Annotated in this window: 110 protein-coding genes and 1 tRNA gene (1 of these 111 running past the window's edge); 30 read left to right on the forward strand and 81 right to left on the reverse strand. The window is 41.7% G+C overall.

The window, feature by feature from the left end; translation table 11 throughout:
• The first annotated feature begins 249 nt into the window (after nucleotides 1–249).
• The gene (locus FZC41_RS17610) at nucleotides 250–429 is read left to right on the forward strand and encodes a transposase domain-containing protein (RefSeq protein WP_243136655.1); all 180 of its coding nucleotides are present in this window, start codon (nucleotides 250–252) and stop codon (nucleotides 427–429) included.
• 503 nt (nucleotides 430–932) lie between these two features.
• Here FZC41_RS17610 and FZC41_RS05075 read toward each other — a convergent pair.
• From FZC41_RS05075 to FZC41_RS05085, 3 genes are all read right to left on the reverse strand, one after another.
• The gene (locus tag FZC41_RS05075) at nucleotides 933–4,394 is read right to left on the reverse strand and encodes an Ig-like domain-containing protein (RefSeq protein WP_148566319.1); all 3,462 of its coding nucleotides are present in this window, start codon (nucleotides 4,392–4,394) and stop codon (nucleotides 933–935) included.
• Nucleotides 4,395–5,186: 792 nt separating this feature from the next.
• Nucleotides 5,187–6,188, reverse strand: a complete 1,002-nt coding sequence (locus FZC41_RS05080; protein WP_148566320.1) for an anti-sigma-I factor RsgI family protein — start codon at nucleotides 6,186–6,188, stop codon at nucleotides 5,187–5,189.
• Between the two features lie 227 nt (nucleotides 6,189–6,415).
• Complete coding sequence (locus FZC41_RS05085; RefSeq protein WP_148566321.1) at nucleotides 6,416–7,006, reverse strand: RNA polymerase sigma factor; 591 nt, start codon at nucleotides 7,004–7,006, stop codon at nucleotides 6,416–6,418.
• 490 nt (nucleotides 7,007–7,496) lie between these two features.
• Here FZC41_RS05085 and FZC41_RS17705 point away from each other — a divergent pair, with 490 nt between their 5' ends.
• From FZC41_RS17705 to FZC41_RS05100, 3 genes are all read left to right on the forward strand, one after another.
• Entirely contained in the window at nucleotides 7,497–8,552 is a 1,056-nt protein-coding gene (locus FZC41_RS17705; protein WP_148566322.1) for a PocR ligand-binding domain-containing protein, read from the forward strand.
• Nucleotides 8,553–8,906: 354 nt separating this feature from the next.
• Entirely contained in the window at nucleotides 8,907–9,314 is a 408-nt protein-coding gene (locus FZC41_RS05095) for a phage holin family protein (RefSeq protein WP_148566323.1), read from the forward strand.
• A 243-nt stretch (nucleotides 9,315–9,557) separates the two neighbouring features.
• Nucleotides 9,558–10,118 (forward strand): D-Ala-D-Ala carboxypeptidase family metallohydrolase, encoded by a 561-nt coding sequence (locus tag FZC41_RS05100; RefSeq protein WP_148566324.1) that lies wholly within the window; start codon nucleotides 9,558–9,560, stop codon nucleotides 10,116–10,118.
• Between the two features lie 217 nt (nucleotides 10,119–10,335).
• On the opposite strand, the gene FZC41_RS05105 is transcribed toward FZC41_RS05100, so the two are convergent.
• Nucleotides 10,336–11,319, reverse strand: coding sequence for a Fic family protein (locus tag FZC41_RS05105; protein WP_279235169.1), 984 nt, complete (start codon nucleotides 11,317–11,319; stop codon nucleotides 10,336–10,338).
• A 186-nt stretch (nucleotides 11,320–11,505) separates the two neighbouring features.
• Here FZC41_RS05105 and FZC41_RS05110 point away from each other — a divergent pair, with 186 nt between their 5' ends.
• The 3 genes from FZC41_RS05110 to FZC41_RS05120 all read left to right on the forward strand — a co-directional run bounded on the left by FZC41_RS05110 (nucleotide 11,506) and on the right by FZC41_RS05120 (nucleotide 13,031).
• Nucleotides 11,506–11,730, forward strand: a complete 225-nt coding sequence (locus tag FZC41_RS05110) for a DUF1659 domain-containing protein (protein ID WP_148566326.1) — start codon at nucleotides 11,506–11,508, stop codon at nucleotides 11,728–11,730.
• A gap of 194 nt (nucleotides 11,731–11,924) precedes the next feature.
• Nucleotides 11,925–12,152: a DUF2922 domain-containing protein gene (locus FZC41_RS05115; protein ID WP_148566327.1), complete on the forward strand. Its 228-nt coding sequence runs from the start codon at nucleotides 11,925–11,927 to the stop codon at nucleotides 12,150–12,152.
• A 300-nt stretch (nucleotides 12,153–12,452) separates the two neighbouring features.
• Complete coding sequence (locus FZC41_RS05120) at nucleotides 12,453–13,031, forward strand: sigma-70 family RNA polymerase sigma factor (protein WP_148566328.1); 579 nt, start codon at nucleotides 12,453–12,455, stop codon at nucleotides 13,029–13,031.
• A 248-nt stretch (nucleotides 13,032–13,279) separates the two neighbouring features.
• On the opposite strand, the gene whiA is transcribed toward FZC41_RS05120, so the two are convergent.
• From whiA to FZC41_RS05225, 21 genes are all read right to left on the reverse strand, one after another.
• Nucleotides 13,280–14,344, reverse strand: a complete 1,065-nt coding sequence (gene whiA, locus FZC41_RS05125) for a DNA-binding protein WhiA (RefSeq protein ID WP_170253859.1) — start codon at nucleotides 14,342–14,344, stop codon at nucleotides 13,280–13,282.
• A gap of 384 nt (nucleotides 14,345–14,728) precedes the next feature.
• Entirely contained in the window at nucleotides 14,729–15,739 is a 1,011-nt protein-coding gene (locus FZC41_RS05130) for a gluconeogenesis factor YvcK family protein (protein WP_148566329.1), read from the reverse strand.
• A gap of 27 nt (nucleotides 15,740–15,766) precedes the next feature.
• Nucleotides 15,767–16,639 carry an RNase adapter RapZ gene (gene rapZ / locus FZC41_RS05135; RefSeq protein ID WP_148566330.1) on the reverse strand — a complete coding sequence of 291 codons (873 nt, stop codon included), beginning with the start codon at nucleotides 16,637–16,639 and terminating at the stop codon, nucleotides 15,767–15,769.
• 206 nt (nucleotides 16,640–16,845) lie between these two features.
• Entirely contained in the window at nucleotides 16,846–17,577 is a 732-nt protein-coding gene (locus FZC41_RS05140) for a PHP domain-containing protein (RefSeq protein WP_148566331.1), read from the reverse strand.
• Nucleotides 17,578–17,786: 209 nt separating this feature from the next.
• On the reverse strand, nucleotides 17,787–18,692 hold the full coding sequence (murB, locus tag FZC41_RS05145; protein WP_148566332.1) for a UDP-N-acetylmuramate dehydrogenase: 906 nt from the start codon (nucleotides 18,690–18,692) through the stop codon (nucleotides 17,787–17,789).
• 130 nt (nucleotides 18,693–18,822) lie between these two features.
• The gene (locus FZC41_RS05150) at nucleotides 18,823–19,563 is read right to left on the reverse strand and encodes a ComF family protein (protein ID WP_148566333.1); all 741 of its coding nucleotides are present in this window, start codon (nucleotides 19,561–19,563) and stop codon (nucleotides 18,823–18,825) included.
• A gap of 548 nt (nucleotides 19,564–20,111) precedes the next feature.
• Nucleotides 20,112–20,588: a transposase gene (locus FZC41_RS05155; protein WP_205737060.1), complete on the reverse strand. Its 477-nt coding sequence runs from the start codon at nucleotides 20,586–20,588 to the stop codon at nucleotides 20,112–20,114.
• Between the two features lie 442 nt (nucleotides 20,589–21,030).
• Complete coding sequence (gene recD2 / locus FZC41_RS05160) at nucleotides 21,031–23,244, reverse strand: SF1B family DNA helicase RecD2 (protein ID WP_148566334.1); 2,214 nt, start codon at nucleotides 23,242–23,244, stop codon at nucleotides 21,031–21,033.
• Nucleotides 23,245–23,638: 394 nt separating this feature from the next.
• The gene (locus FZC41_RS05165) at nucleotides 23,639–25,387 is read right to left on the reverse strand and encodes an NADH-dependent [FeFe] hydrogenase, group A6 (protein WP_148566335.1); all 1,749 of its coding nucleotides are present in this window, start codon (nucleotides 25,385–25,387) and stop codon (nucleotides 23,639–23,641) included.
• 19 nt (nucleotides 25,388–25,406) lie between these two features.
• The gene (locus FZC41_RS05170) at nucleotides 25,407–27,206 is read right to left on the reverse strand and encodes an NADH-ubiquinone oxidoreductase-F iron-sulfur binding region domain-containing protein (protein WP_148566336.1); all 1,800 of its coding nucleotides are present in this window, start codon (nucleotides 27,204–27,206) and stop codon (nucleotides 25,407–25,409) included.
• Between the two features lie 19 nt (nucleotides 27,207–27,225).
• Nucleotides 27,226–27,624: a (2Fe-2S) ferredoxin domain-containing protein gene (locus FZC41_RS05175; protein WP_148566337.1), complete on the reverse strand. Its 399-nt coding sequence runs from the start codon at nucleotides 27,622–27,624 to the stop codon at nucleotides 27,226–27,228.
• A gap of 1 nt (nucleotide 27,625) precedes the next feature.
• Nucleotides 27,626–28,174 (reverse strand): ATP-binding protein, encoded by a 549-nt coding sequence (locus FZC41_RS05180; RefSeq protein WP_148566338.1) that lies wholly within the window; start codon nucleotides 28,172–28,174, stop codon nucleotides 27,626–27,628.
• A 5-nt stretch (nucleotides 28,175–28,179) separates the two neighbouring features.
• Nucleotides 28,180–28,653 (reverse strand): NADH-quinone oxidoreductase subunit NuoE family protein, encoded by a 474-nt coding sequence (locus FZC41_RS05185; RefSeq protein ID WP_148566339.1) that lies wholly within the window; start codon nucleotides 28,651–28,653, stop codon nucleotides 28,180–28,182.
• A gap of 288 nt (nucleotides 28,654–28,941) precedes the next feature.
• The gene (locus FZC41_RS05190) at nucleotides 28,942–29,658 is read right to left on the reverse strand and encodes a PHP domain-containing protein (protein WP_148566340.1); all 717 of its coding nucleotides are present in this window, start codon (nucleotides 29,656–29,658) and stop codon (nucleotides 28,942–28,944) included.
• Between the two features lies 1 nt (nucleotide 29,659).
• Nucleotides 29,660–29,992, reverse strand: coding sequence for an AraC family transcriptional regulator (locus tag FZC41_RS05195; protein WP_148566341.1), 333 nt, complete (start codon nucleotides 29,990–29,992; stop codon nucleotides 29,660–29,662).
• Nucleotides 29,993–30,283: 291 nt separating this feature from the next.
• On the reverse strand, nucleotides 30,284–31,618 hold the full coding sequence (locus tag FZC41_RS05200) for a [Fe-Fe] hydrogenase large subunit C-terminal domain-containing protein (protein ID WP_148566342.1): 1,335 nt from the start codon (nucleotides 31,616–31,618) through the stop codon (nucleotides 30,284–30,286).
• Nucleotides 31,619–31,641: 23 nt separating this feature from the next.
• Nucleotides 31,642–32,058, reverse strand: coding sequence for an ATP-binding protein (locus tag FZC41_RS05205; RefSeq protein WP_148566343.1), 417 nt, complete (start codon nucleotides 32,056–32,058; stop codon nucleotides 31,642–31,644).
• The gene (locus tag FZC41_RS05210) at nucleotides 32,055–32,405 is read right to left on the reverse strand and encodes a hypothetical protein (protein ID WP_148566344.1); all 351 of its coding nucleotides are present in this window, start codon (nucleotides 32,403–32,405) and stop codon (nucleotides 32,055–32,057) included. The genes FZC41_RS05205 and FZC41_RS05210 overlap by 4 nt, the downstream gene beginning before the upstream one ends.
• Before the next feature lie 106 nt (nucleotides 32,406–32,511).
• Nucleotides 32,512–34,821 (reverse strand): ATP-binding protein, encoded by a 2,310-nt coding sequence (locus FZC41_RS05215; protein WP_148566345.1) that lies wholly within the window; start codon nucleotides 34,819–34,821, stop codon nucleotides 32,512–32,514.
• Nucleotides 34,818–35,936, reverse strand: a complete 1,119-nt coding sequence (locus FZC41_RS05220; protein ID WP_148566346.1) for a metallophosphoesterase family protein — start codon at nucleotides 35,934–35,936, stop codon at nucleotides 34,818–34,820. Before FZC41_RS05220 ends, FZC41_RS05215 begins: the two co-directional genes overlap by 4 nt.
• A gap of 224 nt (nucleotides 35,937–36,160) precedes the next feature.
• Nucleotides 36,161–37,309: an iron-containing alcohol dehydrogenase gene (locus FZC41_RS05225; RefSeq protein WP_148566347.1), complete on the reverse strand. Its 1,149-nt coding sequence runs from the start codon at nucleotides 37,307–37,309 to the stop codon at nucleotides 36,161–36,163.
• Between the two features lie 396 nt (nucleotides 37,310–37,705).
• Here FZC41_RS05225 and FZC41_RS05230 point away from each other — a divergent pair, with 396 nt between their 5' ends.
• On the forward strand, nucleotides 37,706–38,869 hold the full coding sequence (locus tag FZC41_RS05230) for a 1-deoxy-D-xylulose-5-phosphate reductoisomerase (RefSeq protein ID WP_148566348.1): 1,164 nt from the start codon (nucleotides 37,706–37,708) through the stop codon (nucleotides 38,867–38,869).
• Between the two features lie 437 nt (nucleotides 38,870–39,306).
• On the opposite strand, the gene FZC41_RS05235 is transcribed toward FZC41_RS05230, so the two are convergent.
• The 50 genes from FZC41_RS05235 to FZC41_RS05480 all read right to left on the reverse strand — a co-directional run bounded on the left by FZC41_RS05235 (nucleotide 39,307) and on the right by FZC41_RS05480 (nucleotide 98,385).
• Complete coding sequence (locus FZC41_RS05235; protein WP_243136662.1) at nucleotides 39,307–43,554, reverse strand: PolC-type DNA polymerase III; 4,248 nt, start codon at nucleotides 43,552–43,554, stop codon at nucleotides 39,307–39,309.
• Nucleotides 43,555–43,570: 16 nt separating this feature from the next.
• Nucleotides 43,571–44,635, reverse strand: coding sequence for a flavodoxin-dependent (E)-4-hydroxy-3-methylbut-2-enyl-diphosphate synthase (gene ispG, locus FZC41_RS05240; RefSeq protein ID WP_148566350.1), 1,065 nt, complete (start codon nucleotides 44,633–44,635; stop codon nucleotides 43,571–43,573).
• Between the two features lie 11 nt (nucleotides 44,636–44,646).
• A complete protein-coding gene (locus FZC41_RS05245; protein WP_148566351.1) occupies nucleotides 44,647–45,441 on the reverse strand; it encodes a M50 family metallopeptidase in 795 nt (264 codons plus the stop codon).
• Between the two features lie 8 nt (nucleotides 45,442–45,449).
• On the reverse strand, nucleotides 45,450–46,319 hold the full coding sequence (locus FZC41_RS05250) for a phosphatidate cytidylyltransferase (protein WP_148566352.1): 870 nt from the start codon (nucleotides 46,317–46,319) through the stop codon (nucleotides 45,450–45,452).
• Entirely contained in the window at nucleotides 46,303–47,013 is a 711-nt protein-coding gene (locus tag FZC41_RS05255; RefSeq protein ID WP_148566353.1) for an isoprenyl transferase, read from the reverse strand. Before FZC41_RS05255 ends, FZC41_RS05250 begins: the two co-directional genes overlap by 17 nt.
• A 296-nt stretch (nucleotides 47,014–47,309) precedes the next feature.
• A complete protein-coding gene (locus tag FZC41_RS05260) occupies nucleotides 47,310–47,963 on the reverse strand; it encodes a helix-turn-helix transcriptional regulator (protein ID WP_148566354.1) in 654 nt (217 codons plus the stop codon).
• Between the two features lie 77 nt (nucleotides 47,964–48,040).
• Entirely contained in the window at nucleotides 48,041–48,424 is a 384-nt protein-coding gene (locus FZC41_RS05265; RefSeq protein WP_148566355.1) for a RidA family protein, read from the reverse strand.
• A 26-nt stretch (nucleotides 48,425–48,450) separates the two neighbouring features.
• Nucleotides 48,451–49,281 (reverse strand): Cof-type HAD-IIB family hydrolase, encoded by an 831-nt coding sequence (locus FZC41_RS05270; protein ID WP_148566356.1) that lies wholly within the window; start codon nucleotides 49,279–49,281, stop codon nucleotides 48,451–48,453.
• 98 nt (nucleotides 49,282–49,379) lie between these two features.
• Nucleotides 49,380–50,018 carry an ABC transporter ATP-binding protein gene (locus tag FZC41_RS05275; RefSeq protein WP_148566357.1) on the reverse strand — a complete coding sequence of 213 codons (639 nt, stop codon included), beginning with the start codon at nucleotides 50,016–50,018 and terminating at the stop codon, nucleotides 49,380–49,382.
• Nucleotides 50,003–50,800 (reverse strand): ABC transporter permease, encoded by a 798-nt coding sequence (locus FZC41_RS05280; protein WP_148566358.1) that lies wholly within the window; start codon nucleotides 50,798–50,800, stop codon nucleotides 50,003–50,005. Before FZC41_RS05280 ends, FZC41_RS05275 begins: the two co-directional genes overlap by 16 nt.
• Nucleotides 50,775–51,761, reverse strand: a complete 987-nt coding sequence (locus FZC41_RS05285) for an ABC transporter substrate-binding protein (RefSeq protein ID WP_148566359.1) — start codon at nucleotides 51,759–51,761, stop codon at nucleotides 50,775–50,777. Before FZC41_RS05285 ends, FZC41_RS05280 begins: the two co-directional genes overlap by 26 nt.
• Before the next feature lie 260 nt (nucleotides 51,762–52,021).
• The gene (locus tag FZC41_RS05290; RefSeq protein ID WP_148566360.1) at nucleotides 52,022–54,460 is read right to left on the reverse strand and encodes a GBS Bsp-like repeat-containing protein; all 2,439 of its coding nucleotides are present in this window, start codon (nucleotides 54,458–54,460) and stop codon (nucleotides 52,022–52,024) included.
• Nucleotides 54,461–54,701: 241 nt separating this feature from the next.
• Entirely contained in the window at nucleotides 54,702–56,132 is a 1,431-nt protein-coding gene (locus tag FZC41_RS05295) for a GBS Bsp-like repeat-containing protein (protein WP_148566361.1), read from the reverse strand.
• A 271-nt stretch (nucleotides 56,133–56,403) separates the two neighbouring features.
• Nucleotides 56,404–59,871 carry an FtsX-like permease family protein gene (locus FZC41_RS05300; protein WP_186855127.1) on the reverse strand — a complete coding sequence of 1,156 codons (3,468 nt, stop codon included), beginning with the start codon at nucleotides 59,869–59,871 and terminating at the stop codon, nucleotides 56,404–56,406.
• Between the two features lie 173 nt (nucleotides 59,872–60,044).
• A complete protein-coding gene (gene addA / locus FZC41_RS05305; RefSeq protein WP_148566363.1) occupies nucleotides 60,045–63,692 on the reverse strand; it encodes a helicase-exonuclease AddAB subunit AddA in 3,648 nt (1,215 codons plus the stop codon).
• Entirely contained in the window at nucleotides 63,676–67,029 is a 3,354-nt protein-coding gene (locus tag FZC41_RS05310) for a PD-(D/E)XK nuclease family protein (protein ID WP_148566364.1), read from the reverse strand. Before FZC41_RS05310 ends, addA begins: the two co-directional genes overlap by 17 nt.
• Nucleotides 67,030–67,562: 533 nt before the next feature.
• Nucleotides 67,563–68,567 carry a tryptophan--tRNA ligase gene (gene trpS, locus FZC41_RS05315; protein WP_148566365.1) on the reverse strand — a complete coding sequence of 335 codons (1,005 nt, stop codon included), beginning with the start codon at nucleotides 68,565–68,567 and terminating at the stop codon, nucleotides 67,563–67,565.
• 17 nt (nucleotides 68,568–68,584) lie between these two features.
• Entirely contained in the window at nucleotides 68,585–69,403 is an 819-nt protein-coding gene (locus tag FZC41_RS05320; RefSeq protein ID WP_207725020.1) for a glutamate racemase, read from the reverse strand.
• 4 nt (nucleotides 69,404–69,407) lie between these two features.
• Nucleotides 69,408–70,001 carry a xanthine phosphoribosyltransferase gene (locus FZC41_RS05325; RefSeq protein ID WP_148566367.1) on the reverse strand — a complete coding sequence of 198 codons (594 nt, stop codon included), beginning with the start codon at nucleotides 69,999–70,001 and terminating at the stop codon, nucleotides 69,408–69,410.
• A gap of 211 nt (nucleotides 70,002–70,212) precedes the next feature.
• A complete protein-coding gene (gene fusA / locus FZC41_RS05330) occupies nucleotides 70,213–72,297 on the reverse strand; it encodes an elongation factor G (protein WP_148566368.1) in 2,085 nt (694 codons plus the stop codon).
• A gap of 137 nt (nucleotides 72,298–72,434) precedes the next feature.
• Nucleotides 72,435–73,187: a SigB/SigF/SigG family RNA polymerase sigma factor gene (locus FZC41_RS05335; RefSeq protein ID WP_148566369.1), complete on the reverse strand. Its 753-nt coding sequence runs from the start codon at nucleotides 73,185–73,187 to the stop codon at nucleotides 72,435–72,437.
• Nucleotides 73,177–73,593 (reverse strand): ATP-binding protein, encoded by a 417-nt coding sequence (locus FZC41_RS05340; protein WP_148566370.1) that lies wholly within the window; start codon nucleotides 73,591–73,593, stop codon nucleotides 73,177–73,179. Before FZC41_RS05340 ends, FZC41_RS05335 begins: the two co-directional genes overlap by 11 nt.
• 16 nt (nucleotides 73,594–73,609) lie before the next feature.
• A complete protein-coding gene (locus tag FZC41_RS05345) occupies nucleotides 73,610–73,936 on the reverse strand; it encodes an STAS domain-containing protein (RefSeq protein ID WP_148566371.1) in 327 nt (108 codons plus the stop codon).
• A 135-nt stretch (nucleotides 73,937–74,071) separates the two neighbouring features.
• Entirely contained in the window at nucleotides 74,072–74,428 is a 357-nt protein-coding gene (locus tag FZC41_RS05350; protein WP_148566372.1) for a DUF948 domain-containing protein, read from the reverse strand.
• A 20-nt stretch (nucleotides 74,429–74,448) separates the two neighbouring features.
• Nucleotides 74,449–74,865 (reverse strand): YtxH domain-containing protein, encoded by a 417-nt coding sequence (locus tag FZC41_RS05355; protein ID WP_148566373.1) that lies wholly within the window; start codon nucleotides 74,863–74,865, stop codon nucleotides 74,449–74,451.
• Nucleotides 74,866–74,961: 96 nt separating this feature from the next.
• Nucleotides 74,962–75,225, reverse strand: coding sequence for an HPr family phosphocarrier protein (locus tag FZC41_RS05360; RefSeq protein ID WP_148566374.1), 264 nt, complete (start codon nucleotides 75,223–75,225; stop codon nucleotides 74,962–74,964).
• Nucleotides 75,226–75,249: 24 nt separating this feature from the next.
• On the reverse strand, nucleotides 75,250–76,983 hold the full coding sequence (gene ptsP / locus FZC41_RS05365; RefSeq protein ID WP_148566375.1) for a phosphoenolpyruvate--protein phosphotransferase: 1,734 nt from the start codon (nucleotides 76,981–76,983) through the stop codon (nucleotides 75,250–75,252).
• Between the two features lie 28 nt (nucleotides 76,984–77,011).
• Nucleotides 77,012–77,611, reverse strand: a complete 600-nt coding sequence (recR, locus tag FZC41_RS05370; protein ID WP_148566376.1) for a recombination mediator RecR — start codon at nucleotides 77,609–77,611, stop codon at nucleotides 77,012–77,014.
• Between the two features lie 8 nt (nucleotides 77,612–77,619).
• Nucleotides 77,620–77,976 (reverse strand): YbaB/EbfC family nucleoid-associated protein, encoded by a 357-nt coding sequence (locus FZC41_RS05375; RefSeq protein ID WP_148566377.1) that lies wholly within the window; start codon nucleotides 77,974–77,976, stop codon nucleotides 77,620–77,622.
• Nucleotides 77,977–78,079: 103 nt separating this feature from the next.
• Complete coding sequence (gene dnaX / locus FZC41_RS05380) at nucleotides 78,080–79,789, reverse strand: DNA polymerase III subunit gamma/tau (protein ID WP_148566378.1); 1,710 nt, start codon at nucleotides 79,787–79,789, stop codon at nucleotides 78,080–78,082.
• 150 nt (nucleotides 79,790–79,939) lie between these two features.
• A complete protein-coding gene (locus FZC41_RS17510; RefSeq protein WP_186855126.1) occupies nucleotides 79,940–80,872 on the reverse strand; it encodes a hypothetical protein in 933 nt (310 codons plus the stop codon).
• A 146-nt stretch (nucleotides 80,873–81,018) separates the two neighbouring features.
• The gene (locus tag FZC41_RS05390) at nucleotides 81,019–81,567 is read right to left on the reverse strand and encodes a BMC domain-containing protein (RefSeq protein ID WP_170253861.1); all 549 of its coding nucleotides are present in this window, start codon (nucleotides 81,565–81,567) and stop codon (nucleotides 81,019–81,021) included.
• Nucleotides 81,568–81,624: 57 nt separating this feature from the next.
• On the reverse strand, nucleotides 81,625–82,584 hold the full coding sequence (locus FZC41_RS05395; RefSeq protein ID WP_148566379.1) for a DUF7973 family transport facilitator: 960 nt from the start codon (nucleotides 82,582–82,584) through the stop codon (nucleotides 81,625–81,627).
• 26 nt (nucleotides 82,585–82,610) lie between these two features.
• Nucleotides 82,611–83,936 carry a 4Fe-4S dicluster domain-containing protein gene (locus FZC41_RS05400; RefSeq protein ID WP_148566380.1) on the reverse strand — a complete coding sequence of 442 codons (1,326 nt, stop codon included), beginning with the start codon at nucleotides 83,934–83,936 and terminating at the stop codon, nucleotides 82,611–82,613.
• A 14-nt stretch (nucleotides 83,937–83,950) separates the two neighbouring features.
• Nucleotides 83,951–85,360, reverse strand: coding sequence for an aldehyde dehydrogenase family protein (locus FZC41_RS05405; protein WP_148566381.1), 1,410 nt, complete (start codon nucleotides 85,358–85,360; stop codon nucleotides 83,951–83,953).
• Nucleotides 85,361–85,396: 36 nt separating this feature from the next.
• The gene (locus FZC41_RS05410) at nucleotides 85,397–86,410 is read right to left on the reverse strand and encodes a cob(I)yrinic acid a,c-diamide adenosyltransferase (protein ID WP_148566382.1); all 1,014 of its coding nucleotides are present in this window, start codon (nucleotides 86,408–86,410) and stop codon (nucleotides 85,397–85,399) included.
• 12 nt (nucleotides 86,411–86,422) lie between these two features.
• Nucleotides 86,423–86,701, reverse strand: coding sequence for a EutN/CcmL family microcompartment protein (locus FZC41_RS05415; protein WP_148566383.1), 279 nt, complete (start codon nucleotides 86,699–86,701; stop codon nucleotides 86,423–86,425).
• A 16-nt stretch (nucleotides 86,702–86,717) separates the two neighbouring features.
• Nucleotides 86,718–87,557, reverse strand: coding sequence for a flavoprotein (locus FZC41_RS05420; RefSeq protein WP_243136663.1), 840 nt, complete (start codon nucleotides 87,555–87,557; stop codon nucleotides 86,718–86,720).
• A 24-nt stretch (nucleotides 87,558–87,581) separates the two neighbouring features.
• A complete protein-coding gene (eutJ, locus tag FZC41_RS05425) occupies nucleotides 87,582–88,406 on the reverse strand; it encodes an ethanolamine utilization protein EutJ (RefSeq protein ID WP_148566385.1) in 825 nt (274 codons plus the stop codon).
• A 4-nt stretch (nucleotides 88,407–88,410) separates the two neighbouring features.
• The gene (gene pduL, locus FZC41_RS05430) at nucleotides 88,411–89,064 is read right to left on the reverse strand and encodes a phosphate propanoyltransferase (protein WP_148566386.1); all 654 of its coding nucleotides are present in this window, start codon (nucleotides 89,062–89,064) and stop codon (nucleotides 88,411–88,413) included.
• Between the two features lie 63 nt (nucleotides 89,065–89,127).
• The gene (locus tag FZC41_RS17710; protein ID WP_148566387.1) at nucleotides 89,128–89,490 is read right to left on the reverse strand and encodes a BMC domain-containing protein; all 363 of its coding nucleotides are present in this window, start codon (nucleotides 89,488–89,490) and stop codon (nucleotides 89,128–89,130) included.
• Nucleotides 89,491–89,502: 12 nt separating this feature from the next.
• On the reverse strand, nucleotides 89,503–89,877 hold the full coding sequence (locus FZC41_RS05440; protein ID WP_148566388.1) for a glycerol dehydratase reactivase beta/small subunit family protein: 375 nt from the start codon (nucleotides 89,875–89,877) through the stop codon (nucleotides 89,503–89,505).
• A gap of 1 nt (nucleotide 89,878) precedes the next feature.
• Nucleotides 89,879–91,693, reverse strand: a complete 1,815-nt coding sequence (locus FZC41_RS05445; protein WP_148566389.1) for a diol dehydratase reactivase subunit alpha — start codon at nucleotides 91,691–91,693, stop codon at nucleotides 89,879–89,881.
• 36 nt (nucleotides 91,694–91,729) lie between these two features.
• Nucleotides 91,730–92,233 (reverse strand): diol dehydratase small subunit, encoded by a 504-nt coding sequence (locus tag FZC41_RS05450; RefSeq protein WP_148566390.1) that lies wholly within the window; start codon nucleotides 92,231–92,233, stop codon nucleotides 91,730–91,732.
• 15 nt (nucleotides 92,234–92,248) lie between these two features.
• Nucleotides 92,249–92,905, reverse strand: a complete 657-nt coding sequence (locus FZC41_RS05455) for a propanediol/glycerol family dehydratase medium subunit (RefSeq protein WP_148566391.1) — start codon at nucleotides 92,903–92,905, stop codon at nucleotides 92,249–92,251.
• Between the two features lie 18 nt (nucleotides 92,906–92,923).
• Nucleotides 92,924–94,585, reverse strand: a complete 1,662-nt coding sequence (locus FZC41_RS05460) for a propanediol/glycerol family dehydratase large subunit (RefSeq protein WP_148566392.1) — start codon at nucleotides 94,583–94,585, stop codon at nucleotides 92,924–92,926.
• A gap of 46 nt (nucleotides 94,586–94,631) precedes the next feature.
• Entirely contained in the window at nucleotides 94,632–95,417 is a 786-nt protein-coding gene (pduB, locus tag FZC41_RS05465; protein ID WP_148566393.1) for a propanediol utilization microcompartment protein PduB, read from the reverse strand.
• Nucleotides 95,418–95,445: 28 nt separating this feature from the next.
• Entirely contained in the window at nucleotides 95,446–95,721 is a 276-nt protein-coding gene (gene pduA, locus FZC41_RS05470) for a propanediol utilization microcompartment protein PduA (RefSeq protein WP_014356948.1), read from the reverse strand.
• A gap of 295 nt (nucleotides 95,722–96,016) precedes the next feature.
• Nucleotides 96,017–97,129 carry a response regulator transcription factor gene (locus FZC41_RS05475; protein WP_148566394.1) on the reverse strand — a complete coding sequence of 371 codons (1,113 nt, stop codon included), beginning with the start codon at nucleotides 97,127–97,129 and terminating at the stop codon, nucleotides 96,017–96,019.
• A gap of 2 nt (nucleotides 97,130–97,131) precedes the next feature.
• Complete coding sequence (locus FZC41_RS05480; protein ID WP_148566395.1) at nucleotides 97,132–98,385, reverse strand: sensor histidine kinase; 1,254 nt, start codon at nucleotides 98,383–98,385, stop codon at nucleotides 97,132–97,134.
• A gap of 325 nt (nucleotides 98,386–98,710) precedes the next feature.
• On the opposite strand from FZC41_RS05480, the gene FZC41_RS05485 reads away from it, so the two are divergent.
• A tRNA-Ala gene (locus FZC41_RS05485) sits at nucleotides 98,711–98,786 on the forward strand.
• Nucleotides 98,787–98,918: 132 nt separating this feature from the next.
• Here FZC41_RS05485 and FZC41_RS05490 read toward each other — a convergent pair.
• Together FZC41_RS05490 and FZC41_RS05495 are read right to left on the reverse strand one after the other, a co-directional pair.
• A complete protein-coding gene (locus tag FZC41_RS05490) occupies nucleotides 98,919–100,304 on the reverse strand; it encodes a tyrosine-type recombinase/integrase (protein ID WP_148566396.1) in 1,386 nt (461 codons plus the stop codon).
• Between the two features lie 32 nt (nucleotides 100,305–100,336).
• On the reverse strand, nucleotides 100,337–100,888 hold the full coding sequence (locus FZC41_RS05495; RefSeq protein WP_170253862.1) for a helix-turn-helix domain-containing protein: 552 nt from the start codon (nucleotides 100,886–100,888) through the stop codon (nucleotides 100,337–100,339).
• A gap of 132 nt (nucleotides 100,889–101,020) precedes the next feature.
• Between FZC41_RS05495 and FZC41_RS05500 the strand changes: the two genes are divergently transcribed.
• The 16 genes from FZC41_RS05500 (at nucleotide 101,021) to FZC41_RS05575 (ending at nucleotide 111,697) form a co-directional block, all read left to right on the forward strand.
• Nucleotides 101,021–101,215, forward strand: coding sequence for a helix-turn-helix transcriptional regulator (locus tag FZC41_RS05500; RefSeq protein WP_170253863.1), 195 nt, complete (start codon nucleotides 101,021–101,023; stop codon nucleotides 101,213–101,215).
• Between the two features lie 17 nt (nucleotides 101,216–101,232).
• The gene (locus FZC41_RS05505; protein WP_148566399.1) at nucleotides 101,233–101,520 is read left to right on the forward strand and encodes a MerR family transcriptional regulator; all 288 of its coding nucleotides are present in this window, start codon (nucleotides 101,233–101,235) and stop codon (nucleotides 101,518–101,520) included.
• 49 nt (nucleotides 101,521–101,569) lie between these two features.
• On the forward strand, nucleotides 101,570–102,397 hold the full coding sequence (locus FZC41_RS05510; RefSeq protein ID WP_148566400.1) for a conserved phage C-terminal domain-containing protein: 828 nt from the start codon (nucleotides 101,570–101,572) through the stop codon (nucleotides 102,395–102,397).
• Nucleotides 102,390–102,692 carry a replicative helicase loader/inhibitor gene (locus FZC41_RS05515; protein ID WP_148566401.1) on the forward strand — a complete coding sequence of 101 codons (303 nt, stop codon included), beginning with the start codon at nucleotides 102,390–102,392 and terminating at the stop codon, nucleotides 102,690–102,692. Before FZC41_RS05510 ends, FZC41_RS05515 begins: the two co-directional genes overlap by 8 nt.
• A complete protein-coding gene (locus FZC41_RS05520) occupies nucleotides 102,631–103,038 on the forward strand; it encodes a hypothetical protein (RefSeq protein WP_148566402.1) in 408 nt (135 codons plus the stop codon). Before FZC41_RS05515 ends, FZC41_RS05520 begins: the two co-directional genes overlap by 62 nt.
• 179 nt (nucleotides 103,039–103,217) lie before the next feature.
• Nucleotides 103,218–103,862, forward strand: coding sequence for a hypothetical protein (locus FZC41_RS05525; RefSeq protein ID WP_148566403.1), 645 nt, complete (start codon nucleotides 103,218–103,220; stop codon nucleotides 103,860–103,862).
• 8 nt (nucleotides 103,863–103,870) lie between these two features.
• Nucleotides 103,871–104,251, forward strand: coding sequence for a hypothetical protein (locus tag FZC41_RS05530; RefSeq protein WP_186855125.1), 381 nt, complete (start codon nucleotides 103,871–103,873; stop codon nucleotides 104,249–104,251).
• Nucleotides 104,241–104,684 (forward strand): hypothetical protein, encoded by a 444-nt coding sequence (locus FZC41_RS05535; protein ID WP_148566405.1) that lies wholly within the window; start codon nucleotides 104,241–104,243, stop codon nucleotides 104,682–104,684. The genes FZC41_RS05530 and FZC41_RS05535 overlap by 11 nt, the downstream gene beginning before the upstream one ends.
• Before the next feature lie 212 nt (nucleotides 104,685–104,896).
• The gene (locus tag FZC41_RS05540) at nucleotides 104,897–105,160 is read left to right on the forward strand and encodes a hypothetical protein (protein ID WP_148566406.1); all 264 of its coding nucleotides are present in this window, start codon (nucleotides 104,897–104,899) and stop codon (nucleotides 105,158–105,160) included.
• A 226-nt stretch (nucleotides 105,161–105,386) separates the two neighbouring features.
• Nucleotides 105,387–107,648, forward strand: coding sequence for a phage tail protein (locus FZC41_RS05545; protein ID WP_148566407.1), 2,262 nt, complete (start codon nucleotides 105,387–105,389; stop codon nucleotides 107,646–107,648).
• Between the two features lie 33 nt (nucleotides 107,649–107,681).
• Nucleotides 107,682–107,882 (forward strand): helix-turn-helix domain-containing protein, encoded by a 201-nt coding sequence (locus FZC41_RS17870; RefSeq protein WP_148566408.1) that lies wholly within the window; start codon nucleotides 107,682–107,684, stop codon nucleotides 107,880–107,882.
• A 277-nt stretch (nucleotides 107,883–108,159) separates the two neighbouring features.
• Nucleotides 108,160–108,627, forward strand: a complete 468-nt coding sequence (locus FZC41_RS05555) for a hypothetical protein (RefSeq protein ID WP_186855124.1) — start codon at nucleotides 108,160–108,162, stop codon at nucleotides 108,625–108,627.
• Nucleotides 108,611–109,021, forward strand: a complete 411-nt coding sequence (locus FZC41_RS05560) for a hypothetical protein (protein ID WP_148566409.1) — start codon at nucleotides 108,611–108,613, stop codon at nucleotides 109,019–109,021. The genes FZC41_RS05555 and FZC41_RS05560 overlap by 17 nt, the downstream gene beginning before the upstream one ends.
• Nucleotides 109,022–109,033: 12 nt before the next feature.
• Complete coding sequence (locus FZC41_RS05565; RefSeq protein ID WP_148566410.1) at nucleotides 109,034–109,810, forward strand: sigma-70 family RNA polymerase sigma factor; 777 nt, start codon at nucleotides 109,034–109,036, stop codon at nucleotides 109,808–109,810.
• A 303-nt stretch (nucleotides 109,811–110,113) separates the two neighbouring features.
• Nucleotides 110,114–110,518: a hypothetical protein gene (locus FZC41_RS05570; RefSeq protein WP_148566411.1), complete on the forward strand. Its 405-nt coding sequence runs from the start codon at nucleotides 110,114–110,116 to the stop codon at nucleotides 110,516–110,518.
• An 852-nt stretch (nucleotides 110,519–111,370) separates the two neighbouring features.
• Complete coding sequence (locus tag FZC41_RS05575) at nucleotides 111,371–111,697, forward strand: hypothetical protein (protein ID WP_148566412.1); 327 nt, start codon at nucleotides 111,371–111,373, stop codon at nucleotides 111,695–111,697.
• Nucleotides 111,698–112,091: 394 nt separating this feature from the next.
• Here FZC41_RS05575 and FZC41_RS17235 read toward each other — a convergent pair whose 3' ends face one another.
• From FZC41_RS17235 to FZC41_RS05590, 4 genes are all read right to left on the reverse strand, one after another.
• Nucleotides 112,092–112,250 (reverse strand): hypothetical protein, encoded by a 159-nt coding sequence (locus FZC41_RS17235; RefSeq protein ID WP_170253865.1) that lies wholly within the window; start codon nucleotides 112,248–112,250, stop codon nucleotides 112,092–112,094.
• Nucleotides 112,251–112,254: 4 nt separating this feature from the next.
• Entirely contained in the window at nucleotides 112,255–112,614 is a 360-nt protein-coding gene (locus tag FZC41_RS05580) for a helix-turn-helix domain-containing protein (protein ID WP_148566413.1), read from the reverse strand.
• On the reverse strand, nucleotides 112,607–112,969 hold the full coding sequence (locus FZC41_RS05585) for a type II toxin-antitoxin system RelE/ParE family toxin (RefSeq protein WP_148566414.1): 363 nt from the start codon (nucleotides 112,967–112,969) through the stop codon (nucleotides 112,607–112,609). The genes FZC41_RS05580 and FZC41_RS05585 overlap by 8 nt, the downstream gene beginning before the upstream one ends.
• Nucleotides 112,970–113,290: 321 nt before the next feature.
• Nucleotides 113,291–113,500 (reverse strand): helix-turn-helix domain-containing protein, encoded by a 210-nt coding sequence (locus FZC41_RS05590; protein ID WP_148566415.1) that lies wholly within the window; start codon nucleotides 113,498–113,500, stop codon nucleotides 113,291–113,293.
• Between the two features lie 163 nt (nucleotides 113,501–113,663).
• Here FZC41_RS05590 and FZC41_RS05595 point away from each other — a divergent pair, with 163 nt between their 5' ends.
• The 5 genes from FZC41_RS05595 to FZC41_RS05615 form a co-directional block, all read left to right on the forward strand.
• Nucleotides 113,664–114,077, forward strand: coding sequence for a hypothetical protein (locus FZC41_RS05595; protein ID WP_148566416.1), 414 nt, complete (start codon nucleotides 113,664–113,666; stop codon nucleotides 114,075–114,077).
• A gap of 33 nt (nucleotides 114,078–114,110) precedes the next feature.
• Nucleotides 114,111–114,308 (forward strand): hypothetical protein, encoded by a 198-nt coding sequence (locus FZC41_RS05600; RefSeq protein WP_148566417.1) that lies wholly within the window; start codon nucleotides 114,111–114,113, stop codon nucleotides 114,306–114,308.
• 115 nt (nucleotides 114,309–114,423) lie between these two features.
• Complete coding sequence (locus FZC41_RS05605) at nucleotides 114,424–114,615, forward strand: hypothetical protein (protein WP_148566418.1); 192 nt, start codon at nucleotides 114,424–114,426, stop codon at nucleotides 114,613–114,615.
• A gap of 246 nt (nucleotides 114,616–114,861) precedes the next feature.
• Entirely contained in the window at nucleotides 114,862–115,107 is a 246-nt protein-coding gene (locus FZC41_RS05610; RefSeq protein WP_148566419.1) for a hypothetical protein, read from the forward strand.
• A gap of 11 nt (nucleotides 115,108–115,118) precedes the next feature.
• On the forward strand, nucleotides 115,119–115,343 hold the 5' portion of the coding sequence (locus tag FZC41_RS05615) for a hypothetical protein (protein WP_148566420.1). It continues 51 nt past the right edge of the window; only the first 225 of its 276 coding nucleotides appear in the window; the start codon lies at nucleotides 115,119–115,121; its stop codon lies beyond the right edge, outside the window.

The following is a 115,343-nucleotide window of genomic DNA, read 5'->3' on the forward strand; positions in this document are numbered from 1 at the left end:
TGGTAATTTCAGTATCATGCAATTGGTTGGAATATACAATAAAATCCTCAGGATTGAATGAAGAATCGCTGGTTTATGCGGCATTCATCCAATCCTGAGGATTTTTTAATAATGAGGATAAGCAGAGTTATCCTGACATAAGAATAACTCTGTGAGGCCAGCATCAAACCTTTTGCGACAGGACGACGCGCCTGGCTTTTTGCCGATTCGCCCAAAGGTGCAACTGCCAATGCGGTACTCTACACTCTGGTGGAATCGGCCCGGGCAAACGAGCTTAATGTCTACGAATATCTGAATTACCTTCTGTCCGAAATCCCCAACAGTGACTATCTGCACCAGCCGGAAGTACTTGAAAAATATCTGCCATGGTCTCAGGAATTGCCCGAGGTGTGCAGACTCAATCACAAATACAAAAAGTGCCTCAAATAATGATGTGATCAGTATAGCAGGTTTCGATCAGACTTGCTATACGCCATCTTTTGAGGCACTTACTTTAATGTTTTCTGAGTTACTCTGAAAACACTAAAAGTTCTGTTTTGAGTCTATTGTCTCATGTTTTTGGCTTGTTTTAAATCCATGCGTTTATTGGACGCTTACTTTGATTTATAAAAAATGTGACTGGTTGGAGAATTCAAATTCTTCAGTGAGATTAGCCGCTGTGAAAATGCCGCAACTGATTGGAAACAGACAATCGGCAGAATCCAGATCCCCCAGCCAATAGTTTTTCAGCGAAAATAGACAGAATTTTTCAACCAGAAAGCTGAACCTCCGACGATTAGTAATCGTTTGCAAATAGCCAAAAAGAAAAGACGACCCGAGTCCCTAAGAACCCAAATCGTCTCTCTTCTCTGTTTCTAAACCATCCAGCTCAAAAAGTTAAGTTAAATAAGTTAAGTGACAGGCACCGTTTGTTACATTTGTCTAATGTCTACTTATTTTGTTAATGCTATAGGACCTGCTACCATTGAAGCGGTAACTGGACCTGTTACAGTTACTGCATCAGCAACAGAAATACCAAAGTATGCTGATAAAGTATCATTAGTAAATAGTGTAATTGTTGCTGTTCTAGCTGTAGCATCATTTGCACCTACAGTAGACAATACGTAATGATCTGTACTAAATGTCAATGCTGTTGCTGATGGTGGTGCACCAGTTGTTGGATTAAATGTACCAGCTACAGTAAAGTTAGCTTTTAGATCTGATGCATTTACTCCTGCAATCCAAGGAGCTACGAATGTTAATTGTCCTTTATTTGCACTTTGATCAGCTGCTAGTGTGACATCAAAGTTATCAACCATGTTTGGTTTAACAATAGCTTTATCTGCTGTTGTAACCGCTGTTGCGTCTGTTGCCAAAGCTGAACTTAATGTTCCTAATACCATCGTATGTCCAACTCCAGTAGCTGTTGTAATTGCGGAATCGACTGCCGTTTTTGCTGTGCCAACTGCAGTAATATCGTTTTTAGCTGTTGTAAGTACTGCTGTGGTTGCTGTAGTAGTACCTGCAGCCGAAGTTGCAGCTGTATCTTTTGCTGCGACATAAGTGTCTATAGCACCTACAATGGCTTGTGAATCACTGATTTCTAATGCATAAGCTGTAACTGCTGCTGCTGCATTTTTTGCAGTAATAGCATTTGTAATTGCTAATTTAGCAGCTACAAGGTTTGAGCTAAGTGTTAAGTCTTTGTTCATAGCTGTGTCCATTGCGGTAATTGCATTAGTGTAATCTAAAGCTGTGTCAGTAAATGCTACTGCAATGTTTGTTAAATCTGTTGCTGCCATTACGTTAGTTGTAGCATCTGTTAAATTATTTGTTGATAAAATGCTAACTTTTAATGGTGTTGTTGAGCTTGTCAACTTATCAGCAGTTGCAAGGGTGATAGTTAATTTGTCTGTTCCACTACCAGTAATAGTTACATCTGTAGTTGTTTTAACTCCATTGACGTATACTTCTAGTCCGGCAGCAGTACCAGTAGAACTTACTGTAACTGGTTCTGAAAGTGATAATTTAATTTTGTCGTAAGCGATTAATTCTGATTTAACTACGACTGGTTTAACATTTTCTCTGAAAGTAAGTGAGCTACTATAATTAGTTACATTGGTAACATTAGTAACATTAAATGTTTTATTCCCAGAAGTTGTCAATGCGCCATCTTTTAAAGTTAGAGTAACTGTTCGTTTGTTTCCGTCATAGATAGCAGAACCTGTTTCAAATGCTTGAATACCATCAATAGTATAATGTGTAGCATCTAAAGCACTAATATCAACATCTCCTACGAAGGTTACAGTTACTTTATTTAAAGTATTTGTTCCCGCAACTGTATTTGTTTTAACTGATGATACTGTAGTCTTAGCAGCTACAGCGTCTTTTACAAAGCTTAACTTCATTTCATCTGCTTGTTGAGAATATAAATCTTCAACAGCACCTTTTACAAATGTGAAGTTGTATGTACCAGTCGCTTGTGAAGAAAGTTCAACTGCGATTTGTGTTTTTTCTAATCCAACTATATCTGTATAATCACCGATGGTTAATGTTGTATGTTGTGTAACACCATTAACATCTACGTAAGGCACATTAGCTATAGTATTAACAGTTTGGAGAACACTACGATCAAATGTGTATATCGCATATGTTACGCCTGCAATATCTTTGATTGTTGCTGTTGAGCTTACTAATACTGGTTTAGAAGCTGCAAATTTAATTTCTTGTGTTTTTGTTTCTCCTGCATTGTTTGCAAGATCATAATAGCTATAAACTGCAACGATATGGTTTGCTGCTGTTTTAGCACTGTTTAAATGAACAATGAATGATTTTCCGTCTGGTGTTGTAGTATTTTCATCTTGTACAGATGCGATACTTGGAGTACCATCTACGTTAAGATTAAATCCTGAAATACCATTAGCGATTTTTTCACTAAATACTACTTTAACATCCTGTAGGCTTAGTGCAGTTACACTTTCTACAGTTGGTTTAGTTGTATCTTTAGTAATATATACTGTAGTTGTATATGTTACTAATGCGTTCGAAGCAAAATCTGTTAAACCATCTACGGTAAGACCGTATGTTTTTTCAGCTGTTAATCCTGCAGTTGCAACATTAATTTCGACAGATTTTTTATCAGTAGAAAGAGTGTACGCTGTAGCTGGTACAGATACGTTCACGCTATCTAATGTAAATTTAATTGCTGAAGCTGCGCCAGAATTATTAGTGTTGATTGGTTCAGAGAATGTTACTTTAATTGTATTGCTGTCTGATAATGCAACACTTGTTACTGTTGGTGATACTGCATCAAAAAGTGTTACAACTTGAGCATAGTCACCAAATAATGTGCCAGCGAATTCTTTTACGCCAGATACTTTAACAAAGTAATTAGCTGTTGTTTTACTATTAAGTGGTGTTGCTTCGATATCAAGGATTACGGTCTTTTTATCATCCTGTACCTTAGCAGTACCTACTGTAATAGTTCCAACTGCATCTGCATTTGCTGCTGAAAGAGTATAGTTACCTGTTGTCTCAGCTGTAGTTTTATCTACATTCTTATTATAAGTTACCAAGATTTGTTTAGCGTTAACTGCAGTTACAGATGTAACCTTAGGTACTAACACCAAGTTTCCTTGAGCAGCGACAATATTAGCTGTTGCTGTATCAACTTTTGACTGTGTATCAGTTGTTGCTGCAGGATTAGCTGCTACAACTGCCTGATAAGTCGTCCAGGAAGCGGTTGTATAATCAGCTTGATTAACAGCGGCAATTGCTGCGTTATAAGCTGTTAAATCAGCAGCTACTTGAGTAACTTTGATTCTGATTGCTTCTAAACGTAGACCATCTCCGGTTGTTCCAGCGATGTTTCCATCAGAAATCCAACCTTGTGTCCAGCCGTAGTTTTCGCCGTGAACCGTGTATTGAACTGAGTAGCCTGGTAATTGAGCACCAGTAGCATCAACCAGTTTAATTTCGATTGCTTCAACACGTTGAGATTTTCCAACGCTGCCGGCAAATGCGCCATCTTTGATCCAATTAGTTGAATCATCAGTAGGATATAACCAACCAACATTTTCTACGTGTACATTATAAACAACATGTGCACCAGTAGGGATTGCTCCTGTTAGTTCAATGTTGAATCCTTCAATTCTTTTGGATTCACCAGTTGTTCCTAATTGTTGGTCACTTTGAACCCAACTACCATCTGTAGGGGCATTGCCGATATCCTGGATATGTCCACGATACTGAACACTCATTGTATCAGTAGTTGCTGTTGCTTTTGTGAATAATCCTACAAAAGAATCCCATGCCGATGTTTTTGTTGTTGCATCATTGGCAGCGAATACGCTTGTAGAAAAAACCATGGAAAGCATCATGAATACTGAAAGAATGCTTACTGAAATTTTCTTCATACTTTTAAATCCTCCGTTTGTATATTTTATTTTGTTGTATACCCGGAATAAAAACGATCTTTATGATCGACTCACGTTTAAATTCCAGACTTAATCATGCTCCTCTTAGCAGACCACTTTATATTCCTCCTTTCCTAATTTGTATTGTTCGCAAAGGGTAAACCAATTTTACTACACCAACTTAGAAAAGGTGTCAGGTCTACACATATCATGGAACGCTAAATGAGTAAGAGCTTTCTCACAATGAATTTTACACCACATTGCTTGATTTTGCAATTAATTATTCTATTTTTTTTAATCTCAAATCCGAATTTCACAATTTCCGACAATTTAATTCATTGTATCGCCTACAAATAAAGAACCATTATTCGATTACCGCTTAAATATGTCTCATTGTCTCATATTTGATGACTTCCAGGGTTGTTTCGCTGTTAAAACAGTTTCCCGATCGACTTTCTTTACTTTCTCCACAAACCACTGTATTTTTAGTAAAGACCGCCTACCCTTTTTATAAATCCAACATATCTAATGATTCTTCCGGCATCCCACCTTTCAATGTGCTGACGTCCAATACAACGGCCTCACGCCACTGCATTTCCCCAATTTTCTGACCTGTATAAATTAGAACTTTAGGTTATGATGATACCCTATGTTGAGTTAACGTCAGGGAAATGCATTTTATCGCACAGCATTTAATTTTTTTTTACATTTTTAATATTTTTTTGAAATTTTGAATTTTTTTAACAACAATCGTTACATTCTGTTCTTAACAAAACCGGTTAAGCGGGTTCATTAATTAACAACAGCCGTTGGATTAACTACCGCTGTTCCGGTATTCGGTTGACTGACAACGGTAGTTGCCGGATCCGATTGGTTCGTTGCTGATTTGCCGGTATCGCTAGTATCCGATTCATTGGCCGTGGCATTCCCGGTCGCGCCGGTGTCGGTTGGAGCCGGGGTGGTCTTGCCGGTGTCGCTGACATCAGATTCATTGGTAGTCGCACTGCCGGTATTCTCGGCCGTCGGCGGAGCGACGGTTGGTTCTTCTTTGGCCGCCGGCGTAACCGGTGGTGTCGCCGCCGTCGTGCCGGTGGTGACCGTCTCGGTTGGATTGACGACGGTACTGCCGGTGGTCTCTGTTCCCGTTGCATTGACCGGTGCTGCATCAGTCGTCCCCGTCACGGTCTGAGCGGATGTGGTTGTCGCATTGCCGGTGCTTGTCTGCCCGGCGACTTTCGTATCTTCATTAGGAGAAACATTATCAAATTTAATAATTTTGTTCAGGTCAACTGCTTTGTCTTTAGACACCTGCAGCAGTTCTGTGACCGACATAGCTGCCAGCTTATCGACGGATAAACTATCATCTGATGATGCGATCTCCTGAATCATCTTGATTTTTCCGGTTGAAACGTTGTACTGATCGGCCAGGGCTGATGTTTGCTCGTCCGCTTCGGTCAATGTCTGTCTTAAGACGGTGGGCTCAATATTCTGTGATGAGGCACTGTCCATAATCACCTGATCCACGGAGACAGCCAGATCGTCGGCCTTGTCGGTGTCGTTATTCTTGACCGATACCAGAACGACATTCCGATCGGTATTGAGATACCCATGACTGATCATCGCCGAGACCAGGGTATCAACGGAGTCTTCCAAATCGGCCTGATCAAAATTCTGACCATTGATGACTCGTTGGGCATCCTCGTTCAGGGCCTTGACCGACAGCACCTGATTGTGTTTGTTGGTCACGATTTCGATGCTCGGATTAACATCCAGGGCCACGATGCTGTCCGGCATTTTAAATTGCACATACCAGCCGGAATAACAGACCACCGCCAGAATGCAACAGGCAAAGACGGTGGAAAATTGGCGGCAGTACTTCGGTTTTTTCTTCACCGCCTGTTTGGTGATGTAGTCGTGCTCGGTCATTTTAACCACGGGCATGGCTGCCAGTTTTTCAAAATCCAGGATTGGCGCCTGGCTGATTGCTCGGTTGAGGGACTTTTCGATATTGATTGGTTTCACTATAACACCTCCTTTTCGGTAAGATATTTTTTCAGTTTTTTCAATCCCCGATGATATTTTGACAAGACGGTGGAAATTGGCACATCCAGGCTTTCCGCTATTTCACGATGGGAAAAACCCGAAATGGCATGAAGCAGGATAATCTCTCTTTCCTGGTCGTTCAGGATTTTAAAAGCTGCCTGCAGCACCAGTTTGTCGCCGCTGTCTGTGACATATGAAAATGAAAGATCATTTTCCAGATCTTCCACCGGTACGCTGTCGTTTTTTTTCTTAAATCTTATTTTACTGATTGACAGATTCCGGGCGATCGTGAAAACCCAGGCCATCGGCTTCCCCATCGGTTTGTACAGATGGGCCGCGGAGCGAATTTTCAGATAGGTATCCTGAACCACATCAAGGGCATCGTCATGATTTTTTATAATCGACAGCACAAACGCATAGAGGGTTCGCTCGGTGAGACGGTAAAGCTCCTCGAAGGCAGCCACGTCATCCTCGGCGATTCTAATGAACAGCGCTTCGTCAATATTTAATTTTTTTTGCTGCTCAGATTCTAAGCCCTGGGGCACTACCATACTCAAAAATAATATCATTAAGTATTACTCCTCCATAATATAGTAACGTTTCACCGTCACGTTTTATTGCAATGCAAATAATTTAATTTTAATCGGGGGGGTGATCCACCCCAAAATAGGTTATCTTATCCCGTAGGGGCGATCCATGATCGCCCGTGCACGTTTGTCATAAATACCAACGTTTTCGGGCGATTGGGAATCGCCCCTACGGTGTTTTCTAAATTACATGTTGGGTATCGCCCCTACGGGGTTTTCGATAAATTACACATTGATATCCATTATACATCATTTTTGTATTAATTTCACCCTGCTAATTTTTATACTTTTTTCACCAAGGTTTCTTGGTGACAATCATTTATCGCCGTGATACAATTAACAAAGAATCATATAAATAACCATTCAAATATGAAACGGCCACAATTTTTAATCATTACAACATTATATTTCTGCATCATGTGTTTTAATTTTAATTCTTGTCGTTCCAGATCGTCAATTTATGGAGGAAAACATGGGAAAAAAAGTAGAGTATTCGGTAGATGAACTTATTGATGTCAATGTATTACAGAAATTTCAAGACGCTTTTTCGGCAGCGACAGGAATGGCCACGATCTCCGTTGATAACGTAAAAGGCGAAATTACACAGCCCAGCCATTTTACAGATTTTTGTATGAAATACACCCGGGGTTCTGGGGAAGGAAACAAACGCTGTGTCAAATGTGATATCGATGGTGGAAAAAAAGCCGCCAACACCGGACGACCGGCGGTATATTCATGTCATGCCGGACTGGTCGATTTTGCCGCACCGATCGTCATTGACGGCGTTGAAATCGGCGCTATGTTAGGCGGTCAGTGTCTTGAAGCGCCACCGGACGAAGAACATTTCAGAAAAGTTGCCCGTGAGCTAGGGATAAATGAAGACGACTACATCGATGCCGTCAGAAAAGTATCGATTGTCCCAAGAGAAAAAATCGATGCCGCTGCGGAGATGCTTTACGTTTTCGCCAATTCCATCTCTGAGATGGGACATCACAGCCACCTGCTGGCCGAAGAAACTGAAAATTTTGAAATGATCTCCAAGAACGTGTTTGAAAATATCCGTTCCATCAGCGAATTCATCAATGGCTTTTCTGACCAGATCGCTTCGCTGATCAAAGTATCGGATGAACTGCTGGAATCTTCCACTATTTCTAAAAACAAGGTAAAGGAAACGGATTCCATCCTGAAATTCATCCGGGACATTGCCACCCAGACGAATCTACTGGGTTTGAATGCAGCGATTGAAGCGACCCGGGCCGGTGAATTCGGCCGCGGTTTCAACGTGGTTGCCGATGAAGTCCGCAAGCTGGCGGTGCAGAGCCAGGATTCCGCGCGAAAAATCGAAAATATTCTGGACAGCATCACGGCCAGCATGAACCATGTCGAATCGCAGGCAGCGAAATCCTACAAAATCATCGGCGAGCATCAGAAGTCGATGGAAGAAGTCAATGAAAAATTGCAGTTGTTAAACAGCATTGCCGATAAATTAAAGACCGAGATCAACACGCTTAAAAGCAGCGTTTACTAAAACGGTTTTTGTTTAACCCCCCCGTGATGTTTCGCGCTGGATTTTTCCCCGTAGGGGCGATCCATGATCGCCCGCCAACGTTTGTTCGATAATTAACCTTTTCGGGCGATTGAGAATCGCCCCTACATTGTTTTTTGTTCAAACCCCGTTAGGGTATGCAAAAAACCGTCGGGGTATGCCCCTTTTTGCATCATGATTGATTGGACCATTCTTAATTGAATGGTCTTTTTTTTGGCATCTTTTTTTTTTGCTTCTATTTAATAAGAGTAGCTTTCGATCATTGCGTAAAGCTAACATTACTTTCGCAATAGATTGAAGGTAGCAAATCTTACTAAAGGAGGTTTCTGACGTGAAATGAAAACAATTTTAAACACCCTGCCCAGCGCCGCTGCGGTCATTGGCTCGGTTCTCGGTTTTCTTCTGGGGGGCTTCGACGGGGCTGTTTATACCCTGCTGGGCTTTATCCTGATTGATTACCTGACCGGCGTTATGACCGCCATTGCCCAAAGGCAAGTCTCCAGTGAAATTGGATTCGTTGGTATTCTCAAGAAAATCCTGATCCTGATGATGGTGGCATTAGGCCATTTGCTGGATCAAAACCTGTTGGGGGGCGGCGGCGCCATGCGCACGGCCGTGATTTTCTTTTACACCGCCAATGAAGGCATCAGCATTCTGGAAAACTGCGCCCGTCTGGGTTTTCCCATTCCCGCCAAGCTAAAGGCCGTTTTGGCGCAGTTGTCCGAAAAAATAGACGATCGGTAAATCATACCGACAATTGACGTTTTCGGGCGATTGAGAATCGCCCCTACGGTGTTTATACCATGCTTTAACCCGTAGGGGCGATCCATGATCGCCCGTTAGCAGTTTGTTTGATGTTGGTTTCGCAATCAATTCGGTAACGTGTAGGCGAACAGTCGTTAGACTGTCCGACGTGCAGTGTACGAATTGATTCGCGTAAACCGGCAGCAAAGCGCACAGCACTTTCTAAACGAGGAGGAAAATAGTATGTATATGGAACTGATTCAGGAGGCCCTGGAAAAAGCAGGGTACTCACCGGGGGCCATCGACGACATCGATGGGCCGCTGACACAGAATGCCATTAAGATGTTTCAGGCCGATCATGGTCTGGAGCCGGACGGGATGGTGGGCCCGCTGACCCATACCGCCCTGTTTCAAAATGACATGGCCCCGGTACCAGAAACCCCTGCCGAGGTGCCGTTAGATGACCAGCAGCTCACCCCGCATTTCAATCGGCAGGCCTTTAAATGCTGTTGTGAGGGCCGTTACTGCAACGGCTTTCCGGCGGAAATGAACCCCGAACTGCTTCGCCGTCTGGAAAACGTGCGTCAGGCGCTGGACACCGCAATCATCGTCACTTCAGGAGTCCGTTGTCCGATCCGCAACCAAGAGGTAGGCGGTATCCCGAATTCCCGGCATCTTGTCGGGGCAGCCGTTGACTGCTATGTTCCGGGGCTATCTGTCCATGAACTGGCGGCAGCTGCCGAAGACCAGGGCCTGGGTGTGATCATTTATGAAGATGAAGGGTTTTGTCATCTGGAGATTTAAGATTATCGCGTATTAACGGTGGCGGGTGATTAATAATCGCCCCCTACCAGAAAGAAAACCAAACTCATTGAATTCTAAACCGCCCTAACACATAATACTGTAGGGGCGATCCATGATCGCCCGAAACGTCGATCTTTCAAACAAACGTCCTCGGGCGATTGAGAATAGCCCCTACAACTTTAAATCAAGCGATCGTTGCTTTGCAAGTAGTTTCCGGTCACGTATCTTTTCGCAAGATCTGCAGATACTCTTCATAGGCAAAAACGCGGTTTCTTTGCCCGCTTTCGGTTTGCAGCAAGATGCTCAAATCCATCAGATGATTAACGGCATTGGAAACCGCATTATATGAAATTTCCAATGCCAAGCTGGTTTTTTTTATGTCAATAATCGGGCTTCTCTCGAGATAATCCAATACCATTCTGACCGTTTTTTTTGATCTTCCAATCGTGCTGTCTATCAGTTGGCGATTCTTATCCTGCAGTTTAACAAGCTTTTCAATCGTCCGAATGGCATCTTCTGCCGATTCATTAACGGCTAAAAGGAAAAACTTAATCCACTGTTCCAAATTTCCTTTTGATCTTACCTCCATCATCCGATCATAATACTCAATCCGATTTCTTTTCAGAAAACATGACAGATACAAAGTTTCATGACTCAACACTTTTTTTTCAATTAGAAACAGGTTAATCAATAAGCGTCCAATTCTACCGTTTCCATCTAAAAAAGGATGGATGGTTTCAAACTGATAATGCGCAAGTCCTATTTTGATTAATGGTTCCAATCCATCATCTTCATTAAGAAATTTCTCTAGGTCGGACATGCCCTCGATCATATCCTTTTCATTGGGGGGTACAAATCGGGCATCTTTCAAAGTACCTCCCTGTGGACCGATCCAATTTTGAGATCGTCTGAACTCTCCGGGACTCTTTTCACTGCCTCTTACTCCTTCCAAAAATACTTTATGGATCTCTTTCAGCAATCGATTGGAGATAGGCAATTCATTCAGTCTCTTTTTTGCAAATATTGAAGCCTTAATATAATTGATGACATCTTCAACTTCGCGATTCGTATTATCTTCAAGGTTTGGGTCCAGAATATCATCCAATGTCGCCTGTGTTCCTTCGATTTGGGAAGAAAGCAGAGCTTCTTTTCTCACGTACATTGATACGAATAGATCAACATCGGGAACCTGATTTGATATTCACCTGCTCTATTCTTCATAAATAGTACTCCTAAACTGAAATTATAGGTTGATCTTACTTCTTTTATTTCTTTTTATCAATTAAAGTGAAATAAGGAGGTCGTAACATGCGTCTTATTTCTTTTTGGCACCTTTTTCCGGTTTCTTCCATTTATAGAGTATACCGAAAGAAAGGAGGACCACACAATGCCAGTAACAACCGATTTTCTCAGCAACAAAATCCAGATCCGTTCCAACTACGGGCTGGTGGATGGCAAAGATGTGATTAAGTCGAAGACTTATTCTAATCTGAAAGCATCTGCCGGAAATGATGACATCTACGCCGTGGCTGCTGCTCTTGCAACGCTGCAGGCGCCGACCCTGGAAGAAGTCGTCAAAATTGAAAGCACCCTTTTGATTCCGGGTGTCTAACTGTTAACAAACTGCTATACCGACCAATTGTTAATCCGTTGTATGCTCACAATTCGGACAGGTTATCGCCTGTTCGCCTTGAGGCACAGGGTCTGACCCCCAGGTCACAACATGATATAACAATTGTCGGTATGATTTCTAAGTAACTTGTCTTAGTAATCGGTGAAAATTTTAAGGAAAGGAGGTGAACGCTCATGCCAGAAATTAAAGCAACGATGGTATTCAAACGTGGGGATGGTAAAAATTCCACCCTTTCTGTAGCAGATGCTGATGCGACTGTGACCCAGGCTGAAATGAATGCTGCAATGGATTTGATCCTTGCTAAAAATATCTTTGCTCCAGAAGATTCCGACTTTAAGTCCAAAGTCAGCGGAAAGCTGATCAGCACCACGACTCAGGATTTTGCAATGTCTGCAGTATAAGTAATTGGAATCGGACTTCCGATTCCCGACAAAATCGTGTCTTGTGACAATAATAAATCGTTGTTTGCTGCATGATCGGACAGGCTATCGCCTGTTCGCCATGATGCAAACAACTGATGTTACGATTATCGCAAGACACTTACTTTATACTTTATACTTTATTATTTATCGTTATATTTGAGCCGGTGTTTACACTGGCTCTTTTTCATTATTGATATTAAGAAAATGATTGTATTTCAATTACAAATAATATATAATGCAAATAGAACATCTGTTCTATTTGATTGAAAGAGGTGAAACATGGAAAACAATGAAATAATTTCTTTGGTACGCGGTGCCCGGAAAAAGGAACCGAAGTGCCAGTTGGCTTTGATTGAAGGTTTTCGGCCTTTAGTTGTCTCGTTGATTCGTCGTTATGTTTATGAACAGGATGCCCTTGATGATTATTTAAGTGAAGGAGCGATTGTGATACTCAACTCGGTTGATACCTACGATGAGGCTCTGGGGGTACCTTTTTCCGGTTATCTAAAAAAGGAATTGTTTTATTATTTTGTTGATGTCGCCAAGTCTCACAAAAACTCAACTTCTTTGGATGCCCCCGGTAAAAATGAGACGTCATCTTTATTGGATACTTTAATGGATAAAAATGCGGATATTGAAGGGGACTACCTTCATCATGAAGATTTATCGGCGCTGCTGCTTTATCTGCCCCAGCTCAGGGAACGGCAACGTTGGATTATCGAGGAACATTATTTTAAAAATCGGAGTATCAAAGATATCGCCCAAAGCATCGGGGTGAGCTCCAACAGCCTGGTGAAACTGCATCGCCGGGCGATTCAGGATCTGCGCACTTACTTTGGGATGGATCTGGTGAACTAACGTTTCGGGCGATCATGGATCGCCCCTACGAAATGATGCGTTACGGGGGGGTGAATCCAATCGGTATGATGCGGTATGGGGGTTTTGAATCCAATCGTTTTTTTCTTTTTGTAGGGGCGATTCTCAATCGCCCGAAGACGTTTGTGCCAATGATCGACGTTTCGGGCGATCACGGATCGCCCCTACAGGATAATGCATGATGGGGGTTTTGGCATTCAATCGGTATGATGCATGATGGCGGTTTAAAATTATTTTAATTTTAAATCTTCGGCAATTTGGCTCAGTTTCTTGAGCCGATGATAAACGCCGGATTTGCCGACGGGAGGGTCTAATCGTTCTCCCAGTTCTTTGATGCTGGCATCCGGATAGTTTAATCGCAATTCGGCAATATCGTAGAGGTTCTGGGGCAGGTTTCTCAACCCGATCTTCTCTTTGATGACTAAAATGGCGGCCACCTGATCGTAGGCGGCGATGACGGTTTTATTCAGGTTGGCGGTTTCACAGTTAACCTGGCGATTTACATCATTCCGCATTTCTTTGATGATCCGGATATTCTCCATTTCCAGCAGCCCTCGATGGGCACCGATCACATTGAGAAAATCAGCAACACTGCCCCCTTCTTTCAGATACAGCACCCAGTGCGCTTTTCTATGAATGAGATTGGATTTAATTCCAAAATCATTCAATATTTCTTTGATGCTTTCCAACAAGGCGCACTGCTCGATATTTCCGGTTAGACTGCGGTCGTTCGTTTTACTTTGAATCGCGGTTTTCTTGCCCACCAGTTCAAGATGGTAGGTTTTTTCCGGGTTGGACACGGAACCGCAACCTAAAAAAGCCCCACGGATATATGCTTTTGTCTGCGTTGCCTGTTTTTTAAACTTTTCCGGTACCTGATTGGCAAAAAAAGCCTGACCCAGATTGTTAAAGCTCAAGATTTCACAGTCGCCAAGTATTCTTTTCGCCATCTTCGGATCTTCAATGAGGACATTGTAAGCACGATGTTCTTTAAATTTTTTTGTTTTCTCGATCTTGATTTTCGGTTTTGTTTGAAACAGCCCTTTGATGAGCTGGTATGTCCGGGCGGCCACCGAGGGGTTTTCGGTTTTTATGCTGATGCTCATGTCACCCGCCACATCCACGATAATGGTTGCGACGGCTCCGATGATCCCCGACAATTCAGCTTGCCGGGAGGCTTTGGAACCGAATGGGAGCTTGGAAATATCTTTTTTTAAAATCGCTGAAAATGTCACTGGTTCACCATTTCTTTCGTAAGAAGCTGTTCCTGTTCGCCCGTGGACGTTTGTTTGCATGATCGGCATTTCGGGCGATTGGGAATCGCCCCTACGGTATTATGCTTGACGTTATTTTAAGCATTTCGGGCGATTGGAAATCGCCCCTACGGTATCATGCCTGACGTTATTTTAAGCATTTCGGGCGATTGGGAATCGCCCCTACGGTATCATGCCTGACGTTATTTTAAGCATTTCGGGCGATTGGGAATCGTCCCTACGGTATCATGCCTGACGTTATTTTAAGCATTTCGGGCGATTGGGAATCGCCCCTACGTATTATGCTTGACGTTATTTTAAGCATTTCTAGCGATTGGGAATCGCCCCTACGGTATCATGCCTGACGTTGTTTCAAGAATTCCGTAGGGGCGATCAGTGATCGCCCGAAAAGCATCGTGCCTAACCTTACCTTAAATAGGTTTCGAAAATTCGTTTTGCCAGCAAATCGGCATCATGACGAACATAGCCGTTTTCCATCGTCACATAATCATCGAGAATATATTCATAGCCATTTATGGGGTTTCCTATTTGGACAACATTGGCATCGTATTTATTGTATTTTTCTTCGATACTTCTGGGCAGTGTGCCTTTATTGGCCACCACATAATCGAAAAGATGTCCTTCATTCTGATCCATGTGGGCTTCGATGGCCCGGATATGGTCTTCCTGGGTGTAACCGCTGGTTTCTCCCGGCTGGGTCATGATGTTGCCGATATAAAAACGCTTGGCCCGGCTGTCAAAAATCGTTCGTGCCACATCTTTAATCAGCAGGTTGGGAATGATGCTGGTGTAAAGACTTCCGGGTCCGATGATGATCAAATCCGCATTGCGGATGGCTTCAATGGTTTCCGGCAGGGGGCGCGTTTCTTGATTCTTTAAAAAAAGCTGCACAACGCCGCTATTTTGCTCCAACACGGCCGCTGGAATAGCGGACTCCCCTTCAATGATCTCACCGTTTTCCAGCGATGCCATCAAAACCATTTCCGATAGGGTGACCGGCAGTACTTCGCCTTTTATTTGAAGCACATCTGATGTTCGTCGCACGGCATCGTAAAAATCGTTGCTGATACCATTCATCGCCGCCAGGAACAGGTTGCCGAAGCTCTGCCCCTCCATGCTTCCGCCTTCAAAGCGGTAGTTAAACAGTTCCTGCATGACATTTTCATCATCGGCCAGGGCTAGAATACAGCTGCGGATATCGCCGGGGGGCAGAATCCCCAGATTTTCTCTGAGCATGCCTGAACCGCCGCCATCATCCCCAACAGTAACGATGGCCGTCAGCTTGTCGGTATATTTTTTCAATCCCCTGAGGATCACGGATAAGCCGGTCCCGCCGCCAATGGCGACAACTCTCGGGTTTCTCACTTTTACTATATCTTTCAGGGTAAACTCTCTGATATATTCTTTCATATCCATTGAATCACTTCCTTTATATTATTCGTTTTAATTTTCCTGTTTATTTCTTTTAATGTCCCGATGGTTGAGACTGGTTTCGTAACCTTTTTCTTTAAGGGCGGCATCCAACAGATACGCATAAGTTACCGATCGATGCTGGCCGCCGGTGCAGCCAATGGCAATTTCGACGGTATTTTTCGAAACTTTTGTGAATTGGGGAATGACAAACTCCAGCAAATCTAATAATTTGTCATAAAATATTTTTGCTTCTGGAAAAGACATGACATAGTCTCTCACATCCTGATCTTCTCCTGATAACTCTCTCAGCTCTGGTTTATAAAAGGGATTGGGCAGGAAGCGGACATCAAAAACATAATCCGCCCCCACGGGGCTGGCATACTTATATCCAAAGGAATAAATATTGACTCTTGGCATGGTGTTTTCTTCGCCCTTTTTTATGAGTGCGCGGAGTTTCCCTTTGAGCTCGCCAACTTTTATGTCGGAGGTATCAATCACTTCGTCAGCAATTTCTCGCAGCGGTTCCAGGGTTTTTCTTTCCTTTTGAATGGCTTCCAGTAAATTGCCGGAACGGTCCGCTAACGGATGATTTCGTCGGGTTTCCTGATACCGGGATACCAGCACCTCGTTTCGGGCATCCAAGAAGAAAAGCTCCGCTTCGTTTTTCAGCTCTTTGTAAGCGGAAAGGGGCGAGTCTTCTCGTGATGAAAACACGTCGCCGCGAATGTCGGTTACCAGAGCAATATTTTCAATACCGGTGGCGGATTGCTGGCAGAGGTTGATAAAAGTCACGATGAGTTGGGGGGGCAGGTTGTCGATACAGAAGAATCCGAGATCCTCGAGTATTTCGATTGCCTGGGACTTTCCTGCTCCTGACATACCTGTAATGATAATAATTTTCATGACTTTTTCCTCTTTTCTAATCTTAATCGATAATAAACGTTCGTTTCTGGGCAAGACAATTGTTAATCTGCGTTTTTTGTGAAACCCGTCTGGAGACAATGGTAAATCGTTGACTGCTGTATGATCGGACAGGCTGAGGCCTGTTCGCCATGATGCAGAACAACTGATGTTACGATTGTCTCCAGACTTACTTCTACAGCGACTCGCTAAGCTTCAATGTTGATGATCCGATCCAGGGGGATGTTGGCTTTTTCCAGCATTTCCGGGACGGCTCGCATATCGCCTAAGGCATGGATATTGTGAGCGTCGCTGTTGACGGCAAAATCGACCTCATATTTCATGGCAATTTTAATTTCTTCGGCGCTTAAATGATCATGTCGGGGATTGATCTCTAAAATGACGCCATTCTCCGCTGCGGCTTTCGCCACGGCATCGATATCGATGGGCATTTTGTCCCCGGGATGGGTGATCAGTTTAATTTCCCGGCGTTCGATCATTTTTATATAGGATCGGGTATTCATCTCGATCACATATTTTCGCAGAAACGGCAGCACCCGGGCGGCGTAATTGGGAATGGAAAAGCGAAATATATCTTCGATCGTGGCCGGGATGTAACCGTAATGATATCCGGCTAAAATCCAGTCGCAGTAAATTCGCTCTTCTTCACCAATATCAATATCCCCGTTGGCGCCAATGATGTTGGATTCCACTGACAGATAGATTTCGATGTCGTCGTATTTTTTATTGAGAGCGTCGATTTCGGCCCGCATTTTGGCAAAGTTCTTTTTTCGCACCCCAAAAAACGGATGACTTCGGCCATGGTCGGAAATGGTGATGGCTTTTAAACCAATCTTCCGACCCTGCTGCACCATCTCTTCAATGGAGTTTTTTCCGTGGCTCCAGGTTGTATGGGTGTGCATATCGTGTGTTATTTTCATTTTTTTCCTTAATCGTCATTATTATAAACATCTTGTTTTCGGTTCATTTGCCTTTATTTGCATACGCTTTTTTAGGGCTTGTGTGCCTTTTGTTTGCATACGCTTTTTTAGGGCTTGTAGGGGCGATCCATGATCGCCCGTTGACGTTTGTATTCTATTCTAACGTTTGCGGGCCGGCAAGGCCAGCCCCTACAGTTGATACACTATAATTAGGGTTCGCCGATGACAATCACTTCGGTTTTTAAATCAACCCCGAATTTCTGATGCACCCCTGTCTGAATAAGGGTGATGAGCGCCAGGATGTCATCGGCGGTGGCATCGCCCTTGTTGATGACAAAACCGCTGTGCTTTTCCGACACCTGGGCTCCTCCAAACGATCGGCCTTTGAAGCCGGCATCCTGAACCAGTTTCCCGGCAAAATAGCCTTCGGGCCGTCTGAAGGTACTGCCGGCGCTGGGGTATTCCAGGGGCTGTTTGTTTTGTCTTCTGGTATTGAGATCCAGCATTTTATCTTTAATCGCCTGATAATCGCCTTTTTTTAATTGCAGACTGACACTCACCAAAACCCATGGATGTTTTTGAAGCACCGAACTGCGATACCCAAATTCACATGCTTCGCCAGGCAGGGTTTTAAAAACGCCGTTTTCGGTCAGGACTTCGATACTCTGAACAATATTTTTCATCTCGCCGTCGTAGGCACCGGCATTCATCGTGACGGCTCCTCCCAGGCTTCCCGGAATCCCGGATGCAAACTCCAACCCGGTCAACTTTTCTTCCAAGGCGAACTCTGCTAAATCTTTGAGGCTGATTCCCGCTTCCGCACGCATGATTTTGCCTTCTGCACTGACCTTGTTAAGTGCTTTAGTTTTGATGATGATCCCCCGAAAACCTCCGTCTCGGACAATCAGATTGCTGCCATTTCCCATAATGTAAAACGGCTTACCGCCTTCTCGGCAGATGGCCAGGACCTTTTGCAGTTCTTCTTTTGTTTGAGGCATTAAGAGCAGATCTGCCGGTCCGCCTACTTTAAACGAGGTGTGATTTTTCATGGGTTCATTTTCTTTTATATATTCTGATGCCATCACGGCTTTGAGTTTATTCAAAATTGTTTCCATATTTCTATTTTATCCTTACTTCGTCTTAATTAATACTGTTTTATCATAACATTATTTATTAAGATTCGCCATAAAAAAAGGCCCATAAATGGGCTTTTTAAGAATCTTTTATCTAATTTTCTGCATCTTTTTACTCGGCCACGGCACAGACGGTGGCAACCACAACTTTTTTTGCACCGGCTTCCAGCAGTGTTGCAGCGGCTTCGGATAACGTGGCGCCGGTGGTAAGCACATCATCCACGAGTAAAATCGTTTTTCCCTGAATTTCTTCGATGTTTTCGGCACAGAAGGCTCCGGTTAGATTCACGAGCCGCTGTTCTCGTCCCTGACCCATTTGGTGAGGGGTGTCCCGGATTCGTCTTAAATACTGCGGACCGAGGAGCGGAGACAGCGGAATCAATCCTGCCAGAATACCCTGAGTTATTCTTTCGCTCTGATTGTAGCCTCTTTCCTCCCGGCGATTGGGGTGCAGTGGAACCGGGATGATGATGTCTATTTCTTTTCCCCATTCACACTGGGCGATGGCTTTTCCCATTCGGGTGCCAACCCAGATTCCGAGATTTGGCCGGTCTTTGAATTTTATGGCATGGACCAAAGTTTTTCCTGAATCTTCATAACGCAGGAAGGCATACCCTCCTGCAAAAGGAAGGTTTTGTTTTGAACAAATTGAACATAATTTTCGGTTGGATCTGAATATCGGCCGTCCGCAGCGCTGGCAGGAGGGATTGTTTATTTTCGGAAGTTCCTCATCGCATTGGCGGCAGAGAAAATTGTCCGTCACAAAAAGAACCTTGCCGCAGATGGGGCAGGTTCCGTTTTTTAGAAACAGGTTGTTTTCGAGAAAAGTCATCAGCCATTCTTTGATGCCCATGGTCACCTCCTGAGAATTAAATATTTTGCATATTTGTCCGTAGCGGTGATCCCCGTTAACCTGTAGGGGCGATCCATGATCGCCCGCAAGCGTTCGCTTCAATTCCTAACGGTTCGGGCGATTGGGAATCGCCCCTACGAGATAATGTTCAATTTGATTGTATATTATGTATTTTGCATATTCGTCCGTAGAGGTGATCCCCGTTAACCTGTAGGGGCGATCCATGATCGCCCGCAAACGTTCGCTTCAATTCCTAACGGTTCGGGCGATTGGGAATCGCCCCTACAAGATAATGTTCAATTTAATTGTATATTATATATTTGGCATATTCGTCCGTAGAGGCGATCCCCGTTAACCTGTAGGGGCGATCCATGATCGCCCGCAAGCGTTCGCTTCAATTCCTAACGGTTCGGGCGATTGGGAATCGCCCCTACGAGATAATGTTCAATTTGATTGTATATTATGTATTTTGCATATTCGTCCGTAGAGGTGATCCCCGTTAACCTGTAGGGGCGATCCATGATCGCCCGCAAGCGGCTGTTTGTGAATTATTCTATCCCCACTAGGTAATATCGATCATTCTGCCATTTCAATGGATTCATCTGAATATAACGGACTATCTCGTAATAATCGTTTTCATTTCTAATTATATGGTCATAGAATGATTTCTGCCAGACCGGAAAGCCCGCTTTTCTTGTCACCAATCCTTTTGTCTGTTGAATAATCTTTGAAATGGATGTCTCGGCATTTTTATTGATACTTATCAATAAGTGTATATGGTTTGGCATAATGACATAGTTTTCAATGTTGACCCCACTATAAGATTTTTCAATATTGCCAATAGACATCAATACTATGTCTCCTATTTCCGATAATACAAATGAATTGTCTTCTTCTATTATAATACAGTCTTTATCACATAACACTTGTTTCCGATCATTCGTGCAGATCGTGATGAAATAGTAACCATTTTGTATGTAATTGTATTTTTCCAGCCTAATCCGTTTTCTTTTTTGAAGTTCCATTATCTCTCTCATTTCTTGACGAATTATATTCCATCATAAGCGTTGGGAGTTATTGGGGTAGGATTGGTGATTGACTTTTCGGGCGATTGATAATCGCCCCTACAGGATGATGCTCAAGTTAATTGTATATTATGTATTTTAAATACCTGTAGAGGCGATCCATGTTCGCCCGATAGCGTTTGTTTTGTTGCCCAACGTTGCGGGCGATTGGGAATCGCCCCTACGGGATGATGCTCAAGTTAATTGTATATTATGTATTTTAAATACCTGTAGAGGCGATCCATGTTCGCCCGATAGCGTTTGTTTTGTTGCCCAACGTTGCGGGCGATTGGGAATCGCCCCTACAGGATGATGCTCAAGTTAATTGTATATTATGTATTTTAAATACCCATAGGGGCGATCCATGTTCGCCCGCAATGAGATGGGTTGTGTAACTGTGGTATTACAGCATTGGATTGTTGAGGTAGTTGACGATACGTTCCCGGAGGGCGGTCTGACGGTCCTGGGATTCGGCTGATTTGATCATTTGTCGAAAAACATACTGGTTTCCCATGAGAACAAGCATTTTTTTCGCCCGGGTGACGGCGGTGTAGAGCAGTTTGCGATTGAGAAACAACGGTGGTCCGCCGACAATGGGCATGACGACAACCGGGAACTCACTGCCCTGGCTTTTGTGAACAGTCATGGCATAAGCATGGGTGATCTCATCCATTTGGTCAAAATCGTAAACGATCCGCTTCCCGTCGTTGAATAGGATCGTGAAAGATTTATTCCGATCGCTGATTTCTTCCAGCGTTCCGATATCGCCGTTGTAAATGCCTTCGCCCTGTTCAAAACCAATGGTATCTTCCCATTTCAGGCGATAATTATTTTTAATCTGCATGACCTTATCCCCTTCCCGATAAATAACCGTCCCAAATTCGCGCTGGGCACAGTTATCTCGGGCCGGATTCAGTACGGCCTGAAGTTCTTTGTTGAGGTTGATCACCCCAACCTTACCGTTTTTCATGGGCGAGATGACCTGAATATCCTGAATGCTGTCAAACCCTTTGGCGATGGGGAGGTTTTCGGTGACAATTTTCAATATATCACGCAGCAGTTTATCGCCATCATTTTTATTTAAAAATAAGAAGTCACTGTCATTGTTGATATCCGGCATGTTTCCCTGGTTAATTTCAAAGGCATTGACGGATATCATACTTTCTTCGGACTGGCGATAAATTCGTTCCAGACTTAACACTTTGATGGCTCCGCTTTCGATGATATCTTTCAGCACATTGCCCGGTCCAACGGATGGCAGCTGATCAGCATCGCCGACCATGATTAACCGGGTTCCCGGTTGAATGGCCATCAGCAAACTGTTCATCAGGACAATATCAATCATTGAGGATTCATCCACAATAATCGCATCCGCCTCGAGGGGATCGCTTTCGTCTTTGCTGAAACTTGGGAAGTCGTCATTTTCACTGTATTCATATTCCAGCAGGCGGTGAATGGTTTTTGCCTCATGGCCGGTGGTTTCCGTGATGCGTTTGGCGGCGCGGCCGGTTGGCGCGGATAAAACGGTTTTCAGACCCAGATCTTTGAAGATGCGGACGATTCCGTTAATAATAGTGGTCTTACCGGTACCCGGTCCGCCGGTTATTACGATGACGCCATTTTCCACCGCCGCGGCAATCGCCTCGCGCTGTTTATTGTCCAGTATGATTGACATGTCTTTTTCATATTCTTCTATTTTTTTATCGATATTAACATCGGGGATCTTGTACTTGCTCTGGCTGATTCTTGCCATGATCAGAGCCACATTATCCTCGGCTTCATAGAGGTTTCGCGGATAATAAACGCGCTGGTCGTTGACTTCTTCCTGAATGATTCTGCCGAGCAGAACAAGTTCACCTAGTTGATTGACAACCTCGTCTTCATCCACTCCTAAAATCTTGCAGCTGGTTTTGACTAGTTCGTTTTCGGTCATAAAGGTGTTTCCGCGGTTATAACATTCACCTAGTGAATAATTAATTCCGGCCAGAATACGCCCCGGACTGCTTCGTTCAAATCCCAACTGGCTGGCAATCTGGTCAGCAATTTTAAAGCCGATTCCACGGATATCCTCGATCATCTGATAGGGATTATTCAGCAGCACCGAAATGGTATCGGATTTATAGGTCTTATACAGCTTCATGGCCCAGGATGCCGATATTCCGTAATCCTGGATTTGGATCATGATCTGCCTGACCTCCCGTTGTTCATAATAGACTTCTTTGATTCCTTCCAGGGTTTTTTTCCCGATCCCTTTTATTTCAGAGAGACGATCCGGATGGTTATCCAGGATATCCAGGGTTTCTTCGCCGAAGCGTTCCACTATGGCTTTAGCGGTCTTTTCGCCAATTCCCGGCAGGATCCCCGATGCCAGATACCGGGTGATCCCTTCTGCGGAAGTGGGTATTTCCATGGCATAAGTTTCCATGGTAAATTGATCCCCATAATTTTTATGCTCGGTCCAGTAGCCGGTTAGTTTTAGATACTCACCGTGATTCAATTCGTCGAAATTCCCGACCACGGTGACCAGATCCCCGTCGATGTCAAAATGAGCCACGGTGTAGCCGTTACTGCTGTTTCTAAAGACGATGTGCTCCACCGTTCCCTTAATGGTTTCCATTTTTCGCTCCTGTTAGTTGATAATTAGTAGTTTAATTATATCATAAATACCGCCATTATGCTTATTTTTGGCAGGAATCAATTTTGCTTTGTAGGGGCGATTCCCAATCGCCCGCAACGTCAATGTTAAATCGAACGACAGTGCCAAGCCATACGCCAACGGGCGATCACGGATCGCCCCTACAGGGGGAGGCGATCAATGTGTATCATCATTTCGTAGGGGCGATTCCTAATCGCCCGCAACGTCAATGTTAAATCAAACGACAGTGCCAAGCCATACGCCAACGGGCGATCACGGATCGCCCCTACGGGATAATATTTTTGCAACGCAAAAAAGGCCCATTATTGGGCCTTTTTTTGTTTAAGCTATTAAACAGTTTATATTATAACTGTTCTTAGTACAATTTTGGTTTTTGGGAATAGGTGGTATGAAGAATATGATGTGCTTTGTGACTGTTTGGTTCTTCTAAATATTCTTCGTACAGACGAATAACGGATGGATTCTGATGTGATTTACGAATCGTTTTGTTCGCATCTTCGGTATACAGAGCTTTTGCTCTTTCGACCCGAATATCAATATCCATTTTTTCTTTTGCAGCAACGATTGGCTGACCGCCACCGTTTACGCAACCGCCTGGGCATGCCATTAATTCGATGAAATGAACATCTTTTAATTCGCCGGCTTTTAATTGATCCATGACTATTTTTAAATTGCTTCCGCCATGAGCCATCAAAACATTAACGGTCAAGTCTGGTGTTACTTGAACACTTGCTCGTTTAATGCCTTCGACACCACGAACTGCGACATAATCGATTTCCTGGATGTCTTTTTTGTTCAGGACATCGGCAACGGTTCTAACTGCCGCTTCCATAACACCACCGGTAGCACCAAAGATAACAGCGGCACCTGTGGAATCGCCATAGTAACTGTCAAAATCTTCATCAGGAAGTCTGTTGAACATAATTCGAGATGATTTAATCATACGTGCTAATTCTCGTGTTGTAATAGAGATATCAACATCTTGATTTCCATCAACATTTAATTCTTCACGTTGAACTTCATATTTTTTAGCGGTACAAGGCATTACGGAAACAACAACCATGTCTTTAGGATCAATCTTGTTTGTTTCGGCATAATGACTCTTCAATAATGCACCGGTCATGTTCTGTGGTGATTTACAGCTTGACAGATTTGGAATTGCTTCTGGATAGTAGGTTTCAATGTATTTAATCCAACCTGGTGAGCAGGATGTGATCATTGGCAGAACACCGCCATTAGTCAAACGACCAATGAGTTCTGTTCCTTCTTCCATGATGGTAACATCAGCGCCGAAATCGGTATCGAATACTTTATCAAAGCCCAGTCTTCTTAACGCTGCTGCCATTTTACCGGTAACAGGTGTTCCCATTGGATATCCAAATTCTTCGCCTAAAGCGGCACGAACAGCTGGTGCTGTTTCAACAATAACCGTTTTAGTTGGATCATTGATGGCATCCCAAACATCCTGGATGTTTGATTTTTCTTTTAATGCGCCAACTGGGCAATTGATGATACATTGACCACAATTGATACAGCCAACTTCTGCTAAAGATCTTCCGAATACTGGTTGAACTTGAGAAGTAAATCCACGACCGACAGCGCCAAGTACGCCAACAGCCTGAACTTTTGTACACACTGCAGCACAACGCTTGCAAAGAATACATTTTGTTTCGTCTCTGATGATCGATGTTGATAAATCATCAATTGTATGACCTGATTTTTCTCCCTGGAAAGGAATATCATGGACATCAAGTTCATTAGCCAATGCTTGAAGTTCGCAGTTTTCACTACGTACACAAGTTGTACATTCTCTGTTATGATCGGACAGAATTAATGACAGGTTTACTTTTCTTGCTTTTTGCACTTTTGGTGAGTTCGTTAAAACTTCAATCCCATTGGCAACTGGATAAACACATGCTGCCTGCAATGCTTTTGCTCCTGCAATTTCAACCAGACACATACGACACGCACCAATTTCATTTATGCCTTTTAAATAGCAAAGTGTTGGGATGTCAATGTCTTTCAATCGAGCTGCTTCTAATATGGTTGTTCCTTCTGGAACAGTTATTTCCTGACCGTTTATTTTAAAAGTAATATCATTCATTTCCTCAATAACCCCCTCATCAAGCCTTTGATATTGAGCCAAATGGACAGGCTTCAATACAAGTACCACATTTTATACATTTTTCGGTATCAATAACATGTGGTTTCTTCTTTTCGCCAGAAATAGCATCCACTGGACACTTCTTAGCACAGATGCCACACCCTTTACATGTTTCTTCATTAATTTTGAAATCAAGAAGAGCTTTACAAACGCCGGCAGGACATTTTTTATCTCTGATATGCGCTTCATATTCATCTCTAAAGAAGTGAATCGTTGAAAGAACAGGGTTTGGAGCAGTTTGTCCCAATCCACAAAGAGCTGAGGATTTGATTCCTTCTGCTAATTCCTGTAATTTCTCAATATCGCCTTCTTGTCCTTTGCCACCGCAGATATCTTCAAGAATTTCAAGCATTCTCTTGGTACCGATACGGCATGGTGGGCATTTTCCGCAGGATTCGTCCTGTGTAAATTCAAGGAAGAAATGAGCGATATCAACCATACAGTTGTCTTCATCCATTACAATCAATCCACCGGAACCCATCATAGAGCCGGCTGCGATGAGGTTATCATAGTCAATTTTGGTATCCAGTAATGATGCTGGTAAACAGCCGCCTGATGGACCACCAGTTTGTGCTGCTTTGAATTCTTTACCGTTTGGAATACCACCACCGATTTCATAAATGATCTCGCGAAGTGTTGTTCCCATTGGGATTTCCAATAAACCGGTATTGTTGATTTTTCCGCCTAATGCGAATACTTTTGTTCCTTTTGATTTTTCAGTTCCAACTGAAGCAAACCATGCTGCCCCGTTTAAAATAATCTTTGGAATATTTGCATAGGTTTCAACGTTATTAAGAACAGTTGGTCTTTCAAATAAACCTTTGTTTGCTGGGAATGGCGGACGAGGACGAGGTTCGCCACGTTTACCTTCGACAGAATTCATTAGTGCTGTTTCTTCACCGCATACAAAAGCACCGGCGCCTAAACGAATTTCTAAATCAAAGCAGAAATCTGTTCCGAAAACATTGTTTCCGAGAATACCGTATTCTTTTGCTTCATCGATTGCAATTTGCAGACGATGAACAGCAATTGGATATTCAGCCCGAACATATACGTAACCTTTTTGTGCTCCTACTGCATAACCGGCAATCGACATAGCTTCAACGATTGCATGGGGATCGCCCTCTAAAACAGAACGGTCCATGAATGCGCCGGGATCTCCTTCATCAGCATTACAGGCAACATATTTAACACCATCTGGTGATACGGCATTATGTGCAAATTGCCATTTAAGACCGGTTGGGAATCCTCCGCCCCCACGACCACGAAGTCCTGAAGCTTTTACTTCATCAATAACTTCCTGCGCTGTCATGGTTGTCAATACTTTTTCAAGGGCTAAATAACCATCAAAGCCAATGTATTCATCAATGTCTTCTGGGTTAATAACACCACAGTTTGCCAAAGCAATACGTCTTTGTTTTTTGAAGAATCCTAATTCGCTGATCGATAATGGATGATGTCCATCGCCTTTTTCAGTGTAAACAAGTCGGTCCAGGACACGACCTTTGACAAGATGTTCTTCAACCATTTCGGCAATATCTTCTATTGCAACACGACTATAGAATGTACCTTCTGGGTAAACTATTACAACCGGGCCCAATTCACACAGACCAAAACAGCCTGTTTGAATGACTTCGATTTCATCGAGTATATCATGCTTTACGCATTCTTTTTTTAATTCTTGTACCAATGTAACGGAACCAGAGGAAGTACATCCTGTGCCACCACAAATCAGTATCTGCGAACGTTTATATGCCATCTGCTCTTCTCCTCCTCAATTAAGCCTTAACCGTTGTATCGATGACTTTGCCATCAACAACAGTCATGGTATATTCAGTTACAACATTACCTTTTACCAAATGCTCTTCAATGACTTTTGCAACCTTTTCCGGTGTCATATGAACATAGGTTACTTTTTCATCATTTGAATCATAAACTTCAACGATTGGTTCAAGTTTACACATTCCGATACATCCAGTTTGTGCAACGGTTACATCGACTAGGTTTTTAGCTTGTACTTCTTCCATCAGCTTAACCATAACAGGACGTGCTCCGGCAGCAATTCCGCAGGTTGCCATTCCAACAACGACGCGATAGCCGTTTTTGCCATGTCTTAAGTTTATTTCGTTTAATTTTTTTTCTCGAATCGCTTTTAATTCAGCTAGGGACTTTGCCATATTATTCTTCCTCCATAATTTCTTCAAGACCATCTCGTATAAACTCTCTTATCCAATGAAGGATATCCGGTTCATTTAACGATGTAACTTCTAAGGTCTCTTTAATTTCACGTGTATTAAAAACAAATGAACGGTTATTGTAGTTGTGTTCATAAATGAGGTCCGTCTCTTCGAAGGACATTACCATCGTAACCACCGTATCCGGCATGTTTCCAAGCGGAACACGATCAATATGATCTCTCATAAAACTAGCAACCACCTTTGTCCCAACCCCAAGCTCTGAGCTTATCTCAAAGTAACCACCGCACGTTTCCGCTGCAGCTTTAAACAGAGATAAACCGAGTCCAACTTTTCTGGTGGTTCTGGTTGTCACAAAAGGATCGGTGACGTTTTGAAGTTTTTCAGCCGAAATACCACATCCATCATCTTCAATGGTAATGGTAAATTCATTTTTTGCTATTGATTCAAAAATCGTCAGATTGACAAGTTTGGCATTCGCTCTGATGGAATTTTGTGTAACATCTAAAATGTGAAGAGATAGCTCTTTCATTTTTATTAATTAAATTTCTCTAAAACAGCAGGAACTTCATTAATAGTCATACGACCGAATACTTCTTCATTAACCATCATTACTGGGGCTAAACCGCAAGCGCCTACACAACGTGTAGCATCAACCGAGTATTTTCCATCTTCAGTTGTTTCGCCAACAATTGTGCCAAGAATATTATTGACTTTGTCCATAACTCCTTGTGATCCACGTACATAACAGGCCGTTCCTAAGCAGACACTAATTTTATATTTACCTTTTGGTTTAAGGGTAAACTGAGAATAAAATGTTGCCACACCATAAACTTCTGTCAAGGGAATATCCAATTCATCTGCAATGGTACTTTGTAGTTCAATTGGCAAATAGCCGTACTTGGTTTGTGTGTCCTGCAGAATCTGCATTAAACAACCCGGTACTTCTTTGTGTTCGGCTACGATTGCCTTTACTACATCCAAATTTTCAACTGGTATTAATTCAGCCAATTTTCAAACCTCCTAATTAAATCATGCAAACCTTTACGCTTTGATTGCATATATTCTAACGAAGTCATTATAACACAAAATAATCCGTTAGCGTTATATTTATAGCAGATAACATTTTGCCCAATATTTTAAAAATAAACGTTAATTAATGGTCTTTTTTGGATAAATATTCTACCTCTTTTACCGTTTTTGCAGAAAAAGTGTAATTATTCTTCATAAAAAAACAGATTCACTTAATTTGAACCTGTTTTTTTATCATATTCTCTTTTTCTTTATCGGAAGCTCATTTTATCCAAGATAACGAATTAATGTCTGCCGCTGCATATCTTCCAGCTCTAAAAAATAAATCCGCTCCGCCATGTCTTCCAGCTGATGAGCATCGGAACCATGAATGAACTGATAGGTTCTGAAGAACTGATAATTTTTCAGAACATTTTCGACGGTTTCATTTTTTGAAATCTCACAGGTTTTTATATCTAATTCGGGCGGAATGAATCCCAGCGATGCAATAATACTGTAAGATTTTCGATCAATATGGGCTGGCACAAGCACCCCGCCAATACTTGTAACCATATCCCAGAGTTTGTCAATCCCAATATCGGTGGCTGAAATAAGCAGCTTATCGACTTCACCGATGATAACGTCATTTTCATCCATGATATATTGAGGGCCAAACAGCGCTTTTCTATTCATTACTTCGGGGAGATGTTGGTATAGAATTTCATCCAGTTCCATGGCGCCTTCCAGGGTCGGAAAATATGCCAAAATATGGGCTTCTTCCTTGGTTGTAACCTCAATTCCGGGAAGCATACAGATTCCTTCGCCAGCTTCTTTGGCGACCGCTAAAATCGCCGGCAAATTCTTGCCGGAATTATGATCCGTTACCGCAATGAAGTCGATTTCTTTTAAAAGTGCCATGTTTACAATATTGTTCGGTGTCATTTCCGCTTCTCCACAGGGGGATAAGGCGGAATGAATATGTAGATCAATGGCTACCTTATCCATTTTAAACGCCGGCGTTTCCTAAAATTTTGCAGACTTCGTAGGCGTTTAAACCCGTTGTGATCACGGGAATATCTTCTATGATCGCTCTTTCCAGGGTGCTCTCTTCAACCTCTGCGCCTTCTGGGATGATCACACAGGCCATTTCCAGCAGCGTTGCCACAGCAATGATGTTGACATGTGTTTGAATGGTTACCCACGCGCATTCATTGCCGGCGTTTGCCATGACCCAACTTAATAGATCACCGACATAGCCGCTTTTGATTTCCCCCTCAACCCCAATCTGAGGATTGAGACATTTAAACTCGCTGTTTTTTAATAAATCGCTAACCTTCATTTATAACTCCTTTATTATATTTATATAATTTATATATCAATAACCTTTATGATTATTAGAAGCCACGTTGACGGGCGATTATAATCGCCCCTACGGTGATACATTTGCGACTGCAGTACTGACAATTGTTACATCGTGTTGGTTGCATCAGAACGGACATCTATATCCGATATATCGGGCGATCAAGGATCGCCCCTACGGTGACACTTTTATAATCTACCGGACATACATCTTTATATCTGGCGATTAATAATCGCCCCTACACTAACAATTGTCGGTACGGTTTATTTTTTACTCACTGGTTTTTCCGGTTGGATGTTCTACCTGCAAAAGTTCATTGGTTAATTGGGAAAGTTCGAGAATTCGGTCTTTTAAAACAAAGATGCAATCAATTTCTTTTGCTTTTCCGGTAACAATGTCTTCTGCCAATGCCCGGCACCCCGGAGCACCGCAGGAGCCACAATCCAAACCCGGCAGCTTACTTTCCAGCATTTCAATTTGTTTCATTTTCTCGATGGCTTTATTGATATCAGCATCTAAAGGCTCCGGATTTCTCGGTAGGATTCTTTCTTTAATATGCATCATCCCGGTGTTGTAAATATTTTTCACATACTCTTCCGACAAATGGATAATCGATTCCTGTTTTATTTGTTTTGCCCGTTCCTGAATGTACATCTTGGCGACATAATTATTTTCGACGGTTAAGCATCCCCCGACACAGCCGCCAATGCAGGCCAGGCCTTCAAAGAACTCAATGCCATCGAGTTTTCCGCATTCGATTTCTTCCAGCACACTGATGACATTTTGAATACCGTCCACATGAAGCACATTTTTGTTTTTCAAATATTCGCTTTCGCCACCTGAAACAGCCCAGCTAAAAGCCTCCGGTGTTGAATTATGGATACCTTCCTGAAGGTTACAATCATTTAAGAGCCCCGAGACATCGCTGAAAATATCTTTGATGGCAATGGCCCCGTCAATGTGGTCATATTGATCATATTCCGAGATTAAGGGATTATTCACCATCGTCGCCTTGGCCGCACAGGGAGTGATAAAGAAAATGCCGATGTCTTTATTCTGATAATCGGTTTGTTCTCGCAAACGCTTCCTGACCAATCGGGCTGTCAAGGCCATCGGTGACTTTAAGCGACAGACATTATCCGTCAGTTCCGGGAAGCGAACCTGAATCAGCTTAACGACGGCCGGACAGGCGGATGAAATAAGCGGTTTCGGATAACGCTTGGCATGATATTCGTATTTAAGCGCCCGTCCGACAATCTCGGCGCCATAAGCAACTTCTACCACTTCATCGAAACCCAGGGCCTTAATAGCCGATAAAATCCGGTCAATCGAATAGCTTGTTTTAAACTGCCCCAGAACCGCCGGCGCTGGTATCGCCACTTTATATTTATAGTCGTTTATTTTTGACAATGGATCTGTTTTTGCCAGCTTGGCCTGATGGGGGCAAATACGAATGCATTCTCCGCAATCGATGCATTTGGACTCGTTGATCCTTGCTTTTCCGCCCCGAACCCGTATCGCTCCGGTCGGGCAGTTTTTCAGGCAAGTCGTACAGCCTAAACATTTTGCCTCATCAAGATATACGGAATGAAGTAATTTATCCATTTTCTCTCCTTATTCTTATGTTTTTACAGAAAGAATTTCATTAAAATTTTTGTGCCATTGCCAACTTTTGATTCGATTTCAAAATGATCGGCATTTCTGTCCATATTGGGAAGCCCCATTCCAGCGCCAAATCCCATTCTACGCGCTTCAACGCCGGCGGTGGACCATCCTTCTGTCATGGCCAGATGAAGATCCGGAATCCCCGGGCCGCTATCCTGAATGGTCAAAATGATTTCTGTTTCTGCAACCTCCAATAAAATCGTTCCACCCCAAGAATGAATGGCTAAGTTCATTTCTCCTTCATATCCGGCGATAGAAACCTTGCGAATGATTTTACTGGAAATACCTAATTGCTGCAAGGTTTTTTTTATTTTTCGTGAGGCTCCTCCAGCTGTTTCGAAATCACCTCGCTCAACCTCAAAGGCGAGTTCATAACTCATCGAAGGTGTGCCCCCTTTAATCCATTAGCATATAACATGCCACAGGCCTCAAAAAGAATGTACTTGGTTGACATCACCAATAAGTTCATTTCCTGGGCCATTTTTATCACGTCTTCACTGGGCATCTTGTTTCTGACAAAAACAATGCTATTCATATTTGCCATATCGACCGTATTCAGAACCTGTTTATTGATAAGTCCCGTGAGCAAAACAGCATCTTCCCGGGCAAAACATAATACATCACTCATGAGATCGCAGCCAAAACCTGTGAGGACCTCGTCATCCAGATGGCTCTCTCCTGACAATACAACAGCTTCAAGAAGTTCTTGTACGCGACTTAATTTCATAAAGCATTACTCCTTCATTCGAACTCTTTTATAATTGTACCGGATTTTTCTCTGTTATTGGAATAAATTTAGGGTAATTTTTTACACGATTAAAACCATTTAAAACTTACAGCCGAATTTTGTGATAGGTTGCACCCAGAGCTTTTAAGCGATTTTCTTCATCATCGTCACAGGTAAAAAGAATAACCTGACGTTTTTTGCTGAGCCCTGCTAATAATTTGAGGGCCTGAGTTTTACGAAGTTTATCATATCGGACAAAGGGTTCATCGAGAATAAAGGGCATTTCATGATTAATGACGTCACCCATTCCATAACGGAAAGCAAAATGAACCTGATCCATTGTCCCGGCGCTTAATTGTTCGGCATTTTTGAAATCGCCGTCGCTGGGATTTACCACCCGGACCTTCATGGCTTCATCGATTTTCACCCCTTTATAACGCTGGGTAATATCTTCTAAAATGCCGCCAATGTGATCATTAAGCTCTGGTGCTGATTCCAGATGACATCCTTTTTGGATTTTGCCCAGAATTTCAAGCACCGCATTGCAGGCCTTAATTTCAATATCACAGATATCAATTTGAGCATCCAACGATTTAATGGTTTCTCTGATTTCCACCGGTAAACCAACACCATCCGTTAAGGCGCTGTTTTCGCCCTCTAAACGGGCTATTTCTTTTCCCAGGCTAAGCAGTTCATCGGATTTTGGCGAAGCCTTTTTCCAAACCACATTTCCGCCAGCTGTTTTCCCGCCGTTGACTGTTTCGAGCAGATTTTTTAATAATCGCAGATTCCCATTAAACTGAATTTTCATTTCTTCCAGGCGCTGGGCTTTTTCACAGCCGTCGGCATAATCTTCAACGCTGTCGACATCGTACAGGGCCAACTTGTTGTCCAGTTCTTTCATAATACTGCGGCGCTGTTCAAAAAGAACTTCATACCCGGCCTGATGTCGGGATAATTGAACGGTTATCAATTCACCTTCGTTTTTCATTTGTTCGAGTTCGTTTTGCGTTCGGGCAGCCTTTTTATAAAAGGTTTCAAAGCTTTCCAGATCTTTGACGCCATACTTTTTCAGTATATCGTGTTGAACCGGTTTCAATATTCGCGCCTGTTTTATTTTTCGCTTTTTGATCGTCTCGGCGACGCCAAACACGGAGCCAATCACACCCCCGACAATCAGCAGCAGTCCAAAGATCAGCAAACTATTTTCCAAACTCTGTTTTATCGGCAAAAGACTCAAAAACGACATTTCCGTCAGTCCAATTCCTAAAAGTGTCAGGATGACTGAAACAACGCTGATGACAATATTGGATTTGTTTTTGACCTCATCCGCACAATGTTGTTGTTTTTTAAAGGCATCATAGTCCTCATTGATTCGCTCCCAGGTGTGCCCCCCCATGGTCAGGCGTTTTGCTTCTTCTTTTTTGCGGATATTTTTAAGGTTTTCACGTGAATCACTGACCTGTTTTTCAATGTAATCCATTTGATCGCTGAATCGCTCACTCTGTCCGCGAATCGCTTTCAAACCTTCTAAGTTTTTATAATTAAAATCTTTGTACCCTTCGCCCACTTCGATTTTTTCTGCCAGTAGACTATTTTCTTTTTCGAGCTCGGTAATTTTCTCGTAAGACTCCAGAAGTTCTTTTTTGCGGTTGACGACGGATTCCTGGGTAAGATAATCATTTTCCGCTTCAATACGTTTCATTTGTTTCTGATAGAGGGTTATTTTTTCCTGATTTTCCGCTACCTTCGCATAGGCTTCTTCCGCCTCTTTGAGGACCAGCAAAAGCTCGTCACGTTCACGTATTGCGGCGCCAACTCGAGACTTGCTTTGACCTGACCGGCCAATATTTTTCTTTTTTTCTTCCAGCCATTGGGCAATTCCTTTGAAATTCATCTCAATGCCGCTGGTGTTTTGCATTTCTAAATAAGAATCTCTCATTTCATCCTGCGCGCCGGATTCGGTATCAGAAGAAAGTTGCCGCATGTTAATGGTATTGTTGTAGATCCCCGATGTCATTCCCAGCTTACCCAGAGGCAAATGCTGACGAATCACCCCATCGTATTTAAATTCATCGCTGATGTCTTCACCGGTGATGTTGTCAAATATCTTCAAGCTGTCTTTTCCTCTTAAAAAATTCCGTTCCAAACGGATTTCACGGTCATCCACCTCATAGATTAAGGAGCCGCTGTAGTCAAACTGTTTCCATGGCAGGTATTTTTCATATTCCGTACTGTAGGTTTTCTTTTTTCGATAGGGCTTGTAAAAGCCAAAAAACATGCCTTGGATAAAGGTCTGCACCGTTGTTTTACCAGCTTCGTTGTTTCCGTAAATCAAATTGAGTCCCGGTTTGAAATCAATGGTTTTATTTTTGAATTTTCCAAACGCCTTCAGGTTCAAGGTTTTTATTTTCATTTTAAAACCCCCTCGCTCATCATGGCTTCAATGCTGTAAATGATTGCTTTCTTTTTCACTTGGGGATCTTCAATATTTCCTAACGCTTCTAGAAATTGGCCAATCGGATTGTCGCGATTCTCCTGGATCAGTTTTTCAAGATCAATATCCGGTTCCAATAGCGAGGCGTCAGTTTCGATATAATAAAAAGACTCTTCCAAATCATCGTTTATCCAATCCAGTTGTATCTCAGGATTGACATACCCCAGAAACCGCAGGCGATAATAATTCTGGAGACGATTTTCAATGGTATCGCAGCTGGTCGCTTTTTCAATGATATCATTGTATGAATCTTCCGCTGTTATTTGTATTTCAAAGGTCTCGTACCGCCGCGATGGGATGGCATAAAAGCCGCTGGACGTCGTGTACTCATTGTTGTCATAGTCCGCCTCAACCGTGGCGATTAAATAGCCCCGCTCGCCGGTTTCTCCAAAGTTAAGGGGTACCGGCGATCCGCAATAGGCTGCCCCTCCCGGGGTCATGCCCGGCTTATGAATGTGTCCCAGCGCAATATAATCAAATCCTTTATTCTCAATATAATGCAAATCAATGGGAAGATAATGGGTTTGACTCGCCACTTCTCCGTGTACCATTAAAATATTATAACGGGCATCATCTAATTTTAATGAGTTAAAGGATCTTTCCGGAAAGGCCCGGTACTCATTTTTCACCCATGACATTCCATAAATTTCGGTATTCAGTTCTTTTATATAAATGGATCTAAACACATCTTCTCTAAAAATATACACATTGTTTGACCAATCCACTTTTTTGTACGGTGAATTGTCGCCGTGATAGTCATGATTTCCGGTAATGAGAACCACCCAAGTTTTTTCCAAACCAGCAAAAGCTTCTGCTACCCTTTTTATATCCATGGTCAGGACATTGACACTATCAAACAAATCCCCAGCTATGAGAACCAGTTGTATTTCTTCTTTCCCGGCATAGGCAATCATATCGTCAAAGGCTTTCCAAAGCTCTTTTCTCTTGTTTTTGCCAAAGTAGTTACCTTGCTGCTGAAAGGTAAAGGGGCGACCTAAGTGGAAATCACCTGAATGAATAAATCTTGTAATCATCCTCTTTGCCTCCTCATCTATAAATTTTAACGCTTGTCTATCAGGTTATATATTATATCATTATTTTACCTAGGTTACATTTAATTTTTTTATATTTGAACAAACCTGTTTTTACGGGGTAACTAAAACAACCACAACAGGCTCTCTGAGCATTCAGAGAGCCTGTTGAAACGATTATATAATTTTGATAGTTTAACCTGATTTGACTTTTTTTAGTTATTATTTTAGAAAGCAGCTTTGTATATGGCAATCACATCTTCTTTAGTCGGACATTTTGGATTGCCTGGGGTACAGGCATCAGCCAGTGCCATATCCGCCAGAACGGCAAAATCTTCTTTTTTTACGCCAATTTCTTTTAATCCGGAGGGAATTCCGACGTCTTTTGAAAGTTTTTTTATGGCATCAATAGCAGCAATATTAATCTCTTTCGGTTCAAGACGGCTGATATCAACACCCATTGCAATGGCCACATCTTTTAAACGGTCCCCAACGGCATCCGCATTATAAGCGACAACATAAGGAAGCAGGATGGCATTGCAGACCCCATGTGGAAGGTCATAGAAGCCTCCCAGCTGATGAGCCATAGAGTGGACGATTCCCAATCCGCCGTTTGAGAAACCCATGCCGGTAACAAACTGTCCATAGGCCATCGTATCACGGGCATCTAAATCATCGCCATCGGCAACGGCTGTTCGTAAGCTTTTTGAAATCATTTTAATAGCTTCTATATTAAACATATCTGTAAATGGTGTAGCACCGGCGGTAGTATAGCCTTCGATTGCATGAGTCAGGGCATCCATACCGGTTGCCGCGGTTAGTGATTTCGGCATTTTCATCATCAGTACCGGATCATTAACGGCTACGGTCGCAATGCTGTTCGGATCAACGATCACCATTTTCAGTTTACGTTTTTCATCAGTTATGACATAGTTGATGGTTGCTTCACTGGCTGTTCCGGCAGTGGTATTAATCGCTACGATTGGCAGCGATTTGTTGGCTGTTTTTCCAACCCCATTATAATCGCAGATATCACCGGGATTTGTTCCCAAAATAGCGACAGCTTTTGCGGTATCCTGAGGCGAACCACCGCCGATGCTAACAAGAAAGTCGCATTCGTTATCCAATAATGCCTGGTAACCGGCGTTAACGTTGGCAACGGTCGGATTTGGTTTAACATCCGAGAATATGGCGTAAGGTATTTTTGCACTTTTCAATACATCCAGCACATCCTGTACCACACCCGTTTCAATCAAAACTTTATCTGTGACAACCAGAGCTTTTTTCACATTCATTTTTTGAATTTCAGGCACGATGAGTTCAATTGCACCTGGTCCCATAATTACGATTGGTGGAAAATAATATGTTTTTGCCATAAGAGCACCTCCAAATTTTATTCGTTTACATAATTATATGCCAAAGAACTCTTTCAAGAAATGGAATATTTTATTGGTTTGAGATACAATATTGAGACGGTTGATTACCTTCTTATAATTTCTCATCGACTATGAATAATAAACGGTTGCTTTCACCATTCTTTTCTTCTCTTTAAGAATTGTGTTATACTATCAAAAGACATTGTCTTCTTTAGACAATTGAGAATGTAACCAATGACTCTTCACTTACAAACCATACCGACAATTGTTATATCGTGTTGTTTGCCTCAAGGCGAACAGGCAATAGCCTATCCGAATTGTGCGCATACAACTGATTAACAATTGATCGGTATGGTTTGGCAATAACCTAAATTGTAATTAAAAGCGAGGTAATTCATGAAAAATATTAGTATTATCGGCTCAACCGGTTCGATCGGAACCCAGGCCCTAGAAGTTGTTTCAGCAAACAGCGACACTTTGAATGTGGTGGGCTTATCGACCAATACCAGCATCGATTTATTGGAACAGCAGATCGAAAAATTTGCTCCTCGGATTGTGTGCGTCATGAACAATGACGCTGCTCTTATTCTGGAGCAACGATTGAAAGAAAAAGGCCGTTCGGTTGAGGTGGTTACCGGTGTTGACGGACTGATCGCCGTTTCAACTGCGTCGGAAATTGAGATGCTGCTGACGGCTGTCTCCGGAATGATTGGCCTGCGGCCCACTTTGGCGGCGATCAATCAGGGCATCGATATCGCCCTGGCAAATAAGGAAACCCTGGTTGCCGGGGGGAAACTTGTCATGGATGCCGCTACCAAAATGGGTGTTTCGATCCTGCCGGTGGACAGTGAACATTGTGCGATTTTTCAGTGTCTGATGGGAAATAAACATGAGGAAATAAAACGGATCATCATTACCGCTTCCGGTGGTCCCTTCCGGGGCAAAACGGCCGAGCAGCTTCAATCGGTTACCCTTGACCAGGCGCTTAAACATCCCAACTGGTCGATGGGACAAAAGATCACCATCGATTCGGCTACTTTAATGAACAAAGGTTTGGAAGTGATTGAAGCCAAATGGCTTTTTGATTTGCCCCGAGACCAAATTGATGTGGTGGTCCATCCTCAGAGCATCATCCACTCCATGGTCGAGTTCATTGATCACTCCACGATGGCGCAATTAGGGCTGCCGGATATGGCGCTCCCGATTCAGATTGCTTTTTTCTATCCCGATCGGATTGCCAATGATCGCCAGGCTCTTGATTTCCACCTGGTTCGGGAACTTACTTTCGAGGAACCGGATCTGCACTCCTTTCCCTGCCTGCAGCTGGCCTACGATGCTCTGGATATTGGGGGATCTATGACCTGTGTGCTGAATGCCGCCAATGAAGTAGCGGTGGCAAAATTCTTGCATCAGGAAATTTGTTTTTCAGATATTCCCCGGATTAACGCCGCTGTCATGGAAAAACACGCGGCGATTGCCAACCCAACTTTGGATGATGTGCTTTCTGCGGATGCCTGGGCCAGACAGATTGCCATGGAGACAACGGTCAGCCGTTCTTGAATAATCATCGCTCCTACAATGCTTAAATTTACACTTGTTTGGGAATCGCCCCTACATTCTTGAATACCATCATGCATCATACCGTAGGGGCGATCCATGATCGCCCGAAGACGTCGATCTTTCTAACCGACGTTCCCGGGCGATTGAGAATCGCCCCTACATTTCTTGAATACCATCTCACATCATACCGTAGGGGCGATCCATGATCGTCCGAAGACGTTGATCTTTTCAACCGACGTTCCCGGGCGATTGAGAATCGCCCCTACATTTCTTGAATACCATCATGCATCATACCGTAGGGGCGATCCATGATCGCCCGAAACGTCGATCTTTTAACCGACGTCCCCGGGCGATTGAGAATCGCCCCTACAAGCCTAAATTAACATTCGTTTGGGAATCGCCCCTTTGAGCCTTAATTGGCTTTTATTTTCGTTGTCCTAAAAAAAGGCAATCTGGTTTGAAGCCGGCAGCTGGTTGAGGCAGCCCTGTTTCTCAAGGGTCTCGATGACCGCTTTGCCGACTTTGGTGCGGTTCTGCAGATCCTCCCGTGACATATAGGCCCGGACCTGGGCCTCTTCGAAGATTCGCTGGGCGGCTTTTTCGCCAATCCCATCCAAGGCACTGAGCGGCGGCAACAAGCTATCTTCTACAATCCGGAATTTGCTGTAGTGGGATTCATACACATCCACATTTTTAAAACAATAACCTCGGCACAGCATTTCATAGACAATCTCCAGCACTGTCAGCAGACCCTTTTCCTTGTTGGAAGCTTTTATTCCCACTTCTTTAATCTGGTTCATTTTGGCGACCACGGCGCCTTTTCCCTGGGTGACCAGCTGGGCATCAAATTCACTGGCCCGGACTGAAAAATAAGTGGCGTAATAAGCCAGGGGATAATACACTTTGTACCAGGCGATTCTAAAAGCGCTGGTTACATAGGCGGCGGCATGGGCTTTCGGGAACATGTACTTGATCTTTTTACAGGAATCAATATACCATTCCGGCACCTTGCAATCGCGCATCGCTTTTTCAAATTCCGGTGTCAGTCCCTTCCCTTTTCGAACCTTTTCCATAATTGTAAAGGCAGTTTTGGCTTCCAGCCCTTTGTCAAGTAAATAGAGCATGATATCATCTCGGGTACAGATTGCTTCTTTAATCGTCACCGTTCTCTGCTTGATCAGCTCCTGGGCATTATTCAGCCACACGTCGGTGCCATGAGATAATCCGGATATCCGGATTAAATCCGCAAAAGCGGTTGGTTTGGTGTCCAGCAGCATTTCCCGGACAAAACTGGTGCCGAACTCCGGAACCCCGCAGACGCCAAGCGGCGAGTCATAATCATCGTCTTTTAAATCCAGGGCTTTGGTGGATACAAAAAGACTCATCACTTTCTCATCATCCAGCGGTATTTTTACCGGGTCGATGCCGGTTAAATCCTGCAGCATGCGGAGCATCGTGGGATCATCATGACCCAGAATATCCAGCTTCAAAAGCCGTCCACTGATGGACTCATAGGCAAAATGGGTGGTGATGGTGTCGCTTTCGGTATCATCTGCAGGATGCTGCACTGGACAGAAATCATAAATGTCTTTGTAGGTCGGAACGACCATGATTCCGCCAGGATGCTGGCCGGTTGTTTTTTTGATTCCGGCACAGCACTTGATGACCCGTTCCAACTCCGCTCGCGGCACTTTTATTTCTTTTTCATCATAATAATTTTTCACAAAACCAAAAGCCGTCTTTTCCGCAATGGTTGAAATGGTGCCGGCGCGAAAGACTTTTCCTTTGCCGAAAAGCACCTCGGTGTAGTGATGGGCCTCAGCCTGATTATCGCCGGAAAAATTGAGGTCGATATCTGGCTCTTTATCGCCTTCAAACCCCAGAAAAGTTTCAAACGGAATTTCGAACCCGTCTTTTTCCATCTTTGTTCCGCAGTGGGGGCAGTCGGCGTCTTTTAAGTCGGGTCCGACGCCAACGTCAGCCGCATTGAAAAACTCGGAATGCTGACAGTTGGGACAGCGGTAGTGAGGGGCCAGGGGGTTGACCTCGGTAATCCCGCACATTGTTGCCACAAAGGAAGAACCAACCGACCCCCGGGAGCCAACCAGATAGCCGTCCTCCATGGAATGATGCACCAGTTTCTGGGCAATCAGATAAAGCACGGAGTAGCCGTTTCCGATAATGGAATCCAGTTCGCGGTTCATCCGTTTTTCCACGATTTCCGGCAGCGGATTCCCGTAAAGTTCCTGAGTTTTGTTTTCCACCATTGCTCTGATTTCGTCATCTGATCCTTCGATCACCGGTGGAAAGGTGTCGTCCGGGATCGGCAGCACTTCGTCCATTAAAGCGGCTATTTTTCGGGGATTATCGATGACCACAGCCCGGGCGGTTTCCTCATCCAGATAGTCGAATTCATCCAGCATCTCCTGAGTATTTCGGTAATACAGGGGCGGCTGTTTATGAGCATCTTTATAGCCCTGCCCGGTAAAGAGGATTTCCCGGTAAAGCGAATCTTCTTTGTTGACAAAATGAACATCCCCGGTGGCAACCACCAGTTTATTCAGACTTTTTCCCAAATCAATGATTCGTTTGTTTAAATCTTTAAGCGCCTCCTGATCGGGAACGCTGTTGTTGTCAATCAGGAACTGGTTGTTTCCCAGAGGCTGGATTTCCAGATAATCATAGAAATTGGCGATCTGCATAATTTCGGTTTTCGATTTATTGTGCATCATCGCCGTGAATAATTCCCCCGCCTCGCAGGCTGAACCAACTAGAAAGTTTTCTCTGTTTTCCGCCAGCAACGATTTTGGGATTCGCGGCTTTTTATAAAAATAATTGAGGTGGGTCTCGGATACCAGCCGATACAAATCTTTAATTCCCGCCTGGTTTTTAGCGTAAATAATGATATGATTGGTGGGATTGATGCGGATGCTTCGTTCCTGGCTGGAAAGGCTGTTTAATGTCTGAATCGATAGGCAGCCCTTCTTTTCTGCCAGACCCATGAGTTTGACAAATACTTTTGCCGAAGCGGCGGCGTCGTCCAAGGCGCGATGATGATTCTGCATGTCTATTTTAAAATGACTGCAGAGTTTTTTCAGGGTGTGCTTGGTGATGCCGGTCAGTAGGCATCGGGACATTGCCAGGGTATCCACGGATGTGCTATCCCGCTGAATACCATATTCCGCTAAGGCCGTGTTTAAAAAGCTCATATCGAATGAGGCATTATGGGCCACTAAAATAGTTCCATCGGCAAATTCCAGAAACTGTTTCAGTGCCGCCTCTTGTTCAATCCCGTTTTCGACCATTTGATTGGTGATCCCGGTGAGCTCGGTAATAAAAGGCGGAATTTCGCAGTGGGGGTTGACTAAAGCTGTAAAACTGTCGATGATCTGTTTGTTTTTTATTTTAACAGCGGCCATTTCAATGATTTTATGGTTTCCCGGAATCAAGCCGGTTGTTTCTAAATCAAAGAAAATAAACTCGCCGCAGAAGTCCTGATCCTGATCACCGAAAACCACATTGAGCTGATCTTCGACCAGATAGCCTTCCACGCCGTAAAGAACTTTGATCTTTTTCTTTCTTCCCAGCTCCATCATTTCCGGATAGGCCTGCAGAACCCCGTGGTCCGTTATCCCAATGGTATCATGGCCGAAATCAGCAGCTTGCTTCATTATTTTTTCAACCTTGCTTACAGCATCCATGGCGGAGAACTGGCTGTGCAGATGCAGTTCGACTCTTTTTACCGGCGCATCATCGGTTCGGATGGTTTCTTTTGAAAGATTGATATTCTTCGGATAAAACATCATTTCCTGGGAATAGTCATCATAATTGATTTTCCCTTCAATCAGATACCAGCCGCCTTCTCTGATTGCCTCAACAACTTCTTCTTTATCGGTGAATATTTTACAGGTTATGCTGCTGGTATCATCGGTTATGTTAAAGGTCAGCAGCGTTTTATTACTTTTTAATGGCCGGGTGTTGACCCCAAAAGCCCAGCCTTTGACGACAATCGTTTTTCCTTCAAATTCACTATTGATACTGAAGTCAACTTCTCGGAGCTGGTCGATCTGATTGATGATTCTCCTTCCCATCACCACATCGCCAGGCTTTTCCGCCTTTGACAATTTTGCGGTGCCGGTGCTGCTTTTGGGTGCCACCGGTTTAATGGTCGCCAAACGCTTCTGCAGATCCTGCTGACTTTTTTCGGTTACCGATTCCTCGTCGCTAAAACGAACGACCAGGTCGGCATCCTCCAGTCCATAGTTTTCCGCAATCAGACGTTTAAAGCGGCTCCGGAAAATGGTCAAAGCCTCCCCGTCGATTTCACCGGTGGATCGGCCGCGAACATAAAAGGTTTTTCTCTCTGCCATCAGGGTATTCACCAACAAAATCGCTGATATTTTGGAGTTGATCCCCATCATCAGCTGGGTGACGCCCTGAGCATCTGTTGAAAGCAGCTGTTCCCCATCCTGATATTGTCGGGGTGAAACTTCTATTTTCAGGGCTTTGGCATAATCGAAAATCTCCTCAAACGCGGTTTGAATGTTCTCGGTATCGGTTTCCTTTTTGGAACTGATAAACTTAAAAATCAATTCCCCTTGACTGGAATTGATTTTGATACTATCGGTCACCAAGTGATAGTCTGCTATTATTTTTTGATATCGTTCCTGACGTTGGGTTAACATACTCAATGAATTCGCCTCACATTTTATTTATTTCTTCCATCAGCACCGAGATGATTTCATCTTCTTTTAAACTTCTTATTATCTCGCCTTTTTTAAATAACACGGCTTTGTTTTTTCCGCCGGCTATACCAATATCCGCCGCCCGGCCTTCTCCCGGACCGTTGACGATGCATCCCATCACCGCGACTTTGATGTTTTTATCAACGCCGCGCAGGCGCTCATTGATCTCGGTGGCAATGCCGATCAGATCAATTTCCGTACGTCCGCAGGTGGGGCAGGAAATCACTTCGACCTTTTTTCTTTTACCTTCATACCGGCCAATGGCGCTGAGAATATCCCGGGCCACTTCAATCTCTTCCAACGGATCTCCGGTAATGGATACCCGGAGAGTATCGCCCAAGCCGTTAAGAAGCAGGTAGCCGATGCCCATGGCGGATTTTACCGCTGAGCTTCTGAGGATGCCGGCTTCGGTAATGCCTAAATGAAGGGGGTAATCATATTCTTTGGCAAAGCTTTCGTATGAGGCAATGGTAAAGCGTACATCGGATGCTTTCATCGACACCACAATATTGTCAAAACCTGCTTCTTCCAGCAGCTGAATGTGTTTTTGGGCTGACGCCACCATTCCTGCCGGGGTGGCGACGCCGTTATTTTTCGCCAGTATTTCTTTTTCCAGAGATCCGGCATTGACGCCAATGCGAATGGGGATCTTTCTTTCCGTTGCCATAGCCACAATTTCTCTGACGCCATTTGCCGAACCGATGTTTCCGGGATTGATCCGCAGCTTATCGACGCCATTTTCCATGGCGGTCAGCGCCAGCTGATAATCAAAATGAATATCAGCAACCAGCGGAATATGAATCCCTTTTTTTATCCCGGCAATGGCATTGGCTGCTTCCTGATCCGGAACGGCCACCCGGACAATATCGCATCCTGAAATCTCCAGGCCGATAATCTGACTAACGGTACTTTCGATATTTCGAGTGTCGGTATTGGTCATGGACTGAATCGCAATCGGGTTATCTCCGCCGATGGCCACCGAGCCAATCTGCACAACTTTTGTTTTTCTTCGTTTTTCCAACCTGTTTTCTCCTAAGCTGCCAACCGCATGATATCATTCACGGCAATGAGCAGCATCAATGCGATTAATGCCATGAAGCCGATAAAATTGATCATGTTTTCTGTTTTCGGGTTGAATTTCCGACGGGACACCAACTCGATTAAAATAATAAAAATCCGGCCGCCGTCCAGCGCCGGAATCGGGAAAAGATTGATGATTCCCAAATTGACGCTGAGCATGGCGGTAAATGCCAGCAGCATAATAAAGCCGCTGTTTAAATAAGTTCCCACCATGGAAACCATCCCAATCGGACCGGCGATGTCGTTAAGGGCAACTTGACCGGCGAACATCATAGCAAATGATTGAAAAATTAAACCGGCAAACCGCCAGGTGTTGTAAAAAGCGGTACCAACGGCGTCAAAGATATTGGTATGACCGGTAAACAGCGCGACGATAAATAAACAGACGATCGCAAAGATAATGTTCATCGCCGAACCGGCCACTAATATCAATAATTTCTGTCCCTTATTTTTTTCCTCAAAGCTTCGGGGATCAGGCAGGATGCTCGGATCCTTGGGAATGATATTTCCTTCTTCGTCGAACTCCGGTTCTTCGCCCCGCATTTTGCAGAATCCTCCAAAGGGCAATGCCCGAATGGAAAACAGTGTTTCTTTGCCCTGATGTCCAAATAATTTTGGTCCCATGCCGATGGCAAATTCTTCTACGAAAACGCCGGTTTTTTTAGCTACAAAAAAATGTCCAAATTCATGTGCGATCACTAAAATACAGATCATGAATATTGTAATCAGTATTGATATCAAATTCAAAATTTCACCTATGCAATTCCAATTGTAAATTTAGCAAAAATATAAATCAGGGGTAAGATAAACAGGGTACTGTCAAAACGGTCCAGTATCCCCCCATGTCCAGGTAAAATATGACTGTAGTCTTTTATTTTAGCTTTTCTTTTAATCATGGAGGCGGTAAAGTCTCCGCATTGACCGGCAATGCTTCCCAATAATCCCACCGCAAAGTACAAATACCAGGGTAAAACAAAATTGAAATAACTGCCCAGAATCGAGCCATAAAGAACCATGCAAAGGGCCGCGGCAACAATTCCCCCGACACAACCGGCGATCGTTTTTTTAGGGCTTATTTTGGGCGCTATTTTTCTGTTGCCAATGGCTTTACCAACAAAATAAGCGGCCGTATCGGTTGAAAAGGCAATCACAAATACCATCCATAAATAGAAAATCCCCTTGTTGATTGTTTCAAACATAAACAGATGACCAAACATCACCGGAACGTAGACCAATCCCATTAGTGTCGCACTTAACCGCTGAATGCCAACGCTGCCGGATAATATTTCATAACAGGCTACGGCAATAAATTCGATTAACAAAACCGATATCACCGAATAATAATCCAGCTTAATGGTGATGATTAACATGGCAGCTAAAATAACGATGAAGACGATATTTATTTTTGGCCGAATCAATCGGTTAACTGCTCCTGAATATTCCAGGATCCCAACAAGGGTCAGGAAAGAAACCGCAATAACCAATAAAATGCCCCCGGAATACAAGAAAAATACAAGCAGCGGAACCCCAATGACGGCTGTCCAGATACGCGCCTTCATCGAGTTATTTTCCTGTTTTCTGATTGCCTGTCTTCTGATTGCTTGTCTTCTATTTGACCGATCCATAGCGCCGATCCCTTTTTTGGTAACTCTCAATTATCTCGTAATAGCTTTTTTCATCAAAATCAGGCCAATAGATATCGGTGAAAAAGAACTCTGTATACGCAAACTGCCACAGCATAAAATTGCTAAACCGACCTTCTCCTCCGGTTCGAATGAGTAAGTCCGGATCCGGCTGACCTTTAGTATAAAGGCGATCACTGATGTCTTGTTCAGTCACTTCTTCTGGGGAAATGCCTGCTTTGATTATTTCTTTAACCGCATGAGTGATATCATCCCGTCCACCATAATTCAGCGCCACATTAAAAAGCAGACCAGTGTTTGCAGCGGTCGTTTTCATTGCATTTTCGGATGCTTCTCTTACTTTTTGGCCCAGCCCGGCTAAATTGCCGATGACATTAATTTTGACATTATTCTGGTTTAATTCGCCAATTTCTTTTCTGAAATATTCGACTGCAATGTTCATTAAACCGTCAACTTCTTCTTTACTGCGTTTCCAATTTTCTGTCGAAAAAGCATATACGGTGAGTACTTTTATTTCGGCATCTGAAGATGCCCGGACAATTTTCTTTAATGTTTTCATCCCGGCGTTGTGCCCAAATAAACGGGGGCGGTTTTTTGCTTTCGCCCAACGGCCGTTACCATCCATGATTATGGCTATATGCTCAGGCAGATTATCTTTATCCAGCTGACTTGTCATATTGCACCTCTATTTCTCTCATATTTGCAGTTTATCAATTTATCTTATTCTTTACTTACTAATTTTTACCTTTAGTTATTATATGCTATTTTTAGCGATTTGTAAATTCCATCACCAATCAATCCCGGGAAACAAGATTCATTTAAGACTTGAAATCAAGCATGATTGTCTGCAAAGTATCATACCGATCAATTGTTAATCTGTTGTATGCGCACATTTCGGACAAGCGATCGCCTGTTCGCCCTGAGGCAAACAACATGATATAACAATTGTCGGTATGATACTTAATCTGCAGTCTAAATTTCAGTTCTTTTTGCCGCTGCGATATATCGATACAGGGTGGGAACGGATATTCCCATGATATTGGCTAAATACCAGATGGTCCCTTTAACCGTAAAGGTTCCCATTTCATTTAATTTTCCAACGACGTCAATCTTTTCTTCTTTTGATAATCGTTTCATTTTCTTCGATAGATCTCTTGAAATATGATCGAGATTATTATCAACCAAAGCTTTTACATCAATGTTAATTTTTTCAGGACCCTTTTCGGCCTTGTCTTTGTCCAATATCGGCGGATTAATCATTTTATCTAAAATATTTCGGGCGGCAATCAAATCACGGCAATCCGAATTTAGACAAATCATGCCAATCAAGCTTTCATTTTCGTCTTTAATAAACCAGGTGGCGGACTTAATGGTTTCACTTTTATTGAATTTCATGGGGTCGTTATTCATAAAGGGTACTTTTTTATGTACTTCGCTTCGCAGTATTTTTAACGACACTTCAGTAATGGGCGCCCCAACTTCCCTGCCACTGATATGTCCATTGCGGATGGCGACCACGGAATGCTGCCAGTCAGTCAGATCGTGAAGAACTACTTCGGTATTCGCTCCCATGAACTCGGCAATAAAATCAACCAGGGAAACGTAGGTCTCCAGTTTTTTATTCACTTTTTGCCCTCTCTTTTTACTAATTTAGTCCTTGCAAAATTGCCGTTAGCTTCGCTGCCAGTTTACATCAAACAATTTTACTTAACTGCGATCGCTTCAATTTCAAAAAGCGCGCCTTTGGGGAGTGCGGCCACCTGAACACAGGAACGGGCCGGATAGTCATTTTGATCCTTGAAAAAATCTGCATAAATGGCGTTAACTGACACAAAATCGTCCATATCAGTTAAAAAAATAACGGTTTTGACAATATTCTTTCGGCTAAGGCTCGCACTCTCCAGAATACCGGCAAGATTATTCAAGCCTCTTTCCGCCTGTGCTTCGATGCCTTCTTCCAATATACCAGTTTCCGGGTTTAAGCCCAGTTGCCCGGATATATATAAGGTTTCTCCCGCTAAATAAGCGTGGGAATAGGGGCCCACTGCTGCGGGTGCCTGGTCTGAATTAACTGCTTTTTTATTCATTTTAATTTTCTCCTTTAAATTTATTTTTAAGATAAAGCATACTTTTCGATTGCGTGGGCAACCCCATCCTGATCAAAAGGCAGAGTTATCCGGTTTGCTATGGCCTTAACATCGTCCGATGCATTACCCACGGCCACGCCAAGACCGGCAAATTCGATCATTTGCAAGTCGTTATCACTGTCTCCAATGGCCATTATATTTTTGGGATCAAGCTTTAATATTTTACAAAGCTGTTTTAACCCATCACCCTTATTCGCTGAACGGTGATTTACTTCAATGTTGCCTGCCACCGCCTGAGTAATCATCACCCCATGAATTCGCGAAAATTTTTGCCAGAGGTTTCGGTGAATTTGCTCACTCAGTAAGGGAATATTGATTTTTTCGATTTCGGCAGCATGTTCAAAAGTAAAATCCAACATGTTATCCACCTGATTGGATTTATATTTGATAAATTTAACCTGATCCGGTGAAAAGTCATTAATTTTTTCTACATTTTCAAGATAGCGATTGTCACTGTAGGAATCACCCTTATAATAGACTTCGCAAAAAAGACCTCGGCGGGTAAGCGTTTGAATGATTTTTCTTACGCTTCCGGTCCCGATAAAATTATTACTGATCGCTTCGCCGGTATTTAAATTCATGACTGCTGCACCATTTGATGTCACGGCATAATTAATACCGGGGATACGAATAACCGATTCCGGCAGTTGCCCCAGAATTCTTCCGGTTGAAGGAACCACGTGAATTCCTTTGGCGATGGCATCTTTTAAGGCATTTTCTGTTCTTTGCGAAATAGACTTATAATCCTTTTGTAAGGTGGTTCCATCCATATCGAGTGCAATTAACTTTATATCCATTGTTTGTTCCAATCTTGTTTCTTATATTTTTTATTTAGTCTTCCATTTTTAATTCTAACATAAAAAAAAGGCTTTTCACAAGGTAAGCCTTTACAAGATTAATAAATTGTTTCTCTTTTAAGAACTCTCACCGGTTTATCTGAAAATGTCAGAACTTCATGGGCCAGCTGATTAATTTCCTCTTGATTGTGACTTACAAAAACAACAGTTCGTTTGTCCTGTTCCCAAATTTTTAGAAAATCTCCCATCAGCTTATTTTTTAACATCAAATCCAAACTGCTGAATGGCTCATCCATTAACAACAGTTCCGATGGATAAAGAAAGGCCCGGGCAATAGCAACCCGCTGTCGCATTCCCCCGCTGAGCTCCTGGGGATAATAGTCTCCGACGGTGTCCAGTCCCACCATTCTCAACATTTCGTCAATTTCTTTATCATGAGAGCCGCTCTTTTTTATGGATTGTCCTTTGAAAACAAACCGCAGGTTTTCCCGGATGGTTCGCCATGGCAAAAGACGGGGTTCCTGAAAAATATAGGAGATGGACGTTGGATTGATTCCTTCAATGGTGCCGCTATCCGGCTTTTCTAAGCCGCAGCAGAGATTTAGTAAAGTTGTTTTTCCGGCCCCTGACGGTCCTAAAATCCCGGTTATTTTTTTTTCCTGGAGAACGAGATTGAAATCATCGAAAATGATTTGATCGCCGTAGGATTTTTTTAAATTCTTTATGACAATTGACATTGATCGGCGCCCTTTCTTTTATTACGTTCAATAATATACAGCGTCACTTTTTCAATGATATAACTGCACATCACAATGACGAAGGTCCAGGAAAACAGCAGATCCGTTTCTAAATATATTTTTGAATAGTAAAGATTCATTCCCACTGAAGGCAGTGCATTGGCTAAAACCTCGGCGGTAACCGTGACCTTCCAACCCAATCCGATGGCATTCATCAAGGCTGATACGGCATAGGGTTTGACTGCGGGAATGTAGATATCCCGGATGATTCGCTGCTGTGAAACATTGTAAACTTTGGCCATTTGCAGGAGATTGTCATCGGTTGCATGGACCCCCTGCACCACATTGGTCCAAGTGACCGGAAAGCAAATAAGAAAGGTGACCACTAGCGGCACCACTCCTGAAGCGATCCATAAATTAATAAGAATGATGACGGATACCACCGGTAATGACTTAATGATGCTTACAAAAGGGTTCATAATCTCATAGAACGGTTTATTGAGTCCACCGATCAGGCCAAGTACCAATCCCAGTGCCACTGAAATAGTAACGCCTCCGAAGACACGCAATAAAGTCACCCCGATACTGACAAAAAACTTAAAATTCCCTGACAAGGTGATGATTCCTTTCAGGGTATCAAGGGGCGAAGGCAGCACCAGTGAGCTATCAACCCACCAGGCTGCTACTGCCCATAGGAGCACCCAGAAAAGGGCAACTCCTATTTTTTTTGCTATTTTTATTAGTGACTGTATTTGCTTATTTTGCAATTTTGTAGAAATCATCGCCAGGAACTTTCCCTCCAATGGATTTTGGATCAAATCCGGCTAGGATCGTGTAATATGAACTCAGCGATGCTTTTGCATCGGCGGCCGAAATATACACAATATTACAGTTTGGAATCGCTTTTTCCGCGAGCGCCGCATCAGCCATAACACCGGCTTTGACAATGTTTTTAGCACCATCGGCAGGATTATCATTGACATCTTTTACCGATTTTTCATAAGCTGCCATAAATTTTTCGACCAGTTTAGGATTGGCTTCAGCCCATTCTTTATTCACAACCACACAGCCCATTTCTAATTGCGAGCCATTGTTGGCATCGGCCCAGGCTTTTGTCACATCGACTGCGGTTACAATATTCGCTTTTTTTGATTCAATCGTGGTAACAAAGGGTTCTGGTATCATAGCAATCGTGGCTGCGCCGGAAGCCAATTGCGTGACTGCTTCACTATGTTCAGCTACCCAGTTAATGGTTACATCTACTCCTGGTGTCAGGCCGTTCTTTGCTAAAAGATAATTCAGTACATATTCAGGCGTTGAACCCTGTCCGCTGGCGACAATTGTTTTTCCTTTAAGATCTGCTATTGTGGCAATTCCTTCTGATTGATCAGCAACCACGTAAAGCACGCCTAAGGTGTTAACCGCACCCAGAATAACTTTGCCTTCGGTTTTATTGTACAGCACTGCCGCTGAATTTGTTGGCAGGGCAGCAATTTGGAAGTCTCCGCTAATGACACCCGCCGTTACTTGATCCGGTGCGCTGGATACGGTAAATTCAGTGGTGACATTTGTTCCAAGATCTGCTCCATTGGCAATCATTTCCGCCATCCCCATTCCAGTCGGTCCGGCAAGTGCAGCGACCTTGACAGTTTGCGGTTCTGCCGGTTTTGACTGACAGGCGGTTAAGCCGAAGCAGAACACCAGCAAACAGCCAAGTAAAACCATCCATTTCTTATTTTTCATTTTCTTTTCATCCTTTTCCTTAAATTCTTATTTGATACGGTTAGTCTCCAGTAAAAAACCTTCCTGTTTTAGAATAGGAAGGTTGTAAGCAAAATCACCTGTTTACACAGGTTTTTAGTTTTGAACTCATCCCTTCCAAATCAGAATTTCTTTTCTGTCAGGTAAACGGTATCACATTTAATTGAATTCATTCTAACATGAAAAGAATTAAATTAAAAGAAAAAGAAGGTGGAAAATTTTGATTCCCGCCTTCCTTGTTTTTAGACATTGGCAATAAAGGGTGTTGCTGTCGTTCCTGGGGCATCTTCTCCCCTGGGTACTATCTGAATTTCAATGGCTTCCAAACGGTAGCAAAAACCAGCGGTTCCAGCGGGTTCGCCATTCTTTGCCCAGCCCATCCAGCCGACATTCTCGGCATGGACTCGATAATAAACATCAAATTTTTCGGCGTCAGCGCCAGATAATTTAATTTTAATCGCTTCCAGCCGCAGTGCTTGTCCCACTGTGCCACTTAAATTTCCATTAGAGACATAATCCTGCCAGCCGATATTCTCGATATGGGTGCTGTAGTCTATTCCGACATTATAGCCCTGATTATCCAAATTAATTTTGATCGCTTCCAGCCGCAGTGCTTGTTCCACTGTGCCACTCAAATTTCCATTAGAGACATAATCCTGCCAGCCAAAATTCTCGATATGGGTTTGATAAGAACAGCTGATCATTTTTTGAATGTTATAATTGGCGATGCTTTTCGTTACGATTTGACCTTCCGCATCTTTTACGTCAACTGACAGTGTATAGATTCCCGCTTCAGACGGTTTGAAATTAACCGTATTCGACTCCGAATAATCCTGCAAAACCGTCGTCGTATTTCCTAATTGATCGTAAAATTTATACTGATAGGGAGGATTTTCTCCACTAGCTTGTGCTGTTAAATTGATGCTTGTATTTGCATACTGTCCTGAATCTTTATCCGCACTAAAAGAATCGATATTTATGGCTCCCAAATCTTTTTCGACAATATATCCACCAATTCTGGTGTCGCTCACGTCATTCCAATAACCAGTTTTTGAAATTTCAAGATAGTTTTCGTTGCCGTTATTATTATCAGGCTGCCCTGGCAGCCATTTTGTGATGCCAAAAGGCTCACCGGTAACCCATCGATAATTGCCTTCCTGTCCCTGATCGGTTCCGCCAATAAAATAATTGTCTCGTCCGGCATTACTGACCATACTTTTGACTAATGCTTGCTCTTCCAGTGATGTGATTGTTACTAGATTTCCACCTAATGCCTCAGCTTCTTTCTCAGCTTCTGGCCAGGTCAGAGCGTCATTGAAAAGCAAGTATTTATGGCCATTAAGCACTTCTTTTTTAATAATACTGCCATCATTTTCGACATCAACACTTACTGGATAACAGGTAACATTTCCAAACTTATCATAGCCATAGATATGGGTCGAATATTCTCCTCTTTCACAATTATGATCCCAATCCCTTACTGTATAACTAACGATATCCCCTTCAATTGCGCTGCTTGTTGTCATGCTTGAATACCATGTCAAGCCGACATCATCCTGGCCATTGGCATTGGTCCAGGTTGGAAACTGGACCCGATCGATACCTGAATCATCGCTTACCTTGCATTTCACCGTATAGCCTAAAGAGGACACATTCAAAACCTCCACATCGGTTATCGTCGGAGGCGTTGAATCAATGGTTGTTCCGGTCGGAACTGTTGTACAAAGCCCGTTTTTATCATAGGCATAAACATGAACAATGTAATCTCCTCTTTGATTACCATGGTCGCTGTACAGAATCCGGCAGCTGGCAGTATTGCCGTTAACGGTTCCATTCTGCCAAACCAGGTCATCCTGACCGCCTGCTTCCGTCCAGGCTGGAAACATGACCCGATCGATACCGGAATCATCGGAAACATTGCAGGTTACCGTAAATCCTTCGCCATTGACATCCGTAATCTGGATATTGGATACCGTCGGCGGGGTCGTATCCGTCGGCGGATTAACAATCGGCGGGGTATCGTCAAAATCGCCGAGATAAATATAGCCCTGAAATCCTCCTACGGATGATGAATCTTCAGATCCGATGGGGTATGAATAATTGCGAAATAGAAAACCACTCCATGCTGATTCTGAAATGGTAACCTGGTTTCCTGAAATTGCCTCAACAACCGCAACATGACCACAGGTACTGCCATTCCAGCAGACAATGGCGCCCAGTTTGGGAGTATTTCCGGAAGAATAAATACCTTTACTCAAATTGTAATCCCACCACTGGTTGGCGTTTCCGGTGCTCAAATTGGGTTTGCTCCCTAACAGCTCATAGGCTCTTCCCCAGGCATAGGCGGTGCAGTTCGGCATTCCGTAGCCTGATTGATAAAAAATATTGTTTGCATAGAAATATGAATTATCCGTGCCCGGTGCCGTTAACCTTGGCAGAAACAAAGATGCCGTTTTAATCGTTGTCGCTACCGAATCTGTTGCATTGTCTTTATCCGTAGCCGTATCCCCTGGCAGCATTTCACGGGTAATCACATTTCCCGATGCTTCGCTAACATCGCTTGTCACTGGATTGTCTTCTATAACAGAAGCTTCTTCAGCAAATACTGTAACCGTAAAAAATCCAAAAGATAGCATCAAAACAAAACAGAGACACGTCCTTTTTAAAAAATATTTTTTCATATACCCCTCCTGCTGTTAATATTTCACGATTTCTTGACAAGCAACGATCGTAAGTTTTTTGTACTAAAATTGTTTACAATTTGTTAATATAAATTTTACACCCTGAAAGCTGTTTTGGCAATGTTTAATTTCGTAATATTCTCAGTATTTTAGGCAATAAAAAAGCAGCTTTCTTTTTAAGAAAGCTGCTTTTTTTATTTATTTTTGAAATAAGACTGTTACAAGTTATGACTTCTAAGCCTTAAACATTCTGTACAAATGTTTGGGTCACATCAACTGGTGTCGTATCGGCTGGAACAGAATCACCGTGAGGCACTATTTGAATCTCAATGGCTTCCAACCGGTAACCATAACCAGCCGTTCCTGATTCTTCACCGTTCTTGGCCCAATCCAACCAGCCGAAGTTTTCCGCATGAACCCGATAATATATATCAAATTTTGAGGCATCAGCGCCGGTTAAATTAATTTTGATCGCTTCCAGCCGCAGGCATTGTCCTACTGTGCCGCTTAAATCTCCATTAGACACATAATCCTGCCAGCCAATATTCTCGATATGCGTACTGTATGCTACCCCGACATCATATCCTTGATTATTGACATTGATTTTTATGCCTTCAAGACGTTTTGACTGCCCTGATGTACCGCTTATCTCACCGTTTTTTTTCAAATCCTGCCATCCGATATCCTGAATTTGGGTTTGATAAGAAGCACTTACGCTTTTTAGTGCACTATTATCTATCGATTTTACAATTACTCCAATTGGAGCTGCCGAGCTAAGCCCGGCCTTATCATAGGCATAAATGTGAACCGTGTACGCGCCGCTTTCGTTGTTATGATCGCTGTATAATATTCGACATTTAGCAGTGTCACCATCAATTGTTCCTTTATTCCAAGTTATATCATCCTGTCCATTCGCATCTGTCCAGGTCGGAAACATCACATAATCAATGCCCGAATCATTGTCCGAAACATTACAGGTTACCGTAAATCCTTCAGCATCAACATCGGTAATCTGCGCATTGGCTATGGTCGGCGAGGTTGTATCGGTATAGAAATCATTAAGATAGATATACCCCTGGAATCCTCCCACCGAGGTGGCGTTTTCTGAACCGATTGTATAGGTATCAGTATCAAATAAACAACCACTCCAACTTGATTCTGAAATGGTGACTTTATTTCCTGAAATTGCCTCAACAACGGCTACATGTCCACACTCACTGCCACCCCAGCAGGCGATTGCCCCCAACTTGGGCGTACTTCCATAGGCATAGATGCTGTTATCCAAATTATAACTCCACCATTGATTCGCATTATATTTGCTTAAATTCGGTACACTTCCCAACAGCTCATAGGCTCTTCCCCATGCATAGGCGGTACAGTTCGGCATTCCGTAACCATTCTGATAATAAAGATTATTTTCATAATAATAGGCATTATCCCTGGTCGGTGCGGTAAACCGTGGCGTAAATGAAGATGCCGCTTCAATACTATTTGAAGTCGTCACGTTTTCTTCGTCTAAAGCACTTATATTAACAGTTCCTGAAGCTACATCTCCGGGAAGCATTTCTCGGGTAACAATATTATCATTGGCTAATACACCAGCCGGAAAAATTGCCAGCGCTAGGAGCAGTACAATACAACCACCCAACCTTTTAGAAAACCACTCTATCATTTCATCCTCCTGTCTTTATTATCTGCAAACATCTATTATTTATTAATCGTATTATTTTTGTGTATTATTTGTAAATTTATTATTTTCTCTTATTATACCTACTGAAGTGACTAAATTCAAGGAATTTTTAAATATTTCCCGATTGCTAACGGCTTTTTCGGCAATGCACTTTCTTTTTTTATCAAGCACTTGGCAGACAAACAAAAAAAGGTGAGAAAATAAATTTTCTCACCTCGGTCGGTCAACATGCCGTCAGCGGCTTTTGTCCCGTTTATTCGATTGATTTCAGGGATTCCACCATACTGATGCGTTTGATCATCGGTGTCATGACAATATTGACAATAAATGTAAATGCCAGGGTAAATAAGATGGAATACAAATAACTTGTCCAGTTGATGCCTCGCCCAAACATGGCAATATCGGTTTCCACGGTATTGATGATAAAGGTGTTAAGCAACACCCCCAGAAACAATCCAACAAAAATTCCAATGCATGAAAGAACGATATTCTCCCTGAAGATATAGGTGTACACCTCACTATCGTAAAATCCCAACACGCGAATGGTGGCAATTTCCCTGACGCGTTCCGAAATATTAATATTGGTGAGATTGTAGAGCACCACCGTGGCTAGTGCCCCGGCTGAAAGAATCATCACTACCACCACAATGCTGAGGCTGCTCATGCTGTCATTTGACGATTTGACAATATTGCCGGTGAAGTTGACATTCACCACGCCGTCTTTTTCCAGCCAATCTTTGGCGATGGCATTTTCAAGATCGGTGGATGTGTTGGGAATATTAACGTAGGCGATGTTGACTTTTAAGGGTTCACCGTACACCCTTTCATAAACTTCCGGAGACAGATAGATATAGTTTTCCAGATAGTTTTCGGTGATGGCCCCCAGGACCACCTCATGACTTTGATCATCATTGTAAATCCGGATGGTATCGCCCACTGAAAGTCCCAGATCACTGGCAATTTTTTCCGATATGACGGCTCCGGCCTTATTTAGATCAATCGCTGTTCCTGATTGCCGGTTCTGCAGATGGATAAAGTCTTTAATGGCTTCCGATGTTTCAGGCACAAATAAATAGGCTGACTTTTCAACGTCACCGCCGACTTTCTCAATTTTCATTTTGGATTGATACGCCAGCATGTTTTCACTGAAACGGCTGTCATTGTTGAGCAGTTCTTTAAATGCTGCCTTATCTGCCAGTGTTTCTTCATTTTTTAAAGCAATATAGCCATCATAGACCGAGATGTTGTTAAACTGCCGTGGAATCATGGAAAAAATAGCATCATGGAGACCAAAGCCGGCAAGAATCAAGGCGGTGCATCCCGCAATGCCGATAACGGTCATAAAAAAGCGGCCCTTGTAGCGCATTAAATTTCTGGCCGTGACTTTTTCAATAAAGCCCAGGCGTTTCCAAATAATGGGTATTTTCTCCAGAAAAATGCGTTTTCCAATTTTTGGTGCTTTCGGCCGCATCAATTCGGACGGCTGTTCTTTCAGTTCAATATAGCTAACTATCAGCGCCGCTGAAACAGTGCATAAAATAGCCACTAAACAACTGATAATAATGGGAATCCAGGGCGGCGATATCACCAAACTTGGAACTTGATAAAGGAGTCCATAGGCACCGGCGATTAGATACGGCAGGGTATTAATTCCGGCTACCAAACCGATTGCTGAGCCTATGACAGCGGCCAGCAGGGCATAAATGATAAATTTTGAGGCGATTTGACTATGTTTATATCCTAAGGCTTTCAAAGTTCCAATTTGAGTCCGCTGCTCTTCCACCATTCGTGTCATGGTTGTAAAAGAAACCAATGCGGCTACGAGTAAGAAGAATAGCGGAAAGACACCAGACATATTGTCGATTCGCTGGGCATCTTCTCCATAGCTGGTATAGCCGGGATTGTCGTCCCGGTTGAAAACATACCATTTTCCAAACTCAAGATTTCCGACATCGGCTTCCGCTTTTGCCAGCGTTTGTGCAGAGTTGGCAAGTTCCGTCTCGCCAACTGCTTTTTGCGCTTCCAGCTGGGCTTCCCCCTCATTTAATGATGCCCAGCCTTGATCCAATTGGGTTCGTGACGAAGCTAGGGTATTCAGTCCATCTTCTTTACCTGCTTCAAAAGCCGCGATGCCGTCGGCCAGCTGTTGTTTGCTGTCTGCCAGAGCAGCCTTCCCGGCGTTGAGTTTATTGTAGCCGTCATTTTCACCCTGTGACAGCGCCGCTTCGCCGGATGCCAGTTCGTTTTCTGCCTGGGTCAGCTGGTTTTTTAATCCGGCCAGGGTCCCCTGGAATTCATCAATTGAATTAATGGCAGCTTGTACTTGTGCTTCCGCCGCATAGGCTGTTGTCAGCCCTTCCTTGACGACACCGATTTGGCTGTCAATATCTGCCAGCTGGGCTTCCAGCGCGGCTAACTGAGCGGCATAGTCCGGTGCGGCGGGATCCAGACTGGCTATCTGGGCTTCCACCCCGGACCTGGCGCTTGCTAATGATGCCAGGCCGGCTTCACCCTGGGCTATCTGCGTCTGAACTTCCGCCAGCTGTGCTTCTAAGGCCGGCAATTGTCCGGATGGGTCCTGAGCTTCCATTTTGGCGATGGCATCCTTTAATTGCGCGATACCCTGTCGACCTGCTTCCAGTTTGGCTTCACCGGCCGCCAGCTGTTGCTGCAACGTAACCGCGCCCTGGTCAAGGTCGGCTGCTCCCTGGGTAATCTGATTCTGAGCATCGGCCAGCTGGGCTTCAGTGTCGGCAATTTTAGTATGATACTCATTCCAGCCCGCGTTTAATGATGCTTCGCCGGACAGCAATTGATTTCTGGCATCTGCCAAACTGGTTTCCCCTTGATCGATGCCTTCCTGAAATTGGGTCACACCGTCATTATATTTGTTTCGCCCTTCGGCCAGTTTTTCCTGGGCTTTAGCCATGATGTCGGCATGATTAATTTCCAGCTGCTGAGTCCCCAATGCTGCAAAGGCATCCTGAAGACTACTCATAGCATCCGAATATTCGGTCGAAAATGCGGACACGCCGTTGGCTGAAGCCGTCGATAAAACATAGACCTCGGTGTATCGTTCAAAAGCGAAGTCTGATGTCGGCACAAAACCGTAATAGCTAATTTTACCGCTGCCGATCGTCGTGTTTCCCCGTTCAATGGATACATACTGAGGGGACCTTACAAAGCCCACAATCGTGAAGCTGTCATTTTTCAGGGAGTCTGACAACGGATCATTTCCAGCTTCGGCAGACAGCTTGATGGTATCCCCTAATTGATAAGCCTCATTGGAAACCATCGCATTTTTTTCGTCCCGGGGTTCTTCCAATACAATTTCACCAGCATTTTCGGGCATCCGTCCTTCAATCAGGAGGGGCTGATTCAGCTCCTGGTTATCCTCTAAGGCCAGGAGTTTTATGACCGGTCGTTCCTCTCCTCGCTCAATGATGGCATCGGCCGAATAACTGGGCATTACCTTATCCACCCCTGGGGTGTTTTTAATGGCTTCCACATCGGAATCTTGAAAACCATAGGTGGAGACGAGGCGAATGTCCATCAGCTGCTGACTTTGATAGTATTGGTCAACGGTGTATTTCATGCTCGGTCCGGTTGACTTGATCCCGACAAAGAAACAAATCCCCAATGCGATAATGACCACAATCGATAAAAAGCGATTCCGGGATTTTTTTATTTCTCTAAAGGTGTCTTTTTGCAATGCTTTCATTTTCATTTCCTAATTCTAATTTTATTTCACTCATACCTGTTTCATATACCTGATAATTCAGGCCTGTAGGGGCGATTATCAATCGCCAGCAAACATCTATCTATTACACTTACGTTTCCAGGCGGGTAATACCCGCCCCTACGAATCAAACTGATACATTTCTTTTTATTCTATCATGATTTGTTTAAGAAAACATTTTCTTTCATGGTAATAAAGGCAATTATTTTTTCTTTGACCGGAATTCCGGAAAGTGCTGTCATCGCCTCTGCATAGAGATTCACCTGGACCTCATAACCTTTTAAAAGCGCGTCTCTTTGAACCGGGTCTTGGTAGAAATCAGTTTTATAGTCAATGATCACCCACTGCTCTTCCTCCATAAAGGCACAGTCGATGATCCCCTGTACGGTTATTTTTTCTTTGATCCCGCTCCATTCACTTCGGACTTTTCCCGGATCGTAACCATAGTTGAAGGGGATCTCCCGTCTTACTTTTGCTGCTGATAAAAGCCGGATTCCCAGCGGGGAAGTATAAAAGTCGATGAGTTTGGAAAAATCGATGGTTTTTGCCAGTTTCTCCGGTAGGAATTCTTTTTGAATCAACCGTTCGACTTCTTCCGGAAGCTGTTTTTCCAGAAAAGCCGTCAGATTATTTATTCCATAGCTGCTGAGCTGTTTGTGAAGCGGTGCCAGATCAATAACCTCCATTAGTAAATGGAGCGCCGTTCCCCGTTGGGCGGGTGTAAATTCGCCCTGTCTTTTCTCTAAAAATTTCGGTCCTTCACTTCGCCCGGGTAACTTTTTCTTGATGAGTACATTTTCTTCTAATTTAACTTTCTGGACATTTTTTATCTCAGTGACACTCATCTTGCTGGGGAGATCATTATCCGCTTTTTCCGGGTAACGATAATTCAGTCGCTTGGCTATCGCATCCTTTTCTTTCTGACTGATTTCCTTTGTTTCCAGCTCAACTGGGCCCACTTCCGCGGCCAGCGCAATCGCTTCCACTGTTTCTTCACCGGCAGTTTCGCTGTTTTCGGTATCCTCATTATGCCGATAAATAATAAAATCTTCCAGCTCCAGGGGGTCGGAAATTTCAGGAACATTTTTTCCGCCGATCACCCCCAGCATTACCCAATCCAGCAGACTTGATGCCTTCAGCAGATGGTATTCATCCGGTTCTTCCCGCCATTTTTCCAGCGCCTTTTCCGGATTTTTGACCGTTCCAACCAGGTAGAGTTTTTCTTCGGCTCTGGTCATTCCCACATAAAGCAGCCGCATTTCTTCGGAAAGCATTTCCATGTTGCTTTGAGCTTTGCAAACTTCTTTGCCCAGGGAATTGTGCTTGAATCGTTTGTTCAAATCCACATAGTCCGGACAAATCCCCAAATCCTTGTGAAATAATATTTGGTTGTTATTACTCCGCTTATTAAAGCCTTTCCCCACCCCACTGAGAAAAACAATCGGGAATTCCAGGCCTTTGCTTTTATGAACGGTCATGAGCCGCACGACAGCTTCGTTACTGCTCACCATTGCCGGCGGTGAGATGTCCTGTTTATGTTTTTTCATGTTTTCGACAAAGCGAATAAATTGATAGAGACCCTTGAGTGTCGATTTCTTATAGTCTCCCGCCCGTTTCAACAAAATTCTCAAATTGCACTGCCGCTGTTCTCCGCCGGGCAACGCTCCGACAAAAGCATAATAGCCGGATTCTAAATAGATTTTCCATAAAAAATCTTCGACCGGCATCAGCTTCGACTCGTTCCTCCAGTCATTCAGCTGATTATAAAAAACAATGAGTTTTTCTGAAAGTGCATCCTTTTCTTCCGCCCGGTAAGCTTCAACAGCCTGGTAAAAAAAGCCCTGGGGATGTTTAATCCGCAGTTTTGTGCATTCCGTGGTCGTAAAGCCCCCGATAGGTGAGGTCATCACACTTAACAGGGGCAAGTCCTGATGCTGATTGTCCATTAAATTCAGCAGGTTGAGAATCATGGTGATTTCCAGGGATTCGTAGTAATTAGTTCCGCCGTCAAAATACGTGGGAATTCCCAGCTCGCTGAAAATTTTCAGGTAGACATCCCCTCTTCCGGCCACACTTCTCATCAGAACCCCGAAATCACCGTAGTTAATGGTGCGTTTCAGATTATGACGGGTATCAAAAAAGCTGGTGCCCACCAGAGACTGGATTTTCCTCGCTACAAAGCGTGCTTCAATTTCCACCGCGGTCTGGTCTTCCTGATTTTCTTCTTCATACTCATCCGCTTCTTTTGATTGCGGCTTTTCTTCAATCAGATGGATTTCTGTTTTTTCATAGGGGCCTTCATGAGGCAGGCCTTTGTTCAGCATCGCTTGTTCATCATAATCGATTTCTCCGAGTCCTGGGGTCATGATTCGGCTGAAGATAGAATTGATGCCATTAATCACGCCCTGGGCACTTCTGAAGTTTTTGTTAAGGGTAACCAGACTGTTCTCGGCATCGCTATCAGTGCCGAAGGTTTCGTATTTGTTAATGAAGATGGTGGGATCTGCCAGCCGGAAACGGTAAATGCTTTGTTTGACGTCGCCAACCATAAAATAATTATGTTCTCTGACAATGCGCAGGAGGATGGTTTCCTGCATTTCGTTGGTGTCCTGGTATTCATCCAGGAAGACATATTTGTATCGGCCTTTGACCTCCTGGGCCACTTCAGGATCTGATAAAACCTTAAGGGTTAATTGTTCCAGGTCATTGTAATCAACCAGATTTTTTTTGGCTTTTTTCTGCTGAAAGGCAGTCCAGAACTTTTGCGTCAGCTTGACCAAATCGGCCATCGGCTTTTTCAACTCATTTAGTTCTTTGGCCATTTCATCCAGACTGATGGCAAAACTTTTTTTAAGGCTTTCCAAGCTTTTCTTTGCTTCGTCCCGGTATTTTTTAATGATCCCATTCAGCTCGGCATCCTGTTTCGCATTCCCTTTAAACCGTTCATATTTAATCGTTTTTAGGGCTGCCAGGCCTTTTTTTAAGTCCTGGGTCATCAGGATCTCCAAATCCCTGATGGCCTGCACCTCGTTTTCCATTTGTTCATGCGTTTTTTCAAAGCCTTCCGCAGCGCTTGCGGCAGCGGCTTTTTGGGCATAATCCCCGGCACCATGAAGCTCCGTCTGGATAATGGTCATTAGCGACTGCCCCCAGACGGAATCCGGAAGCGTTTCTTCATCGCATTCGAAACGGGAAAGCGCTTTGTCGCACCAGTCTTCTGAGTTTGGCTGGGTCACCAGAAAGCGGTACAGACTTTCAACCGTATCCTTCAGAGCCTGGTCATTTTTGTTGCCGCTGTATTTTTCCACCAGTTCCAGAAAGTCAATTTCCGGATGATCCCCGGACGCTTCTTTTTCGTTTGCCCGTAAATATTCATCCTCAAATACTTCTTCCAGGGTTTCGTTCAGCATCAGGGCAATCTCGGTTTCGTTGCCGATGGCAAAGCCCGGATCGATATCGCCCTTGTGAAAGTACTGCCGCAAAACGCTGAGGCAAAAGGAGTGGAGGGTTGATATCGATGCTCCGCCTAAACTATTCATCTGCTTCATTAAAAAGCTGCGGTCATTGGCGGGGTTTTCCAGTTCTTTTGACAGCGCCTGACTCAGGCGGTTTTTCATTTCGCCAGCGGCGCCGCGGGTGAAGGTGAGAATCAGGAGTTCGTCCACCCCGACTTTTTCTTCCAGTATAATGCGAATTACCCGCTCAATCAGAAGCGCCGTTTTCCCCGATCCGGCTGCGGCTGAAACCAGCATGTTTGTCTCTCGGTTTTCGATGGCTTTTTTTTGATCACTGGTCCATTTCATTTGTTTCTCCCCCCTGAATGAGTTGAAAAAATACGTCCTTTTTCATTGTCTTTTTTAATACATCATAGCCGCCCTGAATGATATCATCGTCAAATTGACAAATCCCTTTATACTCGCAATACTGGCAGGCATAGGATGCGCCTTTTCGGTAGGGTCTGATTTTTATATCGCCTTGATAGATCCGCTTGATTTGACGAATGACGGTTTTTCTCACATAGCTGATAATGGCATCAAACTCGGATCGGCTCAATTTTGATTCCGAGCCGTAAACCGGCAGAATAGCGGAGGCGTTTTTATCGCGGTTTTTATCCATTGCCTCGATGACGGCATCGTCGTCCAGCAGCAGCCCATTGAGTTTAAAGGTTTTATTAATGGCCCCCTGGATTTCTGCTTCTAAATCAACGCGCGGAATCGGATCGTCCACGTAAAAATAGAAGGTTCCTCCCGGCTGGATCTCGTCCCCACTGATCACGGTCATGGCACCGTCGAGATAAACCAGCAACTGTAGTGACAAGCCGTAATAAATATCGTCATAGCCTAATTTTTTGTTACCGGTTTTATAGTCAATGACTTTGACCCAGGTATTTCCATCTTTTTCGTATAAATCGAGACGGTCTATTTTTCCGTAAATTTTGGCGTTACCCATTTTTTCGTCCGGCAACATGATTTCCTGTTCAAAACTGAACTCGGTCGCTGTGGGTTCAAAATCTCCGGCATTTAATTGTTCAATCAGCACGTCGATCGATTTTTTCCCCACCCGCTCCAGTTTTTTTCCCAGATACTGATTCTGTCCGGTACTGTTAAATACATTAGTTTTAATTTGCGGCAGGCAGGTTGCCATCACATTTTCCACGATTAAATCTCTTTCGGTTTTCGGAAGTGTTCTTAAATCCAAGCTTTCCGCCTGGGCCTTTTTGAAAAAGCCATCGATGAGATCATGAAGCAGATTTCCGATTTCCGGTGCCTGTATGGTATAGATGGGCCGTCCCTCCGGCCTTAACCCATATTTGACATAATGGGAAAAAGGGCATTGTCGATGGCTTTCCAAACGGCTGATGCTGGTGCGCAGGTTCCTGCCGTAAAGCTGGGTTGCCTCATTGGCTGTCATTTCCGGCGAAATTCCGGTGTAATTTAAAGCGGCCTCCAATACCCGATATTCCTTTTCGTAATCCGGATTGTTTTTATACCAGTCCTTTACGGTTTCCCAGCACGCATCATCTTCGGCATTCGCCCCTTGTATCTGCTCTTTTTTGTTTCTTGAATAACTCACCAGATGCCAGAGGGTGCTTTCCGGGGTGCTCAATGTATCCCAGAAGCTTTCCCGCCCTGATGTAAGCGTAAAGGCGATTTCTATTTTAGGAAAAATCCCCAGTATTTGACTCAGCAGAATGCTGGGCTGCTGAGAATTCCCTTCCATATCCGTGAGCGCCCAATATAAGCACAGTCGTGATTGCGGTTTAGTCAACAGATCGTAAACGAGAAAGCGTTCCTGATCCATCTGAAAGCCGCGATTGTTCTGAAGCTTGATTTGGACACTTCCCAATATTTGGCGTTCCACATCGGAAAAAAGATTGGGCTCGGTGCCGGTGCCGGGGATCTTGCCTTCATTTAATCCAAACACAATCAACACTTCAAAGGCACTGCTTCGGCTTCTTCGCAAATCGGTGATGCTCACATAATCCCGGTAGGGTGGAATAATGCCCAGCCGATATCCCTGAAAACCGCTTTTTAAAATACGCAGATAGTCTTCTTTGGCGGCATCATCTGCTCCCATTGTTTCGGCAATCTGGTCGAATACCGCCATCAGGATATTCCAGATCTGATGATAGATTCCCGCCGCTTCGTAATTGCCCGCTTCGGAAAGTCTTTCCACCAGGGCATCAATTTTTTCAGGCGTCTGAATGGTCAGCAGAAATTCATAAAGTGCTTGCGTATATTCCCCGCACGTTTTTTTCGTTCGCATTGCTTCCTGTAAAACCGCCAGGGGTTCAATGAGCCTGACCCGGAGGGCATTGAGCGTTTCCAGATCGATGGCTTCATTTTGGCTGATTTTCGTAAATGCCTTTTCCCACTGTTTGCCTCTGATTCCAAATTCCAGTACGTAATTTTCCAGATCTTCACATTCCGACAGCGTGATCGGTGAAAATCCGGTTTTTACAAAACCAAAAATATCGTCAAAGCGATAATTGTTCTGGATGGCTTCCAATGCTGAAATCACGGCTTCCACCAGGTGGTTGTCCCCGATAGCCCGTAAGTCGTCCATAAAATAGGGGATTTTATATTGGGTAAAGACCCGTTTGATGATGCTTCCGTATTCATCAATATCCCCGGTGAGCACCACAATATCCCGAAAGGAGAATTGTTCCTCCCGAATGAGCTCCAGAATTTTTTGAGCACCTTTTTCCACTTCTTCCCAAGTATTTTCACATTGCGTCAGCGTGATTTGCCCAACTTCAGTCGGGTATTCTTTTTTGGGATAGGCAAAAAGATTGGCTTCCAAATGATTGAGTTCCCGGCTTTTTGATTCTTGATTGGGTACTTTGACCATTTTAAATGTGACGTTGGCCCGTGCGCCAATGTCCTTGATGGCATTCAAGGTATTCTGGGTCAGCTGAAAAACTTCTTGATCTCGCGACTCCGGATTCGGATCCCAGGGAATGGCAATATGAAACTCGCTGACAGTATCCACTAAATTCCGGATCATGTGATAATCCTGGGTTGAGAAGTTCTGAAAGCCGTCCAGCCAAAGCTCGGAATTTTTCAAAAACTCTGCTAAGGGAATTTTTTCGCTGACCAGGCTTTTAAAATCCTCCTCGTCTTTTCGGTCGTCTCCCAGCAGATCGCTGAAATGGCCGTAAATTTTTACAATATCCCCGATTTTCTGAGGCATCATCCCATGGCTGAAATTTTTGATGCTTTCTTCCAGATTTTCCGGTGAAATCTCATTTTGTTTTAATTCGCCGATTAAATTCGAAATGCTTTGAAGAAAACCCGGCTTTTTAACACTGCTGCGGTAAATGGTTAACTCTTCCTGGATTTCGCCCAGGGTTTTTTGAAGCAGCATATTTTTTCCATGTTCATCCATATAGGTTTTAGTCAGTCCGCCGGTTTCTTTTAAAACCCGGTCACCTAGCCGGTTCGGACTTAATACTTCCACATTTAGCAGCCCGTTAAGATTATTGGCTTTAATGAGTGCTTCTTCCGCCCCCAGCGTAAACTGTTCCGGGACGATCAGGTAAAGCTTCTCTTTTCCTGCTTCCAGGGCCTTGCCAATTTCATGATAAACCGTTTGACTCAAAGTCTGCGACCGACGACCGGTAATGATTGTAATTCCCACTTCTTTTTCCTTTCTGAACTTTTGACGCGATTTAAAAAAATACCAGCCTTCTTGTGAAAAGCTGGTCAGTCAGTCTTTTATTCTCGATGCGCCGCTTATATAACGCGAATCTTTCAATCAAACGTCCGCGGGCGATCATGGATCGCCCCTACGGGGCCTAAACAAAAGCGTTTTGGTATATCGTAGGGCGATTACCAATCGCCTGAAAACGTATATCTTTCAATCAAATGTCCGTGGGCGATCATGGATCGCCCCTACAAGGCCTAAACAAAAGCGTTTTGGTATATCGTAGGGCGATTACCAATCGCCTGAAAACGTATATCTTTCAATCAAATGTCCGCGGGCGATCATGGATCGCCCCTACAAGGCCTAAACAAAAGCGTTTTGGCATATCGTAGGGGCGATTACCAATCGCCTGAAAACGTATATCTTTCAATCAAATGTCCGCGGGCGATCATGGATCGCCCCTACGGGGCCTAAACAAAAGCATTTTGGCATATGGCACAAAATTCATCGTCCCGGCAAAATAAAATTTATACGGTCACAAAGCCGACTTTTTTTCTCGCTTTTGCCAAAGTTTTCCATGCCATCATGGATGCCTTTTCAGCATGGGTGTGCATAATGGTATTGAGATAATCTTTTTCTTTGAGCAAACGCTGGTATTCCGTTTGTACTGGTATGATGGTTTCAGCCACCGCTTCTCCCACTGCCAGTTTAAAATCGCCATAGCCTTTGCCTTCAAATTCCTGCGCAATCGCATCAAGGCTTTTTCCGGTGGCACAGCTGTAAATTTCCATCAGATTAGAAACACCGGGTTTTTCTTCACGATTGTGATGAACGTTCATTTCTGAATCCGTTATAGCTCGTTTGAATTTCTTCACAATGGTTTTGGGATCATCCAACAAAGAAATAAATCCATTTAAATTTTCGTCCGATTTGGACATCTTTTTTGTCGGATCCTGAAGACTCATAATTCTGGCTCCCGATTCTCCAAAATATGCTTCGGGAATTTTAAAAACATCCCCATATTGTTGATTGAAACGCGTTGCGATATCTCTCGCCAATTCAACATGCTGACGCTGATCATTGCCAACCGGCACTAAATCCGTTTGATAAAGCAGAATGTCCGCCGCCATCAGCACCGGGTAATCAAAAAGACCGACCCGAATGTTTTCTCCCTGTTTTTGGGCTTTATCTTTAAACTGCGTCATGCGGCTCAGTTCACCCATATAGGTACAGCAGTTTAAAATCCAGGTCAGTTCAGCGTGCTCCGGCACCATCGACTGAACATACAATATTGACTTTTCCGGATCAATGCCAAGCGCTAAAAGCAAAGCCATGGATTCATAGGTCCGTCTCCGTAAATCCGCCGGGTTTTGAGGCATGGTGATCGCATGAAGATCAACCACACAAAAAATGCTTTGATAGTCTTCCTGAAGTTTCACCCAATTTTTCATGGCTCCAAAATAATTTCCGATGGTAAAGGTTCCTGACGGCTGTATGCCGCTATATACTATTTTTTTTGCTGGTGTTTCCATATGTAACTCCTTTTCGCTTAAGATAATTTCAATTCTGTCATTTCCAGGGCATCACAGTTGAGGTCGAGTTCTTTAATCATTCTCTCGAAAATATCATAATCGCCGGTCGTAAGAATTTTGGTGCTGCCCGATCCAGCTGTTTCTTCGGTATTGTAGTAATCAAATTCTTTAAGATGCTTATCCAGTTGTCTGACCAAACCGTTGGCCGGATTAATGAGCGTCAGTTCCGGATACATTTGCCGGATCGTGCCGGATACAATGGGAAAGTGGGTGCATCCCAGCAAAAGCTCCTCAATGACGATTCCTCTTTTGATTCCCTTCAAAATAATCGGCTCGACCGCTTCCTCAATATTTTTTTTTAATAATTTCAAATTTCCATTGCCGTCATTAATAACTTTGCCTAGTGTGCATGTTCCCTGGGCAATGTATTTCACGTCTTTTGTCCAAAGTTCCATTTCCCGTTCATATCCTCTGTTTTTCACCGTCGCGGTGGTGGCAATAAGCCCAACCAGACCACTTTTTCGCCAATTGAGCGTTTCCTGAACACCGGCTTCAATCACACTGAATAAGGGAACCCGGGAGGTTAGTTCGGATATTAAGGATGAAATGGTGTTGCAGGCTAAAACAATTGCTTTAACGCCTCTGTTTTCCAGATCTCTGATGATTGCGTTGGCTAGAAAAATGATCTCGTCATTTTCTCGCTCACCGTAAGGCATGCGCATTGAATCTCCAAAATAGAGATAGTTTTCATTGGGTAAACGGTCCTGCAGTTCTTTCAAAACGGTGAAGCCGCCAATACCTGAATCGATGAGTCCAATGGGTCCATTTTTTTCCATTTTTTTACTTCTTTTCCGATTGATCACGAAATACGATTCCTTTTTCCACACTCATCTCATCCACAATTGCGAGCGATTCCAAGGCAATTCCCTGTTGTCGCAGCAACGCACCGCCTTCTTGAAATCCTTTTTCGATGGCAATGCCAACGCCTACCAATGTTGCCCCGGCCTGATTGATCACATTAATTAATGCATCGACCGCCTTTCCGTTGGCCAAAAAATCGTCGATAATTAAAATACGATCGTTTTTATTAATATATTTTTTTGACACCATAATCTTATAGGCTTGCTGCTTGGTATAGGAATATACGTCACTGGAATAGATTTCGTTATCTAAGTTTAGTGAAACAACTTTTTTTCCAAAAACCACCGGACAATAGTCAAAATATCTGGCCGTGCTGGTTGCAATAGCAATTCCTGATGACTCGATTGTCAAGATTTTATTGACTCCCTCTCCGGCAAAGCGTTTGGCAAAGGCTTTGCCCATTTTTTCAAATAAGGCCACATCCAACTGGTGATTCAAAAACGAATCAACCTTAAGTATTCCCTGACCTTTAACACAACCTTCTGTTCTAATTTTTTCTTCTAATAATTCCATTCGCAACTCCTTCATAACCTGATCGCATTATTATAACATAATCCAAAGGTTTTTAAATAAAAAAAATAACGTGAATTTCTTCACGTCGCTGAGACTCTCGGCAAAATAATTTATTTTAGCCTCAAGGAATTAACAATTAAACTTTTGTTAAAACCAAACAGCATCTGGGTTTCTTAAAACCCAGATGCCATTTAATACATCTGCCTTAACTCTATTTTTGTTCTTTTTCTTTTTGTGCTTCGGCAATAACCTTTTCCGCATTCAGAATTGGGGCTTCTTCATAACGAACAAATTCCATTGAAAATTCGCCTCTGGCTTGTGTCATTGATCGCAGTTCAGTTGCATACTTAAACATTTCTGCTAACGGTGCTTCTGCCAGAATTCGCTGTTTTCCGCCTGACGTCGGTTCCATTCCCATAATACGTCCGCGTTTTTTATTTAAATCCCCCATGATATCCCCCATGTATTCTTCCGGTATCACGATATCGATATGATAAATCGGTTCGAGCAGAACGGGTGATGCCTCTTTCATCGCTTTTCGATAAGCCAAAGTGGCCGCGCTTTTAAAGGACATTTCATCAGAATCTACCGCATGATATGAACCGTCATAAAGAATGGCTCTTACTCCGGTAACCGGATATCCTGCCAGAACGCCTTCAAGCATACAGGTTTCAAGACCCTTTTCAACCGCCGGTATAAAGTTTCGGGGAACGGCTCCGCCAACTACTTTATCGACAAATTCAAATGGCGCATTCGGTGAATCACCAGGTTCAAACGTAATCCAGACATGTCCAAATTGGCCACTGCCGCCAGATTGTTTTTTATGTTTACCTTCAGCTGTTGCTTTCTTTTTAATGGTTTCTCGGTAAGGCACCTTCATATCGACCAGGTTTACCTCAACCCCAAATTTTTGTTTCAGCTTCTGCGAAATGATTTCCAGATGCATTTCTCCCAAACCTGAAATCAGGGTTTGTTTGGTTTCACTATTTCGGCCAAACGTCATTGTTGGATCTTCTTCAACCAAGCGGTGAAGTCCCGTCGATAATTTATCGATATCGGCTTTTGTTTTTGGTTCAATTGCCATTGAAATAATCGGTTTCGGAAAATCAATTTTATCATAAACAATCGGATCCTTAACGTTGCATAAGGTATCGCCGGTAATCGTACTGCCTAATTTTGAAAATGCGCCGATATCCCCTGATTCCAATTTTTCAACTTCAATCTGTTTGTTTCCACGCAGCACATAAATGTGGTTGGTCTTTTCTTTGATTTCCTGGGTCGAATTATATATTTCTATGGAATGATCAAGAACCCCGGACATGACTTTGAAAATAGACAGTTTGCCAACAAATGGATCCGCAATGGTTTTAAACACCAATGCTGAAAATGATTCTTTATTACTGCATTTTCGCTCAATTTCTTTTTTGTTTCGGGGATCTTTGCCTATTTCAAATTTTCCGTTACCAGGCGAAGGAAGATATTCGATGATCATGTTTTCCAGCGTTTCAACCCCAATATTTAATGTCGCTGATGTACATAATACTGGTATTAATTCACCATTATCAATTCCTTTACGAATACCTGTATGTATTTCATTCTGGGTCAGCTCTTCCCCTTCAAAATATTTTTCCATCAGGTCTTCACTGGTTTGCGCAACGGATTCCATGATCATGTCCCGGTATGGTTCTAATTCTGCTTTCATTTCATCTGAAATGATGACATCAAAGCAGCGATTTTCTTTTCGTTCGCTCCCGGTCATATCAACGATGTTAACAACCCCGTTCATGTTTTCGCCTTCGCCCATTGGCAATTCAAACGGGACCACTTTGTTTCCGAAGGTTTCTTTTAGTTCGTCCATTACTTTGGCAAAGGTGGCATTTTCTCGGTCCATTTTATTAACAACAATAAATGCCGGTATATTTGCTTTTTCTAATAATTCAATCGCTTTTTCGGTTCCTACCTGCACTCCTGAAAGGGCATCAATTACAATAACAATGGCATCCGCTATACGCAGAGCTGCATAGGCATCCCCAATAAAATCAAAATAACCAGGCACATCAATAAGATTGATCTTGTGTCCACCAAATTCTAAAGGAATAATAGCTGAAGAAATTGAAAATTTTCGTTTCTTCTCTTCTGGATCAAAGTCCGATAGGGTATTTCCCTCGTCAATTCTTCCGATACGATCAATGGCACCGGCATTAAATGCCAATGCTTCGGTCAAAGTTGTCTTACCGCTTCCTCCGTGACCTAGTATAAGAATGTTACGAATGCTTCTAGTTGGATACGTTTTCATGATGTTTCCCCCTCGCTTATTTTTGCCAATGATTCTATTGGTTTATATAATGCTATTCTATAATATTTTGTGAAAATAATCCACAAAAAGATTTATAAAAATGAATCCTTTCGGTCTTTCAGTTCAACCGTCCTTGTTTACAAATCTTCTTTAATCTTCTTCATTATTTTTTTTTCGATCCGCGATACTGTCATTTGCGATTTATTAATATATTCCGCGACTTCTTTTTGAGTTTTTCCCTGAAAAAAGCGTTGCTCAACAATAATTCTCTCCACCGGATTCAGAGCTTTTATTTTTTCTTTCAGAAGATCGATGTTTTCAACATTTTCCATATTGTTATCCAGGTTGCCCAATAAATCCATCAAGCTTACTTCTTGTCCATCTTGATTGCTTTCATATTCCATTGAAAGAGATTTCGGATAATAGGCGTTGCTGCTTTCCATTGCCTTGATGATACTTTCTTCAGAAATTTCAAGATAAACAGCAATTTCCGTAATCGTCGGTGAGCGCATCAGTTTATGTTCTAACATCGTCCGAGTTTGATTAATTTCCCGATTCAGGTCCTGAATCTTTCGCGGGATTCGGATCAACCACTCCCGGTCTCGATAATAACGTTTGATTTCTCCGACAATCGTTGGCGTAGCAAAGGTATCAAACTCATAACCTCGGCTTACATCAAACCGTTCTACGGCATACATCAAGCCTAAACAAGCCACTTGGAAAATATCATCGTTATCGCCGCTTTTATGTCCATACTTTCTTGAAAGTATTTTGGGTATATATAAGTAATTCTCAATCAATCGATCTCTTAACTCTCGATCTCTGGTTTTTTCATACTCGACAAATAATTTCTTGACGTCTTCTTTACTGATTTTTCGTTCATATTTCATTGGCCGTCGATAGGTTTTTAATCATGGTTATAGAGGTTCCTGCTCCCTTCTCACTAACAATGTCCACCCTATCCATTAGTGATTTGATAATAAACAATCCAAAACCATTTACTTTTTTTCCGTTTAGATCTGGTTCAACCACTGTCTCCGGTTCAAAGCCAACCCCTCTGTCTGTAACAGTGAAACTAAGTTTTTCATTTTCTTCTACAGTATAGATCAAATCATAGGTCGAGTCTGGATTCATGCTGTGATTTAAAGCATTTGTGCATGCTTCAGAGACCGCAACCTTGAGATCCTCTACATCTCCAATGGAAAAGCCCATATTGTTTGCTACTGACGCTATCGTAAGACGTGCAAGACTTACATATTCTGGCTTTGTTGGCAGTGTCAGTCTAATCCTATCCATTTTCATCCCTCTTCTCTTATGATTGGTTAATCGGATTTTCAATAATATCAATGATTTTGTCAACACCGGTGATGTTCAATAATTTTTTTATATTGGGGCGCGGATTCATCATGATAATCTTTTGACCCATTTCTTTTGCTTTATTTCTTAATTCAATCAGAACGCCCATGCCAGTACTGTCCATATAGGATAGTTCTGTACAATCCAAAATGATTTGAGGCGCTTGTGTTTCAATTTTTTCTTCAATCGATTCCCTGAATTTTCCAATAGAATAAATATCAATTTCACCTTTTATGCTAATCATGGTTGCCTGTTCGGTTCCTGTTCGGTTTTTATTATCCATTTAGAACTCCATTTCTCACACAATACTGCCAAAAACACGCTTTGCGAGTTTTTGGGTCAATCAGTAACCGTAAATTTGAAACTAGACCCAATGAGGGCGATTACCATCATTGGGCCCAGAGTTATAAATCACGGCCTATATTTTTTCTTTTTTACTTTTCGTCTGAAAAATTCCTAATCCTTTTTTAAGTACCGACGCCGCTTTTACAACGGGATCAATAATATCCTGTTTGATCGTGTTTAAGGCGTCTCCCACTTCATCAACCATATCGCTTGCCGTTTCAACCACATGAGCTGAAGATTTTGTTATATCATCAGTATTTTCCATGATCCGCTGAAGCACCAAACGGTTATCTTCCATTAGCTTCGTGGTTATGTCAAAGGTCATTGCGATACTTTTAAACAGCTTCACCAAATAAATGGTTCCAATGATAAAGGCAATTCCCACTAATAATATAGCCAATTCCCACAAGCTGAAATTTAATGTTATCATCTATGATTTCCTATTTACCCTTACTCTGCTTCTTTTTTTATTGCTTCAGCATCCAGTTTAGTGTCTTCGCTTGTGATAACTTTAGCACCAGTAGCCAGCTCACTATCTTCTTTTTCAAGAGCTTCAAGTTCGTCGTTTAAATCTGCAATATCCTGTTCAACTTCATCTTGAATTTCCTGAATTTTGTTTTCAATCTGATTTTTGTATTCATTTACACGTTCTGTAAATTGTTCCTGCATATCCTGGAATTGTTCTTTGAGGTTTTCACCATATTCTACGGCTTGATCATAAGCATTTCCCAGAACTTCTTCTGTACCTTCTGCCAGTTTTTTTCGAGTTTCCAGCCCTGATGTAGGGGCCATTAACACACCTAGAGTACCGCCGATGATGGTTCCTAGAAAAAGTCCACCAACAAAATATAATTTGTTACTGCTCATTTTTATTCCTCCACTTTTCATTGTGATATTGACTACATTTTACCCTAACAGACCTCTAATTAACAGCATTTTATTTTATTTTTTATTTGGTTGCAACTATTCTCCAAATTTATCATTTATCAATTGAATCAATGCATCCACTGCTTCAGTTTCATCTTCCCCTTCAGCCTGAATCTCAATTGTCGTTCCCTGGGCAATTCCGCCAGCCATAATCCCCATGATACTTTTTGCATTAATTGAATTACCTTCTTTTATGACGAAAATCTTTGATTTAAATTTACCTGCTGTTTGAACAAACATCGAAGCAGGTCGGGCATGCAAACCAGTAACATTCAACACCGTCACTTCTTTTTTTATCATTGTATTTCCTCCTCATGATTTTATTTAAATATCTATTTCTAATTTTTTCATTTCTGCCAGAATATAGTTCGTCACTTCTTCGCCGGTTTCTAGATTTAGAGCTGTTTGCGCAATGGCTTTTGCATCTTCATAGCGAACACTACGAATGATTTTTTTAATTTTCGGAATGGAAAAAGCACTCATGCTAAATTCATCAAGACCCAGTCCCAATAGCAGAATGGCTGCCATGGGATCTCCCGCCATTTCGCCACACATTCCGGTAAAACAATTGGTTTGATTATTTGAAACATTTGTCACCAGTCTGACAAGACGCAAAATTGCAGGATTAAATGGATCGTACAGATAAGCCACATCCTGGTTCATCCGATCAACAGCAAGGGTATACTGACATAAATCATTGGTACCGATACTGAAGAAATCCACTTCTTTTGCAATAATATCAGCCGCGATAGCTGCCGAAGGAATTTCAATCATGACTCCAATTTTAATCTTTTTATCATAGGGTATATTGACTTCATCCAATTCCTTCATACACTCGGATAATATTGCTTTTGCCTGTCTAACTTCTGTAATGGAGGATATCATCGGAAACATAATATAAGCATTTCCATAAACACTTGCTCTTAATATTGCCCGAAGTTGAATTTTGAAAAGTTCTACCTCTTTGAAACAAAGACGGATTGCACGAAGTCCTAAAAATGGATTAGCTTCATCATCCATCGATAAATACGGAAGTTTTTTATCACCACCAATATCTAATGTTCTAATGATAACTGGGCCATTGGGAAATGCTTCCAATGCCGAGCGATAGGCTGCTAGTTGTTTTTCTTCCCCTGGCATCGTATCACTGTTCATGTATAAAAACTCGGTGCGAAAGAGACCAATTCCTACTCCACCATTTTTTATTACGCCATCAATATCGTTAGTTTCCCCTATGTTTCCAACTAATTCTACCTTGTGTCCATCCAGAGTGATCGCTTCAAAATCTTTCAGTTCTTCTAATTCTTTGCGGTATTCTTGATATTTTTTCTTTTCTATTTTGAAGTTTTCCGTTTGTTCTGCATTTGGATTTACTGTCACCTTACCTTCCAGTCCATCGACTACAACGATATCTCCCGTTTTTACTGTTTTTGTGATATCATATAGTCCCAGTACAGCAGGTATTTCCAAGCTTCTTGCGATGATAGCCGTATGTGATGTCCGACTCCCAATATTTGTCACAAAACCTTTGACTCGTTTTTTATCCATCTGAGCTGTATCCGATGGGGTAAGATCATCTGCAATGATGATCACATCCTCATCCAGCCTTGATAAATCAGCCTGAACAATACCCAAAATGTTTTGCAATACCCGCATCCCAACATCTTTTATATCGAGTGCTCTGGCACTAAAATAAGGGTCATCCATTTGATCAAAGATCGCACAAAATCGATCAGTCACAATTTTAACAGCATAATCTGCACTTAAATGATTATCATTAATTTCAGCTTCGACACCATCTGTAAACTCCGGGTCTTCTAAAACCATGGCATGTGCTTCAAAAATAGCGCCCTCTTCATCTCCAAACTCACTGACAGCCTTCAGCCTTATGGTTTCAATTTGTTTATGACTTTCCTTTAGTGCGCAATGAAATCTTTCCAGTTCTCTCTGAGCATCATTTACTTTGTTCTGATTGACCTCTACCACACTTTTTTCGTAAACAAATGCTTTTGCAATCGCAATTCCGGGTGATGCAATAATTCCTTCTTTAACAAACATCTTTTAACGCTCCTTTTTTTAAAGGTATTTAGATCTCGCTTCTTCCTTCAAATGCTTTGATCAATGTAATTTCATCTGTATATTCTAAATCAGCTCCGATAGGAATCCCTTTAGCAAGACGTGTCACCTTTACTCCCAGGGGGCTGATAAGATTACCTAAATACATGGCCGTCGCTTCGCCTTCAACAGTTGCGTTTGTTGCCATAATAACTTCTTTGATATCGTTTTCTCCAATTCGCAGCAAAAGCTCCCTAGCCTTGATATCCTGTGGGCCAATACCGTCTAAAGGTGAAATGGCACCGTGCAGCACGTGATATAGACCGTTGTACTCCCGTGTTTTTTCAACTGCGAAGATATCCCTGCTATTTTGCACAACGCAAATTGTTTCTTGATCACGCTTTGGATTTTCACAAATATCACAGATTTCTTTATCCGTAATATTAAAACATTTTTTACACAATACAATTTTTTGTTTTGCTGATACGATCGCTTCAGAAAGGCTTAATATTTCTTCATCGGATAAATTAATAATATGAAACGCCAGTCTCTGCGCTGTTTTTTCGCCAATACCTGGCAGCTTTCCTAGTTCAAGAACTAAGCGTTCCAGGGTCTGCGGATAATAACCCATCAATAAACCTACATAAGACCCGGAATGTTCATACCACCGGTGATTTTTCCCATCTCCGTATTGACCATGTCTTCAGCTTTTGTTATTGCTTCATTGACTGCTGCTATGATAAGATCTTCCAGCATTTCAATATCATCCTCATCAATTACTTCCGGATCAATTTTTATCGACAAGACGGTCTTCTTTCCTGTTGCAACGACTTTAACGGCGCCACCGCCAGCAGTGGCTTCAACTTCTCTTTCTTCCAATTCACTCTGAAGTTTTTCCATATCTTGTTGCATCTTTTGCACTTGTTTCATCATATTATTCATATTTCCGCCACCCATACCACCGGGCATACTGCCGGGCATTTTTCTTTTAGCCATTATATATCCTCCTACGTTCTTTTTCTAATCTTAATATCGAGACTATTATAACACTAAAGCATCACGGATATCACTATCTTTTTTTAGTAGATTTCTGCTTAACTCATTCATTTTTTATTATCTTTACGTCATCATTATTCACAATGCGTCGTGTTTTTTCAGTCAAATCCATTTTGCTGAAATTGTCTTCCTCAAGTCTTACCGCAACTGTTATTTTTCTCTCTGTTGCTTCTGATAAAATGGTTTCGAAACTTTTGATAAATTCCGGTTTGTTGACAAACTGAAAATAATTTTTATTTTCAGTTGTATAAATAATATCCAGGTGATCGTCATTTTGTAATATTGCTTCACCACGTTTTAAAAACATGGCCTGAGCTGAATTTGTCTTTCCTATTTCATCACATAATTTTTTGAAAAACCTCATTTCATCATGTTTTGACCCATTGTTTTGGGGAAGCTTCTTTTCTTCATTTTGAACTTTCTTTTGTGATTCCGCTATTACCTGTGTTTGTTGTGGAATTTCTTTCTTTTCTTCATCGTTTTCAATCTTGATGATTTCAGGTGAGATTTCCTCCACACTTGGTTTTTGTGTATCGCTATGCTTCTCATCAATTGTTAAACGATCAATTTTATAATTTGCCTTTGGTTCTTCTTCAATTGTCTTTATCTCTTTTTTTGTACTCTGCATTTTTTTTTGTTTTTCAGTATCTGGCGCTTCATCTTCAAGGCAAAGTTTTAATAACGCCATTTCTACGATTATACTTTGCAGACTGCTATATTTCAATTTATTTTTTTCATCAATTAATTGTGTAATCATTTGATAAAGCTTAGCGAAGGTTATTTTTTCGGCTATTTCCCGGTAAGCTTCAAAATCTTCGGTTGTACAAATCAAAATATCTTTCGCGGTCTCCTTAGCTGTTTTTGTAATTAATATCCCCCTGAGATACTCAATCAGTTGATCCATTAATAACAAACTTTCTTTACCATGACTGACTAAATCTCTGAGACTTACTAAAACGCCGCTGCTATCGCCTTTTATTATTTTTAATACCAGATCATGAATGTTCGTTTTATCCGCCATACCGGTAAATGCCAGTAATTCATCAAATGAAACGCACCCTTCACTGTCTTTTAAATCGATGATTTGGTCCAATAAACTGAGCGCATCACGCATGGAATTTTCGCCACGAGTTGCGATAAAATCAAAGCTTTGTTCACTCATGGTAACGCCCAGATCATTACAGATCTTTTTCATTTGTCCAATGATCAATGCTTTCGGAATAGGACGAATCTCATAGCGTTGACATCGTGATAAAATTGTTGTCGGACATTTATTTGGTTCCGTGGTTGCCAATATAAATACGGCATGTGCCGGAGGTTCTTCCAATGTTTTCAGCAAAGCATTGAATGCTTCTTTTGTTAACATATGCACTTCATCAATAATGTAGACCTTGTATTGACCAACGGTTGGCGGATATTTTATTTTTTCACGAATTTCACGAATTTCATCAACGCCTCGATTTGATGCCCCATCTATTTCAATGATATCCATTACGCCGGGCCGATCTATTTTTAAGCAAACTTCGCATTGATTGCAGGGGTTTCCATCAATGCTATTTGGACAATTAATTGCCTTTGCAAATATTTTAGCTAATGATGTTTTTCCAGTACCCCGGATGCCAGAAAAAAGATAGGCATGTCCGACACGGTTATACTGGATTTGATTTTTTAATATCCGTGTTATACTATCCTGTCCCACAACTTCATCAAAGGTTTTGGGTCGATATTTTCGATAGAGTGCTAAATATGCCATATTTTCCTCTTCTTCTTTTTTTCTTTTCTTTAATTATATTACAATCCACTTTATTTGTATAGTTCATCAATAAAAAAGAAGCTCCCCGTTATCCAAGGAACTTCAAGTTGATGATGATCTTCACCCTACCGATCAATTATAAATGAATCGCTACATTAGAAAGAAAGGTAATTCTTTTTCTTTTTTGGCTTGTCTTTTACGTTCTTTTTCATCTTGTGCTTTTTGACGCTTCTGAGCCAATTCCTCCCTAATCTTCTTTTCTGTCGCAATTGCTCTTTCATTCGCTTTAGTTGTCATTTCCTGCAATTCTTTCGCTTTTCTTTTTAGCTCTTTTCTTCTATTCTCTTCAGCCTCTTCTTGTGCCTTAACTTTGGCCTCTGCCTCTGCTTTAGCTTTAGCTTTAGCCTTCGCTTTAGCTTCTGCCTTCGCTTTAGCTTCTGCCTTCGCTTTAGCTTCTGCCTTCGCTTTAGCTTCTGCCGCTGCTTTGGCTTCTGCCGCTGCTTTCGCTTCTGCCGCTACTTTCGCTTCTGCCGCTGCTTTCGCTTCTGCCGCTGCCTTTGCTTCTGCCGCTGCTTTCGCTTCTGCCACTGCCTTTGCTTCTGCCGCTGCCGCTTTCGCTTCTGCCGCTGCTTTCGCCTCTGCCGCTGCCTTTGCTTCTGCCGCTGCTTTCGCTTCTGCTGCCGCTTTCGCTGCTGCCGCTGCTTTCGCTTCTGCTGCCGCTTTCGCTTCTGCCGCTGCTTTCGCCTCTGCCGCTACCTTGGCTTCTGCTGCCGCTTTCGCTTCTGCCGCTGCTTTCGCTTCTGCCGCTACTTTCGCTTCTGCCGCTGCCTTTGCTTCTGCCGCTGCCTTTGCCTCTGCTTTCGCCGCTTTTTTCACTTCTGCTTCTTCCGTTTTCGAATTATTGTCAATGGCTGCTTCAGACTTTTCATCATAGACTTTAAAAGTACTTCCTACTTTTTTTAGAAAATCATCAAACTTTCCCACTTCTTCATTCCCCACTTCACTTGAATTCGTTGTTTCAGAACTATTTTGAACAGCCGTTTCTTTAATTAATTGTGATTTAGGTTTGCTTTTTCTAGCCATGATAATCTCCTTATATGCTTTTATATTTATTTCGTTCTATTTTTTATAAATGGCCTTGGAGCATTTATAAAAAATAAAAATCTTGTGTATAAAAAACAAATGACCGAAGCCATTTGTTTTTTATACATTATAATTTGTTATCTTTGTTAAAACAGGATATTTCGAATATCCTTATGAGGAGATGCGATAACCGAGTAACTCGTTATGAGGTTCGATTCCGCCATATCATTTTTAGCCGTTTGTATGGCTGATTTAACAGAAGATATTTCACCAGTGATTAATACAAAGCCTTTACCACCCAAGCCTCTAGCAATTCGAATTTCAATAAGCTCAACATTTGCGGCTTTCGCACAAATATCGGCTACTAAAATAGAAGAGATTGCATTAATCGTTTCAACAATACCAAGAGACTTCACATCGCTGATTTCACCTGCACCTAACATGGCAGGTAAAACATCATCATGAATATTTGGTATTACATAGGATTCCAATACAAAGATACCGCCTACATGCGATCCATTCTTTATTGACGCTTCAACGGCCCCAACATCTCCAGCAATAATACTTACATATTTTCCTGGACAAAGAGGTGACGCCATCAGCAGCTCAACATTTCCGGATTTCAGCATTTCATCAGTGGCTTCTATGCCAAGTGGAATACTCTTAAATTCCATAAAACCAACTGCTTTATTCAAAATACCACTTCTTTCTATACTGTGAATGAATTTAGACTAAATCAATAACAAATTTGTCTATGCGACGAAAATTAATCCGCCTAAAATTACTAAGTTGATTGTTTGCATAACAAAAATTGTGCAGGCAGGGGGGTCAATATGAGTATCTGCATGACTATTGAAAGTTCTAAGAATAAAATCACCGAACCACATTGTGAACATTCCTGTAATTGCTGCACCAATAATTGCTGCAACTGGACTTAATGTAGCTGTGAATATAATAACTGCAGTTGACGCAGCTGGATAACCGACATGATGCCAGCATTCAAATCCAAATCCACAAGTAATAAATACCAAAGTAATGGCAGCAAAAGCAAAGAAGATTGTTGGTGCCATTTTATACAGATACAAAGCTGTTTCAGATCCACCAACTAAACCAAGGTTTCCTAAAGCAGAAACAACGCCACCACTTAGAAGTCCAAGGCCTAGACCCATCATCAGAACAAATCCTAAACGCTGGCCTTTAGCCACGTATTCACGTGTTTCTCCAGCCGGAGTTTTTCCTGTAAGGCCGGTTTTGCCAAATACTAAACGAACGATAATAGCAGAAAGTACAACAGTGCAGGCAACCGTATCAGTCCAAGCTGTTGCGCCTGTACCAAGGATACCAGAGAAAATAACTGGTCCCAGAAGTGCAGAAACAATGTATTGAATGATAAAGCCGATCATACCGAAAATACCACCAACGAGTAATACCATCGGATCACCAGTTGTTGCAAGTGGTGTTACGATATCTTGACCGTTTTCAATAAGATTTCTTGTTTTTGCAAATGCTGAAGCGGCTACGCCACCGGCAAATGCAACGTGTGGTCCAAAGGCCGGACCGAAAGCAAATAGTCCAATCGCTGGTGCGCCAGCTTGTCCGCCCAAAATAGCTGCCAAGGCAGCTAAACCACAGATAATGAATGAGTTTAACCCACCAAGCATTGTTGCCAGCAGGCCGCCACCAAATGCAGCGATTAATAAAGTAAAGTCCATAATTATCCTCCTTCTAAAATAAAATTTCAGGCCTCGATAGTGATTTTTTCACTATCCACGGTAATAATCTTACCGCTAATACTTGCAAAAACTTTTGCGCTTAGTTTCCCGTCTGGAATGTCAGCGACGAGTTGTCCTCTTTCCACTTGATCTCCAACTTTTACCACAGCCATAGCAGGAGCACCTATATGTTGTGACAGTAATAGGTTGACTTTAGTAAATGTTTTATCCGTTTCAACCATTGGTGCCGGAAGATCATACTTCGTCAGTCCCAATCGTGATATTAAACGGTGCACATCAAACTGTTTGCCTTCTCTGAATGGTTCGGTTGCCGTCGGAGCATTGTGATGAGGATTTTTTATCCCTTTGCTTCCAAGTTCTTGTTTGAGCATGGTATTGAACTTCCAAGGTTGTAGGTCCATTACACATGCATATTGACATAAGCCACATGCACAGCATAGAAATGCATTTGTAGCTTGGGTGGTCGTATCACAGGTTGAACCATATGCAGCAATTCGCATAAGTTTATGCGGTTGCAGATTATGTCCTAATGCATATCGAGGACATAATTCGGTGCAGTAATTGCATTGCATGCAAGCCATTCCCGCCATTTTCATGGTTTCCTTTATAGACTTTGTTTTAGAAAGAATCAAGGAATGATCCTTTGGTAACACAATAAGTCCTTTTGTGGTTTTTGTAATCGTTGACTCTAGATCGACGATTTTCCCCATCATCGGCCCACCATTTATTACAACATAATCATCAATGGTCGTTCCTCCGGCTAATTCCAATGCTTCACGAACAGTGATACCCAAAGGTACTTTTGTTGTGATCTTATTCTTAACCTCTCCTGTCAGTGTTAGATAAGTATCTGTAACAGGAATATTGTCGATTAGTATATCATAAATATTCAAAAGTGTCTCGACATTTATGACTAAAGCGCCGACATTTAACGGAATTCCACCTTCTGGTACAATTCGTTTTGTAGTCTCATAAACAAGGACCTGTTCATCACCTGCCGGATAAAAGCTCTTAAGCTGATGCATTCTAATTCCGGGAAATGCGGGCAATTCTTTGTTTAATGCTTCAATTGCCGGTTTATAACTTTTTTTCAGACCAACGATACCTTCTTTTGCTTGTGTGTGATCCATAACAGCTTGAAGAGCTGTTAATATTTTAACAGTCTCCAACGCCATTAATTGTTGATCAACGCGCAATAATGGTTCGCATTCTGCACAATTGACAATAACTGTGTCAACTGTGCAGTTTATTTTGACATGGGTAGGAAACCCCGCCCCGCCAGCACCAACGATGCCAGCGCTTTGTACCAATTCAACTAAATTTGCGCTCATGAACAACACCTCTATTATTTAATATCAAATCCTCCTACTAATGTACATCTTCTTTTTCGAGTAAATGTCTTAGCAGATGTTAGACCTTCGCCAGTAGGTCCGGCAATTGTAAAGGTTGTATATCCTTCACCTCCAACACCGATACCAGCATATGAAGGAGCATTTTTAACAAAAATAGTACACTGCACTCTTTTTGCCATTTCACTTAAGTTGTTAACATTTGTTGAATGCATAATCGCTGTATGCCTATTTCCATGTTCCAAATTAACGGCAACTTCGATGCCTTCTTCAATATCTTTAACTCGAACAATTGGCAGAATTGGCATCATTAACTCTTCAACAGCAAAGATATGATCTTTGCTTGTTTCCATCATAACAACACGAACTGAAGAATCTACTTCAATGCCAATACCCTTAAGAATTGTTATGGCATCTCGGCCAACATAATCCCGGCTTAAGCGGCCATTTGGATAAACAAGCTCGGCTAATTCTTCAATTTTTTTAGCGTCTTTTAATTCATAAGCGCCATTCTTTTTCATATTAAAGATGAGATAGTCGGCTACCTGATCAACAACAACAACTTCCTTCTCAGCGATACAGGGAAGATTATTATCGAAGCAACATCCATCAACAATATCTTTAGCCGCTTTTTCAATATCCGCTGTTTCATCTACTAATGCTGGTGGATTACCAGCACCTGCTCCAATTCCTTTTTTGCCACTTTGCAAGACAGCTTTTACTACCCCAGGACCACCGGTTGCACAAAGCATGGTGATCTTATCACTTGAAAATACTAAATTAGCACTTTCAAGCGTTGGATTAGCTGTCGTAACAATTAAGTTTTCCGGTCCGCCTGCTTCTAAAATCGCTTTGTTTAAAAGTTTTACACACAAAGCATTTGTTTGTTTCGCACTTGGATGGGGAGCAAATACGACTGTATTTCCACCGGCCAACATCCCAATTGAGTTATTAATAACCGTTTCACTGGGGTTTGTTGAAGGAGTGGAAGCACCAATCACGCCGAATGGAGATTGTTCATTTAAGGTTAAGCCATTATCTCCGGTCCACGCTTCAGCAACAAGATCTTCAACACCTGGTGTTTTATTAATAGCCAGCTGGTGTTTAATCAACTTATGTTCATAATTGCCCATGCCTGTTTCTTCAACAGCCATGTGGCATATTGTTTCCATATTTTCTTTTTTCAGCATTTCTGCTCTCATGGCTGCAATTAATTTACTTCGGAATGCCAACGTTTGTCGCATATATGACTTTTGTGCTATATATGCCGCATCAATGGCGTTTTGCATATCATTAAATACACCTAGCTCGCCATCTTTTAGTGTCCTGCCACTTTCCTCTGCGCAATCAATTTCTGCCATTACTTTTTTTACAATATATTCTATACCTGTTGTATCAATATTCATACTAGGTACCTCCTGGATCAAGTTAATTTTTTTGTCTTATTTTAATGCTGCTAGTCCAGCTTGTGCAATGGTCATGTCTTCATCAACCGTTCCCCCGCTGACACCAATCGCGCCAATGATTTTGCCATTGTATTTCAACGGATATCCGCCGCCAAATACAACCATGCGACCATTGTTCGTCCATTGAATACCGTAAAGAGAACCCTTTTCTTTTACAAGACCGGGAAGTTGATCAGTTGGCATTTTCAGTGCATTGGCTGTGAATGCCTTGTTCACTGAAATATCAATGCTTCCCAGCAGTGAATCTTCCATCCGTTCGAAGTAGGCCAGATTTCCACCCGTGTCAACAACTGAAAAAACGATTGGGACATTTATTTCTGTTGCTTTAACTCTGGCTGCCGCAGCCATTTTCTTTGCTAAAGTCAGTAATGAATAGTCAACCTTCTGATATTTTGCATCAACTTCAGTTTCTTCTATTTGTCCTAACACTGCTAATTTTTCTTCAACCCGGCTGACAACTTCTTTGATCAACCCGTAAAATTCTTCTGTGCGCGCCAAAACAAATAGTGTATCTGACAATCGGTTCACAAATTTCACCAGTTCCGGTCGGCTGCCTTCACTTTCGCGATTGTATGTTACAATCAATCGCTCGCCTCTTCTCACGATGGTTCGAGCAACATGGAGTGCTGCCGATGATGAGTTGGCACCGGGAATAATGAATTTCTTTTGCGGTCCGATGATTGCTAAATAATGATCCAAAACATCTTCCATATAATCAACGTCATCCTGGGTAATTCTATCCGTTAACATCAACTTCCCTTTTTCATCACTGGCAAGCTCCGCACCTAATACAAAAATTCTCTTTTGCAAATAGTGCAGGATTTCACGGATTTCCTCGTCTTCGCTAAGTGAATAGGCCAGCCCCATGGCTGAATTTGCTTCGTCCATGGTTCCATATGCATCAACACGGATATCATCCTTCGGTGTCCGACTCGACCCGAACAGGCCTGTCTCACCTTTGTCCCCGCTTCGGGTGTACACATTCGGCATTATTTCACCTCACTAAACGATCTGAATTTCATCAACAATACCAACGATGGTCATATCCAGTGGCGCCATCTTATCACCGTAAACATAGCGGGCATTACTGCCTGATGTCACAATAACTGTTTCGCCAATGCCTGCCCCTACGGAGTCTACGGCAACGGCTGTTGATTGACTTGAATATTTTTCATATTCGCCATATTCATCAATTTTTTTAATTATCAATAGTTTACAGCCCACAAGATTTTTGTCTTTTTGAGTTGATACTACGTTTCCAACTACTTTTGCTAACTGCATAAATTCACCACCCTTGTTAAATCCTTATAATTTGTAGTCCAAATGTATTAATGGCTTCTACAGCATATTCTGTCACAATCGATCCAGCCGGTATTTTAACCACTTCTGCATCCCGTATTTTTAAAATGTCCGAACGCGAGATAACTTTTTTATCTAAAACACATTCGCCACTTTTTGCGGTGACCGCTGGTCTTACTGCTGGTTCTATATTTTCAGGAACAGCTGTGCCTGCTACAATTAATTTTTTCTTTACTGTGGGGGTTCCACTAACACAAGTAGTGTATAAGTCTTCACCATTTACTAATTGCATTCCAAAATCAGAAAGTGTATCCATATTATTGATTAACATTTGACGATACTTCTGAGGTGATTTTCCCATTCCCAGTTCCGCTCTTTGCGGATCATCGGGATCACAGGCATTTTTCGCCGCAATCACCGGAATACCAGCCATAATGCCATGATTAATAATTGTTAGGAACACCGAATCTGTTACACCTGTTGCGATTTTTGCAGCAGTATTGATGCTCATCGTTCCAATAATAAGGACTTCCGCGGAACTGTACAGTTCCTTTTGGCTTTTGATATTTCCACTGTAATAAATTTTATCAAGATTTAATTCTTTTTGGATAGCATCCGGATTTAATACCTTCATGCCATCGTCAGAAAGGACAACTTTTAATTGCCAACCATCTTTTTGTAATTTCAACAGTGAATCCATCGACTGCCTAAAACCAATTGCGCCTCCGGTAAAGAACACAACTGCTTTTTTAGGCTGATTTTTTATTCGCCTGATAACCTCATCAACAATCTTCTGGATTAAAATATCCATCAAACCGTCGTCGAGCATTTTCTTCATGTCCAAATTCTATCACCACATTTCTTACCTTTGACAATTAAAGGCGATCCCTAGGGGAGTTACCAATAATGGTTCTACTGGTTTGATCGTTTTAATACCCGTTTCGGCTTCAAATACTTTTTCAAAATCATCGAAAATACAGGCACCGCCAACCACATAAATCACATCGACATCGTATCCCGAAATAGCACGATTGACAATGGATGCCATCTTTTCTACAACAGGTTTGATAATCGGAAATATTTTTCTTTGTTCTTCGTTCCTCTTAAGTTCCTCTGCTTCTTCAAAGCTTATATGATGAAAACCGGCCAGTACAAGACTCATATGCGTACCCCCTGTTGCTTCATCAGCTGTGAAAATTACGTCACCATGTCTGAGAATGCTGATCCCGGTGGTTCCACCACCCACATCTACAACAGCACCATCCTGAATGCCGAGAACTGTAGCTGCAGCCGTTGGTTCATCGACAACATTTGTGACAATGAAGTCTGCTGAATCAACAACATTAGAGATAATCTTTGCATTTCCTGCCATGATTCCAGGCGGGATGGCTGTGGCGGCCTTGGCATAAGATAAATCTACGCCTATTATTGCTTCTACCTCAGCTTTGAGTTTTCGTACAATTTGACTCGCTCCGATATAGTCAACGACAATCCCATCGCGGACCACTGACGCTCTTTGAGTAGCTCCGGCAATGGGACGATTATTCTCGTCAACCACTGCGATAACGATATTTGCAGTACCAAGATCCACGCCAACTTTCAGTTCGCCGGTATAAGGGTTGGCTTTTTTTTCACGGATTAGTTCTGCAAACTCCAATATTGCGTCATTACCAGATTTCCAATCCATTATTTCACCTGTTGGGGATTATTTTTAAATAATCATCATTCTTTAGTCCTGCTGCATTTGCCTCATCCGTATCAAGATGCATTTCATAATCATATTTATCCGATACCCTTGCCAGCACATTACAGAAAATTGTTTTACGAACACCACATGTCTCTACACTGACCCAGTCCTTGTCTTTAATATTAAGCCTAGCTGCTATATCAAGAGGCATATGAATGTGTCTAAGTGCGACCATCACGCCTTTATCAAGTGCAATTTTTCCGTTTGGACCTTCTAAAGTAATTCCTGGTGTATTTTCAAGTTTCCCTGATTCACATACTGGTGCTTGGATACCCAAAATTCTGGCATCTGTTAAAGAAACTTCAATTTGGCTTTCTGGCCTAGCCGGACCCAAAATCCGAACCTTTTCAAAGCACCCTTTTGGTCCGATAACTTTGACAGTTTCCTTTGCTGCATATTGTCCGGGCTGCTTTAGGTCTTTTATATTGGTTAGCTGATAGCCCGCCCCAAATAATGTCTCAATATCCTCTTGGGAGAGGTGAATGTGCTTGTTTGATATTCCTAAAACGACTCGATTTGGACTATCTTTTTCATTTATTAGTTTTTTGACCGTATTAATGACGATCTGTTCAATTACTTTTTTTTCATTTTCGTTCATAATTAACACCTCTTCTACAAAAGATCACTTATGTCTGAATCGCTGAGAATAGCAATTAACATTTTACTCTTCTTCAGTTTCTTCTCTTTTTTCTTCAATGGCGACTTCTGCTTCTGGCTCTTCAGGCAATGTATATCCAACTGTTTGGCTATTGTAAATTAATTTTTCAATGTCTTCACTCGGTCGTGCAATTACAATACTTGTAAAGCAGCCTCGACCTTTTGCACAAGCAGCGGTGGCAGCTTCAACAGCTGCTTTTACGGCGCCAATATCGCCAACCACTTTTATGGTTGACATACCATCACCGCGACACGCTTCATAACCAAGAAGTCTTACATTTGCTGACTTTACTGCCGCATCTGCTGCTTCTATTGCCGTGGCCAACCCGATAGCTTCAATTAGGCCTACAGCCTCTTTTCTACTCAAATTAGCCCCTCCTTACGACAGTTCTGTATTATCAAGATTTTTAAATGGCATCCTTTTTACCAGACGAGCCGCATTGCTTCCAATTGCTCGAAGCGTCGTATCATCACTGTAAGCCGGTATTCTGAAGATTGGTTGATCTTCCTTTAATTTGATGAAATGAAGGACCACTTCTTTTTCAGTAATACCGATGCCAACACCAAGATTTGATAACTCTGCTCCTCTAAAGGCAAGCTCCACGGGATCGGCTTCTTCCATTTCTACAACTAAAAAGGGTATGCCTTCCTCTTCAATACCATTTAATACATTGTCAACGACCTTTTGATAAGTAATATTTTTACCATGCAATACCATAATTTCCGGTTTTGGGGCATCGAAATTCATACGCATATTACACACCTTCTTCGTAAGCAAGAACTAAGCCAGTGGCTACTGCGTTACGTGGGCCCTCAATCCCTCTAATGTTTGCCCGACCTGCTACAATGCTGTGTTTTGACAGTACATCTGTTACCAATTGGGGAATTTCAAAATCTAACGCTGAACCTCCAACTAGAGTAACAAATTCAATATCACGCACGTTTCCGGTGGGACTAACTCGTTCTAATGAACGAATTGCATTTGTAACAAACACTTTTGTTTTCGCGTCTCTACGTATCGTTCGAATCCGTTCCAGTGAAACATTGCCTGGGATCGGCATCATTCCATTAGGTGTCAAGATAACAACACGTGCAAATGCTGTTGGGTCAAGTGGTTTATCAAAAAACTGAACGGTTCCATCTTCATGACGAATATGGAATAAACTTTCAACTTTTGCTAATGGATATTTTTTTATATCTTCCGCCAAGCCCATATCCTCGTATCCTAATTCGGATGCGATCAGCAGGGTAACCATGTTGCCGGCACCTGCTAAATGGATAGACTTGATTTCGCCAGCCTTATTTATTATTGCTGCATCTGTCGATCCGGCACCCATATCGATAATTGCTAAAGGTTTGTCACTGCCTGGTGTTGTAAGTGCGCCGCGAATGGCCATATCGGCTTCAACGCCTCCTACTTCAACTTTCACGCCAAGTTCAGTTTCCAATTCATGTGCAATCATGTTCATCTGTAATTTATCGGCTTTTACCATGGCAGCAATTCCTACTGCATTTTCCATCGAAAATTCATTTGCCATTCCACCTTTTACGGTTTGTGGCACAAATGTATCAACAGCTAATAAATCTTGAATTTTGATCGCACTGGGAAGTTGCTCTGTCAGGTTTGACATAACTTGTCTAACCTTTTCAAGCATTCCGCCGGCATTTGTGCCAGCTTCACCTTTAATATCTTCTATCGGAGCCACGGAGCGTATTGCCTCCATAATTTTTTCAGCACCATCATCAACATTAATCTCGGCCTTTTTATTAGTTCCCTGAATAATGATTTTTCCGGCTGGTATTTTTCTTTCTTTTACATCTCCTGCCGGAGTTTTAATGATAACTGCTGAACGGTTTCCAATAAGCGCTCGGGAAACAGGAACGACCTGTTTTGTCTCATCAGAAGTTAAATCAAATACGGTGGCAATGCCATATGGGTTTGATAATTGTTCAACTACCGCACCCGGTGCAGCTACCTCAATAGCAGCACGCATGTTCATCGGTACCTTATCAATAAGCGAAACTTCATCAACAATCGGGATCTTTTTGTCAACACGGTTATTAATTAAAACGCCATCATCACGTTGGACAATGGCACCATTCACAAATATGCCGTTCTTCACAGCATGGTTAATAATTTGAGAAGAAGCTTCAAAATCAACTTCTTTCGGGATAATAACGATCACTGATGCGCCTTTATCACAACTATTAACTTCCCTTATGTCTACAGTCACCCCAACACCGATCCCCAATCCCCCTGGTGTAGAGGGATTGTGACCGATCATGGTGGATTCCGTAATGATTGTTTCAGTAATTGTTTCCATGGCTACATCACCAATAACGGGTGCAGCTTCATTGATACGGATTAAATCAACATTTTCTACAGCCAAACCAGCTTTTTCTAAGGCTTGTTTTAATGAGGCGAAAACTCCATGAATATTTTGGCGTGTTCCTTTCATGCCGGTAGTATTCACGATACCACTGGCAAGGAACTCAGGTTTTCCGTCGACATATCGGGCAAGCGCTGTTTCAGTACTTGCATTGCCAATATCAATTCCTGCAATAATCATATTTGATTCCTCCAAACAAATCCTATACTGATAATCTTAATAGAATTCTTTTGATCTCTTTCTTGCATAATATACTTCTGCTGCTTCAGCTACTAAAGATGCAGAAATAGGTGCTTTGTACTGATCTTTTAGTTCAGCAGCAATAGCAAGCAATTCTTCTTTAGTAGATTTGTAAGGTCTCATTGCATTATAGATTTCCAGCAAACGAGCATCAGGAACAGCGATCAGTTCAGCAGCTCTTCTTAAATTCAATGCGAATGCGCCACGTTTTACTGATTCAGCAACCTGTGCTTGCAATTCAAGGGTTTCAGGGCTGATTCTTAAATCTTCTGCTTTTAAATCGCCAGATAATAATTTATCTAATGTAAGCTCCTTGAATCCTTTACCGCTTGCAGAGTGGATCAATTCTGGTCTTTTATCTCCGATTGGGTAATCTTCCTTGGTAACAGTTCCTGTAGCACATGTAGCGGGAGCTGCAGCGGTACCCATAGAACTCATAACTTGTTTAACAATTTGTTCCAACATTTGTTCTTGTGTCATTCTGGTCACCTCCACTTATACGAATGAAACTTGTTGTTCGACAGGCTTTTTGCCTTCTACAACATGTTCTGTTTCTTTAATATGCAACAATGCTGCTTTAGCTTGATAGGCTGGACGAGCCATCTGGTCATTTTTAACCGGAACTGGCGCTGGACTTTCACCTTTAGCATATTTAGCAGCATTTTTCCCAATTGCTCGGAATGTTTCTAAATCGATCAATGGTGCTTGAGAAAATAATTCCAAGTTACTTAATTGCGGAAGATCTTTCTGATGAATGACAGTCGTTCCTTTTGACTGGATGCCAATACCAATTCCTGATCCACTTAATTTTGCAGCGGTATGAGCACATACGGCAACATCAGAACTTCTATAAACCTTAATCACACGAGCTTTAAGACCTTCTTCTTCAATACCGGCGATCAGTTCTTTAAGAACTTTGTCATGTGGTATACCGACGATTGTTTCATGTTGGTATTCTGCAAAAGCAGGAGCCACAGCAATGATAACTTCATCGGATGCAACGCCTTGTTTTGCATCTCCAATTGGAGTAAGCTTAACAGAACCTGCAGCAGCGGCAACTTTAGAAGGAGCACTTGCGGCTGGAGCGGCGCCAGTCATTTCTTTTAATACATCTTCAATAATGCTTTTTAACATTTGTTCATTTATAGCCATTTTTTTACACCCCTTTCCTTAAATGCTTGCTGGGTCAATAGCCCATGGAATATCCTGGATTTGTGCCCATCTTTCATCACTGATAACATAACCAGTTTTTACTCCATGATAATCGTTTGGATAGTTAACAGCAGAAATACATTCCCATGAAGAACTTAATTTTGAAGCGGTGTGTAGGTAGTCACCAGCAACTTTTTGCAACTGGATATTAAAGATCGATTCAGCAACATCATGCATGCCGCCACGTTCCAAAGCTTTAATAAAGTCAACTGCTGTAGCGCCGCGGCCATATAAATCTTCTACCGATTTTAAATCAGCTACGACATCACGGTCAGGCATATCTTTTGAACCATTTGCATAAGTTGCAGCTTCTACTTCTGCATCAGTGATTTCTGTCAAGCCTAATTCTTTGAAGATTATCTGCATTGCACGGGCACCTTTAGCACGAGCAGCAACAACAGTTTCTTCATCAGCAGGTTGCAAACCACCATCGATTTTTAAGTCACGTTGAATGACATTCCAATCATCATAATCTTCTGCATCCCAGTTAGAACCGGCAAACATATTATCATAGTTTGGAGTTGAGCTGTAACCAGAACAGATATAATCAGTTCCTGGTACCATCTGCATTAATGAACGAGCAACTCGTCTTAAGTCAGAGTGTGTAAAAGTCTGGTCATTAGAAGAAGCACATTCTAAATCTAAACATGCAGCTAATAAGTTTTCAGCTAATACTTCACGAATACCACCTGGAACCCCTGCTGGAACACCGATACAAGAAACAGAACCGTTTTGGCTGCCTTGCACGCCGGCACCTTTAGTAATATATAAACATCTTGCTTCCAGATAAAGCATTGATTTCCCTTCGGCATAACCCATTTGTACTTCTGATCCAGAACCAGATGTAAAACGCATTTTCAAGCCACGAGAAGCGTAGCATGATGCTAAGAAAGCTTTTGAGTAAGGAGTATCATCACCATCCATGAAAACTGCTTCTGTACCATATACAGAAATAGTTTCAGCATAAGCGGTGTAGCCTCTCATACCCAGATCAAGTTCAGTCGCTTCTTCAACGGCACATTGTGTTAAGATACCTGGGCGTCCAACATTTGCACCGACCATAATAGCTAAAGCATTGAATGGTGCATAGCGAGCGATTCCTACGGTTGTTTCCATTTCATCAAATCCACGGATAGCAGCTTCAGCAGCATCAGCAGCGATTTGAACCATATTATCTTTTACGTTGGTAACATGACATTGGTTAGAAGGCATTAAACGCGCTCTCATTTTACTTTGAGCCATCATCATTTCTAATACTGTCATAAGTCCAAGTACTTCTGTTATTTTAGCAGGTGTAATTGAGGTGGTAATATCAACACATATTGCTCTTGGAACATTTATATCAACAAGCATATTGGCAATTTTCAAAGAATCCATTGCCATATATTCTGCTGCTTTTTCTTTGCGGATACCGAAGTTAGCGATAAAAGTATCAAGCATATCAAATTCTGCTCGTTTTTTACCATCCATTTCTACGATAACACCATTTTCAATGCATAAGCTTGGAGTAGGATCTCCAGGATTATTCATAGCGATTAAACCAACCTCTGGCCATTCTTTAACGAAACCGTCCTTTTTAACTGGACGAGCTGCTAAAGCTTCAAATCTTTTTGACTTCATTGTCTTCATTCCTCCTTCTTTCTATAGAAAACTTACAAACAGCTACTTAAATATAAGGAGTTGTAGTTGATGGGCATGGACCGCCAAGAGCTTCTAAAGCTTGTTTTCCAACTTCTCTAGCAGCATAGATTGCTTGACGAACTGCACCAGCATCGCCTGTAATGAAGATCATTGACTCGTTTGAGAATTTTGTTCCGCCGTTATCTGGTGAAGCATAACCAACAAGATCTACATTTGCAGCTTTTAAAGCAGCATCAGACATTAAAACGCCAATACCGGCTGGAGCACCAACGATGATACCAAAAGCTCTTCCGATAGGAGCAGCGAATACGTAGTTACAAGCAAAGCTTGCTCTTGCTGTATATTGGAATTCCAAATGACCAGCAGCGTTACCATATACATCACCGAAGGTTCTGTTTAAATCATTTAATGCGACTTCAACAGCTCGTTTAGCATCAGATACATCTTCAGCGCCAAAGATAATTAAAGAGCCATGACCTGCGCCGCCTTCAGTATCTCTTGCAAATTCTACAGAAACGATTTCTGAATTAGTAGCTTTTACAGCTTCATCAGCAGCGAATACTTGAGGACCAGCACCAGTTCTAGCGGAGAGGATACCAATAGATCTGTATTTAGGATCAATTTTCATTGCTTCATGTAAACCTTTGTCTACGTTTGCAATTACAAAACCAATCGTGTTTCCAACTGCCGTTCCAATGAATTCAGTCAATCCACAAGTACCTGTTGCAGCAGCAACCGTGCCTGTTTCTTCAACCTCATCCATTTTCTTCATAACTTCTTCCATCAATTTGTTCATTAAATCATCTTTCATTAATTTACACCTCCGTAATTATAAAATTTTATAGACTTGGTAAAATTTTCTCCACATCACCATGTGGTCTTGGGATTACGTGTACTGAAACAACTTGTCCAACTTTATCAGCTGCAGCAGCACCTGCATCAACAGCTGCTTTAACAGCTCCAACATCTCCACGAACCATAACGGTTACTAATCCTGAACCGATTTTTTCGTAGCCCATTAATGATACATTGGCTGATTTTACCATAGCATCTGCTGCTTCAATTGCAGCAACTAAACCTTTGGTTTCAATCATCCCTAAAGCTTCGTTTGTCATAAGCTTCATCCTCCTTAATTTCAAGATTTTGTTTCTGAAACTACCTATATTTTAATGCAAAGTCTATGATAATTACTTGTGCTATTCTTATAAAATTATTGATCCTTTCTTTTAATTAGCTTGAAAACCTCAAAATATACCTCTTTTTATTATCTTTGTTAAAAAGTGAGTGGAATATTTTGTCTATCACTTGCACTTTATTGCAGCTACTTTCTTTTTGCAGGGAAAAAAAAGAACAGGTCTACCCTAAGGCTTTCCTGTTCTGTATTTTCAACTTATTAATTTGCAGTTCAATTTAGGAAACTACTCGTTGCTTTTCTAAATAATTTTCATCTTTTGAAATGTTTCCCAGGTTGTTTTCTTCCAAAAGCTCACCTCTGCGTTCCTTTCGATACTCAGTTGGCGTCATGCCAGTGCTCTTTTTAAACACCTTGCTAAAATAATTTGGTTCATGATACGAAAGATCCAAGGCAATGTTAATAATTGGGACGTCTGTATTGGCCAGCATATCCTTAGCTATTTCAATTTTCCGCTCAGTGAGATAGGTCACAAAGTTTACCCCGGTTTCTTTTTTGAAAATTTTACTTAGATAATAGGAGCTCATATTTGCATATTCACCCACTTGATCCAAAGAAATGTCTTTGTAACAGTTCCGGTCAATATAGTTTAGAATATCTTCAATATTATTTTTTCTTGTTTCCTTGTTGTCCAGCATCTTATCAAATACTTTATCAATTGTTTTCATGATTTCTATCTTTAAATCATAACGATTTTTAAATCCGTTAATAACTTGCATATTGTTATTGGAACATAGCGGACTTGTCAGTTCATAACCGCACATATCCTTAGTCACAATATTAAGTTCTTCCATGAAATGTCGAATCTCGACTTGAACGGATATGATATCGTAAGTGTAATAATCATAAATCATATCCAGATAATTGATTAGGGCATTTCTTGCATCACTGTATTTTTTTTGAATAACTGCAAAAATAACTTCATTCATCTTTTCATCGAATCGCTCTTTCGCATTATTTTTTAATGATGCGATGCTCTGATTGATTGAATCCATTAGTTGTTGCGGCCGAATGGGTTTTAGAAGAAAATCATCCACACGTGCTTTAATAGCCTGATGATCAAAGTCAAATTCATTAAATGCGGTAATCAGAATAACTTTCTTTTCATGATCTTCTTTTTTGATCATTTTCAAAACATCAATGCCATTAATTTCAGGAATATTAATATCCAAAAGAATAATATCTGGATTCAAACGACGAATTTCCTCTATGGCTACTAACCCTGAGTATGCTTCACCGATAACTTCAATATTATCACTGTGTTGATTAATAATAAGTTTAATCGCTTCTATCTCCAAATGTTCATCTTCAACTATAAACAGTTTATACATTTTTATAATCCCCTCCCTACTAGAGATTTACGGGGTATTTTAATGGTGATTTCGGTACCTTTTTCTAACTCGCTTTTTATTTCAACCCCGTAATCTACACCATAGTAATACATGAGCCGTTTGTTGGCATTGTTAATACCAATTCCAGTGTTTTTTTCCCGTCCGTCCGCTTCGTATGTTCCATCTAATATTTTTTGGATTCGATCTTTGGGAATTCCCTTCCCATCATCGACAACTTTTAAAATAGCACCTTCTTTTTGAATCTCTGCCGTTATCTTAACTGATCCACCTTTAGCATTAGGCTCGATGGCGTGGATAATTGCATTTTCCACAAATGGCTGAATTGTCATAAACGGGCACAAAATATCTTCTGTCATCTCATCTATTTGGACTGAATAATTCAATCTATTACCTAAGCGCATTTTCTGAATGGATAAATAATTCTGAGCATGTTCTATTTCTTCTTTTAGTGACACCACATTGTTCTTTTCCTTTTTCAGCGTATACCGCATCATATCTGAAAAAGCATAAATCATATCCTGGGTTTTTTCAGCTCCCTCGAGAAGTGCTAAACGACCGATCGTGTTTAAAACATTGAAAAGAAAATGCGGATTGATCTGCGCCTGAAGAGCTTTCAGATCCGCTTCTTTTAAGGATGCCTCAACTTCACTTCGCAGTTTAACTTCTTCCATTAATTCAATATTTTTATTGTGCAGTTCTTCTTGAATGATATGGATCATCTGTTTTTCCACCAGATAGTTTGCGATGGTATAAAGGAGATCGGCCGCTGATTTTACCTGTGTCAATGTTGTCGTTAATGCTCTCTCATACAGTTCAGTAATTTCAGGGTGTTCGGAAAAATCCGTCAATTCATGGCCGGTACCTAAAGGCAGGCGTTTCATTTCTTCTTCATCAATTTTCACCTGGCCAGCCATGATCGCTCCGAGATAATTACCTTTTACCATGATTGGAACGGCTACATCAACCAGACCGCCATGACAAAGATAAATTGATGGTTTTCCCGATCGCGCTGATTCGATGCCGCCATGGGCATCCGAATGATAGCAACAATCTCGATTGTCACTATCTTTTCTGACACAATTACAGAATTCCGAAAAATTGCTATACTTTGTAATTGGATTGCCCTTGTAGTCAACGGTAACTGCGGCAAGTCCCGTCGCGTCAGAGAATGAATCCTGTATCTTTTGCAAGACTTCTACGTCAATAATGTCAGTGATCTTTAATAAGACTCTCATAAAACAACCCCTTTAAACAATAATCCCATAATTCTAATGCAAAACGGTTTCTAATGTATAATATTATAACACATGCAAGAAATTTTTGGCATGTTTTTTAGAATTTTAGAATATTTTGCTTCCGAGTAGCATTATATTGTTTAGCTTTTTTGAAATTAATGCTATCTTAACTGAAACAGATATTTTCTTGACCCGACATCGTTTTCATAAGCCAATCCTTTTTTCTCCATCAATTCGTCAAAAGAATTCATATTTATCAAAAAACACTTGCAAATAAAAGAGACCTCACTTATACTATAAAAGTGTCTTGAAGATAGTACCTTGTGGGGGTGTGGCGAAGTTGGGATCGCGTCTGACTGGCAGTCAGAAGGCCAGGGGTTCGAGTCCCCTCATCTCCACCAATAAGAATTGCATAAGAGAGCCGTCGAGGTTCTCTTTTTTTATTGTCTTAGTTCTGGAAGAGGTCATAAAACCCCTAGTCTGGTGTTTATTTGGTGTTTATTTTGAGAAAAATTAAAGCCCGATAACAAAAGTTATTGAGCTTTACGGGATGAAATAACAAGAATATTATCCAGCGCGTCGCTGGCTTTTGCATCAGCTGAGTTAATAACATGAGCATATATATTCCCAGTAGTAGATAAATTAGAGTGTCCTAATCTGGTTGATACTGTTTTTAGATCCACACCGCTTGCAATTAATATGGATGCGTTGGTGTGCCGGAGTGAGTGCAGATGTACCGGCTTTAATCCATGTTTATCTGTGAATTTCTTAAGAAAACCACCAATGGTATCCAAACTCATGGGTTCCCCGTTCCACCTGGTAAAGATATAATCATGATCAATCCACCGATCCCCTACCTTTATGCGTTCTTCTAATTGCCATACCCTATAGGCCTTAAATAGATCAAAGATGAAATCAGGCAGCTTAATACTTCTTTTAGATTTAAAGGTTTTGGGCTCCCCTTCAAACAGTCCCACACCGGGTATATATTTTAATGCCCTCTTCACCGTGATAATCTTATCATCAAAATTAATATCCGGCCATTTCAGGCCCCCGATCTCTCCACGCCTTAAACCGCTGAATATCAGAAGGTTTAGAGCCAACTTATATTTTATGGGTTCCTCTTCCAGTAGCTCCAGAAACTCCAGGGCTTCCTTATCATCCATATAGGCCGGTTCTTTACGGTCAGACTTTGGAAGCTCTACACGCTTTTCAATGGGATTAAAAGGAATAACACCCCATTTGACCGCCGTATTCATGATATTATTCAATAATTTGTGGTAATGCAGCACCGTTTCATTTGACACTTCCCTTTGTGGGTTGGTTGACAGGAAGAGGGTATCAAAATCTTTTCCAATGGCATCAGCCACCTTACAGGCTATTTCATAGGTTGTATTGCCACCCTTTTTCAAACGTCTGAGAGCATCATCATTAATACCGGCTTTATCAGATAGATCCTTTTGCTTGATTTTATCCACGGCTTCCAGATATTCGGGTGTAACTTTGAATTTTTCCCCACCTCTTACACCGGTACTACCTTTGACCTTTGCATAAAAATCCTGAATGTGTTTTGCTGTGATCTTCCCCATTTTGATATTACCCAGATCTTCAATTATTTTAATCGATTCATTCTGATAGCCTCTTACAGTCACCGGGGAGAGGTTCTTATTTCCTACATAGTTCTTAAACCAGATCTCGATAAAATCAATAAGCTTAATATTGCTATCCATTACATAACCCAGATTACATTTTTCTTCAAAGTCCAGGGCGACTTTATCCAACTCTTTTTTTAATTTAGCCGGGCTTAAGTCTTCAGATGGCTTATAGGTCATTGTATGCCTGATTTGTTTGCCAGCGGTATCATAACCACTATAAGCAGTTATTTTATAAGTATTTCCTCTTTGTTGTATGTTGGCCATGGGTTATTCCTCCTTTTATTTAGTTATATTCATCAGGATTTATTACATTCTTGAACCTTAAGCAATAAATCAATAAATTCCAGCGCTTTAGCTTTATCAGCATCAGTTAATTGATTAAATTTATTGAATAATTCTTTGCTTTCTGGAGTAGAAGGAGTGTTTTCCTTAACCATAGTTGCCAAATCTTTTAACACTTGCCTTGTTATTGTTGAGCGACCTTCATTTTCAAAAACATGTGCGATCTTAAGCTTTTCAACTTCTGTTGGTTCAGCAATACACTCTTCAATCTGCAAATATCGTTCATATAAAATACCGGTCTTTTCTGCAAATGCTCTACTATCTAGCCCTAGACCTTCGCGCTCATTAATCAAAGTGTCGCTATTAAAAGACGACTCCATTAAAAAATCATCCACAGTAATTTTAAATACTCCACATAATTTTGCTAAAGTCTCAAAACTTGGTTTTCTATTGTCATTTTCATAATTAGAATAGGTTGAATAAGGAATACCCATCTTCTTTGCAAACTCTTTTGCATTAAAACCACATTTTTTTCTATATTTCTTTAATGTTTCACCAACGCTCATTTTAGTTCTCCATCCGTATTCAATTTGAATATAATTATTATAGAACATATTTCAATAATATTCAATAAGAATGTTGACATATTCGCTATGAATGTTATAATATTCATAGCGAATATAGCTAGGAGGCAAATTATGAAAATAAACAAAACCAGATTAGGCTTGGTAATGGGTGAAAAGTCTTTAAATTTTATAGCATTAGCGAAAATATCTAACGTTTCAAGGACAACGCTATCTTACATAAACAATGGTAAATCATGCAAACCAGAAATTGCTATTAAGATTGCAAAAGCTCTTGATGTAGAAGTCAAAGATCTCATAGAAGATTAGAAAGCGAGGAAAAACAAATGAATATCCCACGTATGCGTAGTGTCCCTGAAGCTTCAGCAGAATTAAAAGCCCTGGACGAACACACCGGGTTAACTCAATGTGCTATTAGACGGTTGGTATTGGATGGCAAAATTAAGAGTGTCAAAGCAGGTCGCAAACATCTGATTAATTTTGATGATTTACTGGCCTATTTGCTTGATCCCCTCCCAGATGCAGAACCAGAAGAAGAGGCCCCGGTCACCGTTACCCATATCGGTATTGACCGAATGGAAACCTATAAACGAAACATAGGCTTGATCAAATAATTCAGTTTAGATAAATATAACAATTCTAATTGCAAAAGAAGGTGATTAATTGGCTAAGCAAGGGTGGATAAGCTTGCACCGGAGCATACAAGATAATTGGATATGGAAAGACGAACCATTTGATAAAAGAAGCGCGTGGATTGATATTTTATTGATGGCAAACTTTAAAGAAAATAAATTCTTGCTAGGGAATGAACTTGTTTTGGTCGAGGCAGGAAGTTTTATAACATCCGAAAAAAAGCTTATGGAAAAGTGGAAGTGGTCAAACACAAAAGTTAGAAATTTTTTAAGCGTCTTAGAAAAAGATGGAATGATAATAAAAAAAACAGACTCAAAAAAAAGCACTCTAACAGTAGTTAATTACAAGTGTTATCAGGATTTAGAAAAGTGCAAAAGAAGTGCGCAAGAAGTGGATGAGAAGTGCGCTGAAAGTGCAAAAGAAGTGCGCGAGCATACAAACAATAAAGAGAATAATGAGAACCATGTAAATAATGCTAATAATGAGAATAAAAAACAAACGGTTATTTCGTCTGAATCACAAGAAATTATTGAATACCTAAACCAAACTTTAGGAACTAACTATAAATCAACCACCAAGGCCACGCAAGACGTAATTAAAGCAAGGCTCAAGGAAAAATATACGGTTGATGATTTTAAGCAGGTTATAGATATTAAATATGCTGAATGGAGTGGCGACCCGAAAACATCCGTCTGGCTTAGACCATCTACTTTGTTTGGGAATAAGTTCGAGTCGTACTTAAATCAAAAGCCACCGGATAAATATAGCAGCCTACCAAAAAACCTGCAAAATGCATTATCAATGTTGCATGACGAAGAAGTAAAAGTAAAAGAGCAAGGAGGTTCGATCTTTGACTAAAGAAGAAACCACAAAAATACTAACTACCATTGCGGCAGTTTATCAGAATTTCGATGTTAATGAATTAAAAAAAGATGTCTGGTATGAGCTGCTGATAGATATCGAATACCAGTTTGCGTCAAAAGCCTTAATAAAAACATTACGAGAATCTAAATTTCCGCCCACACCTGCAGATATAATCGAAAGAGCAAAAGTTGAACGTTTGATTTTCAAAAGTGAAGGGGGCGTCTTAATTGACCATAATCGAAACAACGAGCTTCTTGGAAAAAGTCAAGGGAATTTACCAACGCATTAGCACAAGTGAAGCAGCTGTTGAAACTTGGCAGGAATTACTGTGTGATATTAGTTATGAAAAGGCATTTAAGGCATATTATCAATATCTTAAAAACAATGAAAACCATGACCCAAAGCCAGGTGATATATTAAAGATTGCACGCTCAATTTATGAACCGATACCTGAATTTGAAAGAGTTGAATGCGAAAAGTGTCGGGGCACAGGCATAATCACATTGGTTTACAGAGATAAACGTGAAGCTGTTGGAGCCTGTACTTGTGAAAATGGGCTAGCACATCCAGGTCTACCAGTAATTCAACTACCTTCTTATAATTTTGATGAGTTTGGGCGAGTAAAATATGATTAATGGAAACAGAGGCAAAGCGTGGCTAAAATAATAGATTACCCTATTGAAAATTATGGGGCTTTGAGTACCAAGATTGAATGACCGGATGACTTTAATGCAAAGTCAAAAGAATTAAGTGATTTTGTAAATACGCCATTAATGCCAGACAAACATATTTTAAAATATAGATTGGAGTAATCATGTTAAAACTCATTGAAGGAACGAAAAAAGACCGCCCAGTGGTAGATTATGAAATCATCTACCTTAATGGCATGATCAAAGCCATTAAGGCCAAACAATTGGAGCCGGAAAATAAAGATGCTGCAAAACAGATTGTCTTTTATACCATGAAATATATTTCAGTAGTGGAGCTGAAAGATATGACCCGGGAACGGCTGGAGGGCTTGCTACTTTTTAATGAGATGCTTTTAAATACGGTTTGTGAATTAACACCGGCTGATTTAATAACCATCTTCCCTATAAATAAAACCTATGATGGCGCAAGATACCAAATGAAAGACTATTTTACCACCATGGAAGCATTACAGGACCACGGGTTAAATAAACCGATCCAGATAAAAGAAACTGCCTCTTCCCTCTTGTGGGATTATATGAATCATACGGTCATGATGTACCAGGTACATTGTATGAGTGCAATCAGCGAATTACACGCCATAGAGACCGGCAAGGGATTAATGGAACAGTTCTTTGAAGAACAGGGCGTAAAGGTTGGCACCTTCAGAAAATATGAAAATGACACTGGCCAAAATTTCATGATTGATGAAGATGGCCGATCTTTTCCGGTGACGAAGAAAACCCCACGGTATATTAAATTAGTGAATTAGAGAGGTATATGATGGGAAATTCAGAATACAGTAACTATGTAATTGGGAAAAATGGCGTTGAATATGAGGATTTAGTTGCATTGAATAAAATGCAGGATATGACTGACCGTCTGCTTACAAAGCGTGAATTCAGAATGTTAACGGCTATATATGATATGGCTACAAAACGAATTATAAAAGAACTTAGAAAAGAATCAAGCACAATATCCAGCCATAACAATATAAAAACAGCATTAGGGCTTTGCGGATGTAAACATTGTTACGAAAAAGGATCAAAGCAGGCCGAAATACAAGCTACAATGAGCAACAACTTGTTTAAAACAGAAGAACACTTCCTGATATGTAGCAAACATGCTGCAGGGTTTGAAAGAGGACAGCATGAAGATTAAAGGCATGTTTGAAAGATATTACGACAATAAAAAAGAGATCATCCTGATCAGTCATGACATTAAAATGATCGAAGAGGATACCGGGCCATCATTTACAAGAGCGTTAACATTAACCCCAAAGGTTTCGCCTACCAATGGGAGCAGTACCGAAAATACAGCTATTGAAAATATTGACAGCATAGAGATTAAACGCTTGAAGAGGAAACGAGATCTTTTACAGAACGATGTTGACACCGTAGATCAACTCCTTGATACACTAAATGGTTGCCAAAATAAAGTGGTTAAAATGAGAATTAAAGATAAAATGTCCTGGACTAAAATAGCAGATGAACTTGATTTGGATATAAGAACAGCGACAAAAATATATACCAGCCTGTTTGAGGAGCTGGAGGATCTGCATAAAAGACCAGATCTAAAAGTGCAAAGTGGGTAGCAGACCTCTTCGGGATCAAGCCTTTTAATTTATAGGCCTATAAAAAGAAGAGGGGCAAAGTTTAAACCAAGCGAATAAGTAAAATGTATAAATTATGTATAGATTATGTAGGACTTATGGGTGTCTGATGTGTGTTATTACCGACATAGTACATGATACAATTAGGGTAGAAAACATACGTGATTCACATAAAAAAATTTAAGGAGATTAATATGGCATATGAACAAAAAAAAGATACAATCAATGGCGTAGATTACACATTTCAAAAGGTACCACCTCGGGAGTGGGTAAAAATTAGACAACGGTGTAAAGACAAGAATGGTCAGGCATTAGAAGAGAAACTGTACGATGAAATTCTTAGTCACATCGTGGTGACACCTAAAATTACGATGGATGATTTCGAGGAAGTAGAGGATATGGAAGCGGTTATGGAAGCCGCTATCACCTTTCAATGCAGAAGAGCCGAAACAGTCTAAAAGGGAATATAAAAAACAAGCGAAAGAAAATTGGGGTTTCTGGCGGCTGATAATGGAAGAAAAGATTTCTTTCACAGAGGCTTGCCAGATGGATATGGATGATCTGCTGGAAGCCAATGCAGCGCTTGATTATTACATTGAGTTATTAAGAGAAATAAATAAATAAAAGCAGAAATAACACTTTTAAATGAGTGTTATTTTTTTGCCCAAAAAAGGGGGTTAATATATGGCAGATCTAAGAAGTTTATTCTTTACCATCGGGTTTAAAGGCGATACCAGTGGGATTAAAGCCATGGACAGTGCTGCTGGTAAGTTAAAATCAACGTTTGGGAATGTTGTAACAGATGGTAATGGTCTAATAAAAAACTGGCAAACCATTGATACTGCTGCTGATAAACTAAAAAGCAGTATGAGCGAAACAGAAAGCGCAGCCAAAAAGGCTGGATCGTCTATTAAAGGTGCTAGCGACAGTTCAAAAGGTGTATCCACCAGCATGAATGAACATTTTAGCAGTATTATAAGTGGAGCACTTAAAGTTGCTGCTGTTCTTGGTGCTGGCATTGGAATCAAAGATATGGTTCAAAGCGCAGCTGCAGGTCAACAGCGTTTGGCTCAAATGGACGCTGTTTTGGCATCCACTGGTGGCGCAGCCGGAATGTCGAAAGACGCTTTGTTAAGTTTAGCTGATGCGCAAGGGAAAGTCACGGAATATTCCAAAGGCGCTACCATAGAAGCAGAAAACATGATGCTGACATTTACAAACGTTGGTAGTGATGTTTTCCCAACGGCAATTAAGTCAAGTCAGGACATGGCGACGGCTTTAGGAATGGATTTAACAAGCGCGTCAAAAAGTGTTGGTAAAGCGTTGGAAGACCCGACTGCAGGGCTAACTAAATTAGGCAAACAAGGCGTAATTTTCACGGATGAGCAAAAAGCGCAAGTGGAGGCCATGCAATCGGCTGGTGATATGGCCGGCGCTCAGAGCGTTATTTTGCAAGAACTCCAAAAAGAATACGGAGGATCAGCCGAAGCAGCTGGGGACACATTAGCCGGGCAATTAACGATACTTGGTAATCAGTTCAGTAGTATTGGGGCATTGATCGGCGGTACGGCAATTCCAGGGATGCAAGGTTTTGTCAGCGTGATCGTCGATAATATGCCAGCAATTAAACAAATGGTAACAGACGTCGTTCTTTCAATTTCCAGTAAATTTCAAGACTGGATGACAATTTTAGGGCAGATAGCAGGCGAGGTATTCCCGAGCTTTGGAAACGGAATTTCCGGCATATCTGATCAAGTCGTTGGGTTCACGGGTGTGCTAGACTATGTAACCCAAATACTCGGGTTTGTTCGGGACAATATCGGATTTGTTGAAAAAGCGCTTGGAATATTGGCAATCGCTTGGATAGTACAGACGGCGTTAGTAGGATCGCACAATATAGCCTTAATGATTAACAATGCGCAAGAACTCGGAGCGGCTATTAAAGTAGGGGTATTGACAATCGCTCATGGAGCACATGCAATAGCTTTGGTCGCCACGACAGCCGCACAATGGGCGTTAAACGCCGCCATGGATGCAAATCCGATAGCTTTAATTATTATAGGCATTGCGGCTTTAGTGGCTGGTGTTGTCTGGCTATGGAATACGAATGAAGGTTTCAGAACAGCAGTAATATCGATATGTGATGCAATTTACGGAGCGTTTCAAGCCGCTGTCGCGGGCATCCAAACAGCGTGGGGCACCGTAGTTGGATTCTTCCAAGGGGTTTGGAGCGGCATTTGCACAGTATTTGCAGATGTTGTTGGCTTCTATGTTGGAGTTTACTCCGGCGCGTGGGACGGCATTTGTGGTATATGGGGCGCAGCCGTTGATTGGTTTGGTGGTATTGTAGATGGTATCGGGGCAGCCTTTAGCGGCATTGGAGGAACGATCATAGGTGCATTCGATGGAGCGATCCAGTTTATCCAGAATCTTCCTGCACAATTCCTCCAGTGGGGCGGCGATATGGTACAAGGCTTAATTGATGGTATCAGGGGAGCAATTGGAGCTGTCGGCGATGCTGTAAAAGCGGTAGCTGATACGATTTCCTCATTTTTACATCATTCAGTTCCTGATGAGGGGCCTCTTATGCATGATGATCAATGGGGCGGCGACTTTATAAAGAATTTGGCAAGTGGTATCACCGGAAATATGGACTTAATAAAAAGTGCTGTTTCTGGAATAACAACACAAATGAGTTTTGGAATAGAAGGAAAATTAGCCAATGCAGATAGATCTACAAGTATTCCATTTACTACACAATCAACTGGTGGATCTGTTACAGCTGGGAATGGTACCCAGATATTTAACTTTAGCACAACAATTAATGCAAACACCTCTTCCGGGACTAGTTCAAAAGATTTTATTGCAGACATCGGGCCTGAATGGAATGCATGTATGGAACAGTATGTAAAAAAAATGCAGTTACGGAATCCACGATTGACGTGATAATTTGAGTATAAATGAAAGGAAAAACGAACAATGGATAAGCTAAAAGAAATTAAGATTTATACGCTCAATGAAGTAGAAGCAATATTGAGTGTGACACGCAGGACCATATACAATTATATTAAGAATGGCGACCTGAGAGCTTCGAAAATAGGGAAAAACTGGAGGGTTCAATATCAAGACCTACAAAGTTTTATTGATTCTGGGATGAGCATAGTTGATAAATCCGCGTGATATACAGAAGCATGCATAAAAAAAAGAGGTCCATGCTGCGGATCCTCTCCTTTGGGACGACGGAAAATTTTGAGAAAACCCGCTTTTCATGAGCTCCAAACCAGTTCACCAATAAGGGCCACCTTTTTAAAGCAGAGAAATATTGCCAAATGCAGACATTAAAAAAGATCCGATGCGGTTCGGATCTTTCGACAATCTACAATAGCAGAAATTTAAAAAAGGAGCTTCCGCCCTGATAGAATACCATGTAAATCAATTTTAACATGAGGGGGAAAAAATGTCAAAAGGCAAAAGTATTAACGCCATGATCAAGATTGAGAAACTGAGAAAAAACTATTTGATTGACCGTAAATCATACTTGATGGAGCATTTAGCGCCGGATGGAATTAAAACCAGTTACATGGGCAATGATGCTTCACACATTCATGGATCGGGTTCAAGGGCTTTTGAGGATATTCTCCCAGAGATCATGGAGATTCAGAGTTATATCAACGAATGTAATAAAGAACTGGAAATTCTCCAGAGGTTAAAAGAGCAAATATTTGAACAGATTGAGCAGATTGATTCTATAAGCGATAAAGTCAGGTATTTAAGGGACTATATCGGCTTAAAACTACAAGAAATATCCGATGTTACCGGATACAGTTATGATTATGTCAAAGAACTATCAGCAAAAATTAATAAAGCAAACGCCAGTCAGAAACCAGAAAACCAAAAGGAGAGCATAAATGAGAAAGGAAAATAAAGACATCAAACAACGACTGGAAGACTACCAATGGATTTGTTTTAATCTTGAACTTACAGGATGTGACTTAGAACGCTGGATGAATGAAGCAAAAAAAGTGATGAGTGGTATGCCAATTAGATTAGATACCAAGGATTTAAGGGCTACATATCTGGATATATGCGAAAAATTGAATGCAAAAATCAAAGAAGCTGCAGAAGAAAAAATAATTGTGGAGGAAGCGATCAGATCTATTGATAATTATGACATTGAACAAGTGATGTGGCTCAAGTATATTGAATTTTTAAGCTGGACGGAAATTAGCAATAAAACTAATCATTCAAATAAATATTGCCATGAATTACATGAAAAAGGGTTAGAATTGCTGGAATACGTCTTACCTGAAATAGCATAAAGGAGAGGGCTTATGACCAACGAAGAGCTTGTCCAAGCCTACCAAAGTGGCGATAAAGAAGCCATGACGACAATTATAGAGAATAACACGGGGCTTGTCTATTTCCACGCTAAGCGGTATCACCAACTATCTGAAATGGCATACCTGGACTTTGACGACATTGTGCAAAACGGGTACATGGGTTTAATGAGTGCCGTTGAAGGTTTTAGCCCTCTTCAGGGTTTTAAATTCTCTACTTATGCCAGCCAATCTATAAAGAGAAACATTTATACAGGGTTACTGTGTTCAACTCCCTGGGAGAATAAGCGAGACCCCAAAAGCAAGCTTTGTCAGGTAATCAGTGCTTATGAAGTTAGGCCGGGGACTGAAAACGCCATGTACATCGATCTGATTGAAGATGAAGACGCAGAAAATGCATTCCATAACACAATGATTGAAATGGACAGAATAATATTAAGAACAGATCTCTTCAAAGTGCTAAATACGGTGTTTGAACTTCATGAAAACAAGCGGACATTCATTATCTTAAAATATGGTCTTACTGGGAAACCTCATACTTATAATGAAATCGCTGGTATATATGGGTTATCTATTGAAGCTGTTCGTCGAAATATCGTTAATGGTTTAAGAGAAATTAAATCTTCTGCTATTGGGATTCAATTAAAAGAGAAATATCAGGTTGAGTATGCTTTAAATGACAGATTGGAACGCCTGACGAAGGTTGAATACAAAGACCCTGCTTATTATGTAGATGAACTTGAGAAGCTTAGAGCACTATTAGGAGCATAAAAAAGAGATCTTATGCTGTTATCCATAAATCGAAATCATCAGTATCCTTCCGTTTCTACCGCCCTAAAAAAAGGCAAAGAGGTTTACAAATCTTACACATAAAAAAAAGAATATTATAGTTTTATAAAAATTCAAAATTTAGTGCACAAGAGGTTGCACCCTTTTAATGGGCAAACGCTCCAGCAAAGAGGATGTAATCCCTTGTGCACTAAATTATAAAAGACTATGTGAAACAGTTGCTGAATTATACTTGGCTGTCATAATGAAATAATTTCGGAAAACAAACAAAATTAAGGTGATTATATGAAAGAAAGAAGAGGTGCACCATTGGGAAATAAAAGCGCCGTTGGCCATGGTGCACCGACTGGCAATAAAAACGCTTTAGGACATGGAGCCCCAATGATGAACAGCAATGCTTTAAAAACAGGCGTGTATGAGCATATTGAACCTGAAACATTACCTTATGATGAAAGATGTCTCTTCAATAATTTGATCACGCTTTACCAGGATCAGGAGGTGGCAGAGGTTATTTTTAAATACATCCGGGCAATGTGCACGAAAGAAATAACCAGGATAAAACCCAATGGCTATGCAGCGGTTGTATCTATTCCCTACAATGTCATGGTTGATTATGTTTTTAATAACCAGCTGGCTTGGATTCATTTATTTCTGTGGAAAAATTATTCTTGGGTGTTTATAGTTCCATAGGAAGATGAGTAAAGTATCCTTCATTATCTGAGTCCCTAAAAGGGGAACTATCAAGCTATTCAAGACGCCCTAAAAAAGGGCAAAGAACCTCACAAAACCTCACATTTGAAATTAAATGCTTATATTACTACATTTTACTACTTTTGAATTAAGAGTATCCCGACATTTGCGACACCCTAAAAAGAACCTATCCAGATGTTAAGAAATGTCAAGGTATGGGCGGTATCAGATGCTAAAAATTGATAAGGTAAAACGTTGCGGCACCCCCTAAGAAACCCTAAGATTTGTTTGCAACGTTGCAACCAGAATAACGCAACGTTGCATTAAAAAAGTTGCAACCTTTTTGGTTTTAAAGTTGCAACTTTTCCCATGGTTTAAGCGTCTATGATGGGGGATCTGTGGGGATTTACAAAACCGACGAATGGGGTTTACAAAACAGAACAAATGCTTTTTACAAAACGAAACGAATAAGATTTGCAAAACAAACAAATACCTTTTACAAAACGACAAACACCCTTTAATACAGGCTTTATAATGGCCTATACTCCAATGATTTACGAAGTACTCCAATGGTAACGCTACTATATGAAAATGCGAACGTTCGGCTTGAAATAGCGAACGTTCGCAACAAAATCATAGTATTTTATCAGGCATGGCTGCTTGTAATTGTTAGTATATGGATGTTGGGATTTGTTGGAGTAAATGTTGGTAAATGTTAGTGTAAAAAGCCGTGGATGATGGCATTCAGCTTTATATAGGCTGGCTAACTATCCGGGAAATCTGAAAGTTGGGCTTTATCTGGTGACCGAAAATTCCGCCGCCAAATAGAACGGACTTTCCCACTGTAATAGTGTGCCTAAAATTGAGCAGTTACACCAGGATATTGATATCATCCAAATTGGATGGCATAAAGTCCATACCCTCCAAACTGTCGGGGATCAGGGCGGAATTTTCGGCTTTGATAATATAATGCCCACCGTCGATAATTCGACACTGTTATTGCCACAAAATAACCCTCTGACAGCCTTATACAGCGGTTTTTATTGGGTGGTGCTTGTGTTTGTACCTGTAGAAATAATGCCGGTGTGCGGTAAAACACAGTATACCCCGGATCAGGGCACAACGGGCGAAACCGTCCAATCGTCTGGACGAATCACAAAGCCTATTGCCGGTAGGTAGTTAAACACGATATACCGGTTTGGACACACCATGAGTCCGGGGCCGGTAGTCTGGTATGGATTATACCGTACCTGAAGATGTCACCAATTTTGGGGAGGTATCCGTAAGTTATGGATACCCTACAGGCATTACCAATTTAGTCATACCTTCAGGGCCGGGGATCTGGTACCGACACGAATGACGTAGCAAGTTACCAGCAAGTTAAATTAATCCCTCATATCTCATCCCTGAATTGTCGGGATCCCCGACTTTAGAAACCGGATGTGCAGACCATGCACATCTGAAAAGTGCATACCGTGCATTATAGGCCGGATGTCCTGAAGCCGGACACCGAAAATAAAAAAAGCCAAGGCGCTGGCCCGGGCTTTAATGGTTGGTCTTATAGGATTGTGGGTTATCCGATTACATTCCCCTCTTCATCGATCTCTTGAGAGCCACCGCCGAAATAATAACCCTTACTTTCAAGGAAATCTATGAACTCATTCCAATACTGGTCATGATCCACATCATCAGGCAGTTCAACAACGCCGTTTATTTCAATGTATCGGCTCATTGGTTCAGCCTCTTCTTATGGGGTGCTTATCACTATTTTCGACAAGATTAATTTTAAACGCTGGTTTAAGGTGCCTGCGTTTTTCCTTTATAGGTACAACCGCTAAAGTCATTCCCAGAGATTCAAGGATTTTAATCATAGTTGTTAATTTCGGGTCAGATGTGCCTTTTTCCATTCTTGCAATTACCGGCTGCTTGACACCGCTTAATTCTTCAAGCTTTTTCTGGCTAATTCCCTTTTCATGGCGCGCCTTAATGATCTCGCCCATGAGGGCAACCCTTAAATCAGATTCTAGGATTTCTTCAGGTGTAAAAATCTCTTTTCTTACATCGCCCCAATTACTACCGATAGCCTTGTTATTCATTATTTTCACCTCTTCCAGTTAAAATAGATAATTCGCGTCTTGCTTGTTCCAGTTCTCTTTTAGGCGTCTTTTGTGATTTCTTTATAAACTGGTGTAGCAATACATAACTACCGTCTACCCAGGCGACAAAGAAGATTCTACTTCTTAAAGGCCTGAGCTCCCAAATTTCACCCTCTAAATGCTTGATGTACGGCTCACCGATCTTTGTGCCGTATTTACTGAGCATCTGAATGTAATCATTGATTTTATTTAAATTAACACGGCTGTCTTTATCGTTTTTTCTACTTAATTCTCTGATAAAATCTAATACTGGCTCATTGCCCTTTGGGTCTTTATAAAAAAGTATTTCGTGCAAAACTTACGCCTCCTATGCTTACTGTTATAATAACTCGCAAGTTATTATTTGTCAATCTATAAATAGCAACCTTTAGAAAATTAAGTCCGCAAACAACAGGCAGGCAAATTTAATTTTTTCCATTTATACCATGGGTACAAAAACTAATTTACGACATTTACGACATATACGACAGAGTATAAAAATAAAATTTCCACATAATCTTTACAACAGATCAGAGAATCAAAAAAAGAAGAGGTCTTTAATTGATCCTCTTCTTACAGGCGTTGGAGCCTCTGCTTTATGACCTGTTGGGGTTAACAAAACGTTCGGGCGGTTAGGCTAAATCTTTGTACCGTCCGGGAACTCAAAGAAAAAAGTGTATGTACCTCCTAAAGCACCAGCGATTGCATTTAGTTCCTCAGTGGCAAAAGTATCCCTCTTTAATTTTTGGTTGAAATTTGAGGGCGTCATTCCTATGAGCCTAGCTAATGCAGCCTGACTTATATCTTTATAACCTAACGCCATTTTTATTTTTTGTTCAATTGTCATTTTTAACACCTCCTACATTATATATTATAAACGATATGCTGAATAACGTCAATCATATTTAGTACGATATTAAGTGTTTAATTAATTTATTGCTTGACACTGTTAAGCAATTGCTGTATACTATAAATATAAAGTTGTTAAAGCATTGAAGGGAGAAAACAAAATGTACAATCGTTCAGAAATCGTAAAAGCTGCCAACAAACTGGCAACCGCCGGATTAACCAAAAGCCAGGCGTTTAAAAGAGCCTGGGAGCTGGCCAAAGGTAAAACCTTAGTTGTTAAAGGCGTTCTTCAGGGGAAACGACAAACAGCCATCAACCATATGCAACAGTATGATCCTTCAGAAGTTACCATCAATCTTGAAAGAAACACCACCAGTTACTTTGAAGAGGATGCAATAGAAGTGGTGGCCACGATCCACGGCAATTCTTACTGTGTAGGCTATCTGGCCTCTTCGGTTGCTGAATGGTTATCAAAGATCATGGATTTTGGAACAGCCCTAAAGGGTGCATTAAAACAGATCGTCGGCGGTAATGGCTTATATTATGGATTAAGAATTGATGCGAAAATAGCCTAGCACTATAAAAATCAAAAGAGAGGAGGAGATAACATGTTACCAAATGTGACGATCAAAGAAGCAGCAGAAATGCTTGGAAAATGTGAACAGTTCGTAAGACTTGGACTGCAACAGGGGGCCTTTGATTTCGGGGTAGCTGTACTCAGCAAAAATGGGAAAAAGTACAGCTACCAGATATCAAGAAGAAAATTGGAAAAGTACGTCGGCATTGAGAGATCAGAAGAACAGTGAAAATAGTGAACTGGAAGTAAGCGGTCGTGAGCTGTATGAGTATTTGGAGGTATCCCCAACTTATGGATACCTCCGGGGCAAATAAGCCTTTGAAAAGAAAGGATGGTTTCAAATCATGAGAGAAAAAGATTATACGCTCGGGGTTGACCCTGAAGTTCAAAAGGAAACTTTGAGAAAGCTGGGATATGACACACCAGAAAAGATAATGGAAGCATACAACCGCCCATTTAATATCGCAATGTTTGTTGTTCCGGTTGAAGAAGTCTTAGGTAAAAAGCAGGAAGACGAAACCGAAAATGAGCTTTGATTGTAACGACAATATTAAAGTTATCCTAGAAACATTAATATTGGCAGAAGAGGCGTTATTGAGGATTGAGAACAAAAGTGATGAGGTTTTATCTTCACTGGACTTTATTGAGGATACTATATCATGCGCCAAACTGTTAGAGAGAAACCTGCCTATAAACAAGATAATAGCATAATTTAAATGATTCACGGAGAGGTCCGCCCTCTCCCCAATTAAAAACTTTATTTTAGAGGAGAAAAACATTTTATGGAAAACAGCAGTTTAATGGTTTTATGGAATAATGCACTCACAAAGCCGCTTAATGAAACAGAAGAACGTAAGCGGGCAAACGAAAAATTTGTTAATTTACTGGATGAGGTTAGAAAAATTGACCAACGCTTAATGTTTGAAATTGAAGAAGCGATATCCGAACTGGAGAATATTGAAATGTATAACGCTTTTGATTTGGGGTTTCAGGAGGCTGTAGGGCTTTTGATGGGGTGCGCAAAATGACGGATATGGAAATGGCTTTAAAAGCGCAGCAGGAAAAAGACGAACGAATTAATATGCTTAAAACGGCAGTAAATGAAAATTTGAAACAGGCTCCGAACGCTGAAAAACACTGCGATATTTTTCTAATTTATGAAGCTGTTGGTATGATTGAATATGCCCACTTAATCGGAGATATTACAGTCAAAGAGCGAAATTTTCTAAATGGAAAGTGTGTAAAAGCTCTTGAAGGTATTTTT

Origin of the sequence: Acetobacterium paludosum, assembly GCF_008086595.1 — a bacterium.
GTDB classification, from domain to species: domain Bacteria; phylum Bacillota; class Clostridia; order Eubacteriales; family Eubacteriaceae; genus Acetobacterium; species Acetobacterium paludosum.

Excerpts from the sequence above, each read along its gene's own strand:
- FZC41_RS05075 (WP_148566319.1), bottom strand. The coding sequence starts at position 4,394 with ATGAAGAAAATTTCAGTAAGCATTCTTTCAGTATTCATGATGCTTTCC.
- FZC41_RS05080 (WP_148566320.1), bottom strand. The coding sequence starts at position 6,188 with ATGCCGGACAGCATCGTGGCCCTGGATGTTAATCCGAGCATCGAAATC.
- FZC41_RS05085 (WP_148566321.1), bottom strand. The coding sequence starts at position 7,006 with ATGATATTATTTTTGAGTATGGTAGTGCCCCAGGGCTTAGAATCTGAG.
- FZC41_RS17705 (WP_148566322.1), top strand. The coding sequence starts at position 7,497 with ATGGGAAAAAAAGTAGAGTATTCGGTAGATGAACTTATTGATGTCAAT.
- FZC41_RS05095 (WP_148566323.1), top strand. The coding sequence starts at position 8,907 with ATGAAAACAATTTTAAACACCCTGCCCAGCGCCGCTGCGGTCATTGGC.
- FZC41_RS05100 (WP_148566324.1), top strand. The coding sequence starts at position 9,558 with ATGTATATGGAACTGATTCAGGAGGCCCTGGAAAAAGCAGGGTACTCA.
- FZC41_RS05110 (WP_148566326.1), top strand. The coding sequence starts at position 11,506 with ATGCCAGTAACAACCGATTTTCTCAGCAACAAAATCCAGATCCGTTCC.
- FZC41_RS05115 (WP_148566327.1), top strand. The coding sequence starts at position 11,925 with ATGCCAGAAATTAAAGCAACGATGGTATTCAAACGTGGGGATGGTAAA.
- FZC41_RS05120 (WP_148566328.1), top strand. The coding sequence starts at position 12,453 with ATGGAAAACAATGAAATAATTTCTTTGGTACGCGGTGCCCGGAAAAAG.
- whiA (WP_170253859.1), bottom strand. The coding sequence starts at position 14,344 with ATGCAAACAAACGTCCACGGGCGAACAGGAACAGCTTCTTACGAAAGA.
- FZC41_RS05130 (WP_148566329.1), bottom strand. The coding sequence starts at position 15,739 with ATGGATATGAAAGAATATATCAGAGAGTTTACCCTGAAAGATATAGTA.
- rapZ (WP_148566330.1), bottom strand. The coding sequence starts at position 16,639 with ATGAAAATTATTATCATTACAGGTATGTCAGGAGCAGGAAAGTCCCAG.
- FZC41_RS05140 (WP_148566331.1), bottom strand. The coding sequence starts at position 17,577 with ATGAAAATAACACACGATATGCACACCCATACAACCTGGAGCCACGGA.
- murB (WP_148566332.1), bottom strand. The coding sequence starts at position 18,692 with ATGGAAACAATTTTGAATAAACTCAAAGCCGTGATGGCATCAGAATAT.
- FZC41_RS05150 (WP_148566333.1), bottom strand. The coding sequence starts at position 19,563 with ATGGGCATCAAAGAATGGCTGATGACTTTTCTCGAAAACAACCTGTTT.
- FZC41_RS05155 (WP_205737060.1), bottom strand. The coding sequence starts at position 20,588 with ATGGAACTTCAAAAAAGAAAACGGATTAGGCTGGAAAAATACAATTAC.
- recD2 (WP_148566334.1), bottom strand. The coding sequence starts at position 23,244 with ATGGAAACCATTAAGGGAACGGTGGAGCACATCGTCTTTAGAAACAGC.
- FZC41_RS05165 (WP_148566335.1), bottom strand. The coding sequence starts at position 25,387 with ATGAATGATATTACTTTTAAAATAAACGGTCAGGAAATAACTGTTCCA.
- FZC41_RS05170 (WP_148566336.1), bottom strand. The coding sequence starts at position 27,206 with ATGGCATATAAACGTTCGCAGATACTGATTTGTGGTGGCACAGGATGT.
- FZC41_RS05175 (WP_148566337.1), bottom strand. The coding sequence starts at position 27,624 with ATGGCAAAGTCCCTAGCTGAATTAAAAGCGATTCGAGAAAAAAAATTA.
- FZC41_RS05180 (WP_148566338.1), bottom strand. The coding sequence starts at position 28,174 with ATGAAAGAGCTATCTCTTCACATTTTAGATGTTACACAAAATTCCATC.
- FZC41_RS05190 (WP_148566340.1), bottom strand. The coding sequence starts at position 29,658 with ATGGATAAGGTAGCCATTGATCTACATATTCATTCCGCCTTATCCCCC.
- FZC41_RS05195 (WP_148566341.1), bottom strand. The coding sequence starts at position 29,992 with ATGAAGGTTAGCGATTTATTAAAAAACAGCGAGTTTAAATGTCTCAAT.
- FZC41_RS05200 (WP_148566342.1), bottom strand. The coding sequence starts at position 31,618 with ATGGATAAATTACTTCATTCCGTATATCTTGATGAGGCAAAATGTTTA.
- FZC41_RS05205 (WP_148566343.1), bottom strand. The coding sequence starts at position 32,058 with ATGAGTTATGAACTCGCCTTTGAGGTTGAGCGAGGTGATTTCGAAACA.
- FZC41_RS05210 (WP_148566344.1), bottom strand. The coding sequence starts at position 32,405 with ATGAAATTAAGTCGCGTACAAGAACTTCTTGAAGCTGTTGTATTGTCA.
- FZC41_RS05215 (WP_148566345.1), bottom strand. The coding sequence starts at position 34,821 with ATGAAAATAAAAACCTTGAACCTGAAGGCGTTTGGAAAATTCAAAAAT.
- FZC41_RS05220 (WP_148566346.1), bottom strand. The coding sequence starts at position 35,936 with ATGATTACAAGATTTATTCATTCAGGTGATTTCCACTTAGGTCGCCCC.
- FZC41_RS05225 (WP_148566347.1), bottom strand. The coding sequence starts at position 37,309 with ATGGCAAAAACATATTATTTTCCACCAATCGTAATTATGGGACCAGGT.
- FZC41_RS05230 (WP_148566348.1), top strand. The coding sequence starts at position 37,706 with ATGAAAAATATTAGTATTATCGGCTCAACCGGTTCGATCGGAACCCAG.
- FZC41_RS05235 (WP_243136662.1), bottom strand. The coding sequence starts at position 43,554 with ATGTTAACCCAACGTCAGGAACGATATCAAAAAATAATAGCAGACTAT.
- FZC41_RS05250 (WP_148566352.1), bottom strand. The coding sequence starts at position 46,319 with ATGGATCGGTCAAATAGAAGACAAGCAATCAGAAGACAGGCAATCAGA.
- FZC41_RS05255 (WP_148566353.1), bottom strand. The coding sequence starts at position 47,013 with ATGACAAGTCAGCTGGATAAAGATAATCTGCCTGAGCATATAGCCATA.
- FZC41_RS05265 (WP_148566355.1), bottom strand. The coding sequence starts at position 48,424 with ATGAATAAAAAAGCAGTTAATTCAGACCAGGCACCCGCAGCAGTGGGC.
- FZC41_RS05270 (WP_148566356.1), bottom strand. The coding sequence starts at position 49,281 with ATGGATATAAAGTTAATTGCACTCGATATGGATGGAACCACCTTACAA.
- FZC41_RS05275 (WP_148566357.1), bottom strand. The coding sequence starts at position 50,018 with ATGTCAATTGTCATAAAGAATTTAAAAAAATCCTACGGCGATCAAATC.
- FZC41_RS05280 (WP_148566358.1), bottom strand. The coding sequence starts at position 50,800 with ATGATTTCTACAAAATTGCAAAATAAGCAAATACAGTCACTAATAAAA.
- FZC41_RS05285 (WP_148566359.1), bottom strand. The coding sequence starts at position 51,761 with ATGAAAAATAAGAAATGGATGGTTTTACTTGGCTGTTTGCTGGTGTTC.
- FZC41_RS05290 (WP_148566360.1), bottom strand. The coding sequence starts at position 54,460 with ATGAAAAAATATTTTTTAAAAAGGACGTGTCTCTGTTTTGTTTTGATG.
- FZC41_RS05295 (WP_148566361.1), bottom strand. The coding sequence starts at position 56,132 with ATGATAGAGTGGTTTTCTAAAAGGTTGGGTGGTTGTATTGTACTGCTC.
- FZC41_RS05300 (WP_186855127.1), bottom strand. The coding sequence starts at position 59,871 with ATGAAAGCATTGCAAAAAGACACCTTTAGAGAAATAAAAAAATCCCGG.
- addA (WP_148566363.1), bottom strand. The coding sequence starts at position 63,692 with ATGAAATGGACCAGTGATCAAAAAAAAGCCATCGAAAACCGAGAGACA.
- trpS (WP_148566365.1), bottom strand. The coding sequence starts at position 68,567 with ATGGAAACACCAGCAAAAAAAATAGTATATAGCGGCATACAGCCGTCA.
- FZC41_RS05320 (WP_207725020.1), bottom strand. The coding sequence starts at position 69,403 with ATGGAAAAAAATGGACCCATTGGACTCATCGATTCAGGTATTGGCGGC.
- FZC41_RS05325 (WP_148566367.1), bottom strand. The coding sequence starts at position 70,001 with ATGGAATTATTAGAAGAAAAAATTAGAACAGAAGGTTGTGTTAAAGGT.
- fusA (WP_148566368.1), bottom strand. The coding sequence starts at position 72,297 with ATGAAAACGTATCCAACTAGAAGCATTCGTAACATTCTTATACTAGGT.
- FZC41_RS05335 (WP_148566369.1), bottom strand. The coding sequence starts at position 73,187 with ATGAAATATGAACGAAAAATCAGTAAAGAAGACGTCAAGAAATTATTT.
- FZC41_RS05340 (WP_148566370.1), bottom strand. The coding sequence starts at position 73,593 with ATGGATAGGATTAGACTGACACTGCCAACAAAGCCAGAATATGTAAGT.
- FZC41_RS05345 (WP_148566371.1), bottom strand. The coding sequence starts at position 73,936 with ATGGATAATAAAAACCGAACAGGAACCGAACAGGCAACCATGATTAGC.
- FZC41_RS05350 (WP_148566372.1), bottom strand. The coding sequence starts at position 74,428 with ATGATAACATTAAATTTCAGCTTGTGGGAATTGGCTATATTATTAGTG.
- FZC41_RS05355 (WP_148566373.1), bottom strand. The coding sequence starts at position 74,865 with ATGAGCAGTAACAAATTATATTTTGTTGGTGGACTTTTTCTAGGAACC.
- FZC41_RS05360 (WP_148566374.1), bottom strand. The coding sequence starts at position 75,225 with ATGATAAAAAAAGAAGTGACGGTGTTGAATGTTACTGGTTTGCATGCC.
- ptsP (WP_148566375.1), bottom strand. The coding sequence starts at position 76,983 with ATGTTTGTTAAAGAAGGAATTATTGCATCACCCGGAATTGCGATTGCA.
- recR (WP_148566376.1), bottom strand. The coding sequence starts at position 77,611 with ATGGGTTATTATCCGCAGACCCTGGAACGCTTAGTTCTTGAACTAGGA.
- FZC41_RS05375 (WP_148566377.1), bottom strand. The coding sequence starts at position 77,976 with ATGGCTAAAAGAAAAATGCCCGGCAGTATGCCCGGTGGTATGGGTGGC.
- dnaX (WP_148566378.1), bottom strand. The coding sequence starts at position 79,789 with ATGGCATATTTAGCACTCTATCGAAAATATCGACCCAAAACCTTTGAT.
- FZC41_RS17510 (WP_186855126.1), bottom strand. The coding sequence starts at position 80,872 with ATGGCTAGAAAAAGCAAACCTAAATCACAATTAATTAAAGAAACGGCT.
- FZC41_RS05395 (WP_148566379.1), bottom strand. The coding sequence starts at position 82,584 with ATGGACTTTACTTTATTAATCGCTGCATTTGGTGGCGGCCTGCTGGCA.
- FZC41_RS05400 (WP_148566380.1), bottom strand. The coding sequence starts at position 83,936 with ATGAGCGCAAATTTAGTTGAATTGGTACAAAGCGCTGGCATCGTTGGT.
- FZC41_RS05405 (WP_148566381.1), bottom strand. The coding sequence starts at position 85,360 with ATGAATATTGATACAACAGGTATAGAATATATTGTAAAAAAAGTAATG.
- FZC41_RS05410 (WP_148566382.1), bottom strand. The coding sequence starts at position 86,410 with ATGCCGAATGTGTACACCCGAAGCGGGGACAAAGGTGAGACAGGCCTG.
- FZC41_RS05415 (WP_148566383.1), bottom strand. The coding sequence starts at position 86,701 with ATGCAGTTAGCAAAAGTAGTTGGAAACGTAGTATCAACTCAAAAAGAC.
- FZC41_RS05420 (WP_243136663.1), bottom strand. The coding sequence starts at position 87,557 with ATGAAGAAAATGCTCGACGACGGTTTGATGGATATTTTAATCCAGAAG.
- eutJ (WP_148566385.1), bottom strand. The coding sequence starts at position 88,406 with ATGGATTGGAAATCTGGTAATGACGCAATATTGGAGTTTGCAGAACTA.
- pduL (WP_148566386.1), bottom strand. The coding sequence starts at position 89,064 with ATGAACGAAAATGAAAAAAAAGTAATTGAACAGATCGTCATTAATACG.
- FZC41_RS05440 (WP_148566388.1), bottom strand. The coding sequence starts at position 89,877 with ATGCGTATGAATTTCGATGCCCCAAAACCGGAAATTATGGTATTGCAT.
- FZC41_RS05445 (WP_148566389.1), bottom strand. The coding sequence starts at position 91,693 with ATGATTATTGCAGGAATTGATATTGGCAATGCAAGTACTGAAACAGCG.
- FZC41_RS05450 (WP_148566390.1), bottom strand. The coding sequence starts at position 92,233 with ATGACACAAGAACAAATGTTGGAACAAATTGTTAAACAAGTTATGAGT.
- FZC41_RS05455 (WP_148566391.1), bottom strand. The coding sequence starts at position 92,905 with ATGGCTATAAATGAACAAATGTTAAAAAGCATTATTGAAGATGTATTA.
- FZC41_RS05460 (WP_148566392.1), bottom strand. The coding sequence starts at position 94,585 with ATGAAGTCAAAAAGATTTGAAGCTTTAGCAGCTCGTCCAGTTAAAAAG.
- pduB (WP_148566393.1), bottom strand. The coding sequence starts at position 95,417 with ATGAAAGATGATTTAATGAACAAATTGATGGAAGAAGTTATGAAGAAA.
- pduA (WP_014356948.1), bottom strand. The coding sequence starts at position 95,721 with ATGACAAACGAAGCTTTAGGGATGATTGAAACCAAAGGTTTAGTTGCT.
- FZC41_RS05475 (WP_148566394.1), bottom strand. The coding sequence starts at position 97,129 with ATGTATAAACTGTTTATAGTTGAAGATGAACATTTGGAGATAGAAGCG.
- FZC41_RS05480 (WP_148566395.1), bottom strand. The coding sequence starts at position 98,385 with ATGAGAGTCTTATTAAAGATCACTGACATTATTGACGTAGAAGTCTTG.
- FZC41_RS05490 (WP_148566396.1), bottom strand. The coding sequence starts at position 100,304 with ATGGCCAACATACAACAAAGAGGAAATACTTATAAAATAACTGCTTAT.
- FZC41_RS05495 (WP_170253862.1), bottom strand. The coding sequence starts at position 100,888 with ATGAGCGTTGGTGAAACATTAAAGAAATATAGAAAAAAATGTGGTTTT.
- FZC41_RS05500 (WP_170253863.1), top strand. The coding sequence starts at position 101,021 with ATGAAAATAAACAAAACCAGATTAGGCTTGGTAATGGGTGAAAAGTCT.
- FZC41_RS05505 (WP_148566399.1), top strand. The coding sequence starts at position 101,233 with ATGAATATCCCACGTATGCGTAGTGTCCCTGAAGCTTCAGCAGAATTA.
- FZC41_RS05525 (WP_148566403.1), top strand. The coding sequence starts at position 103,218 with ATGTTAAAACTCATTGAAGGAACGAAAAAAGACCGCCCAGTGGTAGAT.
- FZC41_RS05530 (WP_186855125.1), top strand. The coding sequence starts at position 103,871 with ATGATGGGAAATTCAGAATACAGTAACTATGTAATTGGGAAAAATGGC.
- FZC41_RS05535 (WP_148566405.1), top strand. The coding sequence starts at position 104,241 with ATGAAGATTAAAGGCATGTTTGAAAGATATTACGACAATAAAAAAGAG.
- FZC41_RS05540 (WP_148566406.1), top strand. The coding sequence starts at position 104,897 with ATGGCATATGAACAAAAAAAAGATACAATCAATGGCGTAGATTACACA.
- FZC41_RS05545 (WP_148566407.1), top strand. The coding sequence starts at position 105,387 with ATGGCAGATCTAAGAAGTTTATTCTTTACCATCGGGTTTAAAGGCGAT.
- FZC41_RS17870 (WP_148566408.1), top strand. The coding sequence starts at position 107,682 with ATGGATAAGCTAAAAGAAATTAAGATTTATACGCTCAATGAAGTAGAA.
- FZC41_RS05555 (WP_186855124.1), top strand. The coding sequence starts at position 108,160 with ATGTCAAAAGGCAAAAGTATTAACGCCATGATCAAGATTGAGAAACTG.
- FZC41_RS05560 (WP_148566409.1), top strand. The coding sequence starts at position 108,611 with ATGAGAAAGGAAAATAAAGACATCAAACAACGACTGGAAGACTACCAA.
- FZC41_RS05565 (WP_148566410.1), top strand. The coding sequence starts at position 109,034 with ATGACCAACGAAGAGCTTGTCCAAGCCTACCAAAGTGGCGATAAAGAA.
- FZC41_RS05570 (WP_148566411.1), top strand. The coding sequence starts at position 110,114 with ATGAAAGAAAGAAGAGGTGCACCATTGGGAAATAAAAGCGCCGTTGGC.
- FZC41_RS17235 (WP_170253865.1), bottom strand. The coding sequence starts at position 112,250 with ATGAGCCGATACATTGAAATAAACGGCGTTGTTGAACTGCCTGATGAT.
- FZC41_RS05580 (WP_148566413.1), bottom strand. The coding sequence starts at position 112,614 with ATGAATAACAAGGCTATCGGTAGTAATTGGGGCGATGTAAGAAAAGAG.
- FZC41_RS05590 (WP_148566415.1), bottom strand. The coding sequence starts at position 113,500 with ATGACAATTGAACAAAAAATAAAAATGGCGTTAGGTTATAAAGATATA.
- FZC41_RS05595 (WP_148566416.1), top strand. The coding sequence starts at position 113,664 with ATGTACAATCGTTCAGAAATCGTAAAAGCTGCCAACAAACTGGCAACC.
- FZC41_RS05600 (WP_148566417.1), top strand. The coding sequence starts at position 114,111 with ATGTTACCAAATGTGACGATCAAAGAAGCAGCAGAAATGCTTGGAAAA.
- FZC41_RS05605 (WP_148566418.1), top strand. The coding sequence starts at position 114,424 with ATGAGAGAAAAAGATTATACGCTCGGGGTTGACCCTGAAGTTCAAAAG.
- FZC41_RS05610 (WP_148566419.1), top strand. The coding sequence starts at position 114,862 with ATGGAAAACAGCAGTTTAATGGTTTTATGGAATAATGCACTCACAAAG.